The organism is Sulfurovum aggregans (genome assembly GCF_055385215.1).
Window position 1 is genome coordinate 1,551,773 of record NZ_AP042387.1, and the last position, 113,949, is coordinate 1,665,721.

Sequence of the window (113,949 nt, forward strand, 5' to 3'; positions counted from 1 at the left end):
TGGTGAAGTTGCTACTCTAAACTGAGCAAATAGCATTGATGCCGTATGTGATTGAGGATATCCACAAACGCTTCATTGACTTTAAGCACGATTTGGCGAGCATGATGGACTACTTTACCTGCAATATGATACAGTTTATAGCGAATGGTTTGAATGGTGTGTTTTTGCCAGCTGACATGTAATATACGTTTAAAGAGTATGAACAGGTTGTATGCCAATGTACCGATATGAAAGTAGAGCGCATTGGCTTGAAAGTCTGAAGTTGGCAGGTACTTCAGATTGAACCCGTTTTTCAGTTCTTTGATTCGGTTTTCACTGGTATCACCCCGTTGTCGGTAAAAGCGTACAATCTCTTCAGCTGTTTTCTCCAAGTCATTGGTGGCAATCACACTGTAACGTTCAGAAGCGAGTGCCAGCTTCTCTTCCTGGCTTAGAAACGCCTCCATGCCATGCAGCAATGGGGTGGTGGTTTTTTTAATCACAATCATACGAAAGGCATGATCGGTATTCTGCATCGTGTGGTAAAATTCTGCTACCTCTTCTTTGAGATGATGTGCGGTACCTTTTATTGTTCTAAGGGGTTCCCAGGAATCAATTGTTTCAATGTTTGTCAGTACACTCCTGTCAAGATGCCCGCCTACCACATAGATGATATTACGATTATTGCAATAATTGAACAGTGATGACTGATACGAAGCGCTATCGGCTCTCAGATAGGAGAGTTTTCGATGTTTGGGAAGTTGTGCTTCACACTGTTTGACGAATGCAAGATTATGATCAGCAGGTGCTACATTACCGGCTCTAAACTCCTGATGAATCACATAGCCGCCATTAAGATGCCCAATGATGGGAGTAAATCCCGGGAACATTTTATAGGTGGTAAACGCAATAGATTTATGGCTTTCTATCACGGTTGCATCAATATCAAGCACCAAAGGTTCATCTATTCTGCGAAGATAGCGTTGTAGCAAGGTACGGTTGAGTTTTTCCATCCCCGACATCTTGACTTTGCCGGAGCGTTTGAGCCATTTGCCGATACTGTCTGCTGTGGGAATATGCTTTATCCCAAGTAGTTCTTGGAGTGCGTGATCGGTCTGAAGGGTGCGGATATCCTCCAGATATCTGCCTCCACTGTGTAACATTAGAACAAGTGAATGGATAAAGGTATAAGGATCGTAGCCTCGGTTACTTTTAGGTAAAGGAAGATATCGGTTGCATAACCGATCAAGCTTGATTGCTTTTAAAAACTCTCCAAAGACTGCCTCTCCTGCTCTGGGTGTCAGTCTCTCTTCGGTGCTCTCTACAGTGAAATTTAAAACACTTTGTGCCATACTTTTATCCTCCTGGAAAAAGCTCACCCATTGGGTGAAAGCGTTGAGTGGGCTTTTTCTCTGGCTTTCTTCGTATTTTACGGCATCTTCACTTATTCTTTTGTTTTTCTATTTCGGGATTTGGGATTTTTTTTGTATCTTTTTAAATAAGTGGTATCATTGTTACAATTATAATTCTAAGGATTTTTATGTCTACAACTAAAGAATTAAAAGAGTATCTGATAAATGGGGATGATGGGTTTTTATTGAACCCTGATAATAATGGGAAAACTATTATGTTGTCTGGTGCTTGGGGTTCTGGGAAGACACACTTTTGGTTGAATGAAATTGAACCAGTATTGTCTGAGAAGCTAAAAGCCAATAATAAAGCTTGTATTTATGTTAGTTTGTATGGAAAAGATAATATTGAGTCTATTAAAAACGAGATATTATTTAAAGCCTATGAGAGTATAAAAGAAGAAAATAAATTGGCAAAACGTGCAATTTCAGCTTTTGGTTTTGGAAGTCGATTATTGTCTGTATCTGCATATGGAGTAAGAGCTAATATTGGAGCAATGGGTGATGTTGTAGAAGGTTTTTTTGAGGGTAAGAAAATAGATGAATCAGAATCATTTTTAGTAGATGGTGGTCTTATTTGTTTTGATGACTTTGAAAGAAAATCTAAGCATATAGATTTAAATGATCTATTTGGGTTCATTGCTCAATTAGCATTAGATATGAATTGTAAAATAGTTATTATTTTAAATAGCGATGTTTTTGAAGGTGTAGAGAAAAAGGTCTTTAAAGCAGTAAAAGAAAAGACGGTTAACAAGTTTTTTTATTTCAAACCAGAAATTGAAGAGCTATTTCGCACTATATATGATAGTCATGAAAAATATAAACGTTTAGATAGCTACAAAGAAGAAATATTGAAAGCTATAAAAGAGACAGAAGAGTTAAATGCTCGGATATATATTCAGATCTTGGATAATTGTTTGGAGTGGGTTGAGAAGGAGTATAATGATGGTGTATTGAGGACCTTAGTTTTAAATACTATTTGTTTTATAAAAAATCATTTTATTTTGAGTTATTATAAACTATCTGCAATTAGAGAACCAAATACAGATTATAATAATCAGTGTGTAAATTATGATGAAATAAATTATTCTTCAGATATTAATAGTTTTTTTATAAATAGATTTGTATATAAAGATTTGGATAGTAAGATAGTTGTTCAGCAAAAAATATCAAGTTTTTTTAGTGATATAAGAAAATATGTTTCAGGAGAAACTTCTCAAGCAATAAAGGCACGAATAACAACTCCTATACAAAATATACTTCTAAAAGAAATAGATGATAATTATAATGAAATGAGAAACATTTTAAAGTTTGGGTATCAACTATTTGTTGCAAGAGATATTGAAAAAAATATTTATGAAGATATATCTAATTTCATTAAAACAGGCATCCTCCCTAAACAAACCAAGGAAGTGGAGACTTCAGTCCCACCAGAAGCTATGGCTGAAACAAAAGCATAAAACTTCCTTGCAGTTTAGATTGTGGGGTGAGACTAAAGTCATCACTTCCTGGATAAGGGCTTTGCCCTTTAGTGGGACTGAAGTCTCCACTTCCAATATATATAAAGGTTAAAGATTGAGAAAAACAAAACACTCAAACCTACCACACATAGACGTAAAAGACCACTATCAATTTGTAACCTTTAGAACAAAAGAAAGCATAGATAGCTACTTAAAAAAGCTATACATAAGTACAGAAACAGAAAAACTAAAACAGTACAAGATAGACACCTACCTAGACAGGTCAAAAAACGGAGCATTTTTGAATGGACAAATAATATTGGATCTTCAAAAGTACTTTAGAAGTTATGATAAAAAGATGTATGACTTGATATCTTTGATAGTAATGCCAAATCACATTCACATATTGTTCAAACAAAATGATGAATTAAAAAATATAATGAAGATACTCAAAGGCGGTTCTGCTCGTATTGTAAATAGTCTATTTAATCAAGAAGGTCAAGTGTGGGCTAGTGATTATTTTGATAAACTTATACGAGATGAAAAGCATTTTGCTTTGGTGTATGAATATATAAAGTATAATGCTGTAAAAGTTGGATTATATGATGCTAAGGAGAGATTTTATGGATGCTATGAATAACAAGGAAGTGGAGACTTTAGTCCCACTAAAAGTTATGGCTATTATAGTATATAAGGCTTCCTTGCAGTTTGGATTGTGGGATGAGACTGAAGTCATCACTTCCGAAGAGCAAGGCTGTTTATGAGTTTTAAACCATTCTTGGCTTACTCTGCCTCAGCAGGCAGCGGAAAAACCTTTGCACTTTCTGTGCGGTATATTTCATTGCTTTTTATGGGTGAGTCTCCAAGCAGTATTTTGGCTGCAACATTTACAAACAAGGCAGCCGCCGAAATGCGTCAGAGGGTGGTGGACTCTTTGCGTGGTTTGGATGATGAGGATAATGCGGCGTTTACAGAGGCTATCTGTGTGCAGACGGGACTCTCACGTAAGGTCCTGTTGGCAAAACAGCCTGAAGTATTGGCAAGGTTTTTGGCTAACAGTTCTTACATTGTCACACTTGACAGTTTTTTCTCTTCCATTTTGCGTTCGGCTTCTTTGGAGCTTGGATTGGAGCCTGATTTTGTGACCAAAGAGCAGGGTGATGAAAAGCTGGAAATGCATTTTCTTGAAGAGGTACAGGCTGAAGGTCTGCTCTCTTCGCTTGTAAAGCTGGCTATGGACATAGAAGACAAACGCTTTGGGAAGATATTTGACTTGATGCAGAACTTTTATAAGGTTGATCCACTCTTACCCAAAGCCAATACTCAAATAGTAGCATTAAGCAATATAGAGAATGAAGTAGATAGACAGAGGTCAGAAGTAGAGAAATTGGTAATCGTATCAGGAGCATCTCAAACTGCCATTAATAATTTTATTCCACGTAAAGTAAAAGATCTGTTTGGAAGAGATATATTTAAAAATGATTCACTGTTAGAAGCTAGAAATTATAAAAAATATGTAGAAAAAAATCCTACTATAGATGAAGAGTTTTTAAAACTTAAAGAAGTGTTGGCTAAATGGGCAGAGGCTCGAGAAGCCATCGTTTTGCATAACCTCTTCAAAATCTATGATTACTATAAAAATGCGACCATTACCAATGCAAAGTCTTCAGGTGTTTTGACTTTTGATGATCTGACCTATTTTACCCATAGGCTTTTGCATGAGAGTATCTCTAAAGAGTTTCTGTATTTTAAAATAGACTCTAAGTTCAAACACATTTTGCTTGATGAGTTTCAAGACACTTCTACATTACAATTCCTGCTCCTTAAACCACTCATAGATGAGATATTTGCCGGACACGGACAGAGTGAATTTAAGAGTTTCTTTTATGTGGGAGATACAAAGCAGTCGCTTTATCGTTTCCGTGGAGGGGTAGAGGAGCTGTTTGATAAAGTGGCAGAACATTATGGTGTAAAGATCGAGCAGATGGATACCAACTACCGTAGTTCTAAAAATGTCGTAGAGCAGGTAAACAGATGGTTTGAGCCTACTATGCAGGGGTATGTTCCACAAAAGAGCAAAGAGGGGGCTAGTGAGGGGTATGTTGAAGTAGTAGAGTCTGAAGCACCCATAGATGAAGCAGTCAAACAAGCCAAAAGGCTACTGGAACTGGGTGTGAATGTCAATGAGATAGCCTTTCTGGTCAGCACCAATAAAGATGGTCAGGCTCTGCAGGAGGCATGTGAGCATGAAGGTATAGACACACTCTTAAAAACCTCCAGCTCTTTGAAAAATATGCCAAAGATCGCGGCACTTGTAGCAATGGTCTCTTACCTCTTCTATGGAGAGAAGATAGATGCACAGGCATTGCTTTTAAAAGTAGGTAAATCTTTGGATGATGTAGATACTTCTTGGTTCTCCGCTTTCATGAGCCCTTTGCAAATAGTGGATAAGCTTGTACGGGAATTCGGATATTTTAATAATGATCTGAATATTTTGAAACTTTTAGAGTTTGCATCTAACTTTTCTGACATCCCTACGTTTTTAGAAGAGTTTGAAACTTCCAGTATTTCAGTGGCTGCCAACACTGTGCATGGAGCACAGATCATGACGATCCACGGTTCTAAAGGGTTGGAGTTTGAGTATGTCATCCTGCTGGACAAGCTTACGCGTCCAAATAGTGATAAAGCATCGTTAATGTATCACTATAATGATAATTTGTACATCGATAAAATACTTTATCGTACTAAAGGCAGAGAAAATTTTGATGCTGAGTATGCCTCTATCATGGAGGAGCGAAAAGCTTCTGCACTTAAAGACAGAAAAAATGTACTTTATGTGGCTTTGACCCGTGCAGTGGAAGGCTTGATAGTGGTTAAAAAGCCTAAAGAGTCTATATTTGATGAAATCAATATGGAGCAAATGTCTGTAGGTGCATTGGAAAATAGTGTAGGGGTCAACCCCTGTGTTGACCCTTTGGAGTCTGAAAAAGCTCAACATGTAACTCTCTCCAACTATGGTACACAAGATATTAAGGCAGAGGAGAAGGAAGAAGAGAAGGATTATGAGGCTATCTTGTTTGGTACGGCTTTGCATTATACCTTGGAGATGTTGGGCAGCTTTGATGAGGTGGGTTTGTGTTCTGCGATGATTGCCTTGCAAAATCGTTATGGACAACAATTGACTGCTGATAGCATAAGGCAAATAGAACAGCGTGTCAAAAATTTGATAGAATATGAAGCGTTTCAGCAGATACTTGATGGAGCGAAGATAAGTAAAGAACAGTCGCTCAGTTTCGAGGGAGAATTGAAACAGATAGATCTGCTCTTGGAGTATGACGAGCATTGTTTGGTTGTAGATTACAAGAGTTCCAAGAAGTATGCGTTAAAACATCAAAATCAAGTAGGGTATTATCAAAAAGCCATTACAAATCTCACAGGAAAAAGAACAGAAGGGTTGATTGTTTATCTTCTGGAAGAAGGAATTGAAATACTAAACTTAAATTAAACTGAATTTAAATAAATTTTAAGGTTAAGTGGGTACAATCCGTCCACAAAAGAATAATTACGTTGTAAATGTTCTATTTAAACCAAGGAAAAATCATGAAATTGACATCAGTTCTTAAACCTCATGAAGTACAAAGAGACTGGGTTTTGATCGATGCAGAAGGTAAAACTTTTGGTCGTATCTTAACTGAAGTAGCAACACTTCTTAGAGGTAAACACAAACCATCATTTACACCAAATGTAGACTGTGGTGACTACGTAGTTATCATTAACGCTGAAAAAGCAAAATTCACAGGTGTGAAACTTGAAGACAAAGAGTATTTTACTCATAGTGGTTACTTTGGTTCTACTAAAAGTAAAAAACTTGGAGATATGCTGGAAAACCATACAGAGAAACTTTACAAGCTTGCTGTCAGAGGTATGCTTCCAAAGACTACTCTTGGTAGACAAATGCTTAAAAAACTTAAAGTATATGCTGGTGCTGAGCATCCACATACTGCACAAATCAATAAAGGAGCATAAGCATGGCAACTATTTATGCAACAGGAAAAAGAAAAGCGGCTATTGCTAAAGTTTGGATGACTCCAGGTAACGGTGAAATGCTTATCAACGGTAAAACACTTGACCAATGGTTAGGTGGACATGAGACACTTAAAATGAAAGTAAGACTTCCTCTTGAAGCAACGAAGCAACTTGAGTCTATGAATATCAAAGCAACTACCCTTGGTGGTGGTTATTCTGCTCAAGCAGATGCACTTAAACATGGTATTACTAAAGCGCTTGTTGAGTTTGAACCATCTTTCAGAGCAATCCTTAAACCAATGGGTCTTCTTACTAGAGATTCAAGAGTGGTTGAGAGAAAGAAACCAGGTAAGAAAAAAGCGAGAAGATCTCCACAGTTCTCAAAAAGATAGTCGGTTCTCCGATTTCTTTTTACAAAGTCTCTTTGGAGGCTTTTACCTCTTTGCAAGAGTTTTTCTCTCTTGCAAATTTATTTTAATTTCTAATTTGGATTTACCAAATAATAACTTCCTGCAAACAAAATAATAATAATGAACAGATATTTTACAGCAACAGCCGTAAAGCTGACTACCTGGCATCCTGTACATGAAATGACTCTGCTTGCTTCATATTTGGCATAGGCGAAGTAGGCTACGACCAAAAAGAGTGAAGCAACCGTAGCAAAGATATCATATTTATACATAGAATGCAGTGTCTCTTTTGTAACATCAAATAGTGGTGCAAAAAGTGTCAATGCTTCAAAAAAGAGAAGTTTGGACATAACGCTTTTGAAATACTCTCTTTTAGAGATTGTGGAATTGGCATTAAATTCACCGGTTGCTCCGGAAATAGAGAGATTTTTTTCTACACGTTTTCTATTTTTTCTATCCAATTTGTTAGCAAAAGTACCACCAAAAGTGTAATCAAATTTTCTTTGCAGTAAAAAACCATATTTTCCTTCAGCACTCATAGAGTGTTGTTTTCCTGTTCGATCCTGATATATAAAGGTGATTTTTTCATACCTGGGTATCTCTTCTTTGATATTGGGTAGATACAGGGAAGTCTCAATAGAAGTTGCTTTTCCTTCGACTTTAAGTACACGTGGGTTGATAAACTCTTGCCAATTTCCTTCCGGATCTTTAACGACAACAACAGAAAGAGGAATGGCTATTTGTATAGCAGCTAAACCTTTTGCATTGTGAGATTCTATAGTATCTTTCATGTCATCTATAAGAGTGAAAAGTTCGTCATTAAAATGTCGTACATCTGCTGAAGCGATATTGATTCGTTCATCAGGATAGAGAATGATTTGTTTAACCATATGCGTTCCTTGTTATTATAGGTTTTGTTATAAAGTAGGGAGAAGTTAGGAAGAATTAAATTCTTGTATGTATTCCCAAGCAAAAGCTTGGGAATAAGATTTTAATGGTGTGATTTTAAAATAAGAATTGTCATTCTAATATTGATAGCGATAAATCTAACGATCTGCCAGAGGACACACGTTCTTAGCCATTTCTGAAATCCCATCGGGATCATTGTACCAAATTGTGGACTGTATGGATCGATATGTTTTACATGTTCTGTTGCCATTTTATTCTCCTGTTGTTTTTTTAATTATATTTAAGCGTGGAAGTTCAAAACTCTCCACTTTTTATTCTGGAATCAAAGTCCAACCCGGCTTAAGTTTTGCTTTCCATAGGAAAAGGTGATGCAGAATATGTTTGACCCAATGTGCTGCCAGGCCAAGTTCACCTGTAGTACCATTCATATCTCTACCTACACCCGGATATTTCTCAAAGTCAGGAACGATAGGATAAACAGTCATTGCGGCAGCAGTACCATTGAATAATCCTTTACCGGCAGAAGCAACACAAGCGGCTCCCATCTCTGACATACATGCTGTATGGGTCGGTTCTGTAGCACCGTTCACCATCATATCAACAATACTCTGTGCAACAGCTTTACCCATCATTGCTGAAGGCATACCTGTTCTTGGTGGAGTAGGATTGATTGGTGTGCCATTTGGAGAAGACATAGGTTTAGAGATTATGTGCGGTGGTGCAAAAGCAATGCCGACAGCAAACATATTTTTATATGTAGGGTTCTGTAGAGTTCTTGGCCAGTCAGATGCTTTCCAGTTCTCATAAGCACCTGCATCATATTTTGCATCTACTTTCATAAATCCGTTCGGAGCAAATATAGTATCTGTGATATCAGATCCGTCTTTGGCAAAAGCTTTAAGGCCAACTCCGGCAAATGGAGGGATAAGCATTGCAAAATCAAATTCCTGCTCGTCCATAGTTCCATCAAGTGATTCATAGGTTACTTTTCCGGCTTCAACATTATTGACATGTGCACCAAGGATCCAGTTCATACCTCTTTCTGCATAGAGTGATTCTGCGAATACTTTACTTGATGTAGCATATCCACCCATGCTGAAGTGGATACCACCCATACCAAAGTCCCCAAGGAAAGATTCGTTGGTAATAAAAGTAATATCTGCCATATCTCTTACACCTTCTTCTTTGAGTTTATGCTCAATATTGAAGATATATTCAAATGCTGCACCCTGGCATGTACACATACCGTGACCTGTACCGATGAGAAAGGACTGTCTTTCACCTTTTCTCATTTTTTCGATGCATGCTTTTAGTTCAAGACTTGCATGAATCGCATGATCTGCAGTACATACAGAAACTGTATGTTCACCAAGTCCGCCTTTACCGTCACTCAGTCCCGGTGTTGCACCAAAGTTCAGTTTTGGACCTGTTGCATTGATGAGGTAATCATAAGTAAGTTCTTCGCTCTGTCCCTCTTTTCCCTGACCTGTATATTCAATAGTAATATAAGAGTCGTTATTTTTATTGTTCCCTTCAGGATGAATAGAGACGGCTTTTGCCTGTCTAAAGTCAATTCCGGCTTTTTCATACACTGGAGCAAGAGGAAAGACAACATCCTCTTTTGTCATTTCACCTACACCTACCCAGATGTTGGATGGAATCCAGTTCCATTGTGAATTTGGTGTAACGACCACTACTTCGTGTTCATTCCCCAGCCATTTTCTTGCGAATGATGCAGCCGTGTGTCCTGATACACCGCCACCCATAATTACTAATCGTGCCATAGCTTTCCTTCATGTTAAAATATTGTTCATAATTATTCTAGGGTAAGAATATTTAAATATAAATTAATTCTTATAATTTAATCTATTTAATTATAAATTCTTATCTAACAGCTTAGGAAAAATTACATTAAGATGATTTTGAAAGATAGATATAGTTCAATTAAATTGATGAAAATAGGACAACTTATATCCGAATTAATTTTTATAGGGTTCTTTTAGTTATAAATATGATAAAATTTGCTTCATGATAATAAAAATAATGATATAGATCATAAATAAACATTAACAATTATATTAATATAATAAAGAAAGGTATTCTACATTCATGATACGTTTATTTCAAATCTTGTTATTATTATGTTTAATAATTAGTAATAGTTATGCAATAATTTGGAATAATCCTCATGATATCTCCAAGGTAAAGCAGGAAGTACTGTTCTCTTCATTTTCCCTACCTCTCAGGCATCTTGATCCTGTTGTTTCTTATAGTGCTAATGAATGGGCTATAATAGGCCAGATCTATGAGCCACCTTTGCAATATAATTACCTTAAACGTCCTTATGAACTGGAGTCATTGACTTTAACTAAAATGCCAACTATCCGTTACTTGGACAAAGATGGCAATAAGGTAGATGAGAGTTCAAATGAAGTTGTGTTTTCCCAATATCGTTTAGATTTGAGAAAAGATGTTAAATATCAAAATCATCCATCATTTGTAAAAGATGCAGAGGGCAGGTTGGTTTACGGTGCATTGGGTGAAGAGGAACTAAAGACTATTCACTCGCTTGATGATTTTAAAAGAACTGCAACGCGTACATTGGTAGTGTCCGACTATGAGTATGCTATCAAGCGAATGGCAGTAAGGCAAAACCACTCACCTATTCTGGATAGTATGCAAGAGTATATTGTTGGCTTAAGGGAGTTCTCTAAGCAGATCACTGAAATAGCAAAAGAGAAAAAAAAGAGCAATCAGACTTTAGATCTGCGTCCTTACTCTATTTCGGGAGTGAAAGTGATAGATGACCATACGCTAACTATCAGGATAAAAGGCCGTTATCCCCAATTTCTCTATTGGCTTACTATGAACTTTTTTGCCCCTATCCCCTGGGAAGCAGATCTGTTTTATCAGCAGAGTGGTTTGATAGCAAAGAACCTGACACTCAATTGGTTTCCTGTCGGAACCGGTGCTTATTTTTTAGCTGAAAATAATCCAAACAGACAGATGCGACTGCTTGTCAATCCTAATTATCACGATGAACGGTATCCGACCTTGAGTCAAGAGGAGATGGAAAAATACAGTGTTTCAAAAGTGCTGCTCAAAGATGCGGGGTTAAAACTTCCTTTTATCAAAGAGATCATCTACTCTTTAGAAAAAGAGAATATCCCTCTATGGAATAAATTTCTACAAGGATACTACGATGCATCGGGAATAAGCTCTGAAGCCTTCGATCAGGCAGTGCAGCTCTCCTCGACAGGCAGTATGGGGTTAAGCGGTGAGATGAAGGCAAAAGGGATTGAACTGAAAAGTTCCGTACAGCCCTCTATCTTCTACCTGGCATTCAATATGGTTGATCCAGTTGTAGGCGGCTACTCCGAGTCAGCCAAAAAGCTGCGTCAGGCTATAAGTATTGCCCAAAATCAGGAGGAGTATATCTCCATCTTTACCAATGAACGGGGAATTGCGGCTCAGGGCCCCATTCCTCCGGGAATTTTTGGTTATGAAGAGGGAGAGAAGGGAACAAATAAAGTGGTTTACGATTGGATAGAGGGTAAACGGGTCAGAAAATCTTTAGCAGTTGCAAAAAGACTATTGGCAGAGGCAGGATATCCCAATGGGATTTCCAAGGAAACAGGTAAACCTTTAAAATTATATTATGATACTACAGCCACAGGTCCTGATGACAGAGCATTGATGGATTGGAGACGAAAGCAGTTTGACAAATTGGGTATTCAGTTGGTGATCCGTGCTACAGATTACAACCGTTTCCAGGATAAAGTAAGAAAAGGAAAAACACAACTCTTCTCATGGGGTTGGAATGCAGACTATCCTGACCCTGAAAACTTCTTCTTTCTGCTCTATGGCGGAAATGCTGCTGTGGATACTAATGGTGCCGGTATCAACAGTTCAAACTATAAGAACCCGGAGTTTGACAGACTTTTCAATAAGATGAAAACCATGAAGAATACGTCCAGGAGAATGCAGATTATCAAAAAGATGTTAAAGATCGTAAGAGAGGATGCCCCCTGGATCTGGGGAGTACATCCAAAATCTTTGGCTCTGTCTCACCAGTGGTATACCAATGTCCTGCCTCATGCAATGGCAAACAATACACTGAAATATAAACGGATCGATGCCGGGCTAAGAGTAAAAAAGCAACAGGAGTGGAACCAACCGGTTATTTTGCCTTTGATCTTGTTGGCATTATTCTTGCTGCTTGTGGGTTTTCTTCTTTATCGTGCTTATCTCAACCGACAAAAAATGATTATCAGCCAGGGAGAGAATTAAATGTTCGCCTATATCATTCGAAGAATACTTTATGCTATACCGATCCTCATTGGTGTAAACCTCATTACTTTTATGCTCTTTTTTATGATAAACAGTCCTGATGATATGGCAAGGGCCCAACTGGGAGCAAAACAGGTGACTCCTGAACTTATCCAGTCTTGGAAAGAAGAGAGAGGGTATGATAAACCTCTTTTCATTAATCACAGTTCAGAAGGTATTTCCAAAGTGACCGATACGCTTTTTGTCCAGGAATCATTGAAACTGTTTCGTTTTGATTTTGGTTTTTCTGATGCGAACCGGGATATAGGTTCTGACATTAAAGAGCGGATGATGCCGAGTTTAGCCATTGCTCTGCCTACATTTATTATCGCTTTGATCACCAATATCTCTTTGGCACTGCTGCTCGTACTCTTTAGAGGGTCTATTTTAGATACCAGTATGATGATCGTTGCTGTTATGATCATGTCGATCTCCGGCCTTTTTTATATTATTGCAGGTCAGGTTCTCTTTTCCAAGATTTGGCACTGGGTACCTATTTCCGGTTTTGAGTCAGGTTGGGGTGGGGTGAAATTCATCATTCTTCCTGTGATGATCGGTGTATTTGCCGGGATCGGTGCAGGAGTACGTTGGTATAGAAGTATTTTTTTGGAGCAGATCAATCAGGATTATGTTCGTACAGCAAGGGCCAAAGGCCTTTCTGAACTCAAAGTGCTTTTTGGGCATGTGCTGCGAAATGGTATGCTGCCTATTTTGACAGGAGTGGTTGTTATTATTCCTTCACTCTTTATGGGAAGTTTGATCATGGAATCATTTTTTGGGATCCCTGGTCTTGGGTCTTATACTATAGATGCGATCAATTCACAGGATTTTGCTATTGTGAAAGCAATGGTGTTCTTGGGTTCAGTACTTTATATTATAGGTTTGATCCTTACCGATATCTCCTATACCTTGTTCGATCCGAGGGTGAAATTGTCATGAAACTTATTTTACTGTGGACAGATATCATGCTTTGGATCCTGGTCATTTCACTACTGGCATGGGGTTGGTCCATCTCCCGTTCTCCCCAGGTTAAAAAACAGTGGCATACTGTCTTTAAATCAGATATTGCTATGGCTTCGGCTATTATACTGCTCTTCTATCTGTTCTTTACATTACTTGATTCTGTACATCTTCGTTTTTCTGATGCGTCAACAGAAGTTCAAGGTCAAACCATACAATATAAAGGAAAGATAGTCAGTCCTCTTGATCTGATATTTGCACATAATATACAAAGTACAGAGCGGACTTATTCTGCACCTTTTGCTACACATGAGTATGCCAAATCCATTGTGGTTGATGAGAGTGGTGTGACAAAGCAGAAATATTTGCCTCTAAAGCATGTTTCCCAGAGTGATGATATTTTGATAAGATCTCTTGTGGCTGTTGTTACGGGCTTGCTGATCAGCGGCTTGCTGATCGTGCTTCATGTTCTTTGGCGCAGTCAAGGCAACTTTAGAGATGAATTTAAAAACAGTTGGCAGGGAAAGACGATCCTGCCTTGGCGAACAGCCTATTTGACGGTCATCTTTCTGACAGTGATATTCACCTGGCTCTATATGCTTAGTTTCCATTATCATGTACTGGGCACGGACAAAGTGGGTGGAGATGTGCTTTATCAGAGTTTCAAGAGTATCCGAACAGGAGTACTGATAGGGATACTGACTACATTGATCATGCTGCCTGTAGCTGTGATATTGGGAGTAAGTGCCGGACTGTTCGGCGGCTGGGTGGATGATGTGATCCAATATCTCTATACTACATTAAGTTCTATTCCAGGAGTGTTGCTCATTGCGGCAGGGGTACTGGTGATGCAGGTGATGATGGATAATCATCCCGGGTGGTTTGAAACAACACTGGAACGATCAGATCTGCGCCTGATGTTCCTGATCATGATACTTGGAATCACAAGTTGGACCGGACTTTGCAGGCTGCTTCGTGCAGAGACTCTGAAGATTTCCCAAATAGAGTTTGTTACAGCAGCCAAAGCATTCGGTGTGAGTAAATTAACGATCATTCGCCGTCATATCATCCCAAACCTTATGCATATTATTCTTATTTCGGTGGTACTGGATTTCAGCGGTCTGGTACTTGCCGAAGCGGTGCTCTCATATGTAGGAGTAGGGGTAGACCCGACCATGTACAGTTGGGGGAACATGATAAACCAGGCACGTCTTGAGATGGCAAGAGAGCCGATGGTCTGGTGGTCTCTGTTTTCTGCATTTGTCTTTATGTTTATCCTGGTATTGGCTGCAAACCTTTTATCTGATCGTATTCAGAAGGTATTGGATCCGAGGAATAAGGTATAATCCCAAATCCGTAATATAGTATAATATGCGTTTTTAATGTTGTATGCGGATGATTATAAAGAGAAAATCAAAAGTATTTCCGGAGATAAAAGTGAGTAAACAGCAACGGAACATAACTCAAAACCTTGACTTTTGCAGTGCACTATGCTATACTTCTGGCAACATACTCCTTCCACCTCTTTGCAATGTGCCAACGAGGGAGTGCTTCTTATGATTTCTAAAAATTTCACAAAAATACACCTTAGTTATGATGAACAGATAGATTTGTTAGAGTCTCGTGGACTTATTGTCACTGATAGGGAATTGGCTAAGAAAAAATTAAAGCATATCTCTTACTATAGACTGAGTGCATATTTTTTACCTCTGCAAAAAGAAAAAGACGCGTTCATTGTCGATACACGATTTGAAGAGATATTACGACTCTATTATTTTGATAAAGCATTGCGAAAAATAATTTTTGATGCCATAGAAACAATAGAGGTCAATATACGTGCAAATATTGTCTATAATTTTTCGAAACATACGGCTGCATTTGGTTACATGAAAAAAGAAAACCTTAATACAAGTTACTCTGAATACTTTAATCTTATGCAAACGATACAAAGAGAGACAAATCGTTCAAAAGAAGCATTTGTAACACATTTTAAAGAAACATACAATTCGGATATTTTACCTATATGGATGGTGGTGGAGATCATTTCTTTTTCTACATTGTCGAAGTTTTTTAAAGCTTTAAAATCTGAACACGAAACCATGACTACAGAGTTAAATATACCTTCTAAAGTGTTAAAGAATTGGTTACATGTGATGAACCATATTCGTAATATATGTGCACATCATGGACGTCTTTGGAATAAACAGTTTTCTATCAAAGCACAAATACCTAAAAAATTACCACAATTTAAAGGCTTAAGGAATGATAAAATCTTTATATTGATTATGATATTGGATTATATGTTTAAGTACTTAGATACAGCAGATGGTTTTAGTGAGAAGATCAAATCCCTTTTGAGAGAATATCCGGAGATATCATTGGAGGCTCTTGGTTTTACGGATGATTGGAATGAAAGATTGAGATAAATAGTGAATAATATATTAAGCGTAGAAAACCTAACTCTTGCCATTGGTAAACAGAAGCTTCTGAAATCTGTAAGTTTTGAGATTAGAAGAGGTGAGATATTTGCTCTGGTAGGGGAATCCGGAAGTGGAAAGTCTTTGACTTCTCTGGCTATTATGCGACTGCTCCCCGATGTTATATCGGTGAGTTCCGGAGACATTAAATTAAAAAATAACTCTCTGTTCGCCCTTCTTGAATCACAAATGCAGAAGATCCGAGGTAAGTCGATCGCCATGATCTTTCAGGAGCCTATGAGTGCATTGAACCCTGTGATGACAGTAGGCGACCAGGTTGCTGAAGTGATCAAGATCCATTTGGGTTTAAAAAAAGATGCTATTAAAAAGAAGGTGATCTCTCTTTTTGAAGAGGTAGCCCTCAAAGATCCTCATGAGAGATATAACTGGTATCCACACCAACTATCAGGTGGACAGAAACAGAGAGTTATGATTGCTATAGCACTAGCCTGTGAGCCTGATCTGTTGATCGCTGATGAACCAACAACCGCACTTGATGTAACCATACAGGCAGAAGTTTTAAAATTACTCAAAAAGATAAGAGCCCAGAGGAATCTCTCTATACTTTTTATTACCCATGATATGGCTGTAGTTGCCCAGATGGCAGATAGAGTGGCTGTGATGCGCCGTGGAGAGATTTTGGAACAGGCGGATTGCAAAGTCTTTTTTAATCATCCTCAACATCCATACACAAAAAGCCTACTAAGGGATGCTATGGGGACAAAAGAGGAGAGAGAGACTCAAAATGAGCCGGATAGACTACTTGAAGTAGAGGGCCTAAAGGTTTATTTTCCTATTAAAAAAGGTTTGTTTCAACGAACTGTCGGTTATGTCAAAGCGGTTGATGGGGTGAGTTTCTCCATTCCAAAAGGCAAAACACTTGCTTTGGTTGGTGAGTCAGGAAGCGGGAAAAGTACAATAGGTCAAGCGATACTCTCTTTAGTTCATATCACTGACGGAACAGTAAAATTTGAGAACCAGAATCTTGGTAGATTAAGTGAGGCAGAGCTGAAACCCTATCGTCGCAAGATACAAGTTGTTTTCCAGGATCCCTTCTCTGCACTGAATCCTCGTATGACCATAGGTGATATTATCCGTGAGGGTATGATAAGTCTGGGGGTAGGTCCAAAAGAGAGAGTCTCTCAGGATGAACGTATACAAGAATTACTTTTAAAGGTCGATCTGAAAGCAGAACATGCCTATCGTTATCCTCATGAATTTTCAGGCGGACAAAGGCAGCGAATAGGTATTGCACGGGCATTGGCTGTAGAGCCTGAACTGATTATCTGTGATGAGCCTACCTCGGCACTTGATGTCTCTGTTCGTTCGCAAGTACTTAAACTGCTTAAAAAACTACAACAGGAGTCAGGGGTATCCTATCTTTTCATTACCCATGATCTATCTATTGTTCCTACTATCGCCGATGAGGTAGCTGTGATGAAAGAGGGGAAAATAGTTGAACATGGCTCTATGCTGAATGTGATGGAAACCCCACAGCATGCATATACAAAGAAGCTGTTGAAGTCAGCACCGAAATTACCAAACACTAAATAAAGAAGAAAGAAGAAAGAATGATAATACTATTTGACCTTGACGGAACACTTATTGATTCCACTGAAGCGATACTGGAGAGTTTTTCTGTTGCATTTAAAACATTTGAAGAAGAAGTACCGCCTGATGAACTGATCAAAGCTGAGATAGGACACCCTTTGGATCATATGTTTTCTACATTGGGTGTAGAAAAAGAGAAAGTATGGGATTATGTGAATGCATATAAAATGCACTATCGAAAGATCTCCTGTGCCAAGACAGTGCTGTTACCTGGTGCACGGGAAGCAGTGGAATTAGCCAGAGAACATGCAACATTGGGTGTAGTGACAACCAAGACAGCAAAATACTCCATAGAACTTTTGGAACATATGGGATTAATGGGCTATTTTGAAGTACTTATAGGGAGAGAAGATGTGATGAATCCTAAGCCGCATCCTGAACCTATAGAAAAAGCACTCTCAAAGTTACCAACTGTTACAACTGAAGTTTGGATGATCGGTGATACCTGTATGGATATGCTCTGTGCTAAAGATGCAAATATCGGTGGAGTCGGTGTTACATGCGGATATGGTAATGTGGAAACATTGTCAGAATGTAGTGATAATATCTATCAAAATGCACTTGAAGCGGTTAGATTTATAGCAAACAAATAACATAGCGTTAAAAATATAATAATTTCAACACGCTTTAAGAGTGTGGACATTACAATACTTCATGATTGATAATACTATCGAGGAGAAAATATGGTAGAAATTAGATGGCACTCACGTGCAGGTCAAGGTGCCGTAACCGGTGCAAAAGGTTTAGGAAGCGTTGTTGCTACGACAGGGAAACAAGTACAGGCATATGCACTTTACGGTTCTGCAAAACGTGGAGCTGCAATGAATGCATATAATAGAATTGATGATGAACCTATTACAAATCAGGAAACAAAAATGTATCCTGATTATGTATTTGTTATCGATCCTGCGTTGGCATTTACAGATGATATTACGAAAAATGATAAGCCGGAGACACAATATATCATTACATCGCACCTTTCAAAAGAGGATTTGATCGCTCAAATTCCTGCATTACAGGATAAAGTAGAGAGAACACATGTGGTTGACTGTATGCAGATCTCACTCGATACGATCGGTAGAGCAATGCCAAATACCCCTGTATTGGGAGCATTTATGAAAGTATCTAAAATGTATGAGTTGGATTTCTTTTTGGAAAATATGAAAAAAGTACTTTCTAAGTTCCCACAGAAGATCATTGATGCCAATATGGAAGCGATCACAAGAGCTTATAACGAAGTGAAATAGGAAGGGAGACAAGATGAGTATTACAGGTTCAGTACCAGGAACAGATAAAAGAGGTATTAGAGAGTTAGGTGGTGAAGAGAAAGTAGGCTGGGATGAAGTAACCCAGGGAGTTGCAATCAATTCGTTCATAGGCGAAACAGAAAATGCAGCCTTCTTAAAGCCTGAAGAGAGAAGCTATAGTGATTTCAACTCTTATACAGCAACAGTGGCTTCTTGGAGGATCATTAAACCGGTTTACAATAGAGATATCTGTATTGACTGTCAAAACTGTTGGGTATGGTGTCCGGATACATCGATCATTTCAAGAGACAAACAAATGTTGGGAATCGATTATGATCACTGTAAAGGGTGTGGGGTATGTGTAGAAGTATGTCCTACGAATCCGAAATCACTACTTATGTTTAATGAGGCTGCAGATAATGATGAAGAACTTGCTGGTTGGCCCGAGAAGCAGAAAAAAGAGAAGAAATAAAGGACTGTTATGGCAAAAGAATTTGATTTAAATGAAGTAGAAGTTTGGGATGGTAACTACGCTGCCTCTCAGGCATTAAGACAAGCTCAGATCGATGTTGTTGCGGCATATCCTATTACACCTTCAACTCCGATCGTTGAGGGGTACGGAAGTTATGTAGCAAATGGTTATATCGATGGCGAATTTGTTATGGTTGAGTCTGAGCATGCTGCAATGTCGGGATGTATTGGTGCGGCTGCTGCAGGCGGACGTGTTGCAACAGCAACATCTTCACAAGGTTTTGCATTGATGGCAGAGACACTTTACCAAGCATCAGGTATGAGACTTCCGATCGTACTTACAGTTGTGAACAGAGCATTGGCTTCTCCACTGAATGTTCGTGGTGACCACTCAGATATGTATCTGGGTAGAGATTCAGGCTGGATACAGATCGATGCATTTAATGCTCAAGAAGCGTATGACCTTGCACTGTGTGCATTTAAAATTGGTGAGAACCAGTCTGTAAGACTTCCGGTCATGATGCACCAAGATGGATTTACTACATCACACAAAGCACAGAATGTGTATCCGTTAAAAGATGATGTAGCTTATAATTTTGTAGGTGACTATGTCCCTGTGGATGAAATGCTTGACTTTACAAGACCTGTAACACACGGTGCACAAACGGAAGAAGATTGGCACTATGAGCATAAAGCAAAACAACATAAAGCACTTATGGACTCACGTCCGGTGATCGATGAAGTATTTGCCGAGTTCAAAAAATTGACAGGTAGAGAGTACAAAAGAGTTGAGACTTATATGATGGAGGATGCTGAAGTGGCATTGGTTCTTCTTGGGTCAAGTGTTGAATCAGCGGTATTGGCTGCAAAACAGTTAAGAGAAGAAGAAGGAATCAAAGTAGGTATTGTAGCACCTAGATGTTTCAGACCTTTCCCTTATGATCTCATTAGAGAAGCATTGGATATCCCGTCGCTTAAAGCAGTATGCTGTATGGATAAATCAGCACCGGGAGGTGCGATGGGTGCACTTTTTAATGAAGTATCTGCAGCAGCATATACAACAAGCAGCAGACCGATGATCACAAATTATATTTATGGTCTGGGTGGACGTGATTTTGCTATTGATGAAGCAAAAAGAATTATGAAAGAGCAAAAATCACATGTTGATGCCGGGCATATTACAACAAATATCCAACAGTTTTCTGGACTTAGAGGTCCGAAACTTGGATTTTATGAGACAAGAAGGAGCTAAGAGATGGCAATTACATCAATCAAAAACTTAAAAGAGTTTTCAACAAATAATGACAGATTTGAAGGTGCGCACCTTCTCTGTCCGGGTTGTGCTCACTCAATGATCGTTAGAGAGCTTATGAACTGTACAGATGATAACTTGGTTATCTCTTCAAATACAGGTTGTCTTGAAGTATCGACAGCAGTTTATCCATATACTTCATGGGATACATCCTGGATCCATATCGGTTTTGAAAATGCTGCAACAGCTGTTACAGGTGCAGAAGCAATGTATAAGGCAAGAAAGAGAAAAGGGACACTTAAAGATCCTGATGCTCCTGTAAAATTCGTTGCATTCGGTGGAGACGGTTCTACTTATGATATCGGTTTCCAATGGCTTTCAGGGGCGATGGAAAGAGGTCATGATTTTACCTATATCTGTCTGGATAATGAAAACTATGCAAATACAGGTGGTCAGAGATCTTCAGCAACACCAATTGGGGCAACAACTTCAACAGCACAAGCTGGTACGCACTCTTACGGTAAAAAAGAGAAGAAAAAAGATATCATCTCTATTATGGCTGCACATGGTTCTCCATATGTAGCTCAATTGGCTCCAAACAAATGGAAGAGTATGGCTAAAGGTTTCCAAAAAGCTCTTGAGACTGAAGGTCCTTGTTTCATTAACACGGTTTCAGCATGTACAACAGAGTGGAAATTTGATCCGAAAGATACGATCCATATCACTGACCTGGCAACAGATTCATTGATGTTCCCAATATATGAAATTATTGACGGACATGAGCTTAATATTCTTTACAGACCTAAAAATGTTCTTAAAGTAGAGGATTACCTAGGAGCACAGGGGCGTTACAAACACCTCTTCAAGCCTGAGAATAAGCATGTCATCGAGCAGATTCAGAAAGATATTGATAAGAATTGGGAGATGTTACAGCGCCGCGAAGAAGCACGCATATAATTTTTCGAGTTACTTCACTATATCTTTGATCGAATGGAAGTTAGCCTCCGTGGCTACACTCCGTTCCGACCACTTCGGTTCCGAAGCTAAAAAAGACAAGCAGTTGTCATTTTCTTAACGCTTCTCATGGTCACTTACTATGAGTAAGCTCCCTTGTAAATTCCTTTTCTAAAGCAAAATATGCACCAAATCTGAACTTATCTACATCTGGTATTTATAACTCCTATAAAAGAAAATAACATTTTTCTAAAAATTCTTCACTCTTCACTCTTCACTCTTCACTTTTTCCGTTATAATTTGAAAAATTATATAAGGAAAACACTATGCCATTATTAGACAGTTTTACCGTTGATCATACGAAGATGATAGCTCCTGCAGTAAGAGTTGCCAAAACTATGAGTAGTCCTTGCGGAGATGATATTACCGTATTTGATCTACGTTTTTGTATACCAAATAAAGAGATCTTATCAGAAAAAGGGATCCATACACTTGAGCATCTTTTTGCGGGATTTATGAGAGATCACCTCAATTCTAAAAAAGTAGAGATAATTGATATCTCTCCTATGGGATGTAGAACAGGGTTCTATATGTCACTACTTGGTACTCCAAAAGCTGAGAAAGTTGCAAAAGCATGGAAGAAGTCTATGAAAGATGTATTGAAAGTAAAAAAGCAGAGTGATATTCCAGAACTCAATATCTATCAATGCGGGACTTATAAAATGCACTCTTTGAAAGAAGCAAAAAAGATAGCACAAACTGTTTTGGATAGAGGTATAGGCATCATGAATAATGAAGATCTGAAGCTTAGCAAAAAAATACTTAAAGGGCTTTAGGATGCTGATGTGGATTCCTGTATGCGGTACCGATGAAAAACTGTCTAAAATTGTACCGCAGTTTGAAGTGAAACAGTGGGCTTTGGTTGATTTTGATGCTGGAGAAGTACAGTCTGTAAAGTTTTATGAGAACCGGGATGAGTTGGGAGGAGAGTGGGTTGATTTTGTTATTCTTGCCAATAAATTTGAAAATTATATAGACTTTATGAATGAGGGCATGATGGTACTTTGTGTACGTGAAGAAGAGACCATTGAAGATATTATGGAAGCCTTTAAGTTTAAAGAGTTGGATGAAATCGGATTGTAAGCTATATGTTTTACTGTAGGTCGGGGTGTCCTCTCCCCGACATTTATGTAAATGTCTAATATATTCGTCGGGGTAGGGATACCCCGACCTTGGGATATAATCAATGTATAATATAAAATTACGCTCACAAAAAGAGATCATTCTCTGTGAAGATGGTACAAATACACTCTATTCAAAAGAGTTTGATGAACCTTACCATTCCACGAAAGATGGTGCACTGCATGAGAGTTTGGAAAAACATGTAAAGCCCTCTTTGGCACTTAAAACAAACAAAGATAAATTAACTATTTTAGATATCTGTTTTGGTCTGGGTTATAATACATTTGCAACACTCTACTACATCAAAAAACACAAACTTTCTACTAAGGTGCATATACTCTCCCCAGAGTTTGATGAAGAGCTTGTTCGTTCACTGGATACTTTTGAGTATCCTTCAGAGTTTGATAGCATTAAGCATATGATTAGAGCTATAAGTCAAAATCTATATTATGAAGATGAACAATTTAAAATAGAAGTACTTTTAGGAGATGCTAGAGAAAGTATCCCTAAAATAGAAGAAAAAATAGACATCATCTATCAGGATGCCTTCAGCCCGGTACATAATCCTTTGTTATGGACAAAAGAACATTTTGCAGATATCAGAGCTATTTGCCATGATGATGCCATACTTACCACATATTCTACAGCTGCTGCTATACGCCTGGGACTTTATGAAAATGGGTTTTATATCTTTGTGCATAGAGCAGAAATGATGCGTTTTTCCACTGTAGCTTCTTTAAAAATGTTAGAAGGGATGGAATATATAGATATGGAGTTGAAAAAAGTAAGAAACCCTGCAGCACGAAGCATGAGAGATGAGGCGTATTAAAGAGAGCAACTGCTTGTACTCTTTAATGATAGAACTGAAGCAGTCAAAACACAGGTAAATTTATGTGTAAATATGTATAGCCAACCAAAGCGTTCCAGATTTTGTTTTCAAAATTGTATGTGAAGTTTTAGCAGGTATAAAAAGTGTATCACCTTTATGAAGTACTTTCTCTTCATTATCTAAAAGTAAATGAGCTTCACCCTCTAAGACTACAACCCATTCATCTTCTTCCTGGGTATATTCGATGGGTTCAATATTGTCAGAACTTACGATACGATTGATTTTGATATTTTTGTGTTCCAGCAGGATATTGAAAGTTTCACCTGCTTGTGGGATGTTATAGTCAAAAAGGTTCATTAGTAACTCATCTGAATCTTGTCAACATCATTCCAACTCATAGATTTGTTAGAACTTCTATGTGCCAGTATGTGGTCTATATATCTGGCAAATACATCAGTTTCGATGTTCAGTTTCGTTCCTATCTTATAGTTTTTCATCAAGGTCTCTTTGAGTGTATGGGGGATGATAGTCAGCCTGAAGTTGTCATCTCCTACATCATTGACAGTTAAAGAGATACCATCAATGGTGATGGAGCCTTTAGGAATGATATGTGCAATATACTTTTTATCTACTTTGATAATGAAATCGGTAGCATTCTCTCTTGGAGTGATTTGTGCGACGGTACCAACACAATCTACATGACCTTGTACGATATGCCCTTCAAAACGATCACTCATCATCATGGCAGGTTCTATATGAACTTGACCACTTAATTTACTTTCATCAATGATAGAACGGGTTTCGTCTGCAAGTTCAAGGTCAAAACCGTCACTATGTACATTGATCACGGTAAGACACACGCCGTTGATAGCAATGGAGTCTCCCAGTTTTGCTTTATGTTTTGACTGGATGGTTAGAATGTTGTTTTTGTAGCTTTTAACAGTTGCAATTTCGCGTATAAGACCTGTGAACATAGTACCTCAATTTATTTGGATATAATTCGACAATTATAGCAAAAATTTAAAACTCGTTCCCAACGTCCTCGTTGGGAATGCATATGCACAATTATAAATAAGTGGGTATTGTTTCTCAAAATGAGATATGCATTCCCAAGCTGGAGCTTGGGAACGAGAGTCTTGAGGTAAAAAATGAATTATGATGTGATAGTAATCGGCGGTGGACATGCAGGGATAGAAGCTTCACTTGCCAGTGCAAGAATGGGTGTAAAAACATTAATGATCACTATACTTGTAGAACAGATAGGTGCTTCTTCCTGTAATCCTGCCATAGGTGGACTTGCCAAAGGTCACCTGGTAAGAGAAGTGGATGCACTGGGTGGTGAGATGGGACTTTGTACTGATGCAACGGGGATACAGTTTCGTACACTCAATGCCTCCAAAGGTCCGGCAGTAAGAGGCTCACGGGCACAGATAGATATGGATGCCTATCGCATCTATATGCGTAATGTAGTACTTAATACTGAGAATTTGGATGTAAAACAAGAGATCGCAGATGGACTGATTGTCGAAGAGGGTGAAGTTAAAGGGGTAACAACACAACTTGGGAACAGGTATATGGCTTCTAAAGTTATCATTACTGCAGGAACATTCCTTAATGGACTTATCCATATCGGTGATAAACAACAAACTGCCGGAAGACAAGGGGAGTTTGCATCTACAGAGTTGGCTAAATATCTTAAAAGTCTGGGACTGAATATCGGTCGTCTTAAAACAGGAACATGTGCAAGAATAGATGCGAAATCTGTGGATATTTCTGTAATGGAAGTACAACCGGGTGATACCCCGCCACCGCCATTTTCATTTCGTACCGATAGAGCAACCTTTAATCCCAAACAACTTCCATGTTATGTGACCTACACGAATGAAAATACACATGAGATCATAGAGAGTAACTTTTACCGTGCACCTCTTTTCTCTGGGCAAATTGATGGTGTAGGCCCTCGTTATTGTCCGAGTATTGAAGATAAGATCAACCGTTTTAGGGACAGGCCCAGACATCAGATCTTTGTAGAACCTCAGACGATCGATGAGACAGAGTATTATATTAACGGTATGAGTACGTCATTGCCCATAGATGTACAGCTTGAGATGATACGTTCGGTTGAAGGAATGGAAAATGCAAAGATAGTTCGTTATGGGTATGCCATAGAGTATGACTATATCCAGCCAACAGACTTAAAACATACGCTTGAGACGAAAAAAATAAAGGGTCTGTACACTGCAGGGCAGATCAATGGTACGACAGGTTATGAAGAAGCAGCAGCACAAGGGCTGATGGCAGGGATAAATGCAGCACTGAAGATACAGGGGAAAGAACCGTTTATACTTAGACGGGATGAAGCCTATATCGGTGTACTTATAGATGATCTGGTAACAAAAGGTACCAAAGAACCGTATCGGATGTTTACCAGTCGGGCAGAATACAGGCTGCTTCTTCGTGAAGACAATGCAGATATAAGGCTTTCGGATTATGGAAAAGAACTGGGACTTTTGGATGATACATATATGAAACGTTTTGAATCGAAAAAGACAGATCTTAAGGAAGCCTTGGATTATCTACGTGTGAATCATGTAACACCTACAAAAGAATTTTTAGCTAAACTGGAGTCCATAGATGCTGCAAAAATAAATGACAGAACCTGCTGGATGGATGTGATCGGACGGGGAGACTTCAACAGGGAAAAACTGGTGACACTCCTGCCAGGGTTTGAGAAATATGAGGATGAAGTAATAGATCAGATACTCATAGAAGCAAAGTATAGCCGTTATATAGAAAAACAGCAACAGCAGATACTGAAAATGGATGATATGCTGAAGATCAAAATACCACAAGGATTTATTTATCATAATATCTCCGGATTGAGCAATGAGATAGTGGAGAAGCTTGAGACAGCTACTCCGCCTACACTGTTTGCTGCATCACAGATATCGGGTGTGACTCCTGCCGCACTTGAGATCATTCATGTGCATATCAAGATGGCGCAAAGAGGGAAACTTCCCAGAGGAGAAGATTAATGTTGTATTATTATGCTTATTCCGGACATAAAATAGGACTTGACAGAGTCCGGCGTGCTGCAGCTTTACTGAAAAAACTTGAACATGAAGGTATGGAAACAAGACTTTTGGTTAATGATTTTCGTGCAGGTCTTTGTGCTAGAGAGTTTGGTATTTCGGATTCTGTGACCATAGAAACAGTGCAGGATATAGATGCAATTGCATCAATTGGCGATATTGTAGTTATAGATTCACCTGAAGACCATAGAGGACGTTTGCAGAAGTATTGTTCTGAATATAAAATCGTATTTCGTTTTGCGCAACATAACCAGGACCGTGTTTGTTTTGATGAGATCATGATAAAAACACCTTGTGAAGATGACAGTTGTATGGATGCTCTGATTATAGATGATACATATTTTGAAGAGATAGCCAAAGAAGAACGTATACTTTTCTTTTTAGGTGACACAGATCATGATAAAATTATTTTAAACAATGAAATATTTTTTAAAGCGTTTGATATGGAACTGCTTCTTGGACATTATTTCTTTGTAAAATATGAAGATGATCTGGCAAAACTTTTTTCTACACTGCATGAACCGGAAGAGTATATGGGGCTTGTTAAAAGCAGCAGTTATATTGTTACAGCTTCTGCTCAGACTGCACTAGAAGCAAAAGCAAGCAATGCGAAAGTGATTTATATTGATCTTTGCAAAGAAGATCTCTATCCGGTTGAACTTTTAGGGATATATGGAATAGATATCGTTAAAGGTTTTGATGTTGAAGAGGTAGCAAAATATTTGAAAGAAGAGCAAGCTTCCCAAAATATGATAGAGCGTTTTGATGTATATAAGATCAAGTCCATGCTTTGATAAGTCTTAAAAATATGAATTAAGACTTTTTTTCTCTTATTTAACTTGCAGTAACAATTAAAAAAAAATAGATGCATTTTTTTGATTTAAGTCAATCCTATTTAAGCCCTAATTCCCTATAATATCTGGTTAAAACTATTATAAGGAAGGATTAGTATGGCTAATAATAACCAAGGTCGTAGAGACTTTATGGGTATGGCTTTAGGCGGTTTTACTGCCCTGGGTGGTATTGGTGCACTTTATGCGATGAAACGCTCTTGGGATCCGTTGCCAAGTGTAAAAGCAGCGGGTTTTACAACAGTTGATCTAAGTGCAGCGCAGGAGAATGTGTTGAATGTGGAGAAATGGAGAGGGAAACCTATCTTTATTTTGAAGAAATCAAAAGATATGAAACCTGATGATAGAGATGTTGTTGTAGGTTCTGACAGATTCCATGTTTCTATCGGTCTATGCACACACCTTGGATGTATCCCTGCCTATGAAGCAGAGGAACATAAGTTCAAATGTGCATGTCACGGTGGAGAGTTTGATGCAAGTGGACACCAAATTTTCGGTCCTCCGCCAAGTCCACTGGAAATTCCACCATTTAAAATAGATGGAATGAAGCTTGTACTGGGTGAAGAAGGTCCTGAGTATAAAAAAATGCTAGACGCTGGTCTAACGGCATAAGGGGGAGAGTATGGCACATTTTGAAAAAGCAAACAGTATTGGTGAATGGCTCGATCAGAGACTTGCAGTAAATACACTCAAAAGAGTACTTCAGACTGAGTATTGGATCCCAAAAAACATTAACTTTTTATGGGCTATGGGTATGGTACTTGCAGCGACATTCGGTATTCTTCTTGTAAGTGGTATTTTTTTGCTTATGTATTATAAGCCGGATACAAACCTGGCGTTTGACTCTGTAAACTATACGATCATGTCTGAAGTGGGTTACGGTTGGTTATGGAGACATATTCACGGTGTAGGTGCATCGGTAGTATTCCTTATTATCTATATCCATATGTTCGTAGGTATTTACTATGGTTCATATAAAAAAGGTAGAGAACTTATCTGGATCTCCGGTATGCTTCTTTTTGTTGCATTCTCAGCAGAGGCTTTCTCCGGATATATGCTGCCTTGGGGTCAGATGAGTTACTGGGCCGGTATGGTTATTACCAATCTTTTCTCAGGTGGTTCTCTGGAAGCATATGGTTTGGTTGAATGGATCAGAGGGGATTATGTTCCTGGTGATGCGTTCTTGACAAGATTCTTCATGTTGCATGTATTGTTGATCCCATTGGCAATTATTGGACTTATTGTACTTCACTTTGGTACACTTAGAATTCCACACGTGAACAATCAAGACGGTGAAGAGTTTGACTTTGATGAAGCTGCAGAGCTTTACAAAGCAGGAAAAGTAAAAGAGTCTAAGGTGATACCGTTCAGTCCGGTGTTCTTGAGTAAAGATGTATTTGTAATGGGTGTGTATTTCATTCTATTCTTTTACTTGGTATTCTATCACTTTGATTTTGCAATGGATCCAGTGAACTTTGACCCGGCAGATGGGCTTAAAACACCGGCACACATCTACCCTGAGTGGTATTTTCTGTGGAGTTATGAGATTTTGAGACCATTTAGTAAAGACCTTGGTTTAATCGCATTTGCTATTGCACAAGTGATTTTCTTTATGCTTCCATTCCTGGACAGAAGTCCAAATGTTGCTCCGGCAAGCAGAAGAGGGTTGTTTAAATACTGGTTCTGGTTGATGTTGGTTGATATGATCTTATTGACATTCATGGGTAAATTACCTCCAACAGATGCACTGTTCGCAAATATCGGTTTTGTTTCAGCTATTCTATTCTTTGTATTATGGATAGTATTACCATTCATTACAAAATCAGAAAAAAAACTATAAGGAGTAGAGAATGAAAGAACTTAAAATATTTGGAATCGTAGCAATCTTTACTCTAGTATTGTATTGGGGAGTTGAGCCGTTCGCACACTCTCAAATGCATAAACATGTAGAGGGTCATGGATTTGTTTATAATGGTGCAGATGATGTAGAAGAAGCAATAGAAGCAGGTCATAAAGATAAGGCTGAGGCTAAAAAAGTATTCTGGGCAGATGTAGCTAAAGTAGCTAAAATGAAAGGTGATGTAGCATCCGGAGAAGCAGCATTTGCTACATGTCTGGGGTGTCACACTGGCGCACCTATCAATATGGGAGGTGTAATTCCTCCGGCACTTGACCATGCAGGGGCACTATATGATAAAAACTACCTTATCGCGCTTATTAAAGATCCGGCAATGGCATCAAATGTAGATCATAAGTATAAAGATACAATGACACATCCGATGGGTTCGATCAAAGCGATGATGGCTGACGATCAGCAGATCGCAGATGTAGTTGCTTATATCATGGCTAAAAAAGCAGGTGAAGTAACAACAAAAGAAGCATTTGCTGAAGCATGTGGTAGATGTCATGCGATGCGTTATGCTAAAACAACACAATTAGGTGATACACCAAAGTTCAAGTATGAAAAAGATGCACTTGCATATAAGATTAAAGTGCTCGAAGAGCAAGATGCAGTCAAAGCATACATGGGTAAATTACCGCCGGATCTTTCTATGATTATCAGAGCAAGATCAGCACACTTTATGGAAACATTTGTGGAAAATCCACAAACACAGCTTCCTGGTACTTCTATGCCTAGAGTCGGTTTAACACATGAAGGGTATGAAAAAGTAAAAACATATCTTGAAGAGGTTGGAGATCCTAGTAAACCAGCTAGAGAAGAGCTTGGACCAAAAGTTTTACTTTTCTTCCTTATCTTTACACTCCTGGCGTTCCTATGGAAAAAATCTATGTGGAAAGGTCACCACTAATCCTTTTGTCCGAGTTGGCATCATCTTTGCATTCAAAGATGATGCTCCGTTCGGTCACTTACTACCTGTAAGCTTCCTCTCTACACATCATATTTTCATACAAATCTAATACCAACTCGAACAAAATTTATTTTGGTTTTTAAGTTTTATTTCTTGATATATATCATCCCCCTTTTATCTACATTTTGATACTCTTATAAAAATTTATTATATGGATTATTATGCTTATAGATGGACATGGTCGAACGGTTAATTACTTAAGGGTTTCTGTTACAGAACGTTGTAACTTCAGATGCCAGTACTGCATGCCTGAAAAACCCTTCTCATGGGTACCAAAAGAGAATTTACTCTCTTTTGAAGAGCTCTTTCTATTTATGAAAGTCGCTATAGACGAAGGTGTGAACAAGATTCGTATCACAGGTGGTGAACCACTGCTTAGGGAAGATCTGGATTCATTTATCAAAATGATCCATGATTATAAACCGGATATCGATCTGGCACTTACTACCAATGCTTATTTGTTGCCTCAGACAGCACAAAGGCTTAAAGATGCGGGACTCAAAAGACTGAATATCTCTTTGGATTCACTCAAGCCTGAAATCGCGGCAAAGATAGCACAGAAAGATGTGTTGGATCAGGTACTAAAAGGTATTGATAAGGCACTTGAGGTAGGTTTGGGTGTCAAGATAAACATGGTACCCCTTAAGGGCATCAATGATGACGAGATCCTGGATATCATAGACTATTGTAAAGAGCGGAATATTAAAGTACGGTTTATAGAATATATGGAAAATGCACATGCAAGTAAAGCGATCGAAGGTATGCATGGTAGAGAAATATTGGAAAAAGTGAAAGAGCGGTATACAATTAAAGCACTGGGCAGAGAGGGTGCAAGTCCCTCTTTTAACTATATTTTGGATGATGGCTATGAATTTGGTTTGATAGATCCGCATAAACATGATTTTTGTGAGAACTGTAACCGTATCAGATTGACAGCAGAAGGAAATCTTATCCCTTGTCTTTATTTTGATGAAGCGATGAGCATCGCAGAGTCTGTAAAAAAAGGTGACATCCAAGGTGCCGCTGATGTCTTGGCTCAGGTACTGAAAGATAAGCCAAAAGAGAACCGTTGGAGTGAATATAATCCTAATGAAGAAGATATTTCTACCAGAGCTTTTTATGAGACAGGAGGATGATTGCTTTGCAATCAAGTGAAGAGTTTATAGTGAAGAGTGAAGAATGGAATGGTTATGTTTTATCTAACTGAGCAGTTTTTCTCTATTCAGGGGGAGGGGAAGTATGCAGGTGTACCTTCTTACTTTTTAAGAACAGGGGGATGTAACCTCTCCTGTCCCGGTTTTGGGGCAACCTATGAAGTGGATGGAGAAGTGCGTTATGGATGTGATACTTATTTCGCTGTTGACAGTGCTTATGCTGGATCATGGATAAAAATAGAGGATAGTGCAACGCTCATACAAGAACTTAAAGATGAATTTGAGAAAATAGGCTATAAACCTCATATGGTCATCACAGGTGGTGAACCTTTGATGTATCATAGTGATAAAGTATTTTATGCAGTAATCACATGGTTAGTGGAAGAGGGTGTGCAAATCACCTTTGAGACCAATGGTACTGTTGAGATAGACTTTGAAACATACCCTGTATATAAGTCCTGCATCTTTGCACTCTCTTTAAAGTTATCCAACAGTGGAGAACCTTCACGAAAACGTATTATCCCCCAGGCATTAAAAAACATACAGACGTATGCGAAAGAGTCATTTTTAAAATTTACCATAGACGAAAAGCTTGTAGAAACAACAGCCATAGATGAGATAAACCAGATAAGAGATATCTTACCAAAACCCGAAGTTTTCTGTATGCCTGTAGGTGAAAGCAGAGATACCATTTGGAAAAATGACAGAGCTGTATTTGAGTTCTGTATGCAGCATAACTTTAGATACAGCGACAGATTGCATATCAGAGTTTTTGATACAACGCAAGGAGTTTAGTAGTAGATTTCTTGTAAAACTGAACAAAAAGGTAAATAGCTTAGAGTACATTAGCTGTTATGCAAGAAGTCTAGTTTAAAAAATGATAGAGTAGTTTACAGGCTAAAAGATAAAGTATTACTGCCATCAATTTTTTAATTTGTTGTTGATCAAGCTTGTAATGCATAAAATAATTACCAATAAATCCGCCTAAAACGGCAGCCAAAGAGATACAAGCTAAAAGATACCAATCAAGTGGTACATAGCTCGCATAGGTAAAGAAGGAGCCAAGTGCGGAAAAAGGTACTACAAAACTTACAGTAATGGCTACTTTTTTAGGCTCAAAGCCTAACAGTACAAGTAATGGAATGAGTATATTCCCGCCTCCAACCCCCAAAAGCCCTGCTATAAATCCTACAATAGCGCCTATGAGAAAGAGTATGGTTCTTCCTGTTGCATGCACGAGAGGCTTTTTCTTTCCGAACATCATCATGGATGCACTGTAGAAGAGTAAAAGCATAAAAAGAAATTTGACTATCTCCTCCTCTAAAAATTTGCTACTATAGGCACCAAGCGGGGCGAAGATCAACATCATCACTGCGATAGGCCAGACAAACGCAAAGTCGAGTACTTTGCGTTTTAGATTCATCACACTTGAAGTAATGGTCGTTGATGCTCCTGCGAAGAGTCCTACAGCTTTAGCAACAGTAAAGTCCAAACCTAAAAAATTCAGAATAGGAATTAAAGCTACACCTGCACCTGCACCACCCATTGAAAAAAGGATAGAGAGTATAAAAGCAAGGCTGCTATAGAGAAAATAATTGTTCATATATGCTCCAATAGAATAAGTATAAATAATGAAAAATATAACTTAAAGATATTTATAAGGGAAATTATATTTAAATCGGAGTAATATCATCCTTATTATTTACTTGGTAGAGTAACAAACATCTATAGGAGTCAAAATGAAAGAAATTGTAAGAAAGGTACTACCATTAAGTCTTATTGTTGCCCTTAGATTTTTTGGGCTGTTTATTGTCTTGTCGGTGCTTTCACAATACGCAAAAGATCTACCCGGAGGTAATGCCTTTTTTGCGGGTATAGCATTGGGTGGATATGCCTTAACACAGGCTGTGTTGCAAGTACCATTTGGAGTGATGAGTGATAAGATTGGTCGCAAAAAGACTATTTTGTTTGGATTACTTCTTTTTGCAGCAGGTTCAATAGTGGCTGCATTGGCTGACAATATCTATATACTTCTACTTGGCCGTTTTTTGCAAGGGGCTGGAGCGATCGGTTCAGTTGTGACAGCGATGATTGCCGACCATGTACGGGAAGATCAAAGAGCACATGCGATGGCTGTTATGGGTATGACTATTGCCATGAGTTTTGCAGCAGCGATGATTATCGGTCCTGTTATGGCAGGAGTATTTAGTGTTTCATCACTTTTTTGGTTGACAGCTATTTTGTCTGTTAGTGCCTTGGTAATCCTGTTTACTGCCGTACCTGAGCCTCCAAAAATTGTTCATCATTACAGTGAAGAGGAAGCAAAAATTAAACATGTTTTTAAAGATAAAGATTTAGTCAGAATGTATATTACCTTTCTCTTTCATAGCTCTACGATGGCAATTGCTTTTTTTATTATTCCTATTTTAATGAAGGAGAAGTTTGGAATGGGTACTATGGATTATTGGAAAGTTTATCTTCCAGCTGTAATATTTGGAATTATAGCAATGGCACCTGCAGCTATCTTAGGTGAAAAATACAGCAAAGGAAAAGAGGTATTTATTGCCTCAATAGGATTTATTGTTGCTTCATTTTTACTTATGGGTTTCTCTGGTAGTTTTATAGGATTTGCGATAGGCGCAGTCTTTTTCTTTATAGGGTTTAATATGTTTGAACCACTTTTACAAAGCTTTGTGAGTAAATTTGCTAAAGTACATCAAAAAGGGGCTGCTCTTGGTGTTGCCAATACCTTCTCTTATGTTGGTATCTTCCTTGGAGGTGCTATAGGTGGGTATCTCTATCAACATTATCATGAAACAGGTGTAGCTGTTTTTGTTTCGATTATTTCAGTGGTATGGATATATTGGATTGCAAGCATGAGGAATCCAGGGCTTAGAGCAAATCTCTTTTTAGACTTTGATACACATAATAAAGAGAAGCTTGAAGGATTAAAAATATTAGAGGGCATTACAGATTTTTATATTAATGAGACTGAGGAACTTATCATCATTAAGTATGATGAAGATGAAATAGATGAAGAGAATATTACAAACTTTTTACATAAAATAGGAGCAAAAAGATGAAAGAGATAACACTGGAGACCAAAATATCTGATTTGTTAAATGATTATGAGGGGATGAAAGATATTTTAATAGATATCAACCCTAAATTTAAAAAGCTTAATAATCCTGTTTTAAGACGAACGCTTGCTAAAATAGCAGGGGTAAAGCAAGCAGCTATTGTTGGGGGTATGGATCCTATGGATTTACTCAATAAATTACGAAAAGCTGTTGGGCAAGAAGTACTGGAAGGTGCAGTAGATGATGAAACTAAAACTGTAGCATCTGAAGTACCAAAGTGGATATTAAACAAACCGGCCTCTATATTGGATGTTAATGAATTGCTGGATAAAGAGCTTAATCCTCTTGCAGAAGTGCATAAGGCACTACGAAATCTTGAAAAGGGCGAGGTCGTAACTGTTGTTTCTGATTTTCAGCCAGAGCCATTGATTGATGAGTTTATCAAATTAGGATATGAGGTTTATCTGCAAAAAGTAGATGAGGATGAGTTTGTTACCTATATTAAAAAGTAGTTCAATGAAGATAAACACTTCCACATCAGTGGTTATTCGTATGTTTTTATGGCTTGTAATGATGATGGGTGGTGCAATCTATTCTATAATAAAAGATTGGAATACACCACTCTTTAGTAGTCTTCAGTTTCATTTTATAACAGCTGTTTCAGGTATGGTTTTACTTGTTTTATCATTTCGTGCAGCTGCAAATGGAGGGAGAGAACTGGCTAAAGGCAGGGTGGGGAACATTCCTCGTTTGGAAACCAACCAACTTGTAACTACAGGGCTTTACAGTTGTATGCGTCACCCTATGCTCTTTGGATTGACGCTTTTGCCTTTAGGTTGGGCTCTACTTCTTGGCTCACCTACATTTATAAAGAGTATTGCCCCTTTGGAGATGCTTTTTATTGTTGTGATGGTGATTATCTTTGAAGAGATGGAAGTGAAGAGAAAATTTAAAGAAGCGTATGAAATCTATCGTCAGGAAGTGCCTATGATCTCATTTCACTGGAAATGTCTGAAATGGCTTTTTTTCGGAAAAGAGAGAAAGAAAGATTGAGTTTCTATAAAGTCGGTATTTTTGGGTTTTAGGCTGTTTGAAAATATATTCTTACTATTTCCTGTAAAGTCGGTGTTGATGTGAGGGGGTAGCGAAGGATAATATTATGCTTTGCTTTAAGTGCACAGGGCTTACGTCCGGGTTTCTTCATCATAAGGATGGTTGTCCCCCTCTCTTGAAGCCATTCAATGACTTTGGTACCACTCTGATGGGGATTTTCTTTTATCGTAAAAGAGGTGCCATCAAAAAAAGCATAGTATTTTGCCTTTCCAAAACGGGAACTCAGGGGTGCGTTCAGACTGTCTGTTTCTATGGCTGTAGCTATCATTTGTCTCTTTTCTATGTAACTGCTTTGGGATTATATAAAAAATAGACAAAAAGAATACAGAAGATCATTGGGATAGCCTAACATTATTAAAAACATAAGATTAAATTAATTTAAATGTGCTAATATTTGAACATATGTGCATAATTGTCTTGTGTATAGAATTTCTAAATGAAAGGATTAACAATGTTTGGAAAAAGAAATGGATCAGGTCAGGGATTAAGAAATGGTCAAGGCAGAGGTCGTGGAGTTGGGTTTCGAGACGGAAGCGGTCAAGGGCAGGGCAGAGGTGCCGCCGGCAGAGATCAGCAAAAATCTGAGAGAAGAGATTTACAGAACCAGATGAAAGTAGCATTTGTAACCAACAATGGAACAACGGTAGCCAAGCATATAGGATTGGCTAAGAAGATAGCATTTTATCAATTTCCGGAGGGAAAGCTGATAGAAGTAGTTAAAAATCCAATTATGAAAAAGATAAAGGATGAAGGTATTAAACTGGACAAGGAGAGTGAGGGGAACAGACATTTGGGTGTGGGGCATATGATTCCTGCATTTTTAAAACAAAACAATGTCGACGCATTTGTGACTTATGAGTTCGGCAAAGGTGTAAAAGACAATTTACTTGCGTTGGGAATTACTCCTGTTGTGCCGCAATCTCATAATATAGAAGAGATTGTAGAAATGATAAAAAAGAATCAGGAAAAATAGATGAAAATAACCATAGCAAGTGGAAAAGGTGGAACAGGAAAAACAACTGTTTCATCTAATCTGACTTCTTATTTGGCATCACTTGGAAAAAAGGTAGTCTTGGCTGACCTGGATGTTGAAGAACCCAATAGTGCTCTGTTTTTAAATGCAGAACTTGTTCATTCAAAAGTATCAAATAAAATGATACCAAAGTGGGATGCAACAGATTGTACCCTATGCGGCAAGTGTGAAGAGGTGTGTAACTTTAACGCTATTTTACATCTGCCTGAAGAGATTAGAGTATTTCCTGAACTTTGTCACAGTTGTTATGCGTGTAGTGAGCTTTGTCCAACATCTTCGCTTCCTATGACACCATCTCAAATTGGGATTATAAATGAGTATAAAAATGAACTCTTTACTATGGCTGAAGGAAGATTGGATTTAGGGCAGGAGATGTCTATACCACTCATAGCGCAAACGATAGAGTATGTAGATGAGAAGTTTCCTGAGTATGTCAAAATTTATGATGCACCTCCGGGTACATCTTGCCCTGTTATAGAAGCAAGTCGTTATAGTGATTTTGTGATTTTAATTACCGAGGCAACACCTTTTGGACTGAATGATTTAATACTTGCCGTTGAGACTATGAAAGTTTTAAACCAAAAAGTTGGGGTTATTATTAACCGTCATGGCATAGGTGATGATGGAGTTGAGAAATATTGTCAAGATGAAAACATCCCTATAATTACTAAGATTAAAAACGATAGAGAAGTAGCAGAACTCTACTCTAATGGAGAGTTAATTTACGATAAGATTGAGCATTTTAAAAACTCTTTAGATGAGATTATAGCTTTTATTGGAGGTTTAAAATGAGAGAAATTGTTGTAATCTCGGGTAAAGGTGGCACAGGTAAAACAAGTCTGAGTGCATCTTTTGCTTATTTGGCAAAAGAGGAGGCTGTTGTATGTGATTGTGATGTTGATGCAGCAAATATGCACCTACTTCTTGATGCAAATTTTAAAATTCAAGAGGATTTTTATAGTGGAGAAATAGCGGTTATTAATCCAGATCTATGTACAAACTGTGGAGATTGTTTTGAAGTGTGTCGTTTTGATGCTATAACAAAAGAGACAGATTTTTATGTTGTTGACCCAATCTCTTGTGAAGGGTGTCACTACTGTAGTCGTATATGCCCCGATGATGCCATTGAGATGGTTACGCAAAAGGCAGGAGATGTTTTTGTATCAGATATAAAGAGTGGTGCAAAAATGGTACATGCAAAGCTTGGTTTTGGAGCTGAAAACAGTGGAAAGCTTGTTTCAAAAGTAAAGAGAGTGGCAAAAGAGTTGGCACTTAAAGAAGATAAAGCCTATGTTATTACTGATGGAAGCCCTGGTATAGGATGCCCTGTAATATCAAGTCTTAGTGGTGCAAATCTTGTTGTTCTTGTAACAGAGGCAACTGTTTCAGGGTTACATGACCTTAAAAGAGTGCATGAACTGACAAAAACTTTTAATCTTAAAGTTGTTTGTATTATCAATAAATATGATTTAAATAGAGATATTACAAATAAAATAAGAGAGTATCTTGCAGGTGAAAATGTACAACTATTAGCTTCACTTGCATATGATGAGAACTTTACAAAAGCAGTAAGTGTAGCAAAACCAATCGTTGAATTTGATAAAAATTGCGAAATATCAAAACAGATTCAATTGAGTTGGGAAAATATAAAAAATATTTTAAAGGAGAGTTAAGATGAAGATAGTATTTACAACTAAAGGTGCAACTTGGGAGAGCCCAATTGATCCAAGATTTGGAAGAGCAGAGATGTTTTTGGTATATGATGAAGAAGCTGATACATTAGAAGCAATTGACAATAGTGACACAGAGTCTATGGAACATGGTGTCGGTGGGCAATCATCTAAGAAGATGATAAATGTGGGAGCTAATGTTGTAATAACTGGCAATGGAGCAGGAGAGAAAGCCCTGAAAATCCTAAAAACTACGGGTATTGACTTTTTTACAGGTGCGGGTGAGATGAGTGTTAAAGAGGCATATGAAGCTTATAAACAAAACAAATTACAAAAACAATTTTAGGAGAAAAATATGAGAGTAGTATTTCCAACAGATGAAAATGCAGGATATCTTAGTAAAAGGGGTGCACACTTTGGTAAAGCAAAATTTTATACAATCATTACACTTGAAGATGGCAATATTGTAGATGTTGAGGGTGTTGCAAATCCGGGGCATGATGCAAGTGCTTGTGGAAATGCAGTTGCTAATATCATGAGCCTTAATCCTGATGTTTTAATAGTTGGTGGCATAGGTGCTACACCTGCGCAAGGATTTTTTAATGCAGGACTTGATGTATATTTTGATCAAGAGAGTCCAACGGTTGAAAAGTCTATTGAGCTATTTACTCAAGGAAAGTTACAAAAAAGTAATGGTGATGGGACTTGTTCTGCACATTAAGATAAAAAATGAAAACTAAACTTATAGAATTTTTCAAATCTATTTACTATTTATATTATGATGGTTTTGTAAATATGAGGGTCGGTAAAACACTCTGGCTGCTCATAGCTGTAAAACTATTTGTTATGTTTGTCATTGTCAAATGGCTATTTTTTCCAGATGTATTGCAAGAAAAGTTTCAAACAGATGCACAAAGAAGCCAATATATCTTAAATCAATTAACACAGGAGAACTAATTTATGGAACATACTGATTTGCTCGTTGATTGGTCACGTGCACAGTTTGCACTTACAGCACTCTACCATTGGCTTTTTGTACCACTTACTTTAGGTTTGACATTCATTGTTGCAATTATGGAAACTATTTATGTAAAGACAGGTGATGAAAAGTGGAAAATGACTACCCAATACTGGATGGGACTCTTGGCAATCAACTTTGCTATCGGTCTTGCAACCGGTATTATTATGGAATTTGAATTCGGTACTAACTGGTCAAACTACTCATGGATAGTAGGAGATATTTTTGGTGCACCACTTGCGATAGAAGGACTTATGGCTTTCTTTATGGAATCAACATTTTTTGCTGTGATGTTTTTTGGCTGGAACAAAGTAAGCAAAAAAATGCACCTCACTTCTACTTGGCTTGTTGCACTCGGGTCTAACCTCTCTGCACTTTGGATTTTACTAGCTAATGGCTGGATGCAGCACCCTGTAGGAATGTACTTCAATCCAGACACAGCAAGAAATGAGATGCAAAACTTTTGGGAAGTATTTTTTAATCCAAACGGTGTAAGCAAATTTTTACACACTGTCAGTAGCGGCTATGTGCTTGCTTCACTCTTCGTTCTTGGCATCAGTGCATGGTATCTTCTTAAAAAAAGAGATACACAATTTGCAAGACGCAGCATCATTGTAGCGTCTAGTTTTGGTCTTATCGCTTCTATGTATCTTATCACTACAGGTGATGAATCTGCACACCAAGTAGCACTTACACAACCGATGAAACTTGCCGCTATGGAAGGTCTGTATGATGGAGAAAAACGTGCAGGTATCGTTGCGTTTGGTGTGCTTGATCAAGCAAAAATCATAGGCGATAATTTAGATCCTTTTTACTTTAGTTTTAAAATTCCGGGTGCGCTTTCATTTTTAGGCTATCACAACCTTAATGCTTTTGTACCGGGAATTAACGATCTGATTAATGGAAATAAAAAACACGGCATTATGTCGGTGAGTGAAAAGATGCAAAAAGGTAAGATTGCTGTTGGTGCACTTACTGCGTATAAAAATTACAAAAAAGCTGATGATATTATAAATGCTTCAAAAGCACTCAAAACATTTAAAGCAAATGAAAAATATATGGGATACGGCTACTTGAAAAAACCTCAAGATGCAGTGCCGAGTGTTGCTCTCTCATTCTACAGCTTCCATACAATGGTTGCACTTGGTACATGGTTCTTGTTGCTTTTTCTTATTTCACTCTACTACTCTATGATTAATGAGATGCATAAGAAAAAATGGCTGCTCTATCTTGCTCTTTTTACCATTCCTTTTGGATATGTAGCACAAGAAGCTGGATGGATCACAGCTGAAGTAGGCCGTCAGCCTTGGGCTATTCAAGATCTGCTTCCAGTAGGCATGGCAACTTCAAATATTGCTACAACAAGTGTTATGATCACATTCTGGCTCTTTGCAGTTTTATTTACAGGACTGCTTATCGCAGAGGTCAAAATTATGCTCAAACAAATAAAAGTCGGACCGGAGGGACACTAAGATGGATTTACTAACTTTACAAGAGTATTGGTGGTTTTTAGTAAGTGTCATAGGCGCTCTATTTGTCTTTATGACATTTGTTCAAGGTGGACAGACATTGCTTTACAGACTTGGACACACTGAAGATGAACGCGATCTGCTCATCAACTCGCTCGGAAGAAAATGGGAGCTTACTTTTACCATGCTCGTCATGTTTGGTGGTGCGCTTTTCGCTGCGTTTCCACTTTTTTATGCTGTAAGTTTTGGTGGAGCGTATTATGTTTGGATGGCGATTTTGTTTTGTTTTATCATTCAGGCAGTTGCGTATGAGTACAGAAAAAAACCAGACAACCTTTATGGAGAGAAATTTTACGAAACACTTCTCTACATCAATGGTTCACTCGGTATTTTTCTCATCGGCGTGGCACTTGGAACACTTTTTACAGGTGGAAACTTTGTAGTAAACAGTTCTCACCTTTCACACTGGACAATGCAAAGCTATGGTTTAGAAGCACTGCTCAAGCCTTTTAATGTTGCGTTTGGGCTTATGCTTGTTTTTCTTTCACGTATGCAAGCGGGTCTGTACTTTTTAAACTCTCTTGATGCTGCTACTATCATCGGCAGAATCAAAAAAGTAGTAACTGTAAACTTTCTTATGTTTTTAGTGCTCTTTTTGTTTGTACTTGGCATGATTCTCTTTTCGGATGGTTTAGTGTATGATCCTGCTACAGGTGTTGTAAGTGTAAAAAGTATGAAGTTTCTTCACAGCTTTTTAGATATGCCACTGCTACTTGTTCTTTTACTTGTAGGTGTTGTATCTCTGCTTTGGGGTGTTTTCATCGCACTTATGAAAAATAGTGATAAAGCTATTTGGTTTACAGGTTTTGGAGTTATTCTGACTGTAACGATTGTTATGCTTATTTTAGGGCTTGACAACTCAGTTTACTATCCATCACTTGCAGATATACAGAGCTCACTAACCATTGCAAACTCTTCAGGAAGTCACTATACACTCAGCGTTATGGCTGTTGTATCGCTTCTTGTTCCTGTTGTCGCTGCATATATCTTTTATGTATGGCGTTCTATGGATAGAACAAAATTAACAATAGATGAAATCAAATCTGATTCACATCACTACTAGGAGATTTTATGCACTATTTAACAGAAATTATTTGGTATGCAAGTTGGCCGGCAGTGGTTTATGTGGGACTAAAATTTGTCCAGTTAAATCTCAAATATTACAAAAAAATGGAGAGGCTTGAAGAGCTTGAATCTTTTCATGGCAGGAAAAATAGTTTTAGAAAAGAGTTATGATTTCAATGCAAAAACAACAATATAACAAAAGCCTTATAATGACAGTTTCCTTGGCTCATTTGGTGCAGGATACCTATTCTGCTTTTTTGGCACCTATCTTGCCGTTGCTGATTGACAAACTAGGTATGAGCCTTGTAATAAGTGCATTCCTGGATATTGCTAGAAAAATTCCATCTCTCTTAAATCCATTTTTTGGTCTTTTGGCGGAAAGAAGTGATGCCAGATATTTTGTCATTCTTGCTCCTACATTTACCTCTGTAAGTATGTCTCTCCTGGGTGTTGCCTCCTCCTACGCACTTTTGGTCGTCTTGCTTGCCATTGCAGGGATCGCTTCTACGCTTTTTCATATTCCTTCACCGGGCATGATTAAGGCTTCGGCTGGAAAGAAGCTTGGACGGGGTATGAGTTACTATATGGTCGGTGGTGAATTGGCTCGAACAGTCGGACCTCTACTCATTACCGGAGCTGTTTCGTTATGGGGGTTTGAAGGCACTTGGAGATTGATGCCTTTTGGGATACTTGCTTCATTGATCTTGTATTATAAATTGAATGATTTTCAAGTTACACAGACAAAATTTGTAAAAAAAAGTGAAAAGGGTGATGCAGTTGCAGAGGTGAAACGATTTTTGCCTCTATTTGGAGCAATGAGTGGATTTATGTTTTTTCAGTCTGCTATGAAGATGGCAGTGACACTCTATTTGGCTGTCTATTTGACGCAGCAGGGTTTTTCACTGTGGATTGCAAGCAGTGCACTGGCCGTTTTACAGTTTTTTGGTGTTATTGGTACCTTTCTGTCAGGAAATATTTCAGACAAAATAGGCAGACAAAAAACATTGGTCATCATGTCAAGCGGTGCAGCACTGACGATGAGTGCTTTTCTTTTCAGTACCACACTCTATACACTCTTTCCACTGTTGGCACTTTTGGGTATTTTTATGTTTGCCAATGGGCCGATTATGCTTTCCGTCATTCATGAACTTGATACAAAAATGCCTACTTTCATCAACAGTATCTATATGAGTATCAATTTTAGTATCAGTTCTATTGTTGTTTTGGTTATGGGAATGTTCGGTGATACTCTGGGGCTTACGTTTACCTACTATATTGCAGCTGTTTTAGCCTTTATTGCTATACCGTTTGCTATGATTCTAAATCATACAATGAAAGAGAGAAGTGTTTGATGCGTGGAAGAAAAAGAATAAAAAGACATATCGATGCTGACCACAGTGAAATCTGTTTTAAACCATGTGGACTTAGAAGGGTTGAGTTAGAAAGTGTTGAACTTTTGGAAGACGAGATGGAAGCGCTCAGGTTGAGTGACTTTGAAGGTTCATATCAGCAGGAGTGTGCAGATAAAATGGGAATATCAAGGAGTACATTTTCACGAATTCTTGAGAAGGCACATAAAAAAATTTCAGATGCTTTGCTTCATAGTAAAGCCATTAAAATAAAAATACAGGAGAAAAAAATATGAAAATAGCAATATCCGTAAAATTAAAAGGTATACATTCATATGGAGGAAAACGTTAAATGTATTTTACTTTGAAACAAATAGCCACTATTCGTTCACCTTTCTGTAACCTGGTCAATATGCCGGTTCAGCCAAAGGGAGCGAGAGATACCTATGCAACCATAGAATTTGAAAAAGAGTATGTAGAGGGGCTTAAAGATCTTGATGGTTTCAGCCATGTCTATCTTATCTACCATTTCCATAAGGTGAAAGAGCCAAAACTGAGTGTAATTCCTTTTAATGACAAGACCAATACTCCAAGAGGAGTTTTTTCTACACGGACACCGATGCACCCTAACGGAATGGGACTTTCAGTAGTAGAGCTTGTGAGTGTAGAGAAAAATATCGTAACGATAAAAGGGGTAGATATTTTAGATGGTACACCACTTTTGGATATTAAACCCTATATAGAAAATTTTGATAAAGTAGAAGGAGTATCAAGATCAGGTTGGATGCAGGCAAGTTTAGATGAGGTAAGTAATAAGCGTTCGGATGATCGGTTTGTAGAAAGCCAATAGATGTTCAAAATTGATGACCCTAAAAATAACACCAAGAATGTAACACATGCTTTCTTTTTGGCTTTGGCGATCACAATCGCTGAGCCTTCAACCATTTTGCCTTTGATGGTACATCACTTCAGTGATAGTGTTATTATTGTAGGTATTTTTGCCTCTTTGCTCCGTGGCGGGGCGATCATGGTACAGCTTTATGCTGCTTTTCATGCACAGGCATATAAGCGCGTGCTTCCTTATTTGGGGAAAGTCTTTTTCTTTCGCTGGATCTCCTGGTTCTCCATAGGATTGAGTATTTTTTTTATTGGAGACAGTAACAAGCCATTAACGCTATTTTTCATAGGGTTAGGACTTTTTTTCTTTTCATTTACAGCAGGCTTTGGTGCCATCTATTTTAAAGAACTTCAAGCCAAACTCTTTTCTAAAAAATATCGTGGTAAGACGATGGCAAATAGACAAGTAGCAGGCTCCATCGCTTCTATTATCAGCGGAGGTGTTGCAGGGTACGTGCTCAATTACTATGAAGCACCTCTGAATTATACCTATTTGTTCATGGTAAGCAGTCTTTTTATGGTTATAGGCTTTGTGACGTTTGTTACCATAGAAGAGCCTATAAAGGAAAATGTTTCTGTCAAAGAGAAGCATTTTAAAACATTTATAAAAAATGCGATGGTAACACTAAAAGAAGATAAAAGACTACAACAGCAGATACTTGCGATTTTTCTTAGTTTCAGTTATTTCCTCTCTATGCCTTTTGTAATACTTAATGCCAATAGTACTTTTACGCTGACAGGTTGGATGTTAGGTGGATTTATTACTCTACAGATGGTAGGCAGTATTTTGGGAAGTACTTTTCTTTGGAGGAAAATAAATGACTATGAAAAAATGCTTTCACTCAGTTTTCTTTTTATGATTGCTGCTTTTATCATTGCATTATTCGCAAACAGTCTCTATATGTATGCTGTCATCTTTTTGCTTTTTGGTATTGCATTGGACGGATTCAATATTGCGGGGATGAATCTGGTCATTGAGATAGCCCCGGAAGAAAAACGTCCTGTTTATACAGCACTACAGACAAATATTAGTTCACTGGGACTTTTCTTTCCGGTGCTAGGCGGGGTAATTTTGAAGTTTGTAGGTAATTATACGGTGATATATCTTTTAAGTATCCTGTTATTGGGTATAGGATTCTTAATCAGTAGACAGTTAAAAGAAATTAAATAAGAGTATTTTATTCCTATTTAAGAATAAAGAGAGTATTATTATCAAAGTTGATAATAATAATTATTTATAGTTATAGTTTGACACTATGCAAAACTTTCTGTGATTATCAAGTTTGGTAGGAAAAATAAATAGGAGTTAAAACATGGAAGTTACAAAAAGGTCATTAGAATATTTTCCTGTACAGCTGTTTGCTGTTATCATGGGACTCTCGGGGCTATCAATTGTTTTTGCCAAGGCATATCATCTTCTTGATATGCCCTATTGGATTTACGGAACACTTCTTTTGATAGATACTGTTCTGTTTTTGGGAATATTTACAGCATATATGTTCAAGTGGTTAATTTACCCGGAAGCTGTAAAAAAAGAGTTTTACCATCCTATTAAAAGTTCATTTATGGCAGCAATAGCCATTAGCTTTTTATTGGTTTCTATCGCATATTATGATTTTGCACCTACTGTTTCTATCCTTTTTTGGTATATAGGAACACCGTTGCAACTCTTTTTGACATTAACGGTCATTCGTTACTGGGTAAACAATGATTTAAAAGTTGTACATGCTAATCCTGCCTGGTTTATTCCAATAGTCGGTAATATTTTAGTGCCTGTTGTTGGAGTGGATGCAGCACCTTTATATGTATCACTTTTCTTTTTTGCTATCGGACTCTTTTTTTGGATTATACTTTTTACGATTATGTTAAATCGTATCGTTTTTCACCATCCATTAGCAAAAAAACTCATACCGACACTTTTTATTTTTATTGCCCCACCCTCGGTTGGTTTTATCAGTTATTTTCGTATAACAGATGGAAGTATAGATATGTTTTCGATAATACTCTATTTTGTTGCACTGTTTACTTTGTTTTTGTTGCTGTTTATGGTAAAAATTTTTGATACAAAAGAGTTTTTTATTTCATGGTGGGCATATACATTCCCGCTGGCAGCAGTAACGATTGCGACACTGCTTATGTATATGTCGTTACGTAACAATATAACTTATGTGGCATCTGTTACATTGATTATTTTAACAAGTCTCGTCGTTGGGTATGTAACTATAAAAACTTTACATGCATGTAAAAAAGAAAAAATTTGTGTTTCGGAGGAAGAATAATGATAAACAATAAAAGAGGAATCTTTATAGGTGCTATTTTAGGTATGGTTTTTAGTTTTTTTGTTATCGGTCTGTTTTTTAAAATATCTGCCCCTACAATGTTTTTCAAAGAGGTAACAGTGCCTTACAGTTTTGAAAAAACAGTAAGCATGTTGACAGATCGTATTAATAAACAAAAAGGTTGGCATGTTACAACTGTAATCGATCAACAAAAAGAGATTGTCGCTCATGACGGTAAAGATGTAGGCAGGGTGAAAATTATCAAATTTTGCAATGGTAAACTCTCTGGAGAAATGTTAGAAAAAGATGAGAGTAAATTTATGGCAGTTAAAATGCCTCTGAGTATTGCTGTCTATGAAAAGAGTGATGGCAGAGTAACAATCGGTTTAATGAACGGTTATGTGATGGCAAGACTCTTTTCCGGTCGAAGAGAAGGTGTTATAATGGAAAAAGTAGTAAAAGATATAGAAGAAATATTAGGGTTTGTACACTTTAGATTTACAATATTTTAAAATAAAGAAAATTCGGCGGTTGCTCCGCTGTTTGGCAAAGCAAAATGGTTTGCTTTTATCAGCGAGGATGGTGAAATTACAATAGAAAAAAATGAAGCCAGTCAGGGATCAGCTGTTGTAAAATGGCTTCTTGAGAAAGGAGTTGATATGCTTCTTATGCAAAAAATGAGTGAACCTCCTTATGAAATGATTCAAAGAGAAGGAAGTATCACGGTATTTTATGTAGGGAATGATAGAATTGAACTTGCTGAGGCAGTTAAAAAATATGAGGATGAGTCGCTTGTTATTGTAGATGACAGCAATGTCAATGAGATTATTAAGAAAAAAGGAACAAAAAAATGAAAGCACAACTTAATATAAATCATTGAAATGTATATTAAGTTGCTAACCCCGCAAAAAAGTAGGGAGAGTCTTAGAGTGCTTTTTTGAGCTTCTCTTCGCTTGTAAGTGTTTGTACTTTTGTAATTGTCTTGTTGTCTAGTGTTATAATGGTAATTTTGTCGGCATCTTCTGCATTTTTATAGTTTTTTGCAATGGCTTTATCATAAATGAGCAGGGCAGAGAATGAGCAGGGCAGAGTAGGGGCTTTTTCTAAAATCAGGTAGGGCAAATGTATTTTTGATAACCGTAGGCATACCACTTACATCGGCAACAAAGAGAGTATGACGTGAAGATAGGTAGCTTTTGTCCTGCTTTTTAAGAAATTCTCTGACGACTGTATGTCCTGTGGATTTTGCAAAGACAAAGATGATTTTTTTCGTATCTGGAGTAAGCGTGACGGCTTTGTCAAACTGGTCTGGAAGCGTAAATGAGAGTGTTGAACCTGTCTGTTTAATGTGAGTGAAGAATTATATCATACCTAGATTAATATAAGACTGATTTAGTCTTATTTAAGCGAAAGGGTACTATATTGTCATAACTTATCATATTTATAATAAAGGATAATAAAATGAATTTTTCAGATGAAGATATTTATGAGGCAGCAAAACACCATCTTCCTACGGTGAATGAGTATGTCAACTCCCATGGCGGTGATATTAAACTTTTGGGTACAAAAGATGGTATAGTCTATATAGAGCTGACGGGAACATGTCATGGATGTTCAATGAGTTTGATGACAACAAAGATGGTTGTGCAAAGAAAACTTAGAGAATTGATCCACCCTGAACTTACAGTAGTGAATGTAGATGGTACAGCCCAAAATGTATTACCCCAGGAATACTACACGCAAGAAGAGCCAAAAGAAACTCTAGATAATAAGAAAGAGGGATTGATGGATAAAGTGAAAAAGCTTTTTTAAAGGTAAAGTTTTTATTTATACCGTCAATGTAAGAATAGAAAAGGAAAAAGAATGCGTTATATATGGGGCATATTGGCAGCATGGATGCTTATAGGATGTGGAGACAATACAAAAAAGGTTCATTATAATGGTGGGATGCTTTTAGAGGAGAAGTGTGCGATGTGCCACAACCTGAAAATGCCTCCCAGCACATATGAAGATGAAAAGGCTCCGCCTATGATGGCAGTGGTATTTCATTTGAAAGATTTTATGAAAATCAATAATGACCAGGACAAAGTGACTAAGTTCATCCCTTTTATTCAAGATTATGTACTTGAACCCAGTAAAGAGAAATCTTACTGTGATGAAGAGAGTCTTAAATCCTATGGTGTGATGCCTTCCCAAAAAGGAAATGTCAGCCAAGATGAACTCAAGGCTATTGCAGAGTATATGTATACTTTTTATGATCAGCAGGTGTACCTTAAAGAGATGCAGGCAAAAGCTGCTTTTGATGCCTTACCGAAAGGAGAACAGTTGGTACGTAGGAGTGGTTGTCTCAATTGTCATGCTATAGAAAAAGATAAAGTAGGGCCGTCTTTCAAGCATATAGCAAAAAATGGCACGGAAAAGATGATTGATGTGATCCAAAACGGAAGTCAGGGAAAATGGAAAGAATTTAAAAATATGATGATGCCTGCATTCAAAGACAAGTTTTCAAAAGAAGAGTTGATCATTTTAAAAGAGTGGATAGACTCTTTAGGTAAAATAGAAGCACCAAAACCATGGAAGGTAAAAAATGATATTTGATCTGAATAAAGACAAAAAAGTGAATGAAACCTATAAACTGATGGCACAGACCATTATACCAAGACCTGTTGCCTGGGTGGTGACTGAAGATAACGGAGTGGTGAATGTAGCACCTTTCAGTTATTTTATAGGACTTTCATCGGACCCGGCTTCTGTACTTATTTCAGTAGGACATAAAGCAGATGGAACACCGAAAGATACGCTTGCAAACCTGCGTAAACATAAAAAATGTACTATCTGTATGGTAGAAGAGAAAGATCTGGAAAAGATGCATTTTTCTTCCAAGGGCTTAGATAAGGAGGTGAGTGAAGCTGAAATGTTTGACATTGAGACTACACCTTTGGTTGAAGGGTATCCTCCGATGATAAAGAATGTCCCTACAGCTTATTTTTGTGAGTTAGATCAGGAGATAGATTTAGGGGGAGGTTCAACGATCCCTTTGGTATTGAATGTACTACAGATATTTGTCAACGATGAGGTGATCATCGACAAAGACCGACTGACCATAGCCTTTAAACCAGTAGCACGTATCGGGAAAAGTTATGCTTTTTTAGGTGAGGAGATTGAAGCTCCAAAGATACCATAAGCATTTTTATAGCTCTCCTTAAGTTATATTGGTTAGAATCAGATCGATATACTCCTATTAAGGACACAGATGTTAATACGAAAACTTTTTAAATTTGAAAATGCCCATATTGTTCGAGGCTGTTCTACACAACGCTGTAGTGAAAATATACACGGTCATTCTTATAAAGTTGAAGTGTTGCTTGAATCTAATTACCTGGATAATGGACAGATGGTATATGATTTTGGTTTGACGAAACTCTACATTAAAGAGCTGATAGACTCTTTCGACCATGCGATCACACTTTGGTTAAAAGATGATGCTCATTATATAGAAGCGATGAAAAAATACAGTCATAGATGGGTAGAACTTCCTGTGTCTCCTTCTGCCGAACAGTTTTCGCGTGTCATTTACCTTATGGTAGAACGTGTTCTGGCTTGTACAAATATGCAAAATGGGGAAAGGGAAGTAAAGCTTCACAGTATCATCGTACATGAGACAGAGACAGGATATGCGCAAGGTTTTAAAGAAGATGCCCACAGTGAACTGATGGGAACGATAAAGTTGGAAGATATTGTTTTTTCCGAACAAGTGAAACGTGAATGGAGCGATACTGAACTTTGGGATAAACTTATCAAGCATACATTACTGACAAATCCTAAAAAAGTTTAGAGGGCCCCCTTTATGGCTATGAAGTCAAGTGGAATGACAGAGTAGTAAAAAATTTCTTAACTTAATGGAATTAGAGGTACTTTTTCGTTTAAGTTGTAAATAGATCCTCTTTTTCACAACTGGTTAATTCCCAACAAATTGGAATCATTTTAACCTTCATTCCTTCAGGAAGGAAATCTACATCGGGTGTAGTGATGATCATAGCATCCGCTTTTTGCATAGGTGAAACCATGCCCGGCAACTGTTGTTTTAGCGGTATGAATGTTTTGCCGTCAAAGCTTCCCAGACGTACACTGTATTTTCCTTTTCTTAGTCTGGAGTCCTCTCTCATGGTTGTTACCATTGTACTATGATAGAAAGCATTTATTCCAGACATTTTATGTATCACTGCACGGATAAAAATCTCATAGTTGACCATGGATGCCAAAGGGTTCCCCGGCAGGTTGATAATAGCGGTACTACCTATTTTTCCAAAAGCAGTGGGCTTCCCCGGTTTGATATCTACTTTATCAAAATAGAGTTTCATTCCTAAGTTTCCAAATGCTTCTTTAGTAAAATCCCTATCTCCCATACTTACACCGCCAGAGGTGATAATAATGTCTGCATCCAGTGCTGATGTGATCGAACTTTCCAAAGACCCTATCGTATCACCACTGCTTGGAATATAGCGCACATCACATCCCAGTTCTTTTGCACGGGCAAGGAACATGGGTGTATTTGAGTTGTAGAGTTGGTGAGGCTCTATTTTTTCAAAATGAGGACGCAGTTCATCCCCTGTACCAAAAACGGCTACTTTTATCTTGCGATATACTGTGAGATGCGTTACCCCTTGACTGGCCAGCAGAGCAATGCTGTAGGCTGTTACTTTTTCTCCTTTATGAAGATAAACAGTCCCGCTTTTGACATCTTCTCCGGCTCTTCTGATATGCGCATCCTTATCTATAGTGGCGGGCAGGGTGACCTGATCTCCTTCTACAGTGACATTCTCTATAGGGATGATCGCTTCACATCCGTCTGGGATAGGTGCACCGGTCATGATCTTTATCGCTGTTTTGGGTTGCAGTGTCATTTCCGGGTTATCGCCTGCATAAATGACTTCATTGCTGGTGACTGTAGTATCTGCATCAATACATTTGACGGCATATCCATCCATGGCAGAATTGTCAAAACGGGGTAAGTCAAAAGTAGCGATGGAATCTTCAGCCATGATACGTCCTAAAGTCATTTCAATAGGAATGATTTCAGTAGAGACAGGAGTACAGTTAGTGTAGATAATATCTAATGCTTCGGTTATAGAAACAGCCATTGTAAGCCTTTATAATTGAATTATAAGGATTATAACAAACATAGAGTATAATCCGCTTTTAAACAAATATAATTAATAAGGAATAAATAATGTTAGAAGAGATGATAGTATCGCATAGTATATTGGTCAAAGTTTTTTTAGGTTTTTTAGCAGGGGGGTTGCTTATCCCTGTGATGACAGCAAAAAATCCATTGGGCTTTAGAAAAGCAAGCTTTATCTACACGATGATCTTCCAGGCGCTTGCTACGATGATAGCCTTTACAGGAGTTATCGCGATGGTAACGGGTGAGCTTGGATTGACATTGAGTACGATCATAATGATCGTGATATGGGCGGTATTGATGTATATAGAAATACGCAAATATAAACTTATTAAAATAGCCAATATACAAAATGAAGATACACACAGATTGCTTAAAGGCGCTTTTCTCAAGATCTCAGCAGTACAAATCCTGCTTGTGGTTGTCATGGTTGTACTTATGGTACTTAAAGCCAAAGGTCTTATGGCACTATAGGTTGGAATATGTTATATCTCTATCATAAAGAGGCAGGAAAGTCTCAACTTACCCTCACCGGTGATGAGCATCGTTACATCTTCAAGGTACGCAGGCACAAGGTAGATGATATCCTTTATTTGCGTAATTTGGAAGACGGACTGTTGCATCGCTATGAAGTTACCTTCATGGACAAGCGTTCTGTCATGCTGAAACTGCAAGAGAGTCAGGTACTTGAAGTAAAAGCTCCCAGATCACTGCATATAGGCTGGTGTGTGATAGACCCCAAAAATATTGAAAAAGTACTACCGTCACTCAATGAAATGGGTGTAGATAAGATCACATTTATCTACTGCAAACGTTCACAGAAAATTTTTAAGATCGACTTTAAACGTTTGGAAAAGATACTTTTGAATTCTTCCCAGCAGTCAGGAAGAAGCCAGATGATGAAGCTTGAGATGGCTGAAGATCTGGAAAGTTTTTTGAAAGAAAATCCACAAAGTAAAATATTGAATTTCTCTGAAAACAACTTTATTTCAAATAGTGATATAGATACCATAGTCATAGGGTGTGAAGGTGGTTTTCATGAAGATGAAGCAGCCCTTTTCCCTGCTGAAAATATTATAGGGTTTGATACCCCTTTGGTGCTTAAAAGTGAAAGTGCTGTGTGTGCGGTGGCTTCTAAACTGCTTCTGTGAATTTCTTTTATAATATTTTAAACTTTTTTTGCTATAATTTCGCCCTAAAGTTGTCTCGCCCAGAGCGTTGCAACGACCCTGTTTGCTTGCAAATATGGAAGAGTCATTGACTGGAACAGGTTAGTTGCCTGTCATTAAAAGCAGACTTCAACAGTCGGCTCACGCAACTGGTTGCGTTTTAAAAATAAACTAAAAGGTCTCAAAATGAGAAAAGATATTCACCCGGAATATATGGAATGTAAAGTTACATGTGCTTGTGGAAACAAGTTTGAAGTTAGAACAAATAAATCAGAAATGAGTATCGATATTTGTAATGAGTGTCACCCATTCTTTACAGGTTCTGAGAAAATTCTTGATGCTGCAGGTAGAGTTGAGAAGTTTAAAAATAAATATAAACTCTCATAGGTTCATTTCTCTTATAAAAAACTTGCCATTTAGGCAATTTTTTTATCAAGAGATTGCTAACACTAAGTTTGCTTCAGCAGCAGGCTCAAGCGACTAGTCACTTATTCTCTTCACCTGACAAAGTACCTAATTATGTTAACCTTTATCCCCACTCCTATTGGAAATCCCAAAGACATTACTATCAGAGCTATGAAGCTTTTTGAAAAAGCTGAACTGTTTTTATGTGAAGATACACGTCAGACCAAACGGCTTTTACGACTTTTGGAAGAGCGGTTCGGTATGACGTATCCTGATGCAGAGTTTTACTCTTTCAATGAACATAATGGAAAAGAACGTTTAGAACAATTTGGTACTGTTCTGGGTTCAAAAGAAGTGGTCTATGTCAGTGATGCGGGGATGCCTGTGATCTCTGATCCCGGGCAGATACTGGTAGCTTATTGCCAAAAAAACAATATCATTTATGATGTGCTTCCCGGAGCAAGTGCCGTGACCACAGCATATGCGGCCAGTGGTTTTGAAGAGGGAAAATTTCTTTTTTTCGGTTTTTTGCCGCATAAAGGATCAGATAGAAGTGCTGCGTTGAACGAAGCAATGAACAATGGTTACAATACAGTACTCTACGAGTCTCCCCACCGTTTGGAAAAATTTCTGAAAGAGGTAGCTGCCATGGATGGAGACAGAGAACTTTTTTTAGCCAAAGAGATAAGTAAAAAGTTTCAAACCTATTTTAAAGGCACAGCCAAAGAGCTTGATGAAAAGTTCCGTGAGATCACGATACGCGGAGAGTGGGTTGTGATCATACGTGCAAAAAAAGCTACAGAAAAGAGTCTTCATTTCAATGAGGTTCTACAGTTGGACCTGCCTCCAAAGGCCAAAGCAAAACTTCTTGCAAAACTGAGCGACAAGAGTGTAAAAGAGTGGTATAACGAACTCATAAATTAGTCCTTTCCCGTTACAACGCAGTAAAAGCAAAAAAAAGGTAAAATCTTACCTATGATAATTTATGGAAAACAGGTTTGCCTTTATGCCTTAGAGCAACACCCGGATACGATCACTACTGTCTATGTAGCTAAAAAAGGAATACTTCCCCAAAAGCTATTTCATGAACACCACGATAAGATCAAGTTCCTGGAAGAGAAGTGGGCTCAGTCTATGAGTAAGGGCGGGAACCATCAGGGTATTTTGCTTGAAGTTTCCGACTTTGAACAAAGCAGCCTTTCCTCAATAAAGAAAAATGATTTTATTGTGGTGCTTGACGGACTGACAGATGTAGGGAATATCGGAGCGATCGTAAGAAGTGCCTATGCACTTGGAGCAGATGCCATCATTGCCACAGGAGTGAAACAATTGAACTTTGCCGCTATTGCGCGTACAAGTTCAGGTGCACTGTTGGATATGCCTTTTATGGTCACACATAATATTTTAGATGTTTTCAATGAATTGCAACAGGTAGGTTTTTCTTTCTATGGTGCGGCCATGGAGGGCAAAGCAGTACAGGATACGGTATTTGAACCTAAACGAGTGCTTGTTCTGGGAAGCGAAGGGAAAGGACTCTCCAGGAAAGCAAGATCAAAGCTCGATCATATGATCTCCATAGAGATGAAGCATGCATTTGACTCTCTGAATGTCAGTGCGGCAGCAGCGATTTTAATACACAGGATGGGTTATGCAGTTAAATGAGATACTTGAAGAGAACAGTGTAAAAGCGATCAGTAAGAAAACCAATATTTCAGAAGAAAATCTTGAAGCACTTTTAGCCGGTGATTTTGATGCGTTGAAAAAAGTGAAAACACTAGGGTTTATCTCTATCATAGAACGTGAATATAAAGCAGACCTGAGTGCCTTGAAAGAGCAGGCACTTTTCCACTATATAGAAAACAGTGATGAGGAGGAAAGTGTTACACTCGGGCTTCCCATTATGGAAGAGAAAAAAGGTAAATCCAAATTGTTCTTACTGTTTATCCTGATACTTTTAGGATATGCTTCCTGGTATTTCTTTACACAGTTTGACAAAAAACAGTTAAATGAATTATTGCCGTTCAGTGAAGAAAAGATCAGTCAGCTTCTTATGCCTAAAGAAGTCAATGAGAGTACAGAATTGAGTATTGAAAGTGTCATAGCCCCGATACATACTGATACAAATATTACAAAAACCGGAACGAATACTGAAGAAAGTTTATAAAGAGAGAATATAATGTTTGATGAAATACAATTTGAGAAGATAAACCGATTGCCCAAATATCTTTTTGCAGAGATCAATGAGCTTAAGATGTCTGCAAGAAGAAGGGGAGAGGATATTATTGATTTTTCGATGGGAAATCCGGATGCATCCACTCCTCAACCAATCATAGACAAGTTATGTGAAACAGTACAGAGACCAAAAACACATGGTTACAGTGCAAGCAAAGGGATCTATAAATTACGTTTGGCAATGAGCAAATGGTATAAACGTAAATATAATGCAGACCTGGACCCGGATACCGAGATCGTTGCCACAATGGGAAGTAAAGAGGGATATGTCCACCTTATACAGGCGATTACGAATCCAGGTGATGTAGCTATTGTTCCGGATCCAACATATCCTATCCATTCTCAGGCTTTTATTTTGGCAGGTGCAAATGTTGAGAAGATGAAGCTTGTTTTCGATGAAGAGACTTTTGAAGTGGATGAAGACAGGTTCCTGGCAGATATAGAAGAAGCTCTTGACAACTCTGTACCCCAGGCAAAATTTTTAGTAGTGAATTTTCCGCATAATCCTACTACAGCAACGGTGACCCCTCAGTTTTATGAAAGATTGGTGGCTTTGGCAAAAAAGAAACGTTTTTATATCATTTCAGATATTGCCTATGCAGATATTACTTTTGATGGATATAAAACACCTTCTATCATGGAAGTAGAAGGTGCAAAAGATGTGGCAGTTGAGTCTTATACTCTTTCCAAGTCTTACAATATGGCAGGTTGGAGAGTAGGGTTTATCGTAGGGAACAAAAAGCTCATAGGTGCACTTCAAAGCATCAAGTCTTGGCTTGACTATGGGATGTTCACTCCTATCCAGGTAGCTGCAACAGTTGCTCTCGATGAGCACGGGTATGTGCCTGATGAACAGATCATTCCTCGTTATCAAAAAAGACGCGATGTAATGATAGAATCATTCGGTAAAGCAGGTTGGCATTTGGCAAAACCGAATGCCTCTATGTTTATTTGGGGAAAAATTCCTGAAGTGGCTAGAGAGATGGGCTCTTTGGAATTTTCCAAACAGCTTCTTCTTCGTGCGGGTGTTGCTGTAAGCCCGGGTATAGGATTCGGAAAATATGGTGATGAGTATGTACGTATCGCCCTTATTGAAAACGAAAAGCGTATCCGTCAGGCGGCAAAAAACATTAAAAAGTTTCTTAAAGAGCTGGAAGCGGAGAAGAAATAGTATGGTCAAAATAGGTATTTTAGGTGTAGGTACAGTTGGAGCGAGTGTTGCTAAAATTCTTGAAGAGAATGGTGATATTATTGAAGCAAGAGCGGGTAAAAAGATTGTTGTCAAGTCAGGTGTGGTAAAAAATCTCTCTAAAGAGAGAGGGGTTTCTATCTCACTAAGTGATAATCCTCTTGATGTGATAGATGATCCTGAAATAGACATCGTTGTAGAGCTTATGGGTGGGGTTGAAGAGCCGTATGCATTGGTAAAAAAAGCATTGGAAAATGGTAAAGCGGTTGTTACAGCGAACAAAGCACTCCTTGCCTACCACCGTTATGAACTGCAAGAGCTTGCAGGTGATATACCTTTTATGTATGAAGCGAGTACAGCGGGTGGTATTCCTATCATCGGTGCATTACGTACAGGACTTTCTGCAAACCATATAGAGTCCATTAAGGGTATTATGAATGGTACGTGTAACTATATGCTTACCAAGATGATAAACGAGGGTGCACAGTATGATGAAATACTTAAAGAGGCTCAAGAGTTAGGTTATGCTGAAGCAGATCCTACTTTTGATGTGGGTGGTTTTGATGCTTCACATAAGTTACTCATCTTGGCAAGTATCGCATATGGTATAGATGCAAAGCCTGAAGATATTCTCATTGAAGGTATTCAGAACATTACACAAACAGATGTGGCTTTTGCCAAAGAGTTTGGGTATGAGATAAAACTGCTTGGTATTGCCAAAAAAGTAGGTGAAGGTGTTGAGCTAAGAGTACACGCAACCATGATACCTCAAGAGTCTATGATCGCCAAAGTAGATGGGGTGATGAATGCTGTGACTGTCGTAGGTGACCGTGTAGGTGAGACGATGTATTACGGTCCCGGAGCCGGTGGAGATGCGACAGCTTCTGCTGTGATCGCAGATATTGTAGACATTGTCCGTGGGAACCATGGACCTATGCTTGGGTATAAAAAAGGCTTGGAAAGTGGTCTTAAATTGCTTAGTAAAGATGAGATAGTGACACAATACTATCTTAGATTGGAAGTAGATGATCAAAGCGGTGTTTTGGCTGCTATTACTTCTACTTTAGGTGAGTTTGGTATCTCCATCGAGTCTATGCTGCAAAAACCGACCAAAAATGAAGATATTGCCAAACTTCTCTTTACAACACATTCTTGTAAAGAGAGTAAGATGCAGGATGCTATGGCTGCATTAAGTAAACTTGATGTAGTTCATGGTGAGATCGCTATGATGAGGATTGAGAAATAGAACCCACTATGAATGCATGGGGTTATTCAGAAGGTTCAAAAAGGAGTTAAGATGGCAAAAGACCACTATTTTGATATTACGGCAAAGCTGGATATGATGGAGCTTAAAAATGCGATCGTGATGGCACAAAAAGAAGTTGCTACGCGTTTTGATTTTAAGGGTGTAAAAGCAGAGATCGATCTGAATGAACAGGCAAAAACACTTTCGCTCAATTCATCAAGTGATCAAAAGATAGATGCACTGAAAGATATACTTATCTCTAAACTCATTAAAAGAGGGATTGCCGGAAAATCGCTTGAAGAGGTAAAGACTGAAGGGATCTCCGGCGGTAACACAAAAGTGATTTACCGTATCGTAGATACCATTGACAAAGATGAAGCGAAGCAGATCGTGAAAGCGATCAAGGCGATGAAGATCAAAGTCACTCCTTCTATACAAGGGGATGAAGTACGTGTATCCGGTAAAAAGATAGATGATCTGCAGGCAGTAATGGCTGAAGTGAAGACTTTAGATCTAAAAGCACCGCTTGTGTTTGGGAATTTTAAATAATTTGTGTAGGGGCAATCCCTTGTGGTTGCCCTATAGCAAGAATCCAAAGGGCAACCACAAGGGTTACCCCTACGGCGGGTGCGATCAGGAGCAATGTCCTCCACCGCAACAGCCCGAGTGTTCTGCCTGTTTTGCATCAACAGCAATTTTAAAATTTTCACCATCTTCACTCAGTCTGAACTCATGTTTCTGACAAAATTTTGTATTCATATGGTTAACCATAAGTTGCGCCTGGATAAGTGCTTCATCTTTTGAAGTAAATACTTTATTGTTCTCGTAGATACTCTTTTTGAAACATCCACACTCTTTATCTATATTAATTGTAAACATTGTTAATCCTTTTGATATAATTTGACAGATATTAGCCAGTATTGCTTAAATAAATCTTTATCTTAAGGCTAATTAGGATAAATTTTATCTTATTTAGCAATAAATCATCATTCAAGGGCACAAAATGACAAAAAAAATTGATTCACAAGAGCGTAAAGAGATAGAAAGTGTATGTACCTACTGTGGTGTGGGATGCGATATTACAGGTGTGGTAGAAAACAATAAGATCATAAAAATATTTGCCCAAAAAGATGGAGTGGTTTCTGAAGGGAAGCTTTGTATAAAGGGTAAATATGGATATGACTTTGTGGATGCAAAGGATCGTATCAGGGAACCTCGTATCAAAAAATCTTTTTTAGAAAAAAATCCTCATATCAATGAAGTTGTATCTGAGAAGTTGACAGAGTTCGATTCTGACTATATGACGTGTGACCTTGATACGGCTACGACCATCGCTGCCATAAAACTGGATGAGATCAAAAAACAGTATGGCGGTGACAGTTTTTGTGCTATAGGTGGAGCCAGAACTTCTTGTGAGTCTGCGTATGCATTTCAAAAATTCTGTCGTGAAACCATGGACTCCCCTCATGTAGATAACTGTGCAAGGGTATGTCATTCTCCGAGTCTAAAAGGGATGAGAGCAACCATGGGTGAGGGGGCAGCGACCAATCCTTACAATGATATCTATGAGACAGAATTCATGATCGTGATCGGTTCCAATACGATGGAAGCGCATCCTATCATTGCCAATCGTATTGTAGATATGGCAAAAAAACACAATAATCTGGCTGTCATTGATGTACGTGAAACGAAGTTGGCCAGATTGGCTAAACATAACTGTGTTATTCCTTTTGAATCAAACTTGCTCATACTCAATATGATGGCATATGTTATTATGGATGAAGAACTTTATGATGAAAGTTTCATTGCTAACAGAACAAAAGGCTTTGCTGAATTTAAAGAGAAGATCCTGAATGATCCTTATGCAAATCCTGCCTTTTTTAAAGAGATAGAAGGGTATGAATATTTGGCAAAAATGATACCTAATATCGCCAGAGAATATGCTGTGAAAAAATCAATGATATTCTGGGGACTCGGTATTACACAAAACCTGGACGGTTCATATGCAGTAATGGCGATCACACACTTGGCACTTATGACAGGGAATGTAGGTAAAACAGGTGCAGGACTCATGCCTTTACGTGGACAGAACAATGTTCAGGGAGCTTGTGACATGGGTTGTCTGCCTTATTTTGCACCGGACTATCAGAAGCCGAAAGCAGACGGACTTATGACACCGCAGCTGATGGATGCAATGCTGGACGGGCGTATCAGGGCACTATTGAATATGGGAGAAGATATCACGCATATCCATCCAAATATCAACAAGATAGACAAAGCTATGGATATGCTGGAATTTGTGATGGTACAGGAACTGTTCATGACAGATGTGACAAAAAAAGCAGATATTGTCATAGGAGTAAGGTCTGCCTATGAAAAAACAGGGGTATATGTGAATGCAATGAGAAGACTGCACCTTTCTCAACCCCTTGTAAAGTCAGACCTGCCTGATGACTGGGAAGTGCTTACGCAAATGGCTGATAAACTTGGTGATGGTGAGAACTTTAACTTTAAAACCAGTGAAGATGTTTGGAATGAAGTAAGGGTGGTGGCACCAAGAAGATTTTCCGGGGCAGACTACTATAGACTGGAGCGTCACCGAAAAAGAGGGATGCAGTGGCCTATCTACCATGAAGATACACCGGTACTTCACCTATTGGATTTCCGTACAGAAGATGGGCTTGGGAAGTATGTCTATAAGCAGTATGAACCAAGAGGAATGGTGCAAGAGATTCTTGATAAGAAGTTCTATAACGATTCTCTTGAGGGTTACTACCTGACTACAGGCCGTACACTTGCACATTATAACAATGCAGCGCAAACAAAAAGAAGTTCCAAACTCGATACCAAGTATGATGAAGATGTGTTGCTCGCACCACTTGGAGATGAAGAGAAACTCGGAGACAGAGTGATCTTAAAAAGTGACTATGGTGAGAGTGAAGCATTGACAGTAAAATTTACTGAGAAAGTAAAATCAAAAACACTTTTCTGTACCTTTCATCATGCAAAAAGCCGCATAAATGCTCTTTTTGGGGATGAATGTGATGAGCTGATCCTGACAGCCAGATTCAAATCTGTAAAAGTAGAAGTGATTCCTGTTGGGGATGAGGTGGCGTGCAGTTAATTTGTCTATAGGGTCACAGGTTGTGACCTTGGAAGTGGAAGAGAATTACTTTTTTACTAATACATATAATCCCCTTATATTGATGATGCTTTTCCTTATAAAACCTCCTATATAGAACATTTTATAAGATTTTCTATAGGAGTATACATGTTAATGGTCTTTAAACGTCGCTACAACAACAAACCTTATAAAATATGTTAGATTATAAGGTTTTCAATATCTTCAAAAATGGAGGATATTTTAGAGGGAAATCACTTAAAAACTTAGATTCCATTTTTTAGATACCAAAATATTGAAACATGATTGAACTTCTTTGGTTGTTCAGAGGGTTCAATAGTTATTAACTTTCGATATAATATTAAGAACAAGGATCATAGTATAAAAAATCTTTGTTATTTTTAATATTTACTCTACTTATAGGAATGAGTATAAATGGATGTGCAACGTGGTATGGAGTTAAAAAAATACAAGCTGTATATGGGATGTTGTTACATCATAATCAAGCAGTGCATAATGCAACTTTATAGTGCATCGTGTTTCACAATAGACTATAGCAGAGATACTGCGAAAGTGATGACTAATGGCTAAAACAAACTATTCTTATGAAAAACGGGGTCGAGAACTCGAGAAGCAGAAAAAACAAGAAGCAAAACGTCAGAAAAAGCTAAATAAGAAAAATGATACTGAACAAGAGACAGAAGTTGAGTCTCCATCATCTGCAGATAATCCTTTAGTGAAAGAGTAGCCCATAAAATTTTCTATTTTACAATAAGACAGTATTTTTTAATGTTAGAGTGGAGTTTTTTTAATGTAGATCATCAGAATTTATGAGATTCTGTTTCTCTATAAATTGGTAGGTTTTTCTTCTATTATTTTTAGGTTGAGCCAAGATGGTGGATTGTAAAAATTAAGACCACTTTCGTTCCAGTCCTTTTTTTCACTATGACGAGTATGTAATATGCCATTAATCAGAGTATATTGCAACCCTGTGATACTACTAATAAGATTTTTACCTTCTTTTAACGCTTCTAAAACAGTTTCTCTACTTTTCATACGTTTCCTTGTAAGCAATTCATAAAAAGACCTATTAGTCTCTTTATAAAATTGTTTAAAATATGGACAGATTTCTCTGCCCATGGATGGTCTTAGAGACCAGTAACGTTTTCAGCTTGTAAGCCTTTTTCGCTTTTACCGATCTCAAAAGTAACTTTTTGACCCTCATTCAGAGAAACACGGTCATAACCATTACTATTAATTTGACGATAGTGTACAAATACATCATCACCACCATTTTCTTGTTCGATAAAACCGAAACCTTTTTCACTGTTGAACCATTTTACGGTTCCATTTACTTGAGTTGCCATTGCAATTCCTTTAGTTGTTTATACATTTCATTACTGAAATGCTCAAAATATAATGTGGAGTGTTCTTTCGGGAGGATGATACTGTAAACTAAAGGTTAGCAATAAAAGTCAAGCCAAAGATGAAACTCTAAATCATCTTTCAATGTGTGTAGTATAGCAGAATAGGTAAACTATAGCAAGCCATATGGCTGAGACTAATATTTGGTTTAGTTAGGTTGTATGTGAAGAGAAGAAGTATCATTTTTATATTTCAAATAACTTTAAGCATAACTCAAAAAAGTTTCTCCAAAGAAACCTATCTGATACGATGAAAAAAATGAGCGTTCAAAAAACCTTATAAAATATATAATTTTATAAGGTTTATTGTTTTGAAACAGAAAGAAAGGTTTGACTAAAAAACATGACAATCTGACATATTTTCATTTATCTTCTTTTTCTTAAGTCATACTATCCTTATGAAACTTGAAGTTGCAATTTGCAACATTAAAGGAGAAGAAGATGCGTGAACTTCCCAAACTTTTCGGAGATGAAAGTGAAACACTTGCCACACAGTTTTTAGAACAAGAGAGCTTTGTAATCTTGGAACGTAACTATTTTGCCAGAAAACTGGGTGAGATAGATATTATTGCCCAAAAGAGTGATGTGCTTCATTTTATAGAAGTAAAAAGCGGAAAAGCTGATTTTGACCCTGTTTACAATATAACGCCTGCAAAACTTCGAAAAGTGATTAACTCAGCACATTATTATATGAAAAGCAAAAATTTGGATGTAGAGTTCAGTATTGATGCCCTGATCATCCGTATGAATGAGGTGGAGTTTATAGAAAATGTTACGCTATAATGTCCACTGATCATTTTTCAAAGGGTTACTTATGACACTTACTGATGTACAAGTGCAGCAATTTAATAAAGATGGGTTTTTGCTTTTATCCGGTTTTGCAGATAATGAACTCTGTGATACCATAAAAGATATAGCAAAGGCCCATTTAAAGCATAAAGTACCTCCTATTGAAACAGAACTGGAGTATGTCAGGAAGTCCAAAGAAGAGAGAGAATATATTTCTGATGGACATGCCGAGCAGTTTGAAGAGCGGATCACAGTGAGACGGCTTCGGCAAGTATATCATCGTGATATCGTTTTTAAGCAGTGGATGGAGAGCAAGAAGATACGACCTGTGCTAAAGCAGATCCTGGGAGAAGATCCTGTGATCACAATAGCACATCATAACTCAATCATGACAAAAATGCCTCAGACTTCTACTGAGACCTCCTGGCATCAGGATTTTCGTTACTGGAATTTTGAAAATGACAACCTTGTAAGTGTATGGCTTGCACTTGATGCGGAGAGTACTGAAAATGGTGTACTGGAATTCATACCGGGAAGTCACAGGATGTCGTTCAAGGCTTCACAGTTCGATGAGAAAGAGTACTTTTCAGAGGCTGTAATAGAAAATCAGGCACTGATCTCTACAAAAGTAAGTCATCCGCTACACAAAGGGGATGTGGTACTTTTTCATTGCAAACTGTTGCATAGAGCCAACAGGAATACTACAGATGAATCAAAGATCTCTTTTGTTTATACGGTTAAAGGGCGCAGCAATACAGCTATTGAAGGAACGCGCTCTACAGAATATCCGGAGATTATTCTTGAATAATAGGAGTTTTTTTGTCTTAATTATACACATTGGAATGAAATTATATTGACAAAATCAAAAAGATAAGTTATAACAACGGTTCATTAATGAAATTAGTATATAATTTCAAGATAACATCTTAAAGGAATAAATATGGCAAAATATGTAGAATTAACAGCAGATAATTTTGATGCGACAGTAGCAGAAGGCGTAACTATGGTAGATTTCTGGGCTCCGTGGTGCGGACCTTGTAGAATGATCGCTCCGGTGATTGAAGAACTTGCAGAAGATTTTGACGGAAAAGCGACTATCGCTAAAGTGAATACAGATGAGCAGCAAGAACTTGCTGTAAAATACGGTATCAGATCAATCCCTGCGATCCTTTTCTTCAAAGATGGTGAAGTGGTAGATCAAATGGTAGGTGCAGCTTCTAAAGATGCATTTGCAGAAAAAATCAACGCACAACTGTAAGTTGTACTATAGTTGGGAAGATTTTCTTCCCGCTACTCTTCCTTCCAAAACTTCTTCTAAAAATTATTAACCAAGTATTTAAAGTGTATAATTCCAGTAATTATTTGTTTAAAAATTTTAAGGATTCAAAATGTTAGATTGTGCGATTATCGGTGGTGGACCGGCAGGCTTAACAGCAGGACTTTATGCTACACGTGGCGGGCTTCAAAATGTGACTATGTTTGAAATGGGGATGCCTGGTGGACAGATCACTCAAAGTTCTGAGATAGAGAACTATCCGGGATTTTTTGAACATGATAAAACAGGTATGGATTTTATGGATACCTGGCAGAAACAGTGTTTTCATTTTGGACTCAAACATGAGATGAAAAAAGTAGAACGTGTGGTTAAAACAGGTGAACATTTTACTATGACACTTGAAGGAGGAGAGAGTGTAGAAGCTATGACAGTAGTGGTTTGTACAGGTAGTACACCAAAGAGAGCAGGCTTTAAAGGTGAAGATGAGTTTTTTGGGAAAGGTGTAAGTACGTGTGCAACTTGTGACGGATTTTTTTATAAAGACAAGCCGGTTACAGTATTAGGTGGTGGAGATACAGCATTGGAAGAGGCATTTTATCTTTCCAATATCTGTTCAGATGTCTATGTTGTACATAGAAGAGATGAGTTTAGAGCGGCTCCTCCGACACTTGAGAGAATACAAAAAAGAGAGAATATACATCTCATTACAGATTCTGTCATAGAGGAAGCTTATGGTGATGCGATGGGTCTGGCAGGTGTAAAAATACGTAATATTAAAACTGATGAGATCACACAGATGGATAATACAGGACTTTTTGTCTTTGTAGGACATAACGTTCAAAATGAAGTACTGAAAGATGAAAATGGACAGTTTATCTGTAAAGTGAATGATTGGGGGCAGGTAATTGTAGATCTTAGCATGAAAACATCGGTTGAAGGACTGTTTGCAGCAGGTGATATGCGGATTGAAGCACCAAAACAGGTTGTCTCTGCAGCAGGTGACGGAGCAGTTGCAGCACTGCAGGTAATTTCATATATTCAAGAACAAGCGTAAAAGGAAACAAAAATGGTAAAAGTCGGTATTGTAGGCAGTACAGGAAGAATGGGTGAACATCTCATAAAAAACATACTTGAAGATGAGGCATTGGAACTTAGCGGACTGCATGTATTTGATGAATTAAAAATAGATGTACCTAATGATGTACTTGTGACGAATAGTATGACAGCATTGCTTGAAGCTTGTGATGTGATCATTGATTTTTCCGCACCTGTGGCAACACAGGAACTTTGTGAAGAGGCTCTGAAAAATCCTACGCCATTGGTTATTGCAACTACAGGATTTACAGCACACCAGCAAAACCTTTTAACAGAAGCGGCTAAAGAGATGCCTGTACTGTATGCATCCAATATGTCAGCAGGTATTGCATTACTCAAACAGCTTGTTGAACAGGTTTCTGCTACGTTAAAAGATTTTGACATCGAGATCGTAGAGCAGCATCATAGACATAAAGTAGATGCACCAAGCGGAACAGCACTGACCTTGGGCGAATTTGCAGCTAAAGGGCGTGGTTTGGACTTGGATGCTGTACGTGTTTCAGGAAGAGACGGACAGATAGGTGCAAGAAGTAAAGATGAGATCGCAGTCATGGCACTTCGTGGCGGTGACATTGTAGGTCGCCATACAGTTGGTTTTTACAATGATGGAGAGTTCTTGGAGCTGAATCATACGGCAACCAGTAGAGAAACATTCTCAAAAGGTGCTATTCGTGCAGCGAAATGGCTTGTAGATCAAGAGAGTGGGCTCTACTCTATCAACGATTGTTTAGGAATATAATATGTGTGCAATAGTAGGTGTATTTGGTGCTAAAAAAGCTTCTACCGTAGCGTATTATTCTCTCTTTTCACTGCAACACCGTGGTCAAGAGGCAACAGGGATATCTGTCGCAAATGGTGAGAAAATCTCAATTTATAAGAAGAAAGGCATGGTTGCAGATGTCTTTTCTCAAAGCACACTTGATAGTTTAGAAGGTGGATGTGCTGTCGGACATAACCGTTACTCTACTGCAGGAAGTGAATCAGCCGGTGATTCTCAACCTGTTTTTGCTAAATACAAGTTGGGTGAGATATCAGTTGTACATAATGGGAATCTTATCAATAAACATGAAGTCAGAAATGAACTCATTGACAGAGGTGCGATCTTCCAAACAGATATGGATACAGAGAATATCATACATCTTATAGCAAAATCTCAAAAGAATTCTTTAGTAGATCGTATCAAAGATATGCTGACTAAAATAGAGGGAGCATACTGCCTGGCGATCCAAAGTCGTTCTAAAATGTTCGTGATCCGTGACCGTTTCGGTATTCGTCCTCTAAGCCTCGGAAAACTTAAAGACGGTGGTTGGATCGTAGCGAGTGAGACTTGTGCATTTGACTTGGTAGGAGCAGAGTTCGTACGTGATGTAGAGCCGGGTGAGATGATTACATTTGAAGAGGGTAAAGAGCCTCTGAGTGAGCAGATCTTTGAACCGGACTATCATCCGTGTGCCTTTGAATATATTTATTTTGCCAGACCTGACTCTATTATAGACGGTAAGAATGTTTATGAAATGCGTTTGGAGATGGGTAAAAAATTGGCACAAGAGACTCCTGCTGATATTGATCTGGTATTGCCTGTACCGGATTCCGGTGTAGCAGCAGCACGTGGATATGCTGATGGTCTTGGTGTACCGTTTGAGATGGGGATCGTCAGAAACCACTATGTAGGACGAACGTTCATTGAACCGACTCAGGAGATAAGAGACCTTAAAGTGAAGTTGAAGCTCTCACCTGTAAAACATCTTATAGCTGGTAAAAGAGTGGCGATCATAGATGATTCACTTGTACGCGGTACAACTTCTAAACAGATAGTACGTATGCTTAAAGAGGCAGGTGCTAAAGAGGTACATATGCGTATTGCAGCTCCGGAGATCAAGTACCCTTGTCGTTACGGGATTGATACACCAACGAAAGCAGAGCTTATTTCTACCAAGTTCTCTCCCCAGGAGATAGCAAAAAATATGGGTGCGGATTCACTCGGTTTCCTTTCTATAGAAGGACTTAAAGAGTCTCTTGGTAAAGAGAGAACCTATTCATTAGTAAGTTTTGATGGGAACTATTTTGCCGGGGGTAATGCAGAGAGCCCTGGATGTTCAGAAATATAATGTAGGGTGTTGTCTCCTGACAACACCAAAGATATTTAATAAAAAGAAAAATTATTTTTTACGATTTGCTTTTTCTGTAATCCCACTCATTCCAAATCTTCGAGCCAACTCTTGTTTAACTCTGTCAGGTGAGATCTCTCTGTAGCCTAATCCTACGAGTGTATGATAGAGTAAATCAGCACTTTCGTAGATGACCTGTTCATCACTCTCTTCGCTAATCGCTACACAAACTTCATCTGCTTCTTCACGGATCTTGCCCAGCATGAGCTCTTTATCATCAAGTAACTTTTTTGTCCATGATTTAGCTTCTTCTGGAGCATTTTTACGCTCTAAAATGGTATGGTAGAGTGTGTCCACTACACCATAGATAGCATCTATATCTACCTCTTTATCCAAGATGATTTTATCTTGTATTACAGAAGTAAAGAAACAGCTTTTACGCCCTGTATGACAGGCTACACCATTTTGCTTTATTTTAAGTATAACGGTATCGGCATCACAGTCAAGTAATACATCTTTGACTTCCTGGGTATGTCCTGAACTTTCACCTTTTTTCCAGATGCGCTGTTTACTTCTGCTGAAATAATGTGCATAACCAGTTGAAAGAGTAAGCTTATAGGCTTCTTCATTCATATAGGCAAGCATAAGTACCTGGTTTGTTTCATTGTCTTGTGCAATGGCAGGGATGAGGGGGTTTTTGTTCCAATCGATGGTCATCATAATAATTTCTCCGAAATTATCAGCGTTGAGCGTTGAGCGTTGAGCGTTGAGAAGATCAAAGCATTTTCAAAGAAAATGCATACATCAACTCTTCACTCTTCACTCTTCACTCTTCACTGACTTTATTGTTGTGCAGAAATGGCTTTCTGCTCTTTGCCTTTTGCATCTACCCAGATGTTAGGTACTGCACCGCCAGGTGTAAGGAATATCTGTGCATCTCTGTTGACTTTGAGTGCTTCATTGAACTTACCCTGTGTTTTTATCTGCTCAAGCTGGAGAAGTTCAGGAGTAAGTGAATCTGAGATGAGTCTATTCGCTTTTGCCTGCTCTTCAGCTTCGATACGGATCTTATCTGCTTCACCCTGTGCTTCAATACGGTTTTTCTCTGCTACACCACGCGCTACTTCAGCTGCTTTTTGTGCTTGCTGTTTTGCTTTCTCTTTTTCCTGCTCTGCAATGGTTACATCCTGCTTGGCTGCCTGAACCTCTTCTATCTTCTCTTTGATTTTCGGAGGTAGAACGATATTTCTGAGCTCTACAGATGAAAGTGCTACAGGCTGGTTAGGTAGAGCATCTACTTTTTCTCTTACTTTTGTCTGGATAGCCGATGCGATCTCATTTCTCATTTCCGGGAGTTGTTCCGCTGTGTATTGACCTACGACATCTCTTACGACTTCTCTTACTTTGGAGTTGATGATCTTCTCTTCCCAGCTTGCACCCCATTTTTCTATAGTTGCTGGTGCACTTTCCGCTTTAAGTCTATACTGAACAGCAAGGTCAATATTGACTGTCAAACCTCTTTTATCCAGCACAGAGATGGCTCTGTTTCTTCTCAGCCCACCTTCAAATCCTCTATATCTGTCGCCAAGTTCACTTGTCACATCGTTACTATAGGTAATAAGCCTGATACGAGTATTGACTGGAATCACTTTTTGAAACACAGGGATGTAAAAATGCAACCCTGCGCTTAAAGGCTCAGGTTGGAATTTACCTGTAGTGACTTTAATCCCTACTTCACCGGAATTGATGATGGCAAATGGTTTAAGTACAAAAAATGCAAACCCGATCGCTAAAGCGACAAATATCCATGGTGCACCTTTACCCATGTTTCCCAGTGGGTTTTCGAAATTGTTTCCACCACTACGGCCGTTACTGTTATTTGAGTTGCTACTCGGTTTCTTTTTTTTAAAATAATCGTTCATGTCTGCTGGCATGATTTTCCTTTAGTTTATATAGGTTAAATGTTGGATATAGTCAGGATTCTTACCTGCGACTACATCAAAATAGGCTGTTTGTAATTTTTCAGTGATAGGTCCACGTGAACCGGCACCAATGATACGTGCATCTACTTCACGGATAGGGGTTACTTCGGCAGCTGTTCCTGTAAAGAACGCTTCATCTGCGATGTATATTTCTTCACGGGTAATACGTCTTCTTACTACTTCGATACCCATATCATTGGCTAAGTCTATCACCGTTTGTTGTGTGATAGACTCAAGTGTGTTGTCACTTGGAGGAGAGATAAGCTTTCCATCCCTTACCATGAAGAAGCATGCACCTGAAGCTTCAGCAATGTAGCCCTGGTCATCTCTTAGAAGGGCTTCATCATATCCTGCTTCAACTGCTTCAAATTTTGCCATCTGTGAGTTCAGGTAGTTTGCTACAGCCTTGGCCTTACCCATACCTGATGTATTGGGTGTTCTTGTCATGGATGAGATCTTTACTCTTACACCTTTGCGAAGGCCCTCTTCACCAAGATACGCTCCCCATTCCCATGCAGAGATAGAAACCTGAACGGGAGCATCTTTATGATAGAGCCCCATAACACCATACCCTAGATAAACCAGTGGTCTGATGTAGGCACCATCAAAGAGTTCATTCTCCTGTAGGAGTTTTATTTGTGCCGCGTTGAGCTCTTCAAGTGTAAAAGGTACATCCATCAATGTCATTTTAGATGAGTTTAAAAGTCTTTGTGTGTGTTCATTTAACTTGAAAATCGCACATCTTCCATCTACAGTTTTATAGGCTTTGGTCCCTTCTATAGCACCGTTACCATAGTGTAATGTATGTGTGAGGACATGTACTTTTGCATCATCCCAAGGTGTTAGTTCACCGTCCATCCAGATATATTTTGCTTTGTTCATTCTTATTCGCTCCAAGACATGCCCATAGGCAGTCAAAATTAATGGATTATTCTAGCTAAATTGTTGTTAATAGTCGGTTATGCAAATTTAAGGAAGAGTCCTATGGTAAGAGAGAGAAGTATAGTAGTAATGATAAGTAGGGGATTATGCCATTTTTCTGCAATCACCATTTTATGCTCTATCCAATCTATGATCTTCATGGCAGGGAAAGCCATAAAAACCAGCATCACGACAGAAAAAACAAGCGTAATAACAATATCAGTCATCTTTATATCCCATAATAGCGATGAACAAAATTTATCTCTTCTTTGGTCTGAAGGGGGAGTGATGAGAGTTGGGAACTATTATTGTCTAAGATAATGAGAGTGTTGTCTTTTATCTTAAGATGTTTTTTCCCCCACACTTTTTCAAGTCGTTCAAACTCTTTAAAGAGTGTCATATTGGTAGGTTTTTCTTTAAATTCAGGGTCTTCCTTGCTCTTGATCTGTAGTCCTCCAAAACGTTTATCCAAGTAGAAAGGACTGTATTGTTGTACGGTTTGATATACACGTTTATTCTTTGAACTTGGCTTGCTTTGAAGAAATGCATCAAGACCAAAGAGTATAAATCCTATGAGTAGTGCAAGAGGAAGATATTTTTTCATTGAGTTCATAACGGGCCTTCATTGATATTTTTAGAAAGTATAGAGCCTTTTGGCTAAAAATCGCTTGATGGATATCAATAGTCTCAATGCTAAAATGTGCTACCATTATTAAAATATAAATTATAGGCAGAATACTAATGAAAAACTTTTTCTTTTTAGAGGGTGCATATCTTATACTTGGAGCCATTGTATTACTTATTACACTGTTTGTCACTACCAGACCATTTATGGCAAAAGGAGCTGTAAAAAAGGGGCTTATGTGGGTATCGTTGGTAATCGCTATTATGGTTGGTGCTCATTATAGCATAACAGTCAGTAGAATGACAGAGGTTAAAAATGCATTTGAAAAAGACCTGCCTATCATTTGTGAGAGTCGAATGCAACGAAAAGTAGCACAGATCGTAATTATCCAAAAATCCAAGGACTGGTCTTTGGAAGGAGACAACTTTGTCTCTCCTAATTATTCAAGACCTTTCTTTTCTGCAAGATGTATTGTTAAATAGAATTTTTCAATACATGTATAACTTTTTCTTCTAAAATAACACTATAATTTTTACTTAATCAAATTATCAAAATTTATGATTTTTATCTATTTTCTTGATATATGTCAATCCCATCTCTTTTTGAAGCTGTCATAATACTTGCATGCTCTAGGGTTTTGATCTCTTTAGTAAATAGATATCCAATAGGAGACATAATGGAACCGTTGATAATTCGTCCTGAGATTGCGTTAGATCAATTCTTACCTATCTTTATAGAGTCAACACTCGTACTCGTTTTTGGCGTAGGGTATGCAGCAATCATTACCCTTTCTAAAATGGGGTACTTTTCCAAAAAATGGATGCCTGTTGGATATCTGTTTTGGGCATTACAAACTTACTTCTTGTATGATTTCGCTGTTCTCATCCAAAGTAACCACTTTACAATGAAAGTATTGATGGTCACGATGGTGGCATATCTTTTTATTCCTCACCTCTATTTTCATTTAATAAGTGCAGCGGATGATCGTTATGAAAAAACAGATGAAACCATACAGGAAAAATAATAAATTGAACACTTTAGTGTAAAGTCAAAATGCGACCAGTCGCATGAGCCAACTGCTGAAGTTGACCCAGTGTCAGCGTAGCTTGTTGGGCTTTGCTCAAAAGCGTTCTATCACAAAAAAGGAGGACACATGGCTAATGAAAATATTTCGGTTTGGACCAGTATACCATTTTGGCGACGTTCAGCAGCATGGGTAACAGGGTTTGCAGCTATTTTGCTTATCTGGCTTACGTTTGATACGCTTGGACAGATCTCAATGGGTACAGATGCAGATCTTAAGAACGGGGTAACCAAAAGGGTACCGGCTGCAACAGTAATCAATTATAAGATTGATTATCAAATGAGTCAAAAAAGAGGGCATGAGGTACCAGTGATTGGGGAAAAACAACCATTCTTTGGAAAAGAGTGGAGTGAACAAGAGGCAGCAGACTTGCTACACCTTGGTAAATTGACTTCTCAAGCAAAAAACTGTATGAACTGTCATACGCTTTTAGGGAATGGCGCATATTATGCACCGGATCTTACAAAAGCTTGGTTGGATCCGGCATGGCAAAATGGTGGACCACTACAGGGTATGACAGGGAAAAATACCGTTGAAGAAGCAATGGCTGAGTTCTTGCAGCATCCTTCACAGTATCCTACACATGCTCGTATGATGCCGGATCTTGGTATTACTGCGGATGAAGCAAAAGGGTTGGTAGCTTTCCTTAAACATATGAGTAGTATCGACACGAATGGTTTCCCTAGAAACTTCTCAAAAACAGTTGAACAATTCAAAGCAGGAGGCACTAATGCTCACTAGTATTAAAACAAATGAATTTGCCGGTAGTAAATCCAAAGAATTAGGAATGATGTATTTCAGAGTAGCGATCATACTCTTTGGTGCACAACTTCTTATGGGACTTATTGCAGCGATACAATTTTTGGTTCCGGGGTTCTTATTTGAACTATTTGATTTTTCAGTAGCCAGAATGGTCCACATTAATGCACTTGTAGTTTGGATGCTTTATGCAATGATCGGTTCTGTTTACTATATGTTACCTGATGAAACAGGTATAGAAACAGTGGGTGTCGGGCTTGGTAAACTTGCTTTCTGGGTACTTACAGCAGCAGTTACTGTAGTTGTACTTGTCTATATCTTTGTCCAAGTAGGTTCAGGGACAGAAGCAACTATCTGGTTTATTAATGAAGGCCGTGAATATATTGAAGCACCAAGATGGGCTGATATCGGTATTGTTGTTGTTGTACTTATCTTTTATTGGAACGTTTTTGCTTCTTTTATGAAAGGTAAGCAAACAGGAATTATGACGGTTATGGTTGCTAACTTGTTAGCACTTGCTGGTCTTTATATAGCAGGTATGTTCTTTACAGACAATATCTCTATGGATCAATTCTGGTGGTGGTGGGTCATACACCTTTGGGTTGAAGCAACATGGGAAGTATTTGTAGGAACACTTGCAGCGTATGCATTGATCAAAATTATCGATGCAAAAAGAGAGATCGTTGAGATGTGGTTATGGATCGAAGTTCTTATGCTCTTTGGTTCAGGGATCCTTGGTATGGGTCACCACTACTTCTGGATCGGTACACCTGAGTATTGGTGGGAAATCGGTGCACTATTCTCAGCACTAGAGCCAGTGCCATTGGTTGCAATGTTCGTTCATGTCCTTTATGACTGGGGTAAAGAGCAAGGTATTGCCAAAGCAGAGGGTAAACCAGGTTCTGTTATGAAGAATGGTCCTGCTATGGCATGGATCGTAACAAATGCATTTGGTAACTTCCTGGGTGCAGGTATATGGGGATTCTTCCATACTTTACCTCAAGTAAATATCTATACACACGGTACACAGTTTACTGCGGCACATGGTCACTTGGCATTCTTTGGTGCCTATGCAACGATCCTCATAGGAATGATGTATATGGGTCTTCAGGGTGCGTATGGTATTAAACGGATGAAAGCAACATTCAAATCTAAAATGGGGATTTTCCTTATTACATTTGGTGTTCTAGGGATGGGTATTGCCTTGACTGTCTCCGGATATGAGCAAGTACTTGTTGAGAGAGCAGAACTTGGTGCTGGATGGAGTGCATTCTTTACTGCACAAGAGTTACCTTGGTATATTCAAGGAATGGAGTGGAGAGCCGTTATGGGTGTAGTCACATTCGTAGGGTTTGTCTATTTGGTTTGGGATCTCCTTACTATCGGAGCCCAAGCTAAGAAAGCTCAGGCAGCTGAAGCATAGAGGATATGGGGTTTCCCATATCTTAATTTTTAAAGGAGAAAATTATGATTGAACCATTCACAGATGTCGTACCAAGTTTTTTTGGTATGTTAAATCAAGGACCATTGACCCTGACTATTTTTTTACATACGGTGATTATCTTACCTATGTTCTGGATATATAAACAGGAAAAAGAAAAACTTAACAAATAAAACTGTTATCATGAGATTTGATGATAATTATATATTTTGCTTAAGTAAATAGATGTTACACTTGGGTGCAATTTTTACAAATTGGCGAAGAGGGTATGAGGACTGGGTAGAGTCCTCAAAAAGTGTGTGAGTTGTCTTTTTAAAAAGATTTGTGATTTTATCGAATGAAGCTTAGAAGAAAGGTAAAATTTTCTTCTTCCCAAAAGAAAAGATTCAGTAAGAGGAATTGAAAAGGGGGCTTTGCCTCTTTTCAAGGGGACCGATATTATAAAAAGGAGAAAAAATGAAATTGAACAGAATTTTAGGTTTGGCAGCAGCTACTAGTTTTGTAGCAACAATGGCTTTGGCTGGTACGTCAACTATGGACTTTGCCAAAAAGTATGAAAAAGAGTGTCAGGGATGTCATGGACCTATCCACCAGGGTGGTGTTGGATCGGATCTTAGACCTAAAGCGCTGAAGAAAAAAAGTAGAGAATTTTTAGCAGAAAGAATTCTTAATGGTGTTGAAAATACGGCAATGCCGGCATGGAACTCCACTTTCTCTAAAGATGATGCTACGGGTATGGTTGACTGGTTGATGGATTGGAAAAATACAGTTGAATTGACACTTGACCTTGATGAGGTTAAAAAGACTTGGACAAAACTTGCAGACAGAGAAGCTTTGGCTAAAAAATATCCAAAACCAACAGAAGTAAAATCTGTATTGGATATTACCTTTGCAACAGAGAGAGATGCATCTTTGGTTGACTTTATTGACTCAACGAACGGTAAGGTACTTTCACGTCATAAAGCCGGATTTGCAGTACACGTAACAGTAACAAACAAGAAAAATCCTAGATATGCTTACTCTATCTCTCGTTCAGGTAAATTGACAATGTTTGATATCGGTGCTCCGGGACAACCGGCGTTGGCATCTGTACAGGTTGGACAAGAATCTCGTGGTCTTGCAGTTTCTCCGGATGGTAAATATGTGATCGCAGGTAACTATAATCCGGGTGGTGCGGTACTGTGTGATGCTATGACACTTGAGCCGCTTAAAGCATATGATACAAGTAGAGTAATTGACCCAGATGGACAAATCGGACCATCAAGAGTAGCATCTTTAGCAGATACACCTTATGGACCGTACTTTGCGATGGCACTGAAAGATGGTGGACATACTTATATTATTGATTACTCTAAACCAAACTTTCCGATCGTTGGAGATATTCCAAATATTGGTAAGATCCTCCATGATGCTTTCTTGAACGAAGATGAAGGTGAAGACTTCGGTAGATACTTTATGATCGCATCCCAAGGATCTGATGTTGTTGGTATTGTTGACTTTAAAGAGAAAAATCTTGCAGCTAAAGTATATACTGGTAAGAAAACAAAGCCACACCCGGGTCAAGGTTCATCTTGGTACTCTAAGGGTCAGAAAAAACAACTTCATGCTACACAAAGTATGAATGTTGGTAAAGTGGTCATTTGGGACTCTAACTGGAAAGTAGTAAAAACTGTAGATACAGCTGGCGGAGGTCTCTTTGTTGGTACTTCACACCATACACCATATATCTGGTCTGACTGTGTACTTGGTAAACCAGCATACTATAATGAAGTTCATTTGATCAATAAAGATACATTGGAGACTGATAGAATTATTAAAGTCGGTAAAACAAAAGGTCAATTGATCGATGCGAAGACGAAAAAAGTACTTCAAGAGTGGGATGCAACACAACATGAGAAAGTGGCTGTGAATGAAAAAGCATTCGGTAAAGAAACAATTCTTCCAATGCCTTCTAAGTTAGGTGCAGCAGTGAAAAATCCTGTGCAGCCAAGATTGCTTCACGCAGAGCCTGCTAACCATGGTAAGTGGACAATGATCTCTGAGTGGACTACAGGTAGAATCGGTATCTATGATTCTAAAACAGGTAAGTTCATCAAGTATATTGAAAACTTGACAACACCGACATTTACATACTCAGTTGAGCACAGACAGCATATCCCTGGTGCTTAATGGATACTTTTACTCTCCCCCTCGGGAGAGAGTAATTTATTGAAATGATCATTAGATCATTTCAATAAATTACCAAGGTTTTATTTGATGAAACGAATCGTTTTTTTTAAACTCTGCTTTGTATTGTTCTCTCTTTTTTCTTTTTCACAGGCAAAATATCTTGATAACCACTCTTGTAAAGAGTGTCATGAAAAGATCTATGAAGAGTTTCAAGGTTCACAGCATGCCAAGGGTTATTTTAATGATGAATTGCATCGTAAAATAGCTGATACAGTGTCTAAAAAAAAATATGCATGTGCTACCTGTCATATGCCTATGGCAGATAATCTCAAAGATCTCATTTCCGGTGAGGCAAGACCTGATAAAAACAATAAGACCCATACAGATGCTATCTCCTGCTACTTTTGCCATACCATTGCATATGTGAAAAGTGCACATAAATTCAATATCAATACGAAGGCAAGACAAGCTGAAAATTACAAACCTACGCTTTACGGCAGACTCCATAATCCTGATGACAGTGACAAACACTCTTCTGCTTCCAATCCTGTTTATGCTAAAAAAGTCTGTATGGGATGCCACTCTCACAAACTCAATGATAATAATGTAACCATCTTTAGGGCGATGGATAAAAAACAGGACAGCATAGGATGTATCAAGTGCCATATGCCAGAGATTGAGGGTGGTGCAGAGAAGATGGATAAGCGTGCCAGAGGACAACATGCCAGTCATAAGTTCCTGGGTATTCATGACAAAGAATTTAGAAAAACGGGAGTAGATATCAATATTTCTGTGGAGAAGAAGAAACTTACAGTAGGGCTGACCAATAAGATGGAGCACCCGCTTATTATACAACCGGCACGTGCAAAATTTTTAAAAATTGAAGTAGAAAGAAAAAGCAAGGTGATTTGGCAAAATTATAAAACAGATCCGGATGAAGATAAACAAGGATATTTTGCCTATAGTTTCAAACGGGATAAAACAGATATTATTATTCCGGCTACAGCAACAGAGGGAAGTGTACATAATCTTAATGCAAAAGAGACAAAAATATTGATTTATCAAATGCCTTCTTTTGAAAAAGGGGACAGGATAATGGTTTCTTTGTATGTCCAATTGGCCAAAAGTGATTGTGCCAAAGTCATAAAATTGGAAGATGAAAATTTAACAAAATCTATCCTGATCAAAAAAGTCATTTTAAAGTTATAAAAGAGTACTCTTTTTTATCTGCATATACCAAAGGATCAGATACAATGGATATTATGATAGCCGGTGCCGGAACAGTAGGGTACAGTCTTGCACAGACACTCTCTTATAAACATAATGTGATCGTTATAGACAAAGATATCAACAAACTCAACAAACTGGATGAAGAGCTGGATATCCTGACATTGTACGGAGATATAGAAAATCCAAAAATATATCAGTCACTTAATTTTGACAGTGCAGATCTTTTTATTGCTGTAACTGATTCAGATGAAGCGAATCTGTTATCGACTTTAATTGTAGAGGATGTAGTGGTAGTTAAAAGAAAGATCATCAGACTGAAAAATGATGGTTTCCTAAAAAGTCATGTATTGCAAAAACTCTCTATTGATTATGCTGTTTTTCCGGATATTACAACAGCGAATAAAGTCAAAGCACTCTTTACTTTTCCAAAAGCAAATAATGTAAAAATGTTTCATCAGACAAAACACAAGCTTATTTCTATAAGAGTGCAATACGATAGTGAAGTACTATACAATGTAGATGAATTCATCAATGAAAATGTATCGATTGTAGGAATAGAGAGAAAAAAAGCATTTTTTATTCCACACAGAGATGAATATATTCACAAAGATGACCTTGTATATTTTTTTGGCAATATTAAAGTTATTGAAGAAATATCCTCCAAATTAGATGAAAAGATGCCTTCTTCTATCAAAAAGATTGTGATCTTCGGTGCCAATACTTTAGCCCAGAAGATCGCAAAAGTGTTGTTGGATAAGAAGTTGGAGATCAAGATGATTGAAAAAGATATCGGTCATTGCAGAACAGCTTCAGAAGTTCTGCAGGGAAAAGTAACCATTATCAATTCAGCCTATGATGATCAGCGTCTGTTTGAGGAGGAAGGGCTTAAGAAAGCAGATATGATCATTGCAGCAGGGCATAATGATGAGAAAAATATAGTTAAATGTATAGAAGCAAAAGAATATGGTGTACAGAAGGTTGTAGCGGTAAATAATGATAAAGCATATTACAACTTAATGCATAAGATGGGTGTAGTTGTTGTAAGAGGTAGCAAGGCAGGGGCACATTATGCCATTTTAGAGAAGATATCTTCAAGTTCTATTGTAACACAGAGACATTTTTGCGGAGGCAGAGGAGTTCTTTTTATGAGAAAGATCTATCCCAACTCTGAACTTATAGGTAAAACGATCAAAGAAAACAAGATAAACAACTCAATCCTGTTTCTTTTAAGAGAAGATAAGATATATGATCTTTCTCAAATTGAGCAGCTGGAACAGGGTGATACATTTGTTGTATTTGGAGATATTGAAAATAAAGAAGAGATACAACAATGGATATATACGCTTTAAAAAATGTTTTTAAGTTCATCTCAGTGATAGGAGTAGCGCTGAGTCTGTTTTTCTTTACGGTGATCATAGTCGGATGGATATATTATGAAAATATGAGAGATTTCATATATTTTGATATTTTACTGTTTGCCATCAATGCAATTCTTTTTTTGCTGCTAAAGAATCATACGATGAAATTAAGTATCAAAGGGGGTATACTTTCTGTCAATCTTACCTGGATACTTTTAGGTGTTGCAGGGGCAATTCCTTTGATGCTTTATACGGGCATATCTCCGGAAGATGCTTTTTTTGAGTCTGTAAGTGGCTTTACTACTACAGGTGCTACGGTGTTTACAGAGATAGAGTCTCTGCCAAGATCTATACTCTACCTAAGAAGTTTAATGCATTGGTTGGGAGGCATGGGTATTATTGTATTGGGTGTCGGACTCTTCTCGCTTATTAATCCAAGTGGTTCCATGACACTTTTCAAGGCAGAATCCACAGGTATAAAAATGGAGAAGATAACTCCGAAAGTCAAAGATACTGCTATAAGATTATGGGGAATATATATTCTGTTCACTCTTATGGATGTTATTGCTTTAAAATTTGCAGGAATGAGTTTTTTTGATGCTGTGAACCATGCATTCTCAACTATATCAACAGGAGGATTCTCTACAAAAAATGCTTCCTTGGGGTATTATCATTCCAGTATGATCATTTGGATCACAACATTTTTTATGATCCTTTCAGGGATCAACTTTTTGGTACATTTAAAACTTTTTTCCTCGGGAAAAATTGATGGGTACCAACGAGAAGAGGTACTTTGGTATCTTATTATTTTCATTGTACTTTCATTGATATTGAGCAGTATAGATATTTTTGCGAAGCATGACAGTTGGCTGCATTCATTGACCCATTCATTTTTTACGATCGCTTCAGTTCTTACAACAACAGGATTTGCAACTTTGGATTATGAACAGTGGGGACATATGGCGATCAGTATTATCTTTATAGCTATGCTTGCCGGAGGAAATGCGGGTTCTACAGCAGGAGGAGTAAAAGTGATACGTTATGTTGTATTGTTTAAAAATATCGCATTACAGCTAAAAAGAATACTTTACCCCAATGCAATCGTAGGACTTTTTATAGATGGGAAAAAAGTCTCATCGCAGATCATAAGTTCTACTACAGGATTTATTTTTCTGTTTGTAGTAACCAATATGTTATTGACACTTTATCTTTTTGCCAGAGGATTTGATGCCATGACCTCTGTCTCTACCGCTTTGGCAATAGTGGGAAATATCGGTCCTGGATTTTCACTTACGGGACCGGCACAGAATTATGCATTTTTCAGCGGAATGGATAAAATGATCTTATCAATGACTATGATTATAGGAAGACTTGAATTCTATACAGTTTTTCTATTGTTTAGCCGGAGTTTCTGGAAAAAGTTTTAGTGGATTAAAAGAAAAACAGTTTGATCTTGTATGAAAAATAAGAGCTGTATAAATTCTTTTGTTCTAAATCAATTGCTGTCCGTTTAAATAGTGTTATGATTAGCTCCCAAGAGTGATTTATCGTAGAGGATACTTGGAAGATAATATATTTTATTTTAAACTTTTGACTGATTATTTTGTATGGGGATGATAGGAGAACAGGATTATAGGTATGAAAAAAATACGAATTTTTATCAATGGATTTGGGCGTATCGGCAGATGTGCAGCACGAATCATTTTGGAAGATAGCAGTCTGGAGCTGGTGGGGATCAATGATCTTTACAGCTATGAACAGATGGCATATCTTTTGAAGTATGATTCTATTTACGGAACTATACCATATGAGATAAAAGCAGAAAACCATACACTTTGTATTGATCAGCAAAGAGTAAAACTTTTTTCTGAACCTAGTCCTGAAAATATAGATCTGACTTCACTTGGTATTGATGTTGTTTTGCAGTGCAGCGGAATGTTTTTAACCGTTGAATCCAATAGACCTTTGATCGAAAACGGAGCAAAAAAAGTGATTGTATCTGCTCCTCCGTCAGATGGGATGCCAACCTATATCTATGGAGTAAATCATAAACAGTATGCCAATGAGTCTATCATTTCAAACTCGAGTTGCTCTGCCAATGCTATTGTTCCACTGTTTAAGATCATTGATAAGTATTTCGGGATTGATAGTGCAATGATGAGTATGTACCATAGTTATACAGTATATCAAAATCTGCTTGACAGTAAACACTACTCCAAAGATATACGCAGAACACGTTCTGCTACACAGAATACTATTCCGCTTATGAGCAGTGCAGCTGAGGCAACTGGTTATTTTTTCCCTCACCTCAAAGAGAAGCTTTATGCTAAAAGTATCAGGGTACCGATTCCAAGTACGACATTATATAATTTAAGTATCAGGCTGAAAGGAAGGTATACAAAAGAGGAAGTGAATGCCAGATTTGAGGTAGAGGTGAAATCCTCATATAAAAACATACTTGATACTACAGAGACTCCAAATGAATCTAACGATTATATATTGAACCCCTATAGTGCTGTGATCAACCTCCCTTTTACTGAGATAGCAGGTGATTTGCTCAGAGTCTCAGCCTGGCAGGATAATGAATACGGGTATGTTAAAAGATTGGTCGATATGGCAAAAGCAATAGCATAATATGAGGATAAAATAATTGATTACAATCAATAAATGATCAAAATAAAACATTGACATAAATAATCTTTGATTTATTGACAGTTGTCAAAGCATTTTTGAACAGTTTTTATTATAATGCTGGATAGTTAAATATGGAGTAACATATATGGTAAAAACGATTATAAAAAGAGATGGAAGTTCTCAGAAATTTGTACCTTTCAAAATAGAAGATGCGATTAAAAAAGCATTTAAAAGTGAAGCGAAAGCCTATGATAAGAGTGTCTTTTCAGAGCTAATGGATACTATCAAAAACAAAGATGAGATCAGTGTCGAAGAGATTCAGGATATCATAGAAAAAGTTTTGTATGAACATCAGCATTTTGAAGTGATGAAGTCATTTATGCTCTACCGCCATATGCACAAGATCCAAAGAGAACATATCCTGGGACTGGATGAAGATACAACCTATATCAATTCGACACAAACCATCAAAGAGTATATCGATAAAGCTGACTGGAGGATCAAGGCCAATTCCAATACAGGCTATTCCAATGCCGGACTTGTCAATAATACAGCAGGCAAAGTGATCGCCAACTTCTGGCTGGATACGATCTACTCCAAAGAAGAGGGTTATGCACACAGGGATGGGGATTATCACATCCATGACCTGGATTGTTTGACCGGATATTGTGCAGGATGGAGCCTGCGAGTGCTTTTGGATGAAGGGTTTAACGGTGTGCGAGGAAGAGTAGAGAGTAGAGCACCTAATCATTTCAGGGAAGCACTGGGACAGATGGCAAATTTTCTGGGTATTTTGCAGAGTGAATGGGCAGGAGCACAGGCATTTTCTTCCTTTGATACGTATTTGGCACCTTATGTGTTTAAAGACAGACTTTCGTTTGATGAGATTAAAAAAGCAATAAGAAGCTTTGTGTACAATCTCAATGTCCCGGCACGATGGGGACAAAGTCCTTTTACCAATATTACCATCGATTGGACGGTTCCTGCTGATCTGAAAGATCAGATACCGACACGAAATCAGCAACATCTTTTTCATGGATTGGATGATGAAGATCTATTGAAGCGTGCCAAAGAGAGAGATGAAGATATTCACTCTCTGGAGAGTATGACCTATCACTATTTTCAGCCTGAAATGAATCTTATCAACAAAGCTTACTATGAAGTAATGACGGAAGGTGACAAGAGTGGGCAGCCATTTACTTTTCCTATTCCTACGGTAAATATCACCGAAGATTTTGACTGGTATGGAGAAAATACGGATATTCTTTTTGAAAATACGGCAAAAATAGGATCTTCCTATTTTCAAAACTTTATAGGCAGTCAGTATGTGAGAAATGAAAAGGGGGAACTGATACCCAATGAAGAGGCATATAAACCTGGGCATGTGCGAAGTATGTGCTGTAGGCTGCAGTTGGACCTTCGTGAACTTCTCAAAAGAGGTGGAGGGCTGTTTGGAAGTGCTGAAATGACAGGAAGTATCGGTGTTGTGACGATCAATATGGCAAGATTGGGATATCTCTATGCAGGAGATGAAGAGAAGCTTTTTGCAAGGCTTGCCAAACTCATGGAGTATGCCTACTCAACACTTGAGAAAAAAAGAATTTTTATCCAGGAGATGTATGATAGAGGACTTTTCCCCTATACGGCAAGGTATCTTCCCGGGTTTAACAATCACTTCTCAACTATCGGTGTCAACGGGATGAATGAGATGATACGAAATTTTTCTCATGATAAGCATACGATAGCCGATACATTTGGAAAAGAGATGGCTATGAGGATCCTGGACTTTATGAGAGATCAGCTCAAAGATTTCCAGGAACGATCAGGGAACCTTTATAACCTTGAAGCAACACCGGCAGAGGGTACAACCTACCGATTTGCAAGAGAAGATATCAAAAGATATCCGGATATCATACAGGCTGGGACCGAAGAGAACAACTACTATACCAACTCTTCCCAGATCCCTGTATTCTATACGGATGACCCTTTTGAAGCGTTAACTCTGCAAGATGATCTGCAGTGTAAATATACAGGCGGAACGGTATTGCACCTGTATATGAGAGAGAAGATCAGTTCTGCAGAAGCAGCCAGAAAATTGGTGAGAAATGTCATTAGTAATTTTAGACTACCCTATATTACGGTGACACCCACCTTTTCCATTTGTGAAAAACATGGCTATCTTTCCGGGGAATATGAGTATTGCCCCAAATGTGATGAAGAGATTTTAAGAGAAGCATGTTGATGATCAGTGCAGGTGAAGGACGGTATATCGTTTCATTAGAATGTCATAAGATAGGCAAGGATAGGCTTGTCATCATCACAGGCGGAGAGGAGAAGCATATTGGTTCGGCAACATTGATAGAAGAGAAAGGCCGCTTGCAAACGATAAGTAAGAGAGGGCACAAGGATCATATCATCTCAGAGAGAATGGCAAACATTATTTATGATAAAATAGGAAAGGATCTTTTGGTGATTTGCGGTATTCATATAGATGATGCCAGTAAAGAGGAGATCGATATTCTGATTGATAATACACAAAGGTGTGTAAATATTTTTTTAAAGGAAACAGATGATCAATGAAGCAGATCTTAGGGCACATGGCTACAATGTGACCAGAGAACAGACAATAGTGTTAAATGAGCACTATCATGATCCAAAGAACCGTTGGGCATTGAAAGAATACAATGCCAGAGGTATAGGCAGAAATCCGGACAATTACGGACAGGTCGATATGTATCTCCTGGTGAATGAGAGTGAGGAGATAGAAAATGTTGGATATGAGTTTAACGGTTGTCCGACCATTGCTTTTTCTGCCTCAATATTTACAGAAGAGATAAAGGGGCTTTCTTTGGAGGAAGCTTTTCATATGACACAGACATCTTTAGATGAGATGGCTGCCAAAGATAATTGTGAAGAGTGTACAGCGATGATCCTGGTAGCATTTGCAGCTGCCTATGAAAACTATCAAAACAGACAAAAGAGTATTGATGAAGAATATGCTTTAAAAATGATAGAGACAACCTTGCAGTATTCACAACAATCTTGTGGATAGAAAAATATATCAACTCAAAAACTGGGTTAAAGATGAAGCTTTTACGAGAAATCATTTAGTGATTTCCTGTATCAGCCTGTTGAGCTAGAAGTGAGAGGCACCCAAGGGTATTTCCTACGGGCAATTGAAGAGGAGCTTTGCTTCTCTTCAAGGAGACATATTTAATAAAAAAGGAGATAAAATGAATCAAAATGAAATACTGGAAAAGTTAAAAGAGAAAAGAACAAAGTGTATTGTTTATACAAGGGTGATGGGATACCATAGACCGGTTGAAAGTTTTAATATCGGTAAAAAAGGCGAGCATCAAGAGAGAAAGTTTTTTCTTGAAAAAGCATCACGAACCAATGCCGCTTAAACCTATATATGACATTACTCCCTTTACCGCCTTGGATTACCCTGATCACCTGGCGACTATTTTTTGGTTTGTCAAGTGTAATATGCGCTGTGTGTATTGTTATAATAAGGATATTGTATTTGGAGAGGGAAAGATAAGCCAAGAGGAGGCATTGGATTTTTTAGATAGTAGAACAGGGCTCCTTGAAGCGGTGGTTTTGTCCGGAGGAGAAGCTACACTTTATGATGGCCTGCCAGAGTTATGTCGAAAGATCAAGCAGAAAAAATTTAAAATAAAACTGGATACCAATGGATTGACCCCAGATATGATCCAAATGTTGGTAGAAAAGAGTCTGGTTGATTATATTGCACTTGACTATAAAGCACCCAAAGAGAAGTTTCTTTCTATAACAAAAGATAAACATTTCGACCGTTTTTCAAAGACACTGAATTTTTTAATCAAAACACAGTTTCCCTTTGAGGTAAGAACAACGGTTCATAGTGATCTGTTAAGAGTGGAAGAAATTAACAGGATCGTTAAAGACCTGATAAAAAGAGGGTATAAGGGTACTTACTATTTACAGCCGTTTGTCTTTACTGATAATACAATCGGAAGAGTAAAAGAGGAAACGAACCCTTTTGTCAGATCGCTTCTTTCTACTGAGTTGAAAATTGTTTGGAGAGAGTAGGAAAAGAATCGTAACCGAATGCAACTCCAACCAATGAAAGAAGTATACTTTATTCAAAATTGATATTGCTCAACACAGTTGTTATAGAGTTTTTAGTACAATAGAACAAGTTTTTTAAAAGGATTTTAATGAGATCGATACTATCACTGTTGTTATTAGGAAGCATACTGTTTGCCGGAACACCAAGTGCAAGCGAGAAACTTTTCGTTGTGGAGCGGGAGAGTGCATCAATTGCAATTATTAACAAAGGTTTGACGAAGTCGCATATGGAAAATATGCATAATATGAACCATGGGATTATCAAATTTGATGGTGCGGATGGGTATCTGATAAGCCGTGATGGTTATGTAGTACGTTTTGACCCTGTTACAGAAAAGATATTAAATGAGTATAAAACATCTAAAAGTGCCATCGGGTTTGTTATAGGAAAAAATTATGTGGCTGTGGCAAACTATGATGATAAATCCGTTGACATCCTTACTCGAGATCTTAAACCTATTGACAAAATAGTCACAGGTTCTAAAAATGTAGGGATCAAAATCTATAAAGATATGATTATCTTTGCTCAGATGGACAGTGACAAGGTCACAGTACTTAAAGATGAAAACAAAGGTAAAGGATCGCCGAAATTCAAGATATTCAAAGAGTTCAAAGTAGGGCAGATGCCTTTTGATGCTATGATCAAAGATAATACCTACATTGTAGGGTTTTTCCTTACCAAAGCGTTTGGGGTTATTGATCTGGACAAGATGGAATTTTCAGAGATCAAAGTCACAGCAAAAGACAATAAACCTGTATTGAAAGTACCGCATTTCGGTTTTTGGAGTCTCAGTGAAGATAGAACATTCATCCCTGCTGTAGGTGATAATGCTGTAATGGTCTATGATAATAAATTTAATTTTATCAAAAATATCGAGATGCAGGGGTTACCGGTATTTACAGCACTTAGTCCGGATAAGAAGTACTTGGCAGTGACATTTTCAGGTAAAGATTTCCCTACGATTCAGATAGTTGATACGAAAACTTTGAAGATCATTGAAACCTTTAAATTTAACGGAAAAGTACTGCATGTGCGCTGGTCAAATGTAGACGACTATCTTTATGTTTCTGTGAATGATGCCAATCAGGTGGATGTCATCAATACCAAAGAGTGGTTTCTGGAGAGAGAGATCTTTCAGATCAAAGCACCATCAGGGATATTCATCTATCCCTTGAATGAAAAAAAATAGCCAAGTTACAGCAGCCTTTGAAATTCATACTGTTCTGGCTGTTTCCTCTTATTGTTTCAGCCAATTATCTACATTGGCTGGGAGACTATGATACTGCATTGCAACAGGCACATAAAGAAGATAAACTACTTTTAAGTGCTCGTTGTAAAAAAAGACTCTTCAGAGTGCAACACTGTTATTAAAAATCAATTTATGAATCAATCTTATATTGAACGGATGAAGGGAGCTTGAATTATCCTGTAGAGATGTACTACACCACTATATTTCCTACACTCTTTTTTGTAGATAGCAGCAAAGAGTTATTTTTAAGGGAACCTCTTTATGGTGATGAGATAAAAGAAGAGATTTTAAAGAAGATCATATCAACATTACAGTGATCTACGGATCATTGCATAACCCTCTTCAATACTCTCTCCCTTACCTGTTAAAAAAAGAATAACGGCAGCATTTAGCTGTGCGAGTTTATCTAATTCATTACTTGGATTTTCTATAAGCGATAAAGAATTCTCTAACGTGATACGCTCCGTAGATTTTTTATAATCAATCCCGAACTCTTTCGGATCAATTTTTATTTCCGTGATTTCATTATTTTCTACAATGGTAATAGCACATTTTGAAAATATTTCCGGTGTACCTTCATTCCCTTTGATGATGATGAGTCTCTTATATCGGTTTTTAAAAAGTTTGATGTATTTCTCTACAAAGGGTTTATGAAATGCTCCGATAATGGCAGTGTCGCTCTGTGTAATATTCAGCAATTTTTCTATCGTGTTGAATGATGATCTTAGACCCAGTTTCTCTCTTATGGTACTGAATTCATACAGTTCCGGAAAATACTCGCTTCTGTCAAAATAATGGATATTGGAAGGCAGAGGAGTATTATTGCATATCTCTTTGAGGGGGGTTCCCTCTTTTGCAGGTTGCAGCAGCCCGCCATGTAAAGAGAAGTGAATATCAAAATTCTGCAGATATTTTGCTGTAAGAGGAAAGAGATAAGGATTTTTGACTTTGCCGTCATAAGGGTATCCAAACTCTATCGAGTTGGGAAGTGGAGTGTGTCTGATAAACTCATCAAATACCTCTATGGCTCCGGAAAACTCTTCTATACTTTCCCCTTTGACTCTCCAACCTAGTAGGAAGGCAGCAACTTGTTCAGGCAGTACTTCTTTTTTTAAAAAAGCACGTATTACGATCTTCATTTCATCTTTTGTAAGATCACGGTTACGTTTAGGACCTGTGCCGATACACTTCAGGTAAGGGAGGAACTCTTTACTTGTCATTAAAAATCATTTAGATCGATGCTTGATTTTGCATAGTTTGAGACATTACTCTCAAAGAAATTACTTTTGACTTCATTCATCTCCAAATGTTTGGTGACCAGTTTTTGCAGATAGGTTGTAGCACTCTCTTCAAAGATCGGGTTAAGTCCTATCTTTTTGAGTCTGTCATTTGCATAGTTGTAGACTGTCTGTTCCATAAGTTCAGGGGTCACACCCATAATAGGAAATTGATCCAACAGGTATCTTCCGTATTCCAACTCGATCTTCACGGCATCTTCGATCATCGTATAGACAGTATTCATGGTGCTGGTAGCGATCTTGTTCTCTTTTTGGATGGTTTTGAAGATATTTGCAAAGAGAGGCAGATGGGTGTTGAGCTCATCTCTGGCAATGAATTTAATCATATCTCTGGCTCCGGGAACTTTGTCTCCCAGCAGGTAGATGTAAGAGAAACCTAACAGAAAATAGATACCTTCTAGGTTCACGCTTGCCATGGCACTTAAGAGCATTTTATCGGCAGAACCACCGTCTATATATCGTGCGAACTGTTCTGCAACCTGTTGGTTCTTACGATTCAGTGCAGCATCATATTTGTAGAGGTTGAAGACTTCATCAGAGTTGCCACAGGCATCAAGCAGTACAGCATAACTCTTAGAATGGTTCACCTCCTGCATGATTTGCAGGGAGATGACAGACTTGACAAGGCGGTTATTTGCCAGTCTTCTAAAGTCACTGAGGTACTCCTCCTGTGCGGAGTCATTGAAACTCAGTTGTGCAAATGTCATTTTGTAGATGGACTGTTCATTGTCGGTCAGTTTGTCGAAATTCTTTTTCTCAGAGCTGGTATTGACTTCGGACGGGAACCATGTATTGGCATTCATAAGGTCATAGATATTGCTGTCCCATCTGTATTTGGAACGGTTGAAATCAACGAATCCTGTAGGTGAACCACCAAAGATCTTTTCATCCAGGATCTCTTCACCCTTGGGATTATAGTAGTGTTTTACATCCATTATATTCTCCTAATATTTAGTCTGTTATTTTACCTTTTTATTTTTCCAAAACAGTTGACGCTTATCAAGGTAGATACTTATCAATACTGTTTTTGCAGGGTTTGATTATACTATAAGTATGTAAAACAATCAAAAAACAGTTCTTGATCACAGGAAGCAGCAGGGGAATGGACAGAGCTAGGGCAGTCTATTTGGTGCAGCAGGGGTTTTTATGCTTTTTATTGCAGATTTTATCCATCCTACGACAATTCAGGAATTGGTATATTTTTGTACCACTAATGCATCCAAATTGAAAAAGTCTTTAAGAAAGTCTATCAGATAATGCTCTATTGCTATGTACAAAAAACTTCGTTTGGAAGAAGAAAACCCCTTACTTAAAAAAGGGAATATGACCATAGGGAAAATCGCCAAAAAGATAGGATATAGACCAAGGGTATTTTTCAAAACGGTTTTTTGCTACTTACGGGGATGTATCCTACAGCATTATTAAAGCTTCCCTGAAAGATCGGTTTTTTTCTTTATCATCCATTTTTTGAAAGGCTGTAGAGAGTCTATATAGTCTGCTACATCTTCAAATTCTTTATCTTCCAGGGGGAGTGTAGGCATGGCGTTGGCACTGTATCCAAACTTTTCATAAAAAGAGTAAGGATCTTTTGCATATGCTGCTATCTCTTTTTTTGTTTTAGTATAGGAGACGATGTTGAAATCCGGGCCCATGGCTCTCCCTCCGTTAACCGTATGACATATAGCACAGTTTGCAGCGTATACTGCTTTTCCGTTTTCTATATCTGCCAGTAGGTTTGTAGCTGTTAAGTATGCTAATAAAATTGTAATTTGTTTCATGAAAAATCCTTTGTATGGTTTTAATTAGGATAAAAATACTCCTAATTAATTCTAGACGAAATATAACGGAATAGTTTTCATAATTTCTTGATCAAAATCAATAATCAGATAAAATTACTCTGATTTAAAATATTATGTTGTTTTGAGTGGGGGAAAACCTTTTTGTTCTCAAGATCTATTGATTACTTTTATCTATTCATATATACTAGAGTTATAGAATGTAAAATAGGAGATATAAATGAAAAAATGGATTCATCCTGTAACTATCACAATATTAGTTGTAACATTTATACTGTTATTGCCATTTTTATTACCCCAGAGGGCTGTTCCTGAGTTCAGTGATGAGGCGTTGCGACAAGCAGCACTCTCACGTGATATGTCTCCTGTACCTACAACCTACGAAGCACTATTGAAAGTAGTGAATAATCCTGAAAATCCTATGAGTAAAGAAAAGATAGCATTGGGTAAAAAGCTATTTTTTGACACTATATTATCAAAAGATAAGAGTATCAGTTGTGCCTCTTGTCATAATTTGGAAGAGGGTGGAGATGATAATCTTCCTACGGCCATAGGGTATCAAGGGCAAGCAAATCCTTTTCATCTGAACTCTCCTACAGTACTTAATGCAGCTTTGGCACAAGCTCAGTTCTGGGATGGAAGAGCTAAAGATGTAGAGGAACAGGCAGGTGGACCTGTACAAGCCCCTTTTGAGATGCATATGACTCCCAAAGAAGTGGAGCAAAGGCTAAATCAAAAGAGTGAGTATGTTGAGAAGTTTAAAGCACTCTTTTCCGAAGAGAAGATCACTTTTGAAAATGTACGAAAAGCTATCGGTGCTTATGAGAGAACACTGCTTACCAGAGGAACATATGATAGATTCTTAGAAGGTGACAATGATGCGATAAGTTCACAAGCAAAAAGAGGAATGACACTCTTCATCACTAAAGGATGTAAAGGGTGTCATACTGGTATGAGTGTAGGTGGACAGAGTATGCAGAAGTTCCCGCTTAGAAACTATCTTTCAGATTTTGTGGGGATGATATTTGAGCCAGATCTGAAGATCAAAGAGAGTCCATTTCCTTTTGCAAACAAGGGTGGGTTTTTAGGTCGAGACGGTACACTAAAGTTTAGAGTACCTATCTTACGTAATATCACCAAAACAGCCCCTTATTTCCATAACGGCTCCATAGAGAAGTTAGAAGAGGCTGTACGTATCATGAGTAAGTATCAGATAGGGAATGAGTTCACACCTGAGCAGATAGATGATGTGGTAGCATTTCTGAAAACACTTGAAGGGGAGTTGGTAGACTATAAAATAGAGTAGGGACAAGGCAATGTCTTGTCCCTAAATCCAAAATTAAATCGTAAATCTCTTTTTAGTCAGTACGATAAAGTCGGTTGCACTCTTATCTGTAATATTAAGCTTCTTGGCTGCTTTTGGATTTACAACATAGTATCCGAACTTCACTATCACCGTATCGCCTTTTTGGAGTGGTGTATTATACTTTACCGTACGTGTTTCATGTGCTTTGATAGATGTATCAGAGATGACGGCATCTGCTAACCATGGCATAGATGGTTTTCCGTCAGTTCCGATAACTCTTGCAAAAGATTCTGTTTTAAGTTCGATGACTTTACCTTCTCTCTCTATACTTACCCTTAACTGGTTGAGTCTTAAAGGTTGAGGGAAAAGGGTGTGAGTGGCTTCATTTTTAATATTTACATCAAATCCATTTCCTTTTTTTCCCAGAGACAGTTTGATATATTTTGAAAGTATGGTTGGTGTAGAACCATGGATGCTGTGGCCGTGAAAAGCGTGTGTTGCACTCTCTTTTTGGTTAGCAAGTGATCCTTTGACCTTAGGCATATGGCAACTTACACAAGTCTCTTTGGAATCTCCCTGTTTTACTTCAAGGTCACAGACTGCAAAGCCTTTGCTATTTTGTTTGTGAGAGTGACACCCCATACAAGAATCTCCATTATAGTAGCCTTCATTACTATAGTCAATATCATGATACGGAGAACCGGTCTTTTTGGTAAACATACCAAAGAAAATACTCTCTTCCTTAAATACAACTTTAGTACCTTTCTTTGCCTGATCAGCTGAGAAGAAATATTTCTTTTTAGAGGTGAGTATATTTTTGTTGGCTTTAGTATGCTTCTCAACACTCTCTATCTTATGGCACTGCTGACATGAAATTGGTTCGTTTTGTTGTATTGGATTATCAGAGAGTTTACTTTTCCCGGTGATCAACTGATGATCGGACGGTGTGTGACACTTTGCACATTTATAGTTTCCTTTTTGTTTGGCAGGGTGTTTGTCCCACACGGCTTTATGGATGGGATCTTTGAAGACGGAGGACTTACTGTGTATAGAGTTTTGATACTCCTGGTAAATGACGGGATGACAGGTTTTGCAGGTAGTGTTCTCCAGTGCAGCATATGTTTGTGTTGATGCTACCGATAGCAGCAGAAAAGTTATCCAGTTTTTCATAGATACGGCCTTTTTATGTTTTTTTCTTGTTTATAAGCTATTTCTTTAACCTTATCTTATAATTATTATAATTTAAGAATTGTATTTAAATAGGAGTAATTTTATCTTGATTTAAATCAAGCTTCTTTTTATCTAAAAAAAACAAGTTGCTGAATTATTATACAATAGACTTTAAAAGATATAGTTATCTGCTCAAATGTGATTAATATTTAATCAATATTCTATAACTACTCTTGATTTAAATCAATTTTTAATGTGTAAAATAGTTTAGAATTATAAGTTGAAAATATTTTTATCATAAGGAGAGGAAAATGACATTTTCAAACTCAATAGAGTTGTTGGCGTTTCATAATGTAGCTTATACTATTTATGCTCTACTGATTATTTCAGTCATTGCATGGTTTGGTTATAATCTTACAAAAAAAGAAGCAAAATCAGTTGTGCGGATACCGTTTTATGCTTATATCGCATTTTTGGTTGCAGGAGGGGTGGGGCACCATATTTTTACCTACAATACCATTCCCTGGGTATCAGAGGATATTACACGGCATGAAATAACCCCTGATGCAACCTATAAGTTTACAATAGAAAAACATAAGTGGACACTTCCACAAAAAAAGATCACAGTCCAATGTGAACAGAAGATCCTTTTTGATGTGGTGAGTAAAGATTTGGTGTACGGATTTGGTCTTTTTAGACAGGATGGTACTTTAGTGATGCAGATGCAGGTCAACCCAGGCAGTAGCAATGACCTTTTATGGACATTCAACCATAATGGTGTGTTCGATCTGACATCAACGGAGTATTCAGGACCGGGTCAATATAGTGAAGATGGAAAAACAGATCTGATGAAAGTACATAACTTTGTTGAAGTTATCGGATGTAAAAAAGGGGGAGGTAAAAAATGAGTTTTACAGATAATTTAATTAATGGGACAAATTTTAACCATACAAGCTTAAATGCACTGCAGAAAGTGACGCTTAGAGCGGTTGTGATGTCTTTTCTCTTCTTTGGGTTGGCATCAGTTGAAGGTATGATCATGCGTATGGTCTCCACAGGACCGGTTAACCCACTACCTGAAATGTTCTCTCAACCAGAACATTATTTTTCGATTATGACCGTACACCCAATTATAGGTATTTTTGGTTCAACCTACCAGCTGGTCTTTGCTGCATTTATGTTCCTGGTGCCTTTTTTGACTAAAAAACCTTTATATAGTGTAAAATTGGCTAACTTTGTTTGGCTAATGATTACTATCGGTTCCGCATTAGCATGGATAGCTGCATTTGTATGGCAGTATGCACCGCTTTATACACTCTACTGGCCTCTACCTGCAGATACTGAACAGTTTCAGCTTATTGGCGGAATAGTATTTATTCTGGGAGTTGCTTTGATCATGATCGGTACATTCGGATTTATCTATAATATCTATGCCACGATCTTTGCCAGAGTCGGTGTACATAAAGACAAAACAACCAAAGAGCTTTTGATCTCTGGTTTTGGTATTGACGGAATGTTGAACCTGTGGAATAAACTCAGAGGAAAACAGCCATACAGTAAAGAGCCTGCTCTTGCGCTTCCTGTTGTTGCGATCTTCCGTGGTACGGTCGATACATTCCTGGATGCAGTGGTAATTTTGGGCGCAGGTCTTCTGGTACTTGTCTATTTGATCTTTGATGCAAGCGGGGCACCCCTTAATGTTGCGACCATTGATTCCCTGCTCTATAAAAATTTCTTCTGGTGGGGACTTGACCTTGTTGCAGATGGATTGGTTCTTATTTATGTAGCCGGTTCCTGGTATCTTTTGGCAACGTTGATCACAGGTCAAAAGCTCTTTATGGAGAACGTGGCTAGAGCAGCACTTATGTTAGAGCTTCTTGTTTCCTGGATGGTATGGTCCCACCACCTGCTAGCTGATCAGGGACAACCCGAAATGATGAAATTGATCTCCGGTGAGATGGTAACAGCATTTGAGCTTCTTACTCAAGGACTCGCACTCTTTATTACACTTGTAACACTATGGAAAGCAAGACCGCTTAAAATGACGATGGAGCTCAAGTATCTTCTTGGTGGTCTGGTTGGATTTGGTCTGGCAATTCCTGCTGCGATCATTCAGGCAGATATGGGTATGAACAGAATACTTCATAATACACAGTGGATCATTATGGCACACGTGCATATTGCATTGATCGTTGGTCTTTACATGACACTTTACAGTGCATTGTATGTGCTCTGGCCATTGGTTACGAACAATACGAAAATGTATTCCGGTAAACTTTCAAATGCACACTTCTGGCTTTTCCTTATCGGTGGTATCGGTATGGGTGCATTTGCTGGTATGGCCGGGCTTGACGGTATGCTTAGAAGACACCTCTATATTAATGGTGAGTTTAATACTCTTATGTTGCTGGCAGCCGCTTGTGGGGCAATGATTTTAGTGGCATGGCTAATCTTCCTCTTTAACATTATTATGTCAGTAGGGCTTAAAGGATTGATCGGTATTTTCCTGCCTGCAAAAGATCAAACAGCTTCTTATGGATTGGATGAAGAATTGGAACCTGCAAAGGATCCTGAGTTTGCATCATAAAGTACAGGGGGGGAGTCCCCTCTGCTGTCTGTATCCATGTTATGGAGAATGGGAATAATCATGTTGATTTACCCCTGTCAAACAAATTAAATCCTCCATTATAATAATTTTATGTGCTATGCCATAAATATTTAATTTGTTTAACAGTGTTAAGTCTATATAGAACAGTAATAATTAAAGGATAGATATTGATTCATCTCAAACGTGTTGCACTTGAAATCAAAACAGTTGGTTTATATGATCTTATTTTGCAGGATATACATAACATTACCGGTAAAAAGAGAGTCAGTGAAGATGATATCCTGGAGGTCATGGAAAAATATCCTCAAATACTGGAGGATTACAAGCAGACGAATGTAGAATATAATATCAGTAATATCCATATAAAAGATATAGATATAGAAAATCTGGAAGAATCTTGTCAGGCAAGAGCACAGAAGATCAATGAAAATTTAAAAAATCTGAGAGAGATAGAGAAATATACTCTTGATTTTGAACAGAGTTCTACCTTGGTGATCATATTTTCTATAGAGTTCTTTGTGCTGTTTTCTGTACAGTATTTCATTGTCCTTCTTGATCTTAAAGAGTGGCAGTGGTGGATCTATGGTGTTTTTGCGCTCTCTATTGTGGTTGCATGGTGGTATGCGAGAAAAGAGCGAAAAAAGTATGATATAAATAGTAAACTGTTTGAAGAACAGTATGAAGAGACTTTAGGGTTGATCGAAAAGCTTGAAGAGGATGGCTGTATCAAAAAGTCTGATCTGATCATTGCTGAGTGTGAAGAACATGTTTGACACGGTAACGATTCATTATACTTGGGATAAAGAGACTTTTTTAAAAGCGAGCCATGCGGCATATAAGTATGAGATGAAACATTCACCTAAACGTTTCCTGGGATGGATCTTTATTGTAATGACACAGTTCTCTGTGGTTGCCGCTATGAAAAAAGAGGCTGTAGGGTTTCTTCTTATCTCTACCTTCTTAACCGTCTATTGGTATTTTCTAAGATGGCCGATGCGGAAAGCAATGTTAAGTAAAAGTTTTGATGCTATTCCAGATGCAGACCATACCTTTCACATCACTGCTTCGGAAGAGGGGCTGATCATAGACGGGCATATGACACCATGGAAGAATATTTTGGAAGTGGTCTCGCTGGAAGAGGGATATCTTCTCTATCATGGTGATACATTTGTGTTCTTCCCTGTGTACGCATTTAAAGATTTAGAAGAAAAAAACAGATTTGCCACTTTGGCCAAAGAAAAAGTAAAACATTACCAAAGGGGTTAACATGGCATATGTCTATATGAGTATCATCATTGTGTTTCTTATCGGGATTATCGCTGTTGCTGTGACTATGGATAAAGATGATATGGAAAAGTAACATGTTTCTTGTCCTAAATCAAGTCTCTAATATCAAAAAATTGTTATCATCTTTCTATTATATTAAGGATGAACAGTATGAAAAAAATAATAGTTACTTTTTTTGTCATCTTAACACTCTCTTCTTTACTGCAGGCAGAGAGTGGGAAAAAGGTATTTGAAACCTACTGTTGGGGGTGTCATCACCAAACAGCAGTAGCATTTGGGCCTCCTTTTTCAGAGATCGCTTCCAAGAGAACTGCTGAAGAGATACAGGGAATGATCACTGATCCTGCTTCTGTTGCTAAAGTATTCGGATACAAACGCAATGCTATGCCGGCATTTAAATTGACTCCGGAGGAGCTTAAAGCTATCACTGACTATATCTTATCATTTAAACCTGCAGAGACCAAAGAAACAAATACAAGCAAAGAGCATAATGGTACGATAGTGGAAGAACCTTATCCCAACATTGCAGTCAACAAGGAGAATAAATAATGTTTAGACTTTCTAATCTTTTAAAGTCAGTTACCGAGGGAAGACCTGCACGTGTATTGGATGGAAGTATTGCCATTTGGAATTTTACCAATCGTTGTAACCTCTCCTGTTTGCATTGTTATTCCAAGGCAGATCTGGATGCAGTGGATACGCTTACTACAGAGAATATTATGGAGACACTTCCAAAGCTTAAAGCCAATGGAGTGAAATTTCTTATCTTTTCCGGAGGAGAGCCTCTTACACGAAAAGACCTGTTTGATATTGCAGCACGTTGTAAAGAGTTGGGTATCGTTACATATCTTTCAACCAATGGACTTTATGTCAAGCGGAGTAATGCAGAAAAAATTCTTGATACTTTTGACTATATTGGTATCAGTATTGATGGCAGCCCTGATGTGCATGATGCATTTCGCGGACTTAAAGGTTCATTTGTTGAGTCCATGAAAGCAGTTGATCTGCTGAACAGTTTTGGAAAGACCAAAGTAGGTATTCGTTTTACCATTACTAAAGATACCTATGATGACTTGAAATTTATTTTTGAACTTGCAGAAAAACATAATATTCCAAAAGTTTACATCTCACATCTTGTCTACAGTGGGAGAGGACTTGAAAACTTAGAGATGGATCTGACTAAAGAGCAGCGTATCGCTGCAGTGAACTACATCTTGGATAAAGCGTTTGAGTACCATGAGACTAACAGAGATATAGAGATAGTCACGGGTAATATGGAGATGGATGCGATCTTGTTTTATGATAGATTTGTTCAAAAGTATCCGGAACATGCTGAAGAGATGAAGTCAAGACTGATCGCTTGGGGAGGGAACAGTGCAGGACGAAAACTACTGAACATAGACAGTGGAGGGTTTGTGAAGCCGGATCCATTCTTTCCGGTCAAGATAGGTAATATACTCACTCAGGATTTTTCAGATATTTGGACGAATGAACCAACGGAACTGTTACGGAAACTACGTCTGCATCCTAGAGAATTGAGTGGAAAATGTGAAGCGTGTCAGTATTTGAATATCTGTAATGGTGGTTCAAGAAGTAGAGCATATGCAATATATGGAGATATGTGGGCAGAAGATCCTTCCTGTTATTTAACAGAAGAACAAACAAAAGGGATGAATTAATGGGAAAAGTATATTTAACAGGGGCAGGTCCGGGAGATATTGACCTTTTGACCGTAAAAGCATTACGGGTAGTAAAGCAGGCAGATGTGATCATTTATGATAGACTTGCAAATCCGGATATATTGGCAGAGGCAAAAGATGGGTGTGAGTTTGTTTATGTAGGTAAAGAAGACTCTCATCATACACTTCCTCAAGAAGAGATCAATGAAGTGATCTATCAAAATGCTTTGAAGTATGAAAATGTTGTACGTCTCAAAGGAGGGGACCCTTTTGTTTTCGGACGTGGAGGTGAAGAGGGAATATACTTGTATGAACGTAATATCAAGTTTGAGTTCATTCCTGGTATTACCTCCGCCATAGCGGTACCTGAATATGCAGGTATCCCTGTAACACATCGTGGGGTAACCGTTTCATTCAGGGTAGTAACAGGTCATGAATCGAGCAAGAAAGACCATTCTCAGATCCCTTGGGAGAACTATAAGACAGATGATACCATTGTCTTTTTAATGGGACTGCATCGTCTTGAGAAAATTACAAAAAAACTCATTGAGATAGGTAAACCTAAAGACCATCCTATCGCAGTGATTAGCCGTGGGACACGTCCTGATGAAAAAACAGTTGTAGGCACACTGGAAGATATTTATGAAAAAGCAAAAGATCTGCCTACGCCAGCACTCATTGTGGTAGGGGAGGTTGTGAAACTAAGAGAACAATTAAGTTGGTTCGAGAAATAATATAAACAAATAGTTAAATATTTTATTTTATTTTTTAAGTTATTTATAGTTAAAATATGGCTATTATCGAATAGTTATAGGAGAGATTTTATCTTTTGTACTGTATAGTACGTCTCTTATATATGAAAGAGGTATAGTAATGTTTAAACTTGAAGAGATACCAATGTTCTCTGCATTGACTGAGTCCCATCTTAAAGAACTCTATGATCAAACCCATGTTAAACATTTTACCAAAGACAGTATTGTTTTTTATGAGGGTGATGAGAGTGAGTATCTGCATATTTTGTTAGAGGGAAGTATTAAACTCTATAAAACCACACCTAAAGGGACACAGATACAGATTAATCGTCTTAATGCTCCAGCACTTATTGGAGAATATGCCTGTTTTGAACATCAGCCTTTTCCTGCAACCTGTGAATTTGTAACAGATGGTTCGATGGGACTGCTTCCTTTTGAAATGGTCTATAAACATTTGAATAATCCGGATTTTTCATTAGAGATCATCAAATCACTCACGGGGAAAGTAAGCCTGCTCTCTGCATTGGTACATAAAGAGACAGTGCTCTCTTCAGAAGCAAAAGTGGCTGATCTGATGACACAAAAACTTGCACTGTTTCAGAGGCTAAAAAACAATGAGATCGCTTCCATGCTTAATCTCACCCCTGAAACCTTTTCACGCATTATGACAAAGTTCAAAAAAGAGGGCATTATCTCAGTAGAAAGTCATACTGTGACTATACTCAAAGAAGAAGCACTCTATAGTATTATTGAGACAAATACGATGAAAGATTGTACCAACTGTATTGCTCAGTTTAAAGAGCAGATCGGGTGTAAAGACTAAAATAGGGAGCATTTAGCAGGGAGAAAGGAGCAGTTAAGACAAAAGCTGCAAAATTTTACCTGCTACCTGCTCTTCCCACACTTCAAACGCATCATTAAAATAAACCAGTCTTTGTTTTTTAAATTCTACAGTAGAGTAAAGTTTTCCATACTCTGTCAAACCGCTCTCTTTTGCCATCTCTTCGATGAGGGTATCACACTCTTCCTGGGTTTTGGCATGCACCATGGCAAAGAGATTATAGGGCCAGTTAGGGTAGCTTGGTCTAAGGTAGCAGTGGCTTACAGCCGAGAAGCTTGCCATTTCTTGACCTATCTCTTCACCTTTATCTTCCGGTACAGCCCAAACACTCATCGCATTGGCACCAAACCCGGCTTTTCTGTGGTTTAAGATAGTTGCGAAACGGCGCATGACACCGCTCTCTTTAAGTGTGTTGGCTATCTCAAAAAACTGTTCATAAGAGAGTTCCAATTTTTCAGTTGCTGCCTTAAATGGTTCTGGAGTTATATCTATATCTTTTTGTAACTCTTTAATTACAGAGATATGTAAAGGAGTAAGTTCTATCTCTTTATGGGCTACCTTTTTGACTTTCTCTTTTTTAGCTCTTTTACCAGTGGTATCCATCTTTACGGAGATCTTGAACATCTTAAGTGTAGGCAGTGTAATGGCATCCTCGGCACCTGTTCTTTCTTTGAGTATATTAATGGTTTTTTCCAGTCCAAGCTTGGAGTCTGGAGCTACAGCCATCGTAAACCAGATGTTATAGTCATGGTTACGTAAGTAGTTATGGCTCACCCCTGGATGTTGGTTGATGATATCGGCTGCTTGATCTACTTTGTCTTCAGGCACTTTAAATGCAATCAATGAGGATTTGTAGCCTAATCTTTTAGTATCAAAGATAGCAGAAGTTTGTCGGATGATTTTTTCATCCTTGAGTTTTTGTACGGCAGAGAGTATTTCATCTTCTGTGGTGTCCAGTTCTTTGGCTAAAATTTTAAAAGGTCTTTGTGTCATAGGAAAGGCATTTTGCATTTGAAAGAGTAGTTCGTTTTCCATATAGTATAGCTCCAGTTAAATATAGTAGACTTCTTTCTAAACGATTTATTTTTTGACTCCGTTTTGAAAGAAGTTTAGTGATTCTAGATTATAGTTAATCATAGTTTATCAAAGATTGATACATATCAAAGCTATTATGTTAAACTTTTGTTATATTAAATCTAACAATCGACATAAAGGAACAGAATGTCTTTTTTTCCCATGTATATGGATATGCAAAATCTCAAAGTTTTAGTGGTTGGCGGTGGGTTTATTGCTACTGAAAAACTTGAAAAACTGCTTGATTTTACCAAAGAGATTACTGTGATTGCGAGCGAAGTAAGTTCTGAAGCTCATATGCTTATCAAAGAACACTCTTTAACGCTTTACCAAAGAGCTTACAAGGTAGGAGATATAGAAGGTTTTGATATCGTCATTGTTGCAACAGACACCGTAGAACTTCATAAAGCGATTTACGAAGAGTCAAGAGGAAGCAGGATTTTGGTCAACAGTGTGGACAATACAGACTACTGTGATTTTATTTTTCCTTCATATATACAGAAAGGTGATCTGACCATTGCTTTCTCTACAGGAGGTGCGTCCCCTGCATTTGCAAAGCAGATACGCCGACATTTTGAAAAGATCATTCCGGACAGTGTTGGGGAGTTTCTAGAAAAGATGAAGTCTTTACGTTCCACTATACCTAAAGGTAAAGAGCGCATGAAGTATTTTGATACATTGGTTGAGGAGTATTTTAGAAAACATTTTAAATCGTAATAACATCATTCTGAACTTAATTCAGGACAACGGAAGTAAATTTTTGACACAATTTAATATAATCTTGATATAAGTCAAGTTTATCTTAAACATAAGTCATTACAATAATAAAAATTAAATAGGAGAGAATATGTCTGAGTTAAACAAAGAAGCCATAGAAGTAGCCGGGGCAACGGTCCCATTTTTTACGTATACATTAGGAGAAAATCAAGTTTTTGAGTTTGATACTTCAAAATGTGGACCGCCGGATCCGATGGTTAATGCCATGGCAGGATTAAAGCTTGTCGATGGTTCCAATAAAAAGCTGGTGATGATCAATCATAAATCCCCGGGTGGATTACTTGCTAAGATCGATGATAATTATGATGTGGAAAGCGAAGATCTTGAAGATGGTCGTGTAAAACTTACTTTTTCTTATAAAGCAGGAGAGAGTGAAAAAGCTGACCTTAGCCAAAACTCTTGTGATGGTTGATAGTTGATGAATCCGATCTCTAGAGATTTTGCACCACCTCTTAACCTTATTGCCCCTTTCTTCCGATTCGGGGTGATCTTTTATCTTCTTTCAATGCTGGCACTACTTTTTTTCAAACCAACCTTTAGTTATCAACAGATGGATGTAGCAGGATGGATTCACCTCTTTTTGTTAGGCTTCGTAATGATGATTATTTTTGGAGCTATGGCACAGCTTATTCCTGTGGTACTTGAAGTAGGGCATGTGGTTGTAGATGTTTACTATGTTATATTGCCTCTATTGGGATTAGGTACAGTGGTGATGGTTTTTGGTTTTTGGTTAATGCCTACACTTCTCCCTTATGGTGGATTATTGGTACTTACATCTATGATTGTCTTTGCCTTTGAGAATATGGCTACGCTCAAAAATACGAAGCTCAAAACACTTACGGTAGATACTGTTTTATGGAGTAACGGATATCTGTTATTGGGTATCCTCACAGGTTTTGCACTTGCTTTGGGCTTGAGTGGTGATTTGGGTATCAATGTTTCTCTGATGCTCAAAGCCCATGTTTATGCTGTGCTTGGTGGATATGTGGTACTAACTATTATGGGATTGTCTTTAACGCTCATACCGATGTTTTCACTCGCACATGGTTTTGATGAAACAGCAGTGAAGAGAGCATTTAAGTTGGTTATAAGTGCAGTACCTATGGTTTTTGCAGGTGCACTTTTGGACTTGGAATGGCTTATGGGATTAGGGTATACCGTGAGTTTCGTCGGGATATTTTTCTATATTTGGCAGATTTATATCATCGCTAAACTCACCGTACGTAAAGAGTTGGATGTTTGGGCAAAATCAATGATCTTTGCTTTTGTAACACTCATACTCTCTATAGTGTTGGCACTACTCTATTTTTTTACAGATAAGCAAACTGTTCTACATGCTTCAGTATGGTTTTTGCTTTTGGGGTTTGTTTCCTCATTTATCACAGGCCATCTCTATAAGATCGTTCCTTTCTTAGTATGGTTTGAACGCTTTGCTCCACTGGTTGGTAAAGAGAAAGTACCGATGCTTCATGAGATGTACTCCAAAGAGGGTGCGAGCATGATGTTTGGGTTTACATCAGCAGGTGTGATGTTTAGTGGGTTTGGACTGCTTTTTGAAAGTGATATTTTGTTTAAAGCAGGAGCTAGCTTCTTATTGACAGGAGCTATTTTCCTCTATATTACGATGAAGAAAATGTTGGCTTATGGAGAGTAAATAAGGAAGTGGAGACTTCAGTCCTACCTACAAATAGTATAAAGAGTTAAATTCTAAAATAATAAGGAAACAAAAATGTGTAGTATTTCAAAAGAGAATGTATTTGATGCGATCAGTACAGTGATCGATCCTGAAGTGGGCTTTAACCTGGTTGAAATGGGACTGATTTATGATGCAATCATAGATGAAAAGTGTAATGTGCATGTAGTAATGACACTCTCTACACAGGGATGCCCTCTACACCAGATGATCACACAATGGGTACGTGAAGCAGTAGAACGTATAGAAGATGTAGGTATGGTTGAAGTAGAAGTGGTGTGGGAACCTGCTTGGAATATTTCTATGGCAGATGACAATGTAAAAAAAGCTTTGGGCGGGATGTAAAATCTCGTCAGCATATATTAAATGGGAGTTTTAAACTCCTATTTTCATCAACAAAATTTAATTATATTTTTTACTTCATTTTTATAATTTATCTAAGACATTTTTACTCCAAATTAAACTGTTACCCATTTGTTCGATTTATAACATTATTCACTTTTCTTGATCTAAATCATCTTTTATATTGACCTCCCTATGCTAAACTATATACGTTGTTATATATGGTATAACTAAAAAAATTAATTTACGGAGGAAGTAATATGGCTTTAAATAGAAGAGAATTTCTTAAAAGTGCAGCGGCAGCATCTGCAGCTAGTGCAGTGGGAATTGCTGTTCCATCTAGTCTGAATGCAGCAGCAACTGATGCACAGAAAGAGTGGAGATGGGATAAAGCAGCTTGTCGTTTCTGTGGTACGGGTTGTGGTATCATGCTTGCAACCAAAGGTGGTAAGATCGTAGCGGTTAAGGGTGACCCTGCAGCACCGGTAAACAGAGGTCTTAACTGTATTAAGGGTTACTTTAATGCGAAGATCATGTATGGTGCGGATAGACTTAAAACACCACTTCTAAGAATGAATGACAAAGGTGAGTTCGATAAACACGGTAAATTTAAACCTGTAAGTTGGGAAAGAGCTTTCGATGAGATGGAAAAACATGCTAAAAAAGCACTTAAGGCAAGTGGTCCTGAAGGTGTAGCAGTATTTGCATCGGGTCAATATACCGTTATGGAAGGGTATGCAGCTCAGAAAATGATGAAGGGTGGATTCAGATCAAACGCTATCGATCCAAATGCTAGACACTGTATGGCATCTGCGGTTGTTGGTTTCTACCAAACGTTTGGTGTGGATGAGCCATCAGGTTGTTATGATGATATCGAGATTACAGATACGATCGTTACTTGGGGTTCAAATATGGCAGAAATGCACCCAATCCTCTGGTCAAGAGTATCAGATAGAAAACTCTCAAATCCAGATAAAGTAAAAATTGTTAACATCCAAACCTATACACATAGAACGTGTGATATTGGTGATATCAACATTATCTTCTCCCCAAGTACAGACCTTGCTATCTGGAACTATGTCGCTCATGAGATCGTTTATAATCATCCAGAAGCTATTGATTGGGATTTCATTAAAAAGAACATCGTCTTTACAGCAGGACCGGTAAACATCGGTTACGGTATGAGAAGAGCAGGTGAGAAATCACTTAAAGACGGTAAATATACTAAACTTGAGATGGAAACTATCAGTAAAGAGATGGAAACAACAGTTTCAGCTAAAGAAGCACCGGCACTTGAACCATACGGGTATAAAGAGGGTGACAAGATGAAACACACTCCTGGTACACTCAAGCACTGGCACATCTCATTTGAAGAGTACAAAAAATCTCTTGCACCATTCACACTTGACTATGTAGCCAAGATCGCTAAAGGTGATCCAAATGAGGATATTGAAGAGTTTAAGAAAAAACTTCAAGGTTTAGCCGATCTTTATATTGAAAAAGGAAGAAAAGTAGTTTCATTCTGGACAATGGGTATGAACCAACACACTAGAGGTACTTGGGTAAATACACTCTCTTACAATGTTCACTTCCTGCTTAACAAACAAGCACTTCCAGGAAATGGAGCGTTCTCACTTACAGGACAGCCATCTGCATGTGGTACAGCTAGAGAAGTAGGTACATTCTGTCACAGACTTCCAGCAGATATGATGGTGAAAAACCCTAAGCATAGAGCAATCGTTGAGAAAAAATGGAAAGTTCCGGCAGGTACACTGAATCCGGTAGGAAATCAGCACATTATGAAGATCCATAGAGATATTGAAGATGGTGTAGTGAAGTTTGCATGGGTCAATGTATGTAACGCTTACCAAGATTCTGCGAGTGCTTCTCATTGGATCAAGGCTGCAAGAGAGATGGATAACTTCATTGTAACTTCAGATGGCTACCCAGGTATCTCAGCAAAAGTATCAGACCTTGTACTGCCATCAGCGATGATCTATGAAAAATGGGGTGCATACGGAAATGCAGAGAGAAGAACACAACACTGGAGACAACAAGTACTTCCTGTAGGTGATGCTATGTCAGATACATGGCAGTGGATTGAGTTCTCTAAAAGATTTACAGTTAAAGATCTTTGGGGAGAGTACACACTTAGAAATGGTAAAAAACTTCCAAATGTTATTGCTGATGCTAAGAAAATGGGTTACAATGAAAATACAACTATGTATGAGATTTTATATGCAAATGACAGAGCTAAAAAGTATAAAGTTGATTTAACCAAGTTCCCTCAAAAAGGCTATGACAATTCAGAGTGTATAGGTGACAGCAGAAATGTGAAAGGTTCAGACGGAAAAGTCTTTAAAGGGTATGGATTTATGATCCATGAATACCTCTTTGAAGAGTATGCATTCTTTGGTAGAGGTCATGGACATGACTTGGCACCATTTGAAGTGTATCACAAAGTAAGAGGACTTAAGTGGCCTGTAGTTGACGGTAAAGAGACGCAGTGGAGATTTAATGTAAAATACGATCCGTATGCAGCAAAAGCAGTGAAAGCATCCGGTAGCGGAAGTACACATGCATTCTATGGTCCATTGGCGAAAAACCTTCTCCAAGGTACCTTGACCGGTCCGGATAAAAAACTAGGTAAAAAAGCATTGAAAAACAAAGCGAAGATCTTTGCTAGACCTTACATGGATCCACCGGAAATGCCAGATGCAAATTATGATACCTGGTTATGTACAGGTCGTGTACTTGAACATTGGCATAGTGGTACGATGACGATGAGAGTTCCTGAGCTATTTAGAGCGGTTCCTGAAGCACTTTGTTATATGCATCCGGCAGATGCAAAAGCAAAAGGTCTCAAAAGAGGTGAACTCTGTTGGGTAGAATCAAGAAGAGGCAAAGTCAAAGCAAGAGTTGAGACCAGAGGTAGAAACAGACCTGCTCAAGGCTTGGTATTTGTACCTTGGTTTGATGAAAAAGTATTTATCAACAAAGTATGTCTCGATGCTACTTGTCCGATGTCTAAACAGACAGACTACAAGAAGTGTGCAGTTAAGATCTATAAGGCGTAACTAGATGGCAAACTCCAACAACAATAGACGAAAGTTCATGGCGACAACCCTTCAAAGTGTAGGCCTCACGGCTCTTGGTGGATTGTTGTGGAGTGGCTATAGTGATGAAGTCAAAGCATCACCATTGGTACTTAGACCGCCGGGTGCACTGCCGGAGGAAGATTTTCTCAAAGCATGCATCAAATGTGGGCTTTGTGCTGAGGCATGTGTTAATCGTGACAGCAATAAAAACAAAGACGGCAGCAAGAGACCCGGAACACTTCAAATGGCAAAGGGTGGCGATCACCGTATGATCGGAACACCGTTCTTTACGCCTATTGATGTTCCGTGTTATATGTGTGATGATATTCCATGTGTGCCTGTTTGTCCATCAGGTGCTTTAGATATGCCAAGTCTTCTTAATGAAAAAGAGGAGCTTGATATCAACAAAGCACGTATGGGCTTGGCAGTTGTACATAAAGAGTCTTGTATCGCCTTTTGGGGCATACAGTGCGATGCTTGCTACAGAGCGTGTCCTCTTTTGGATGAAGCGATCACTTTGGAGTATCAAAAAAATGAACGAACAGGAAAACATGCATTTTTACTTCCTATTGTTCACTCTGATGTTTGTACAGGGTGTGGACTTTGTGAAAAAGCGTGTGTAACAGAAAAACCTGCTATCTTTGTACTTCCTATAGAGCATTCTACAGGAAGAGCAGGTTCACACTATGTAAAAGGCTGGGATAAAAAAGACCAGGAACGTGTGAGAGAAGCCAAAGAGATAAAGACCAAGAATGAACGAAGTGAAAAAGAGGCTGCTGATTATCTAAATATGGAGGTAGAGTACTAATGAAAAACATGAAGTATCTACTCCTTAGAAGGGTAACCCAGATCACACTTTTAGTGCTTTACTTTGGTGCCAATGCTTATGGATGGCATATTTTAGAAGGTACTTTTGGTTCCTCTCTTCTCTTTGGTATCATTCCATTGGCTGACCCTTATACAACTCTGCAAGTACTTGCAACAGGGTTTGTTTTAGGGGCAGATGTGCTTTTAGGGGCGTTGATCATTACACTTTTCTATTTTGTGGTTGGTGGAAGAGCTTTTTGCAGCTGGGTGTGTCCTATTAACATGGTGACAGACTTGGCCAATTGGCTTAGACGCAAACTCAATTTAGATAAAGAGGAAGTGAACTACCGTTTTCTTAAAAGGAGAGCACGCTACTGGATCATGGTATTGGGTCTTATTGTCTCTGCTGTAGTGGGTGTTGCTGCGTTTGAAGTGTTGAGCCCTATCACCATTATGCAAAGAGGAATTATCTTTGGTTTTGGTGCAGGGATCTCAGTAATCGCTGCGATATTCCTTTTTGACCTTTTCGGGGTTAAAAATGGTTGGTGTGGACATTTATGTCCTTTGGGAGCAAGCTATTCCCTCATCGGTAAAGCAAGTTTTATCAGGGTAGATCATGATCATGAAGCTTGTACAAACTGTATGAAATGTAAAGTAGTTTGTCCGGAGAATCATGTATTGCATATGGTAAACAAAGAAAGTATTATGGTGACGGATGGAGAGTGTACCAACTGTGGTCGCTGTATTGATGTCTGTGATGATGATGCTTTAAGATTCAGTATTAGAAGTTTTACAAAAAAGTAAAATTTTTGAGCGAAAGCTAAGTAAGTTAGAGAGATGAATTGAAGATAGACGTGTTCATCTTCAAGAAGAAGATATAATAAAAAAAGGAGAAGAAATGACAAAAGTTATAAAGGTAATTGCACTAGGTTCACTGCTTGCATCCTCAGCACTTTATGCAGCGAGTACAGCTGCATGTGCAGGGTGCCACGGGCAGCATTTTGAAAAAGTGGCAATGGGTAAATCCAAAGTCGTAAAAGATATGAGTAAAGCAGATATCCTTGTGGCACTTAAAGGCTATAAAAAAGGTACTTACGGTGGTGCAATGAAAGGATTGATGAAAGGACAGGTTGCTAATTTGTCTGATGCAGATATGGAATCTATCGCAGCATCTATCAAAGGCGGAGCAGGTGTCGCGACAGATAAGGCAACAGCTCATGCGGCAGCTGCGGCAGTAGCAGAATCAAAGGTTATTGATATCAATGTAAAAGCATGTGATACTGCAAGGATCAAGAAAGAAGATCTGGGTAATAAAAAAGTAGTGACTGAAGAGGCTCTGGGGCTTAGAAAAACAGACCTTTACAGTGAAGCAAAGGATACAGTAGGTGTGCAGGCAGACTTTAGTAGACCTGCTCCAGGAAGTTCTACAAAATTTGAGAGAGCATATGTCAATGCACCACCAATGATCCCTCACTCAGTAGAAGGATTGCTCCCTATTAAACAAAACAACAACCAGTGTCTTGGATGTCATATGCCTGAAGTGGCTGCGGCTGTGAAAGCAACACCGATCCCGGTATCTCACTTTACGAACTACAGACCGGAAACGGTACTTAAGAATGGTGAGTTGGTTAAAGAGGGTCAAAAAGTTGGTATGAATGAAAAAATGGGTAATACTTCAGATATCGTTATAGCAAAAGCTAAAAAGTCTGATAAACTCTACCAAGGTAGATTCAACTGTTCTCAGTGTCATGCACCGCAAGCAAAGATCGATACAGTCGTAGGAAATACGTTTACACCTGATTTTGGTGAAGGTAATGAAATGAAATCACACTCAAGCTTGGCAGATGCGATGAATGAAGGTGTACAATAGTGGCAAGCAGAAGGGATTTTTTTAAATCTTTTACAAAACCATTAAATCAAACTAAAGAGGAGTCCCTCCTCTTAGTGAGACCGCCTTATGGAGAGTCTGAATCTCTTTTTCAGAACAAGTGTCCCTCATGCGAAAGTAAGAGTTGTGTCACTTCTTGTGATGAGAAGATTATTTTTATAGCTGATGATGGTACGCCTGCACTTACTTTTAAGCAAAACGGGTGTACATTCTGTGATGAGTGTGCCAATGCCTGTGAAGAGGGAGTACTCTCTTTGGTACATGAAGAGACCGCTTCCTATCTTAATGCCGTTTTTCGTATCTCACTGGATGCCTGTGTCGCACACCATGGGGTCATATGTCATTCCTGTAAAGAACCATGCATAGATGATGCTATTTTATTTAACGGAATGTTCAACCCTGTGATCGATGATGAAAAGTGCACAGCTTGTGGATTTTGCATTTCAAGATGCCCAACACAAGCGATCAGTTATGAAGTGTTTGAATTAAAAAATGAGGAAAACAAAGAATGAATTTATATGAGAAATATCCAAAACTTTTTGAAAAATTAGAAGATAAAGAACTGGAGTTAAGACACCTTTTAAGTGTTGATGAGAATTATGAGGATTTTGACTCAGAAGAGTATGAGTTTGAAGTAGATGAGTATAACTTTGTTATTTATGTAGCTGAACCTATTCAACAGGTATTGGGTGAAGAAAAAATGCAAGAGTTGATGGTAAAACTTAACGAAAAGGAAGAGTTTGAGAACTTTTTACCTACAGAGTTGGATCTTTATGGGATAAAAACAACACTTAATGAAGAGCAGATTGTTGCTCTTGTGTTAAATCAGACGGAAGAGATCATATGAAAAAGTTAATCCTCTTATGTCTATTGACCCTTACGATTTGGGCAGTACCTACGCTTACTCCTGTTGAATCTATAGAGATCAATGGAACAGCAAAAGATATGATTTTGGCAGGTAATAATCTTATCATCGCTACAGATATGGGACATATAGAGGTGTATGATATTGCCAAAAAGCAAAAGATAAAAGAAATTTCCATCCCGGATGTTAAAGATTTCATGGGTGACATAATGCCCGCGAGAGTGATGAGTACAGATGTGATAGATAGTATGTATCTCCTACTTAGTGACAGTGGAAAAGGAGGTTATGCGAATCTTTTCCTTTATGAGAACAATAGTATCAAACAGCTTATCGGTCCTGAAGATAAAAAAGCGATTATAAAAGCTCGTTTTATAGATAAAACGCATATACTTTTAGGTTACCTGAGCAATGAAGTTTCACTTTTGGATATTCAAAGTAAAAAAGAGCTTTACAGGGTTCAGTTGAGTGAATCGAAATTTTCCGATTTTGCACTTAATGAAGACAAGAGTCAAGTGGTTTTTTCCTGTGAGAGTGGTGTACTGAATGTGGTAGAAGTTCAAACCGGGAAGAAACTCAAAGAACTAAAAGGTCAGAATGTAGATAATGTTTACAGAGTTGATTTTAAAAATGGTATGGTCTCCGGGGCCGGACAGGATCAAAGAGGCTCTTTGTATGATGTAAAGAGTGGAAAAGGAGATTATATCAAGGGTAGCTTTCTGATTTATGCAACAGCACTCAGTCCTTCTGCAGCAAAAGTCGCATTTGCTATGGATGAAAAGAACAATATTTCCATTTATAATACATCATCCAAGTCAAAAATAGCTTTGCTTAAAGGGCAAAAGAGTACACTTAATGTGATCATATTCCAAGATGAGAAGAAGATTTTCTCAGCAAGTGATGACAATACCATCATGGTATGGGATTTAAAGAATTAAATTAAAATAGGAGAATAAAATGAATATATCAAGTATTGTAGTACAAGCATTGCCAGAGTATATAGATGGATTGATTGAGACTTTTAAGAGTTCAGAAATTTGTGATTACCATCTTCATGATAAAGAAAAAGGAAAGATCATCGTTACAGTTGAAGGCAAGGGTGTAGAAGAAGAGATAGAAAAACTCGTTAAGATACAGCAACTTCCTCATGTGATAGCAGCTGATATGATGATGACCTATCAAGAGGATCAGCTTGATGAAGAGATCAAAAAATTAGAAGCAGAGGGGCCTGTTCCTGAAATGCTTAATGATGATACTTTAGATGCAAGAGATATTGTCTATAATGGTGACTTGAAAAAGAAAGATTTTGGATTTTAGGAGAGTTTTATGGCAGGAGTAATTGAATCAGTAATTAAAAACAGTCCTTTGGGACGATGGTATATTGAACTAAGCGATACAATGAAAGAGGATAGCCAAGAATTTTGTATGGATATCTATGAGTATGCAGACAAGATAGAAGAGATGGGCAAAGAGTATGATGGTGTAGTTGAAGTGATCTGGTCAAGTGATGACAATGTAACCCCGGAACAGATCAATGAAGTGCGTATGCAGATGAATGCCTACGAAGCAGAACAGGAAGCAAAAAAAGAGGGTGACAGCCATCTGGCAGACGGCACACCAAATTTTCAGGCTTAAAGGTGCTGAAAGTTTTTAAAGAGATCTATGGAGTAGGGGTACTTTTTTTCTATTATATGAAGTATATCATCCTTATAGGCTGGCCTTTGCTACTCTATGGTCTTGAATATAAACCCAATCTTGTTATGGATATTTTGTGGGTGTACTGTTTGGCACTGATGACAAAAGATATCATTTATAAATTTGTATTGAAGAAGAGTTACTGTACTCGCAGTTCCTGTCATTCAGAAAAGAATAAATAATTTCCTGCAAAACACCCCTTTATCACCAATTTGCTATAATCAACCAATTTCAATTATAAGGCAGGATCATGTTTGGAACATTTGATAATGAGGTAGAAGCAAAGATATTTTTTGGTTCTGTCGAAGAGACCAAGGAAGAAAAAGTAGAACGATGCAGTCCTTTTAATGGAATTGTGGTAAGTATAGCACCGCTGTGTGATGCAGAAGATACAAAAAAAGCACTTTCTATCGCTAAAGAGGCAGCAAAAGCTGCAGCAAAAACACCATTGTCACAACGTATTTTATGGCTTGAAGATGTAGCAGCCAAGTTACAGGAGTATAGAGAAGATTTTGCCATGATGTTAGCCAAAGAAGTGGCTAAACCGATCAGTTTTTCCCGTATTGAAGTAGATAGATGTATGGAGACCATTAAGCTTACAGCAATGGAACTTTCAAACCTTCATGGAGAAACCATTCCTACGGATATTATGCAAAGCGGTAAGAAAACATTGGCATATTACAGACGTGAACCGGTGGGTGTCGTAGCGTGTATCACTCCATTCAATTTCCCTCTGAATCTTGTGGCACACAAGATAGCACCGGCACTTGGAGCAGGGAATGCAGTGGTTCTTAAACCGACTCCTGAAGCACCGATGACAGCCTATATGCTGGCTAAACTTTTTGTAAGTTCGGAGTATGCTGTCAAAGATGCACTTTCTGTAGTGTATGGTGATGCTGAAGTAGGTTCTACTTTAGTACAGAGTAATATCCCAAGAGTTATTAGTTTCACCGGTTCTGTTCCTGTTGGAAATATCATTACAAAACAGGCAGGGATTAAAAAAGTAAGTCTTGAACTGGGTGGTAATGCCGCAACGTATATTGACAAAAGTGCAGATCTGGAAATGGCTGCAAAACGTTGTGCTTTTGGGGCATTTTATAACTCCGGGCAAGTTTGTATCTCACTTCAGCGTATCTATGTGAATGAAGAGGTGTATGAGAAGTTTTCAGCATTGATTGCAGAGGAGACTAAAACACTTAAAGTAGGTTCACCATACGAGGATGATACTTTTATGGGACCGCTCATTGATGATGAATCAAGGCACCGTGCCAAGTCATGGATAGCATCAGCTAAAAATGAAGGTGCAAAAGTGGTGGCTGGCGGTGAAGAGGTAGAGGGTATCTTCCCTCCAACTGTGATGGCAGATGTGACTGATGAGATGAAGATCATCTGCGAAGAGGTCTTTGCTCCTATTGTAAGTCTGGTTTCTGTCCCTGATTATGAAACTGCTGTAGAGAAGATGAATGACTCTCCTTACGGCTTACAGTTCTCTATCTTTACGAATGATTTACGACAAACACAAAGCTTTATAGAGGATGCACAGTGTGGCGGGGTGGTGATCAATGATATTCCAACTTTACGTTTTGATGTGCAACCCTATGGAGGTTCTAAACTTTCAGGTGTGGGAAGAGAAGGCCCTAAGTGGGCACTGGAAGAGTTTACAGAGATT

Annotated in this window: 129 protein-coding genes and 1 pseudogene (1 of these 130 running past the window's edge); 107 read left to right on the plus strand and 23 right to left on the minus strand. The window is 38.1% G+C overall.

Annotation, left to right across the window (positions count from 1 at the left end):
• Positions 1–11 precede the first annotated feature (11 nt).
• Entirely contained in the window at positions 12–1,331 is a 1,320-nt protein-coding gene (locus ACZ48W_RS07890) for an IS1380 family transposase (protein ID WP_464827799.1), read from the minus strand.
• A gap of 188 nt (positions 1,332–1,519) precedes the next feature.
• On the opposite strand from ACZ48W_RS07890, the gene ACZ48W_RS07895 reads away from it, so the two are divergent.
• From ACZ48W_RS07895 to rpsI, 5 genes are all read left to right on the plus strand, one after another.
• On the plus strand, positions 1,520–2,848 hold the full coding sequence (locus ACZ48W_RS07895) for a hypothetical protein (RefSeq protein ID WP_464827800.1): 1,329 nt from the start codon (positions 1,520–1,522) through the stop codon (positions 2,846–2,848).
• 115 nt (positions 2,849–2,963) lie between these two features.
• A complete protein-coding gene (locus tag ACZ48W_RS07900) occupies positions 2,964–3,488 on the plus strand; it encodes a transposase (protein ID WP_464827801.1) in 525 nt (174 codons plus the stop codon).
• Between the two features lie 120 nt (positions 3,489–3,608).
• The gene (locus tag ACZ48W_RS07905) at positions 3,609–6,353 is read left to right on the plus strand and encodes a RecB-like helicase (protein ID WP_464827802.1); all 2,745 of its coding nucleotides are present in this window, start codon (positions 3,609–3,611) and stop codon (positions 6,351–6,353) included.
• 95 nt (positions 6,354–6,448) lie between these two features.
• Entirely contained in the window at positions 6,449–6,874 is a 426-nt protein-coding gene (rplM, locus tag ACZ48W_RS07910) for a 50S ribosomal protein L13 (protein WP_464827803.1), read from the plus strand.
• 2 nt (positions 6,875–6,876) lie between these two features.
• Complete coding sequence (gene rpsI / locus ACZ48W_RS07915; RefSeq protein ID WP_464827804.1) at positions 6,877–7,266, plus strand: 30S ribosomal protein S9; 390 nt, start codon at positions 6,877–6,879, stop codon at positions 7,264–7,266.
• A gap of 89 nt (positions 7,267–7,355) precedes the next feature.
• On the opposite strand, the gene ACZ48W_RS07920 is transcribed toward rpsI, so the two are convergent.
• The 3 genes from ACZ48W_RS07920 to ACZ48W_RS07930 form a co-directional block, all read right to left on the minus strand.
• Positions 7,356–8,174, minus strand: coding sequence for a peptide deformylase (locus ACZ48W_RS07920; RefSeq protein ID WP_464827805.1), 819 nt, complete (start codon positions 8,172–8,174; stop codon positions 7,356–7,358).
• A 101-nt stretch (positions 8,175–8,275) separates the two neighbouring features.
• Positions 8,276–8,443 (minus strand): hypothetical protein, encoded by a 168-nt coding sequence (locus tag ACZ48W_RS07925; RefSeq protein ID WP_464827806.1) that lies wholly within the window; start codon positions 8,441–8,443, stop codon positions 8,276–8,278.
• Between the two features lie 61 nt (positions 8,444–8,504).
• The gene (locus tag ACZ48W_RS07930) at positions 8,505–9,977 is read right to left on the minus strand and encodes an NAD(P)/FAD-dependent oxidoreductase (RefSeq protein ID WP_464827807.1); all 1,473 of its coding nucleotides are present in this window, start codon (positions 9,975–9,977) and stop codon (positions 8,505–8,507) included.
• 532 nt (positions 9,978–10,509) lie between these two features.
• Between ACZ48W_RS07930 and ACZ48W_RS07935 the strand changes: the two genes are divergently transcribed.
• The 13 genes from ACZ48W_RS07935 to ACZ48W_RS07995 all read left to right on the plus strand — a co-directional run bounded on the left by ACZ48W_RS07935 (position 10,510) and on the right by ACZ48W_RS07995 (position 23,505).
• Positions 10,510–12,483 carry an ABC transporter substrate-binding protein gene (locus ACZ48W_RS07935; protein ID WP_464827808.1) on the plus strand — a complete coding sequence of 658 codons (1,974 nt, stop codon included), beginning with the start codon at positions 10,510–10,512 and terminating at the stop codon, positions 12,481–12,483.
• Positions 12,484–13,461, plus strand: coding sequence for an ABC transporter permease (locus ACZ48W_RS07940; protein WP_464827809.1), 978 nt, complete (start codon positions 12,484–12,486; stop codon positions 13,459–13,461).
• Positions 13,458–14,828: an ABC transporter permease gene (locus tag ACZ48W_RS07945; protein WP_464827810.1), complete on the plus strand. Its 1,371-nt coding sequence runs from the start codon at positions 13,458–13,460 to the stop codon at positions 14,826–14,828. Before ACZ48W_RS07940 ends, ACZ48W_RS07945 begins: the two co-directional genes overlap by 4 nt.
• A 210-nt stretch (positions 14,829–15,038) precedes the next feature.
• Positions 15,039–15,908: an Abi family protein gene (locus ACZ48W_RS07950; RefSeq protein ID WP_464827811.1), complete on the plus strand. Its 870-nt coding sequence runs from the start codon at positions 15,039–15,041 to the stop codon at positions 15,906–15,908.
• Positions 15,909–15,911: 3 nt separating this feature from the next.
• A complete protein-coding gene (locus tag ACZ48W_RS07955; protein ID WP_464827812.1) occupies positions 15,912–17,513 on the plus strand; it encodes an ABC transporter ATP-binding protein in 1,602 nt (533 codons plus the stop codon).
• A gap of 17 nt (positions 17,514–17,530) precedes the next feature.
• Positions 17,531–18,163 carry an HAD family hydrolase gene (locus tag ACZ48W_RS07960; RefSeq protein WP_464827813.1) on the plus strand — a complete coding sequence of 211 codons (633 nt, stop codon included), beginning with the start codon at positions 17,531–17,533 and terminating at the stop codon, positions 18,161–18,163.
• A 90-nt stretch (positions 18,164–18,253) separates the two neighbouring features.
• On the plus strand, positions 18,254–18,817 hold the full coding sequence (locus ACZ48W_RS07965) for a pyruvate flavodoxin oxidoreductase subunit gamma (RefSeq protein WP_464827814.1): 564 nt from the start codon (positions 18,254–18,256) through the stop codon (positions 18,815–18,817).
• A gap of 13 nt (positions 18,818–18,830) precedes the next feature.
• The gene (locus tag ACZ48W_RS07970) at positions 18,831–19,289 is read left to right on the plus strand and encodes a 4Fe-4S dicluster domain-containing protein (protein ID WP_464827815.1); all 459 of its coding nucleotides are present in this window, start codon (positions 18,831–18,833) and stop codon (positions 19,287–19,289) included.
• Positions 19,290–19,298: 9 nt separating this feature from the next.
• Positions 19,299–20,540, plus strand: coding sequence for a 2-oxoacid:ferredoxin oxidoreductase subunit alpha (locus tag ACZ48W_RS07975; RefSeq protein ID WP_464827816.1), 1,242 nt, complete (start codon positions 19,299–19,301; stop codon positions 20,538–20,540).
• Positions 20,541–20,543: 3 nt separating this feature from the next.
• Positions 20,544–21,497, plus strand: coding sequence for a thiamine pyrophosphate-dependent enzyme (locus tag ACZ48W_RS07980; protein ID WP_464827817.1), 954 nt, complete (start codon positions 20,544–20,546; stop codon positions 21,495–21,497).
• 323 nt (positions 21,498–21,820) lie between these two features.
• A complete protein-coding gene (gene luxS, locus ACZ48W_RS07985; protein ID WP_464827818.1) occupies positions 21,821–22,330 on the plus strand; it encodes an S-ribosylhomocysteine lyase in 510 nt (169 codons plus the stop codon).
• 1 nt (position 22,331) lies between these two features.
• Entirely contained in the window at positions 22,332–22,637 is a 306-nt protein-coding gene (locus ACZ48W_RS07990) for a hypothetical protein (protein ID WP_464827819.1), read from the plus strand.
• A gap of 103 nt (positions 22,638–22,740) precedes the next feature.
• A complete protein-coding gene (locus ACZ48W_RS07995; RefSeq protein ID WP_464827820.1) occupies positions 22,741–23,505 on the plus strand; it encodes a tRNA (5-methylaminomethyl-2-thiouridine)(34)-methyltransferase MnmD in 765 nt (254 codons plus the stop codon).
• 60 nt (positions 23,506–23,565) lie between these two features.
• On the opposite strand, the gene ACZ48W_RS08000 is transcribed toward ACZ48W_RS07995, so the two are convergent.
• Positions 23,566–23,862 (minus strand): cupin domain-containing protein, encoded by a 297-nt coding sequence (locus tag ACZ48W_RS08000; RefSeq protein ID WP_464827821.1) that lies wholly within the window; start codon positions 23,860–23,862, stop codon positions 23,566–23,568.
• A complete protein-coding gene (gene ribE, locus ACZ48W_RS08005; protein ID WP_464827822.1) occupies positions 23,862–24,479 on the minus strand; it encodes a riboflavin synthase in 618 nt (205 codons plus the stop codon). The genes ACZ48W_RS08000 and ribE overlap by 1 nt, the downstream gene beginning before the upstream one ends.
• A 174-nt stretch (positions 24,480–24,653) precedes the next feature.
• Between ribE and mnmG the strand changes: the two genes are divergently transcribed.
• The 7 genes from mnmG (at position 24,654) to ACZ48W_RS08040 (ending at position 32,267) form a co-directional block, all read left to right on the plus strand.
• A complete protein-coding gene (gene mnmG, locus ACZ48W_RS08010) occupies positions 24,654–26,540 on the plus strand; it encodes a tRNA uridine-5-carboxymethylaminomethyl(34) synthesis enzyme MnmG (protein WP_464827823.1) in 1,887 nt (628 codons plus the stop codon).
• Positions 26,540–27,391 (plus strand): hypothetical protein, encoded by an 852-nt coding sequence (locus ACZ48W_RS08015; RefSeq protein WP_464827824.1) that lies wholly within the window; start codon positions 26,540–26,542, stop codon positions 27,389–27,391. The genes mnmG and ACZ48W_RS08015 overlap by 1 nt, the downstream gene beginning before the upstream one ends.
• Before the next feature lie 156 nt (positions 27,392–27,547).
• Positions 27,548–28,060, plus strand: coding sequence for a Rieske 2Fe-2S domain-containing protein (locus tag ACZ48W_RS08020; protein ID WP_464827825.1), 513 nt, complete (start codon positions 27,548–27,550; stop codon positions 28,058–28,060).
• A gap of 10 nt (positions 28,061–28,070) precedes the next feature.
• The gene (locus ACZ48W_RS08025) at positions 28,071–29,288 is read left to right on the plus strand and encodes a cytochrome b (protein WP_464827826.1); all 1,218 of its coding nucleotides are present in this window, start codon (positions 28,071–28,073) and stop codon (positions 29,286–29,288) included.
• A 10-nt stretch (positions 29,289–29,298) separates the two neighbouring features.
• On the plus strand, positions 29,299–30,258 hold the full coding sequence (locus ACZ48W_RS08030) for a c-type cytochrome (RefSeq protein WP_464827827.1): 960 nt from the start codon (positions 29,299–29,301) through the stop codon (positions 30,256–30,258).
• A 221-nt stretch (positions 30,259–30,479) separates the two neighbouring features.
• Entirely contained in the window at positions 30,480–31,454 is a 975-nt protein-coding gene (moaA, locus tag ACZ48W_RS08035) for a GTP 3',8-cyclase MoaA (RefSeq protein WP_464827828.1), read from the plus strand.
• Between the two features lie 54 nt (positions 31,455–31,508).
• Entirely contained in the window at positions 31,509–32,267 is a 759-nt protein-coding gene (locus tag ACZ48W_RS08040; protein ID WP_464827829.1) for a 7-carboxy-7-deazaguanine synthase QueE, read from the plus strand.
• A gap of 70 nt (positions 32,268–32,337) precedes the next feature.
• On the opposite strand, the gene ACZ48W_RS08045 is transcribed toward ACZ48W_RS08040, so the two are convergent.
• Positions 32,338–33,075: a sulfite exporter TauE/SafE family protein gene (locus ACZ48W_RS08045; RefSeq protein WP_464827830.1), complete on the minus strand. Its 738-nt coding sequence runs from the start codon at positions 33,073–33,075 to the stop codon at positions 32,338–32,340.
• Positions 33,076–33,211: 136 nt separating this feature from the next.
• Between ACZ48W_RS08045 and ACZ48W_RS08050 the strand changes: the two genes are divergently transcribed.
• From ACZ48W_RS08050 to ACZ48W_RS08060, 3 genes are read left to right on the plus strand one after another with little or no spacing between them, the layout of a single operon-like run.
• Positions 33,212–34,555, plus strand: coding sequence for an MFS transporter (locus ACZ48W_RS08050; protein WP_464827831.1), 1,344 nt, complete (start codon positions 33,212–33,214; stop codon positions 34,553–34,555).
• On the plus strand, positions 34,552–35,064 hold the full coding sequence (locus ACZ48W_RS08055) for a DUF1858 domain-containing protein (protein ID WP_464827832.1): 513 nt from the start codon (positions 34,552–34,554) through the stop codon (positions 35,062–35,064). Before ACZ48W_RS08050 ends, ACZ48W_RS08055 begins: the two co-directional genes overlap by 4 nt.
• Positions 35,065–35,068: 4 nt before the next feature.
• A complete protein-coding gene (locus tag ACZ48W_RS08060) occupies positions 35,069–35,605 on the plus strand; it encodes a methyltransferase family protein (RefSeq protein ID WP_464827833.1) in 537 nt (178 codons plus the stop codon).
• A 28-nt stretch (positions 35,606–35,633) separates the two neighbouring features.
• Here ACZ48W_RS08060 and ACZ48W_RS08065 read toward each other — a convergent pair whose 3' ends face one another.
• Positions 35,634–35,933, minus strand: coding sequence for a NifB/NifX family molybdenum-iron cluster-binding protein (locus tag ACZ48W_RS08065; RefSeq protein ID WP_464827834.1), 300 nt, complete (start codon positions 35,931–35,933; stop codon positions 35,634–35,636).
• Between the two features lie 168 nt (positions 35,934–36,101).
• Here ACZ48W_RS08065 and ACZ48W_RS08070 point away from each other — a divergent pair, with 168 nt between their 5' ends.
• The 16 genes and pseudogenes from ACZ48W_RS08070 to ACZ48W_RS08145 all read left to right on the plus strand — a co-directional run.
• Positions 36,102–36,638 (plus strand): NifB/NifX family molybdenum-iron cluster-binding protein, encoded by a 537-nt coding sequence (locus ACZ48W_RS08070; protein WP_464827835.1) that lies wholly within the window; start codon positions 36,102–36,104, stop codon positions 36,636–36,638.
• A complete protein-coding gene (locus ACZ48W_RS08075; protein WP_464827836.1) occupies positions 36,639–37,490 on the plus strand; it encodes a nucleotide-binding protein in 852 nt (283 codons plus the stop codon).
• Positions 37,487–38,371 (plus strand): ATP-binding protein, encoded by an 885-nt coding sequence (locus ACZ48W_RS08080; RefSeq protein ID WP_464827837.1) that lies wholly within the window; start codon positions 37,487–37,489, stop codon positions 38,369–38,371. The genes ACZ48W_RS08075 and ACZ48W_RS08080 overlap by 4 nt, the downstream gene beginning before the upstream one ends.
• Position 38,372: 1 nt before the next feature.
• Positions 38,373–38,714: a NifB/NifX family molybdenum-iron cluster-binding protein gene (locus ACZ48W_RS08085; RefSeq protein WP_464827838.1), complete on the plus strand. Its 342-nt coding sequence runs from the start codon at positions 38,373–38,375 to the stop codon at positions 38,712–38,714.
• A gap of 9 nt (positions 38,715–38,723) precedes the next feature.
• On the plus strand, positions 38,724–39,089 hold the full coding sequence (locus tag ACZ48W_RS08090; RefSeq protein WP_464827839.1) for a NifB/NifX family molybdenum-iron cluster-binding protein: 366 nt from the start codon (positions 38,724–38,726) through the stop codon (positions 39,087–39,089).
• 8 nt (positions 39,090–39,097) lie between these two features.
• A complete protein-coding gene (locus tag ACZ48W_RS08095) occupies positions 39,098–39,325 on the plus strand; it encodes a DUF4492 domain-containing protein (RefSeq protein ID WP_294958352.1) in 228 nt (75 codons plus the stop codon).
• Between the two features lie 3 nt (positions 39,326–39,328).
• Positions 39,329–40,858: a cytochrome ubiquinol oxidase subunit I gene (locus ACZ48W_RS08100; RefSeq protein WP_464827840.1), complete on the plus strand. Its 1,530-nt coding sequence runs from the start codon at positions 39,329–39,331 to the stop codon at positions 40,856–40,858.
• A gap of 1 nt (position 40,859) precedes the next feature.
• Positions 40,860–41,978, plus strand: a complete 1,119-nt coding sequence (gene cydB, locus ACZ48W_RS08105; RefSeq protein ID WP_464827841.1) for a cytochrome d ubiquinol oxidase subunit II — start codon at positions 40,860–40,862, stop codon at positions 41,976–41,978.
• A gap of 8 nt (positions 41,979–41,986) precedes the next feature.
• Complete coding sequence (locus tag ACZ48W_RS08110) at positions 41,987–42,151, plus strand: hypothetical protein (protein WP_464827842.1); 165 nt, start codon at positions 41,987–41,989, stop codon at positions 42,149–42,151.
• Between the two features lie 5 nt (positions 42,152–42,156).
• Positions 42,157–43,332 (plus strand): MFS transporter, encoded by a 1,176-nt coding sequence (locus ACZ48W_RS08115; RefSeq protein WP_464827843.1) that lies wholly within the window; start codon positions 42,157–42,159, stop codon positions 43,330–43,332.
• Complete coding sequence (locus tag ACZ48W_RS08120; RefSeq protein WP_464827844.1) at positions 43,332–43,625, plus strand: DUF134 domain-containing protein; 294 nt, start codon at positions 43,332–43,334, stop codon at positions 43,623–43,625. Before ACZ48W_RS08115 ends, ACZ48W_RS08120 begins: the two co-directional genes overlap by 1 nt.
• Positions 43,626–43,681: 56 nt before the next feature.
• Entirely contained in the window at positions 43,682–44,179 is a 498-nt protein-coding gene (gene tsaA / locus ACZ48W_RS08125) for a tRNA (N6-threonylcarbamoyladenosine(37)-N6)-methyltransferase TrmO (protein WP_464827845.1), read from the plus strand.
• Complete coding sequence (locus tag ACZ48W_RS08130) at positions 44,180–45,397, plus strand: MFS transporter (protein WP_464827846.1); 1,218 nt, start codon at positions 44,180–44,182, stop codon at positions 45,395–45,397. It begins immediately after the preceding gene.
• Positions 45,398–45,539: 142 nt separating this feature from the next.
• Entirely contained in the window at positions 45,540–46,505 is a 966-nt protein-coding gene (locus tag ACZ48W_RS08135) for an SLAC1 anion channel family protein (RefSeq protein ID WP_464827847.1), read from the plus strand.
• Positions 46,505–47,017 carry a DUF302 domain-containing protein gene (locus ACZ48W_RS08140; protein WP_464827848.1) on the plus strand — a complete coding sequence of 171 codons (513 nt, stop codon included), beginning with the start codon at positions 46,505–46,507 and terminating at the stop codon, positions 47,015–47,017. The genes ACZ48W_RS08135 and ACZ48W_RS08140 overlap by 1 nt, the downstream gene beginning before the upstream one ends.
• 21 nt (positions 47,018–47,038) lie before the next feature.
• Positions 47,039–47,359, plus strand: a pseudogene (locus tag ACZ48W_RS08145) (NifB/NifX family molybdenum-iron cluster-binding protein); the annotation flags it as partial.
• A 70-nt stretch (positions 47,360–47,429) separates the two neighbouring features.
• Here the strand turns inward: ACZ48W_RS08145 and ACZ48W_RS08150 are convergent.
• Positions 47,430–47,627 carry a hypothetical protein gene (locus tag ACZ48W_RS08150; protein WP_464827849.1) on the minus strand — a complete coding sequence of 66 codons (198 nt, stop codon included), beginning with the start codon at positions 47,625–47,627 and terminating at the stop codon, positions 47,430–47,432.
• Positions 47,628–47,966: 339 nt separating this feature from the next.
• Here ACZ48W_RS08150 and ACZ48W_RS08155 point away from each other — a divergent pair, with 339 nt between their 5' ends.
• From ACZ48W_RS08155 to ACZ48W_RS08170, 4 genes are all read left to right on the plus strand, one after another.
• Positions 47,967–48,317, plus strand: coding sequence for a NifU family protein (locus tag ACZ48W_RS08155; RefSeq protein WP_464827850.1), 351 nt, complete (start codon positions 47,967–47,969; stop codon positions 48,315–48,317).
• 51 nt (positions 48,318–48,368) lie between these two features.
• On the plus strand, positions 48,369–49,103 hold the full coding sequence (locus ACZ48W_RS08160; protein ID WP_464827851.1) for a c-type cytochrome: 735 nt from the start codon (positions 48,369–48,371) through the stop codon (positions 49,101–49,103).
• On the plus strand, positions 49,093–49,689 hold the full coding sequence (locus ACZ48W_RS08165) for a flavin reductase family protein (RefSeq protein WP_464827852.1): 597 nt from the start codon (positions 49,093–49,095) through the stop codon (positions 49,687–49,689). The genes ACZ48W_RS08160 and ACZ48W_RS08165 overlap by 11 nt, the downstream gene beginning before the upstream one ends.
• A gap of 69 nt (positions 49,690–49,758) precedes the next feature.
• Positions 49,759–50,340 carry a 6-pyruvoyl trahydropterin synthase family protein gene (locus ACZ48W_RS08170; protein ID WP_464827853.1) on the plus strand — a complete coding sequence of 194 codons (582 nt, stop codon included), beginning with the start codon at positions 49,759–49,761 and terminating at the stop codon, positions 50,338–50,340.
• Positions 50,341–50,428: 88 nt separating this feature from the next.
• Here the strand turns inward: ACZ48W_RS08170 and ACZ48W_RS08175 are convergent, their stop codons facing one another.
• Positions 50,429–51,646: a molybdopterin molybdotransferase MoeA gene (locus tag ACZ48W_RS08175; protein ID WP_464827854.1), complete on the minus strand. Its 1,218-nt coding sequence runs from the start codon at positions 51,644–51,646 to the stop codon at positions 50,429–50,431.
• Positions 51,647–51,735: 89 nt separating this feature from the next.
• On the opposite strand from ACZ48W_RS08175, the gene ACZ48W_RS08180 reads away from it, so the two are divergent.
• From ACZ48W_RS08180 to ACZ48W_RS08220, 9 genes are all read left to right on the plus strand, one after another.
• A complete protein-coding gene (locus ACZ48W_RS08180; RefSeq protein ID WP_464827855.1) occupies positions 51,736–52,161 on the plus strand; it encodes a hypothetical protein in 426 nt (141 codons plus the stop codon).
• 8 nt (positions 52,162–52,169) lie between these two features.
• On the plus strand, positions 52,170–52,838 hold the full coding sequence (locus ACZ48W_RS08185) for a 16S rRNA (uracil(1498)-N(3))-methyltransferase (protein WP_464827856.1): 669 nt from the start codon (positions 52,170–52,172) through the stop codon (positions 52,836–52,838).
• A gap of 204 nt (positions 52,839–53,042) precedes the next feature.
• Positions 53,043–53,243, plus strand: a complete 201-nt coding sequence (gene rpmE, locus ACZ48W_RS08190; RefSeq protein ID WP_464827857.1) for a 50S ribosomal protein L31 — start codon at positions 53,043–53,045, stop codon at positions 53,241–53,243.
• A gap of 132 nt (positions 53,244–53,375) precedes the next feature.
• Entirely contained in the window at positions 53,376–54,185 is an 810-nt protein-coding gene (rsmI, locus tag ACZ48W_RS08195; RefSeq protein ID WP_464827858.1) for a 16S rRNA (cytidine(1402)-2'-O)-methyltransferase, read from the plus strand.
• A gap of 51 nt (positions 54,186–54,236) precedes the next feature.
• Positions 54,237–54,923, plus strand: a complete 687-nt coding sequence (rlmB, locus tag ACZ48W_RS08200; RefSeq protein WP_464827859.1) for a 23S rRNA (guanosine(2251)-2'-O)-methyltransferase RlmB — start codon at positions 54,237–54,239, stop codon at positions 54,921–54,923.
• Positions 54,910–55,425 (plus strand): hypothetical protein, encoded by a 516-nt coding sequence (locus tag ACZ48W_RS08205; RefSeq protein WP_464827860.1) that lies wholly within the window; start codon positions 54,910–54,912, stop codon positions 55,423–55,425. The genes rlmB and ACZ48W_RS08205 overlap by 14 nt, the downstream gene beginning before the upstream one ends.
• Positions 55,426–55,437: 12 nt before the next feature.
• Positions 55,438–56,664, plus strand: coding sequence for an LL-diaminopimelate aminotransferase (locus ACZ48W_RS08210; protein ID WP_464827861.1), 1,227 nt, complete (start codon positions 55,438–55,440; stop codon positions 56,662–56,664).
• Position 56,665: 1 nt separating this feature from the next.
• Positions 56,666–57,928: a homoserine dehydrogenase gene (locus tag ACZ48W_RS08215; protein ID WP_464827862.1), complete on the plus strand. Its 1,263-nt coding sequence runs from the start codon at positions 56,666–56,668 to the stop codon at positions 57,926–57,928.
• Between the two features lie 51 nt (positions 57,929–57,979).
• Positions 57,980–58,477: a YajQ family cyclic di-GMP-binding protein gene (locus ACZ48W_RS08220; RefSeq protein ID WP_464827863.1), complete on the plus strand. Its 498-nt coding sequence runs from the start codon at positions 57,980–57,982 to the stop codon at positions 58,475–58,477.
• An 84-nt stretch (positions 58,478–58,561) separates the two neighbouring features.
• On the opposite strand, the gene ACZ48W_RS08225 is transcribed toward ACZ48W_RS08220, so the two are convergent.
• Positions 58,562–58,807 (minus strand): hypothetical protein, encoded by a 246-nt coding sequence (locus ACZ48W_RS08225; RefSeq protein WP_464827864.1) that lies wholly within the window; start codon positions 58,805–58,807, stop codon positions 58,562–58,564.
• A 124-nt stretch (positions 58,808–58,931) separates the two neighbouring features.
• On the opposite strand from ACZ48W_RS08225, the gene ACZ48W_RS08230 reads away from it, so the two are divergent.
• Together ACZ48W_RS08230 and ACZ48W_RS08235 are read left to right on the plus strand one after the other, a co-directional pair.
• Positions 58,932–61,052, plus strand: coding sequence for a molybdopterin oxidoreductase family protein (locus tag ACZ48W_RS08230; protein WP_464827865.1), 2,121 nt, complete (start codon positions 58,932–58,934; stop codon positions 61,050–61,052).
• A gap of 580 nt (positions 61,053–61,632) precedes the next feature.
• Positions 61,633–61,797 carry a hypothetical protein gene (locus ACZ48W_RS08235; RefSeq protein ID WP_464827866.1) on the plus strand — a complete coding sequence of 55 codons (165 nt, stop codon included), beginning with the start codon at positions 61,633–61,635 and terminating at the stop codon, positions 61,795–61,797.
• A gap of 98 nt (positions 61,798–61,895) precedes the next feature.
• On the opposite strand, the gene ACZ48W_RS08240 is transcribed toward ACZ48W_RS08235, so the two are convergent.
• Both ACZ48W_RS08240 and ACZ48W_RS08245 read right to left on the minus strand, forming a co-directional pair.
• Positions 61,896–62,105: a hypothetical protein gene (locus tag ACZ48W_RS08240; RefSeq protein WP_464827867.1), complete on the minus strand. Its 210-nt coding sequence runs from the start codon at positions 62,103–62,105 to the stop codon at positions 61,896–61,898.
• Positions 62,106–62,197: 92 nt separating this feature from the next.
• Positions 62,198–62,416, minus strand: a complete 219-nt coding sequence (locus ACZ48W_RS08245) for a cold-shock protein (RefSeq protein ID WP_464827868.1) — start codon at positions 62,414–62,416, stop codon at positions 62,198–62,200.
• A 498-nt stretch (positions 62,417–62,914) separates the two neighbouring features.
• Here ACZ48W_RS08245 and ACZ48W_RS08250 point away from each other — a divergent pair, with 498 nt between their 5' ends.
• The 6 genes from ACZ48W_RS08250 to purF all read left to right on the plus strand — a co-directional run bounded on the left by ACZ48W_RS08250 (position 62,915) and on the right by purF (position 67,741).
• Positions 62,915–63,256 carry a YraN family protein gene (locus tag ACZ48W_RS08250; RefSeq protein WP_464827869.1) on the plus strand — a complete coding sequence of 114 codons (342 nt, stop codon included), beginning with the start codon at positions 62,915–62,917 and terminating at the stop codon, positions 63,254–63,256.
• Between the two features lie 31 nt (positions 63,257–63,287).
• The gene (locus ACZ48W_RS08255) at positions 63,288–64,070 is read left to right on the plus strand and encodes a phytanoyl-CoA dioxygenase family protein (RefSeq protein ID WP_464827870.1); all 783 of its coding nucleotides are present in this window, start codon (positions 63,288–63,290) and stop codon (positions 64,068–64,070) included.
• Between the two features lie 132 nt (positions 64,071–64,202).
• A complete protein-coding gene (gene trxA / locus ACZ48W_RS08260) occupies positions 64,203–64,520 on the plus strand; it encodes a thioredoxin (RefSeq protein ID WP_464827871.1) in 318 nt (105 codons plus the stop codon).
• A gap of 130 nt (positions 64,521–64,650) precedes the next feature.
• Positions 64,651–65,592, plus strand: coding sequence for a thioredoxin-disulfide reductase (gene trxB / locus ACZ48W_RS08265; protein WP_464827872.1), 942 nt, complete (start codon positions 64,651–64,653; stop codon positions 65,590–65,592).
• Between the two features lie 12 nt (positions 65,593–65,604).
• On the plus strand, positions 65,605–66,372 hold the full coding sequence (gene dapB / locus ACZ48W_RS08270; RefSeq protein ID WP_464827873.1) for a 4-hydroxy-tetrahydrodipicolinate reductase: 768 nt from the start codon (positions 65,605–65,607) through the stop codon (positions 66,370–66,372).
• 1 nt (position 66,373) lies between these two features.
• Positions 66,374–67,741, plus strand: coding sequence for an amidophosphoribosyltransferase (purF, locus tag ACZ48W_RS08275; RefSeq protein ID WP_464827874.1), 1,368 nt, complete (start codon positions 66,374–66,376; stop codon positions 67,739–67,741).
• A gap of 51 nt (positions 67,742–67,792) precedes the next feature.
• Here purF and hisIE read toward each other — a convergent pair whose 3' ends face one another.
• From hisIE to ACZ48W_RS08300, 5 genes are all read right to left on the minus strand, one after another.
• On the minus strand, positions 67,793–68,464 hold the full coding sequence (gene hisIE, locus ACZ48W_RS08280) for a bifunctional phosphoribosyl-AMP cyclohydrolase/phosphoribosyl-ATP diphosphatase HisIE (RefSeq protein ID WP_464830483.1): 672 nt from the start codon (positions 68,462–68,464) through the stop codon (positions 67,793–67,795).
• 119 nt (positions 68,465–68,583) lie between these two features.
• Complete coding sequence (locus ACZ48W_RS08285) at positions 68,584–69,675, minus strand: prohibitin family protein (protein WP_464827875.1); 1,092 nt, start codon at positions 69,673–69,675, stop codon at positions 68,584–68,586.
• 9 nt (positions 69,676–69,684) lie between these two features.
• Positions 69,685–70,605, minus strand: coding sequence for a branched-chain amino acid transaminase (locus ACZ48W_RS08290; protein WP_464827876.1), 921 nt, complete (start codon positions 70,603–70,605; stop codon positions 69,685–69,687).
• A 77-nt stretch (positions 70,606–70,682) separates the two neighbouring features.
• Positions 70,683–70,871, minus strand: coding sequence for a hypothetical protein (locus ACZ48W_RS08295; RefSeq protein WP_464827877.1), 189 nt, complete (start codon positions 70,869–70,871; stop codon positions 70,683–70,685).
• Positions 70,872–70,873: 2 nt separating this feature from the next.
• Positions 70,874–71,257, minus strand: coding sequence for a hypothetical protein (locus ACZ48W_RS08300; protein ID WP_464827878.1), 384 nt, complete (start codon positions 71,255–71,257; stop codon positions 70,874–70,876).
• A gap of 128 nt (positions 71,258–71,385) precedes the next feature.
• Here ACZ48W_RS08300 and ACZ48W_RS08305 point away from each other — a divergent pair, with 128 nt between their 5' ends.
• From ACZ48W_RS08305 to ACZ48W_RS08390, 18 genes are all read left to right on the plus strand, one after another.
• Positions 71,386–71,751 carry a hypothetical protein gene (locus ACZ48W_RS08305; RefSeq protein ID WP_464827879.1) on the plus strand — a complete coding sequence of 122 codons (366 nt, stop codon included), beginning with the start codon at positions 71,386–71,388 and terminating at the stop codon, positions 71,749–71,751.
• A 194-nt stretch (positions 71,752–71,945) separates the two neighbouring features.
• Complete coding sequence (locus ACZ48W_RS08310) at positions 71,946–72,293, plus strand: hypothetical protein (protein ID WP_464827880.1); 348 nt, start codon at positions 71,946–71,948, stop codon at positions 72,291–72,293.
• 129 nt (positions 72,294–72,422) lie between these two features.
• Complete coding sequence (locus tag ACZ48W_RS08315) at positions 72,423–73,094, plus strand: c-type cytochrome (RefSeq protein WP_464827881.1); 672 nt, start codon at positions 72,423–72,425, stop codon at positions 73,092–73,094.
• Positions 73,084–74,535: a cbb3-type cytochrome c oxidase subunit I gene (locus ACZ48W_RS08320; RefSeq protein WP_464827882.1), complete on the plus strand. Its 1,452-nt coding sequence runs from the start codon at positions 73,084–73,086 to the stop codon at positions 74,533–74,535. Before ACZ48W_RS08315 ends, ACZ48W_RS08320 begins: the two co-directional genes overlap by 11 nt.
• A 44-nt stretch (positions 74,536–74,579) precedes the next feature.
• Complete coding sequence (locus ACZ48W_RS08325; protein WP_464827883.1) at positions 74,580–74,726, plus strand: hypothetical protein; 147 nt, start codon at positions 74,580–74,582, stop codon at positions 74,724–74,726.
• Between the two features lie 283 nt (positions 74,727–75,009).
• Positions 75,010–76,722, plus strand: coding sequence for a cytochrome D1 domain-containing protein (locus ACZ48W_RS08330; RefSeq protein ID WP_464827884.1), 1,713 nt, complete (start codon positions 75,010–75,012; stop codon positions 76,720–76,722).
• An 87-nt stretch (positions 76,723–76,809) separates the two neighbouring features.
• Positions 76,810–77,931, plus strand: coding sequence for a multiheme c-type cytochrome (locus ACZ48W_RS08335; RefSeq protein ID WP_464827885.1), 1,122 nt, complete (start codon positions 76,810–76,812; stop codon positions 77,929–77,931).
• A gap of 44 nt (positions 77,932–77,975) precedes the next feature.
• Positions 77,976–79,301, plus strand: a complete 1,326-nt coding sequence (locus ACZ48W_RS08340) for an NAD-binding protein (RefSeq protein WP_464827886.1) — start codon at positions 77,976–77,978, stop codon at positions 79,299–79,301.
• The gene (locus ACZ48W_RS08345) at positions 79,283–80,737 is read left to right on the plus strand and encodes a TrkH family potassium uptake protein (protein ID WP_464827887.1); all 1,455 of its coding nucleotides are present in this window, start codon (positions 79,283–79,285) and stop codon (positions 80,735–80,737) included. The genes ACZ48W_RS08340 and ACZ48W_RS08345 overlap by 19 nt, the downstream gene beginning before the upstream one ends.
• A gap of 211 nt (positions 80,738–80,948) precedes the next feature.
• A complete protein-coding gene (locus ACZ48W_RS08350; RefSeq protein WP_464827888.1) occupies positions 80,949–81,944 on the plus strand; it encodes a type I glyceraldehyde-3-phosphate dehydrogenase in 996 nt (331 codons plus the stop codon).
• Positions 81,945–82,089: 145 nt separating this feature from the next.
• A complete protein-coding gene (locus ACZ48W_RS08355; RefSeq protein ID WP_464827889.1) occupies positions 82,090–84,186 on the plus strand; it encodes a ribonucleoside triphosphate reductase in 2,097 nt (698 codons plus the stop codon).
• Positions 84,180–84,524, plus strand: a complete 345-nt coding sequence (gene lpdD / locus ACZ48W_RS08360; RefSeq protein WP_464827890.1) for a prenylated flavin chaperone LpdD — start codon at positions 84,180–84,182, stop codon at positions 84,522–84,524. Before ACZ48W_RS08355 ends, lpdD begins: the two co-directional genes overlap by 7 nt.
• The gene (locus ACZ48W_RS08365; RefSeq protein WP_464827891.1) at positions 84,514–84,996 is read left to right on the plus strand and encodes an iron-sulfur cluster assembly scaffold protein; all 483 of its coding nucleotides are present in this window, start codon (positions 84,514–84,516) and stop codon (positions 84,994–84,996) included. Before lpdD ends, ACZ48W_RS08365 begins: the two co-directional genes overlap by 11 nt.
• 181 nt (positions 84,997–85,177) lie before the next feature.
• The gene (gene nrdD / locus ACZ48W_RS08370; RefSeq protein ID WP_464827892.1) at positions 85,178–85,351 is read left to right on the plus strand and encodes an anaerobic ribonucleoside-triphosphate reductase; all 174 of its coding nucleotides are present in this window, start codon (positions 85,178–85,180) and stop codon (positions 85,349–85,351) included.
• A complete protein-coding gene (locus tag ACZ48W_RS08375; protein WP_464827893.1) occupies positions 85,320–86,018 on the plus strand; it encodes an anaerobic ribonucleoside-triphosphate reductase activating protein in 699 nt (232 codons plus the stop codon). Before nrdD ends, ACZ48W_RS08375 begins: the two co-directional genes overlap by 32 nt.
• 128 nt (positions 86,019–86,146) lie before the next feature.
• Positions 86,147–87,247: a cytochrome D1 domain-containing protein gene (locus ACZ48W_RS08380; protein ID WP_464827894.1), complete on the plus strand. Its 1,101-nt coding sequence runs from the start codon at positions 86,147–86,149 to the stop codon at positions 87,245–87,247.
• 17 nt (positions 87,248–87,264) lie between these two features.
• Entirely contained in the window at positions 87,265–87,429 is a 165-nt protein-coding gene (locus ACZ48W_RS08385) for a hypothetical protein (RefSeq protein WP_464827895.1), read from the plus strand.
• Between the two features lie 45 nt (positions 87,430–87,474).
• Positions 87,475–87,624, plus strand: a complete 150-nt coding sequence (locus ACZ48W_RS08390; RefSeq protein WP_464827896.1) for a hypothetical protein — start codon at positions 87,475–87,477, stop codon at positions 87,622–87,624.
• Here the strand turns inward: ACZ48W_RS08390 and ACZ48W_RS08395 are convergent.
• The 3 genes from ACZ48W_RS08395 to ACZ48W_RS08405 form a co-directional block, all read right to left on the minus strand.
• Positions 87,616–88,527, minus strand: a complete 912-nt coding sequence (locus tag ACZ48W_RS08395; protein ID WP_464827897.1) for a glycosyl transferase — start codon at positions 88,525–88,527, stop codon at positions 87,616–87,618. The genes ACZ48W_RS08390 and ACZ48W_RS08395 overlap by 9 nt on opposite strands.
• Complete coding sequence (locus tag ACZ48W_RS08400) at positions 88,527–89,540, minus strand: ribonucleotide-diphosphate reductase subunit beta (protein WP_464827898.1); 1,014 nt, start codon at positions 89,538–89,540, stop codon at positions 88,527–88,529. The genes ACZ48W_RS08395 and ACZ48W_RS08400 overlap by 1 nt, the downstream gene beginning before the upstream one ends.
• Before the next feature lie 486 nt (positions 89,541–90,026).
• Positions 90,027–90,383, minus strand: a complete 357-nt coding sequence (locus ACZ48W_RS08405; protein ID WP_464827899.1) for a c-type cytochrome — start codon at positions 90,381–90,383, stop codon at positions 90,027–90,029.
• A gap of 238 nt (positions 90,384–90,621) precedes the next feature.
• On the opposite strand from ACZ48W_RS08405, the gene ACZ48W_RS08410 reads away from it, so the two are divergent.
• Positions 90,622–91,707, plus strand: a complete 1,086-nt coding sequence (locus ACZ48W_RS08410) for a cytochrome-c peroxidase (RefSeq protein WP_464827900.1) — start codon at positions 90,622–90,624, stop codon at positions 91,705–91,707.
• Positions 91,708–91,740: 33 nt separating this feature from the next.
• Here the strand turns inward: ACZ48W_RS08410 and ACZ48W_RS08415 are convergent, their stop codons facing one another.
• The gene (locus ACZ48W_RS08415; protein WP_464827902.1) at positions 91,741–92,877 is read right to left on the minus strand and encodes a multiheme c-type cytochrome; all 1,137 of its coding nucleotides are present in this window, start codon (positions 92,875–92,877) and stop codon (positions 91,741–91,743) included.
• 311 nt (positions 92,878–93,188) lie between these two features.
• Here ACZ48W_RS08415 and ACZ48W_RS08420 point away from each other — a divergent pair, with 311 nt between their 5' ends.
• From ACZ48W_RS08420 to ACZ48W_RS08455, 8 genes are all read left to right on the plus strand, one after another.
• Positions 93,189–93,785: a cupredoxin domain-containing protein gene (locus ACZ48W_RS08420; RefSeq protein ID WP_464827903.1), complete on the plus strand. Its 597-nt coding sequence runs from the start codon at positions 93,189–93,191 to the stop codon at positions 93,783–93,785.
• Positions 93,782–95,464 (plus strand): cbb3-type cytochrome c oxidase subunit I, encoded by a 1,683-nt coding sequence (locus ACZ48W_RS08425; RefSeq protein ID WP_464827904.1) that lies wholly within the window; start codon positions 93,782–93,784, stop codon positions 95,462–95,464. Before ACZ48W_RS08420 ends, ACZ48W_RS08425 begins: the two co-directional genes overlap by 4 nt.
• A gap of 188 nt (positions 95,465–95,652) precedes the next feature.
• On the plus strand, positions 95,653–96,258 hold the full coding sequence (locus tag ACZ48W_RS08430; RefSeq protein WP_464827905.1) for a hypothetical protein: 606 nt from the start codon (positions 95,653–95,655) through the stop codon (positions 96,256–96,258).
• Positions 96,251–96,751, plus strand: a complete 501-nt coding sequence (locus tag ACZ48W_RS08435; protein ID WP_464827907.1) for a hypothetical protein — start codon at positions 96,251–96,253, stop codon at positions 96,749–96,751. Before ACZ48W_RS08430 ends, ACZ48W_RS08435 begins: the two co-directional genes overlap by 8 nt.
• Before the next feature lie 171 nt (positions 96,752–96,922).
• Positions 96,923–97,321, plus strand: a complete 399-nt coding sequence (locus ACZ48W_RS08440) for a c-type cytochrome (protein ID WP_464827908.1) — start codon at positions 96,923–96,925, stop codon at positions 97,319–97,321.
• Positions 97,321–98,451 carry a radical SAM protein gene (locus ACZ48W_RS08445; RefSeq protein ID WP_464827909.1) on the plus strand — a complete coding sequence of 377 codons (1,131 nt, stop codon included), beginning with the start codon at positions 97,321–97,323 and terminating at the stop codon, positions 98,449–98,451. The genes ACZ48W_RS08440 and ACZ48W_RS08445 overlap by 1 nt, the downstream gene beginning before the upstream one ends.
• Positions 98,451–99,185: a uroporphyrinogen-III C-methyltransferase gene (gene cobA, locus ACZ48W_RS08450; protein WP_464827911.1), complete on the plus strand. Its 735-nt coding sequence runs from the start codon at positions 98,451–98,453 to the stop codon at positions 99,183–99,185. The genes ACZ48W_RS08445 and cobA overlap by 1 nt, the downstream gene beginning before the upstream one ends.
• Before the next feature lie 139 nt (positions 99,186–99,324).
• Positions 99,325–100,026, plus strand: a complete 702-nt coding sequence (locus ACZ48W_RS08455; protein WP_464827912.1) for a Crp/Fnr family transcriptional regulator — start codon at positions 99,325–99,327, stop codon at positions 100,024–100,026.
• Positions 100,027–100,059: 33 nt separating this feature from the next.
• Here ACZ48W_RS08455 and ahbA read toward each other — a convergent pair whose 3' ends face one another.
• Positions 100,060–101,079 (minus strand): siroheme decarboxylase subunit alpha, encoded by a 1,020-nt coding sequence (ahbA, locus tag ACZ48W_RS08460; protein ID WP_464827914.1) that lies wholly within the window; start codon positions 101,077–101,079, stop codon positions 100,060–100,062.
• Positions 101,080–101,265: 186 nt separating this feature from the next.
• On the opposite strand from ahbA, the gene ACZ48W_RS08465 reads away from it, so the two are divergent.
• From ACZ48W_RS08465 to ACZ48W_RS08535, 15 genes are all read left to right on the plus strand, one after another.
• Positions 101,266–101,835, plus strand: a complete 570-nt coding sequence (locus ACZ48W_RS08465; protein ID WP_464827915.1) for a precorrin-2 dehydrogenase/sirohydrochlorin ferrochelatase family protein — start codon at positions 101,266–101,268, stop codon at positions 101,833–101,835.
• Positions 101,836–101,965: 130 nt separating this feature from the next.
• Positions 101,966–102,307: a hypothetical protein gene (locus tag ACZ48W_RS08470; protein ID WP_464827917.1), complete on the plus strand. Its 342-nt coding sequence runs from the start codon at positions 101,966–101,968 to the stop codon at positions 102,305–102,307.
• Positions 102,308–102,313: 6 nt separating this feature from the next.
• Positions 102,314–103,549, plus strand: coding sequence for a hypothetical protein (locus ACZ48W_RS08475; protein ID WP_464827918.1), 1,236 nt, complete (start codon positions 102,314–102,316; stop codon positions 103,547–103,549).
• A gap of 75 nt (positions 103,550–103,624) precedes the next feature.
• A complete protein-coding gene (locus tag ACZ48W_RS08480; protein WP_464827920.1) occupies positions 103,625–103,933 on the plus strand; it encodes a metal-sulfur cluster assembly factor in 309 nt (102 codons plus the stop codon).
• Positions 103,934–104,190: 257 nt separating this feature from the next.
• On the plus strand, positions 104,191–107,007 hold the full coding sequence (gene napA, locus ACZ48W_RS08485) for a nitrate reductase catalytic subunit NapA (protein ID WP_464827921.1): 2,817 nt from the start codon (positions 104,191–104,193) through the stop codon (positions 107,005–107,007).
• Positions 107,008–107,011: 4 nt separating this feature from the next.
• Complete coding sequence (gene napG, locus ACZ48W_RS08490; RefSeq protein WP_464827922.1) at positions 107,012–107,836, plus strand: ferredoxin-type protein NapG; 825 nt, start codon at positions 107,012–107,014, stop codon at positions 107,834–107,836.
• Positions 107,836–108,639 carry a quinol dehydrogenase ferredoxin subunit NapH gene (napH, locus tag ACZ48W_RS08495; protein ID WP_464827923.1) on the plus strand — a complete coding sequence of 268 codons (804 nt, stop codon included), beginning with the start codon at positions 107,836–107,838 and terminating at the stop codon, positions 108,637–108,639. The genes napG and napH overlap by 1 nt, the downstream gene beginning before the upstream one ends.
• 94 nt (positions 108,640–108,733) lie before the next feature.
• A complete protein-coding gene (locus ACZ48W_RS08500) occupies positions 108,734–109,705 on the plus strand; it encodes a nitrate reductase cytochrome c-type subunit (RefSeq protein WP_464827924.1) in 972 nt (323 codons plus the stop codon).
• A 74-nt stretch (positions 109,706–109,779) separates the two neighbouring features.
• A complete protein-coding gene (locus ACZ48W_RS08505; protein WP_464827925.1) occupies positions 109,780–110,235 on the plus strand; it encodes a ferredoxin-type protein NapF in 456 nt (151 codons plus the stop codon).
• Complete coding sequence (locus ACZ48W_RS08510) at positions 110,232–110,570, plus strand: hypothetical protein (RefSeq protein ID WP_464827926.1); 339 nt, start codon at positions 110,232–110,234, stop codon at positions 110,568–110,570. The genes ACZ48W_RS08505 and ACZ48W_RS08510 overlap by 4 nt, the downstream gene beginning before the upstream one ends.
• A complete protein-coding gene (locus ACZ48W_RS08515; RefSeq protein WP_464827927.1) occupies positions 110,567–111,523 on the plus strand; it encodes a WD40 repeat domain-containing protein in 957 nt (318 codons plus the stop codon). The genes ACZ48W_RS08510 and ACZ48W_RS08515 overlap by 4 nt, the downstream gene beginning before the upstream one ends.
• Before the next feature lie 19 nt (positions 111,524–111,542).
• Positions 111,543–111,902, plus strand: a complete 360-nt coding sequence (locus tag ACZ48W_RS08520; RefSeq protein ID WP_464827928.1) for a chaperone NapD — start codon at positions 111,543–111,545, stop codon at positions 111,900–111,902.
• A 9-nt stretch (positions 111,903–111,911) separates the two neighbouring features.
• Complete coding sequence (locus tag ACZ48W_RS08525; RefSeq protein ID WP_464827929.1) at positions 111,912–112,220, plus strand: hypothetical protein; 309 nt, start codon at positions 111,912–111,914, stop codon at positions 112,218–112,220.
• 2 nt (positions 112,221–112,222) lie between these two features.
• The gene (locus ACZ48W_RS08530) at positions 112,223–112,462 is read left to right on the plus strand and encodes a hypothetical protein (protein ID WP_464827930.1); all 240 of its coding nucleotides are present in this window, start codon (positions 112,223–112,225) and stop codon (positions 112,460–112,462) included.
• A 68-nt stretch (positions 112,463–112,530) separates the two neighbouring features.
• Positions 112,531–113,949, plus strand: partial view of an aldehyde dehydrogenase family protein gene (locus tag ACZ48W_RS08535; protein WP_464827932.1) — the 5' portion only. The gene runs 21 nt beyond the window's last position; only the first 1,419 of its 1,440 coding nucleotides appear in the window; the start codon lies at positions 112,531–112,533; the stop codon falls past the right edge of the window.

Bases quoted from the DNA above. Each gene is read 5' to 3' on its own strand.
- ACZ48W_RS07890 (WP_464827799.1), bottom strand. From the start codon at position 1,331: ATGGCACAAAGTGTTTTAAATTTCACTGTAGAGAGCACCGAAGAGAGA.
- ACZ48W_RS07895 (WP_464827800.1), top strand. From the start codon at position 1,520: ATGTCTACAACTAAAGAATTAAAAGAGTATCTGATAAATGGGGATGAT.
- ACZ48W_RS07905 (WP_464827802.1), top strand. From the start codon at position 3,609: ATGAGTTTTAAACCATTCTTGGCTTACTCTGCCTCAGCAGGCAGCGGA.
- rplM (WP_464827803.1), top strand. From the start codon at position 6,449: ATGAAATTGACATCAGTTCTTAAACCTCATGAAGTACAAAGAGACTGG.
- rpsI (WP_464827804.1), top strand. From the start codon at position 6,877: ATGGCAACTATTTATGCAACAGGAAAAAGAAAAGCGGCTATTGCTAAA.
- ACZ48W_RS07920 (WP_464827805.1), bottom strand. From the start codon at position 8,174: ATGGTTAAACAAATCATTCTCTATCCTGATGAACGAATCAATATCGCT.
- ACZ48W_RS07925 (WP_464827806.1), bottom strand. From the start codon at position 8,443: ATGGCAACAGAACATGTAAAACATATCGATCCATACAGTCCACAATTT.
- ACZ48W_RS07930 (WP_464827807.1), bottom strand. From the start codon at position 9,977: ATGGCACGATTAGTAATTATGGGTGGCGGTGTATCAGGACACACGGCT.
- ACZ48W_RS07940 (WP_464827809.1), top strand. From the start codon at position 12,484: ATGTTCGCCTATATCATTCGAAGAATACTTTATGCTATACCGATCCTC.
- ACZ48W_RS07945 (WP_464827810.1), top strand. From the start codon at position 13,458: ATGAAACTTATTTTACTGTGGACAGATATCATGCTTTGGATCCTGGTC.
- ACZ48W_RS07950 (WP_464827811.1), top strand. From the start codon at position 15,039: ATGATTTCTAAAAATTTCACAAAAATACACCTTAGTTATGATGAACAG.
- ACZ48W_RS07960 (WP_464827813.1), top strand. From the start codon at position 17,531: ATGATAATACTATTTGACCTTGACGGAACACTTATTGATTCCACTGAA.
- ACZ48W_RS07965 (WP_464827814.1), top strand. From the start codon at position 18,254: ATGGTAGAAATTAGATGGCACTCACGTGCAGGTCAAGGTGCCGTAACC.
- ACZ48W_RS07970 (WP_464827815.1), top strand. From the start codon at position 18,831: ATGAGTATTACAGGTTCAGTACCAGGAACAGATAAAAGAGGTATTAGA.
- ACZ48W_RS07975 (WP_464827816.1), top strand. From the start codon at position 19,299: ATGGCAAAAGAATTTGATTTAAATGAAGTAGAAGTTTGGGATGGTAAC.
- ACZ48W_RS07980 (WP_464827817.1), top strand. From the start codon at position 20,544: ATGGCAATTACATCAATCAAAAACTTAAAAGAGTTTTCAACAAATAAT.
- luxS (WP_464827818.1), top strand. From the start codon at position 21,821: ATGCCATTATTAGACAGTTTTACCGTTGATCATACGAAGATGATAGCT.
- ACZ48W_RS07990 (WP_464827819.1), top strand. From the start codon at position 22,332: ATGCTGATGTGGATTCCTGTATGCGGTACCGATGAAAAACTGTCTAAA.
- ACZ48W_RS07995 (WP_464827820.1), top strand. From the start codon at position 22,741: ATGTATAATATAAAATTACGCTCACAAAAAGAGATCATTCTCTGTGAA.
- ACZ48W_RS08000 (WP_464827821.1), bottom strand. From the start codon at position 23,862: ATGAACCTTTTTGACTATAACATCCCACAAGCAGGTGAAACTTTCAAT.
- ribE (WP_464827822.1), bottom strand. From the start codon at position 24,479: ATGTTCACAGGTCTTATACGCGAAATTGCAACTGTTAAAAGCTACAAA.
- mnmG (WP_464827823.1), top strand. From the start codon at position 24,654: ATGAATTATGATGTGATAGTAATCGGCGGTGGACATGCAGGGATAGAA.
- ACZ48W_RS08015 (WP_464827824.1), top strand. From the start codon at position 26,540: ATGTTGTATTATTATGCTTATTCCGGACATAAAATAGGACTTGACAGA.
- ACZ48W_RS08020 (WP_464827825.1), top strand. From the start codon at position 27,548: ATGGCTAATAATAACCAAGGTCGTAGAGACTTTATGGGTATGGCTTTA.
- ACZ48W_RS08025 (WP_464827826.1), top strand. From the start codon at position 28,071: ATGGCACATTTTGAAAAAGCAAACAGTATTGGTGAATGGCTCGATCAG.
- ACZ48W_RS08030 (WP_464827827.1), top strand. From the start codon at position 29,299: ATGAAAGAACTTAAAATATTTGGAATCGTAGCAATCTTTACTCTAGTA.
- moaA (WP_464827828.1), top strand. From the start codon at position 30,480: ATGCTTATAGATGGACATGGTCGAACGGTTAATTACTTAAGGGTTTCT.
- ACZ48W_RS08040 (WP_464827829.1), top strand. From the start codon at position 31,509: ATGTTTTATCTAACTGAGCAGTTTTTCTCTATTCAGGGGGAGGGGAAG.
- ACZ48W_RS08045 (WP_464827830.1), bottom strand. From the start codon at position 33,075: ATGAACAATTATTTTCTCTATAGCAGCCTTGCTTTTATACTCTCTATC.
- ACZ48W_RS08050 (WP_464827831.1), top strand. From the start codon at position 33,212: ATGAAAGAAATTGTAAGAAAGGTACTACCATTAAGTCTTATTGTTGCC.
- ACZ48W_RS08055 (WP_464827832.1), top strand. From the start codon at position 34,552: ATGAAAGAGATAACACTGGAGACCAAAATATCTGATTTGTTAAATGAT.
- ACZ48W_RS08060 (WP_464827833.1), top strand. From the start codon at position 35,069: ATGAAGATAAACACTTCCACATCAGTGGTTATTCGTATGTTTTTATGG.
- ACZ48W_RS08065 (WP_464827834.1), bottom strand. From the start codon at position 35,933: ATGATAGCTACAGCCATAGAAACAGACAGTCTGAACGCACCCCTGAGT.
- ACZ48W_RS08070 (WP_464827835.1), top strand. From the start codon at position 36,102: ATGAAAGGATTAACAATGTTTGGAAAAAGAAATGGATCAGGTCAGGGA.
- ACZ48W_RS08075 (WP_464827836.1), top strand. From the start codon at position 36,639: ATGAAAATAACCATAGCAAGTGGAAAAGGTGGAACAGGAAAAACAACT.
- ACZ48W_RS08080 (WP_464827837.1), top strand. From the start codon at position 37,487: ATGAGAGAAATTGTTGTAATCTCGGGTAAAGGTGGCACAGGTAAAACA.
- ACZ48W_RS08085 (WP_464827838.1), top strand. From the start codon at position 38,373: ATGAAGATAGTATTTACAACTAAAGGTGCAACTTGGGAGAGCCCAATT.
- ACZ48W_RS08090 (WP_464827839.1), top strand. From the start codon at position 38,724: ATGAGAGTAGTATTTCCAACAGATGAAAATGCAGGATATCTTAGTAAA.
- ACZ48W_RS08095 (WP_294958352.1), top strand. From the start codon at position 39,098: ATGAAAACTAAACTTATAGAATTTTTCAAATCTATTTACTATTTATAT.
- ACZ48W_RS08100 (WP_464827840.1), top strand. From the start codon at position 39,329: ATGGAACATACTGATTTGCTCGTTGATTGGTCACGTGCACAGTTTGCA.
- cydB (WP_464827841.1), top strand. From the start codon at position 40,860: ATGGATTTACTAACTTTACAAGAGTATTGGTGGTTTTTAGTAAGTGTC.
- ACZ48W_RS08110 (WP_464827842.1), top strand. From the start codon at position 41,987: ATGCACTATTTAACAGAAATTATTTGGTATGCAAGTTGGCCGGCAGTG.
- ACZ48W_RS08115 (WP_464827843.1), top strand. From the start codon at position 42,157: ATGCAAAAACAACAATATAACAAAAGCCTTATAATGACAGTTTCCTTG.
- ACZ48W_RS08120 (WP_464827844.1), top strand. From the start codon at position 43,332: ATGCGTGGAAGAAAAAGAATAAAAAGACATATCGATGCTGACCACAGT.
- tsaA (WP_464827845.1), top strand. From the start codon at position 43,682: ATGTATTTTACTTTGAAACAAATAGCCACTATTCGTTCACCTTTCTGT.
- ACZ48W_RS08130 (WP_464827846.1), top strand. From the start codon at position 44,180: ATGTTCAAAATTGATGACCCTAAAAATAACACCAAGAATGTAACACAT.
- ACZ48W_RS08135 (WP_464827847.1), top strand. From the start codon at position 45,540: ATGGAAGTTACAAAAAGGTCATTAGAATATTTTCCTGTACAGCTGTTT.
- ACZ48W_RS08140 (WP_464827848.1), top strand. From the start codon at position 46,505: ATGATAAACAATAAAAGAGGAATCTTTATAGGTGCTATTTTAGGTATG.
- ACZ48W_RS08155 (WP_464827850.1), top strand. From the start codon at position 47,967: ATGAATTTTTCAGATGAAGATATTTATGAGGCAGCAAAACACCATCTT.
- ACZ48W_RS08160 (WP_464827851.1), top strand. From the start codon at position 48,369: ATGCGTTATATATGGGGCATATTGGCAGCATGGATGCTTATAGGATGT.
- ACZ48W_RS08165 (WP_464827852.1), top strand. From the start codon at position 49,093: ATGATATTTGATCTGAATAAAGACAAAAAAGTGAATGAAACCTATAAA.
- ACZ48W_RS08170 (WP_464827853.1), top strand. From the start codon at position 49,759: ATGTTAATACGAAAACTTTTTAAATTTGAAAATGCCCATATTGTTCGA.
- ACZ48W_RS08175 (WP_464827854.1), bottom strand. From the start codon at position 51,646: ATGGCTGTTTCTATAACCGAAGCATTAGATATTATCTACACTAACTGT.
- ACZ48W_RS08180 (WP_464827855.1), top strand. From the start codon at position 51,736: ATGTTAGAAGAGATGATAGTATCGCATAGTATATTGGTCAAAGTTTTT.
- ACZ48W_RS08185 (WP_464827856.1), top strand. From the start codon at position 52,170: ATGTTATATCTCTATCATAAAGAGGCAGGAAAGTCTCAACTTACCCTC.
- rpmE (WP_464827857.1), top strand. From the start codon at position 53,043: ATGAGAAAAGATATTCACCCGGAATATATGGAATGTAAAGTTACATGT.
- rsmI (WP_464827858.1), top strand. From the start codon at position 53,376: ATGTTAACCTTTATCCCCACTCCTATTGGAAATCCCAAAGACATTACT.
- rlmB (WP_464827859.1), top strand. From the start codon at position 54,237: ATGATAATTTATGGAAAACAGGTTTGCCTTTATGCCTTAGAGCAACAC.
- ACZ48W_RS08205 (WP_464827860.1), top strand. From the start codon at position 54,910: ATGCAGTTAAATGAGATACTTGAAGAGAACAGTGTAAAAGCGATCAGT.
- ACZ48W_RS08210 (WP_464827861.1), top strand. From the start codon at position 55,438: ATGTTTGATGAAATACAATTTGAGAAGATAAACCGATTGCCCAAATAT.
- ACZ48W_RS08215 (WP_464827862.1), top strand. From the start codon at position 56,666: ATGGTCAAAATAGGTATTTTAGGTGTAGGTACAGTTGGAGCGAGTGTT.
- ACZ48W_RS08220 (WP_464827863.1), top strand. From the start codon at position 57,980: ATGGCAAAAGACCACTATTTTGATATTACGGCAAAGCTGGATATGATG.
- ACZ48W_RS08225 (WP_464827864.1), bottom strand. From the start codon at position 58,807: ATGTTTACAATTAATATAGATAAAGAGTGTGGATGTTTCAAAAAGAGT.
- ACZ48W_RS08230 (WP_464827865.1), top strand. From the start codon at position 58,932: ATGACAAAAAAAATTGATTCACAAGAGCGTAAAGAGATAGAAAGTGTA.
- ACZ48W_RS08235 (WP_464827866.1), top strand. From the start codon at position 61,633: ATGGCTAAAACAAACTATTCTTATGAAAAACGGGGTCGAGAACTCGAG.
- ACZ48W_RS08240 (WP_464827867.1), bottom strand. From the start codon at position 62,105: ATGAAAAGTAGAGAAACTGTTTTAGAAGCGTTAAAAGAAGGTAAAAAT.
- ACZ48W_RS08245 (WP_464827868.1), bottom strand. From the start codon at position 62,416: ATGGCAACTCAAGTAAATGGAACCGTAAAATGGTTCAACAGTGAAAAA.
- ACZ48W_RS08250 (WP_464827869.1), top strand. From the start codon at position 62,915: ATGCGTGAACTTCCCAAACTTTTCGGAGATGAAAGTGAAACACTTGCC.
- ACZ48W_RS08255 (WP_464827870.1), top strand. From the start codon at position 63,288: ATGACACTTACTGATGTACAAGTGCAGCAATTTAATAAAGATGGGTTT.
- trxA (WP_464827871.1), top strand. From the start codon at position 64,203: ATGGCAAAATATGTAGAATTAACAGCAGATAATTTTGATGCGACAGTA.
- trxB (WP_464827872.1), top strand. From the start codon at position 64,651: ATGTTAGATTGTGCGATTATCGGTGGTGGACCGGCAGGCTTAACAGCA.
- dapB (WP_464827873.1), top strand. From the start codon at position 65,605: ATGGTAAAAGTCGGTATTGTAGGCAGTACAGGAAGAATGGGTGAACAT.
- purF (WP_464827874.1), top strand. From the start codon at position 66,374: ATGTGTGCAATAGTAGGTGTATTTGGTGCTAAAAAAGCTTCTACCGTA.
- ACZ48W_RS08285 (WP_464827875.1), bottom strand. From the start codon at position 69,675: ATGCCAGCAGACATGAACGATTATTTTAAAAAAAAGAAACCGAGTAGC.
- ACZ48W_RS08290 (WP_464827876.1), bottom strand. From the start codon at position 70,605: ATGAACAAAGCAAAATATATCTGGATGGACGGTGAACTAACACCTTGG.
- ACZ48W_RS08295 (WP_464827877.1), bottom strand. From the start codon at position 70,871: ATGACTGATATTGTTATTACGCTTGTTTTTTCTGTCGTGATGCTGGTT.
- ACZ48W_RS08300 (WP_464827878.1), bottom strand. From the start codon at position 71,257: ATGAACTCAATGAAAAAATATCTTCCTCTTGCACTACTCATAGGATTT.
- ACZ48W_RS08305 (WP_464827879.1), top strand. From the start codon at position 71,386: ATGAAAAACTTTTTCTTTTTAGAGGGTGCATATCTTATACTTGGAGCC.
- ACZ48W_RS08310 (WP_464827880.1), top strand. From the start codon at position 71,946: ATGGAACCGTTGATAATTCGTCCTGAGATTGCGTTAGATCAATTCTTA.
- ACZ48W_RS08315 (WP_464827881.1), top strand. From the start codon at position 72,423: ATGGCTAATGAAAATATTTCGGTTTGGACCAGTATACCATTTTGGCGA.
- ACZ48W_RS08320 (WP_464827882.1), top strand. From the start codon at position 73,084: ATGCTCACTAGTATTAAAACAAATGAATTTGCCGGTAGTAAATCCAAA.
- ACZ48W_RS08325 (WP_464827883.1), top strand. From the start codon at position 74,580: ATGATTGAACCATTCACAGATGTCGTACCAAGTTTTTTTGGTATGTTA.
- ACZ48W_RS08330 (WP_464827884.1), top strand. From the start codon at position 75,010: ATGAAATTGAACAGAATTTTAGGTTTGGCAGCAGCTACTAGTTTTGTA.
- ACZ48W_RS08335 (WP_464827885.1), top strand. From the start codon at position 76,810: ATGAAACGAATCGTTTTTTTTAAACTCTGCTTTGTATTGTTCTCTCTT.
- ACZ48W_RS08340 (WP_464827886.1), top strand. From the start codon at position 77,976: ATGGATATTATGATAGCCGGTGCCGGAACAGTAGGGTACAGTCTTGCA.
- ACZ48W_RS08345 (WP_464827887.1), top strand. From the start codon at position 79,283: ATGGATATATACGCTTTAAAAAATGTTTTTAAGTTCATCTCAGTGATA.
- ACZ48W_RS08350 (WP_464827888.1), top strand. From the start codon at position 80,949: ATGAAAAAAATACGAATTTTTATCAATGGATTTGGGCGTATCGGCAGA.
- ACZ48W_RS08355 (WP_464827889.1), top strand. From the start codon at position 82,090: ATGGTAAAAACGATTATAAAAAGAGATGGAAGTTCTCAGAAATTTGTA.
- lpdD (WP_464827890.1), top strand. From the start codon at position 84,180: ATGTTGATGATCAGTGCAGGTGAAGGACGGTATATCGTTTCATTAGAA.
- ACZ48W_RS08365 (WP_464827891.1), top strand. From the start codon at position 84,514: ATGATCAATGAAGCAGATCTTAGGGCACATGGCTACAATGTGACCAGA.
- nrdD (WP_464827892.1), top strand. From the start codon at position 85,178: ATGAATCAAAATGAAATACTGGAAAAGTTAAAAGAGAAAAGAACAAAG.
- ACZ48W_RS08380 (WP_464827894.1), top strand. From the start codon at position 86,147: ATGAGATCGATACTATCACTGTTGTTATTAGGAAGCATACTGTTTGCC.
- ACZ48W_RS08395 (WP_464827897.1), bottom strand. From the start codon at position 88,527: ATGACAAGTAAAGAGTTCCTCCCTTACCTGAAGTGTATCGGCACAGGT.
- ACZ48W_RS08400 (WP_464827898.1), bottom strand. From the start codon at position 89,540: ATGGATGTAAAACACTACTATAATCCCAAGGGTGAAGAGATCCTGGAT.
- ACZ48W_RS08405 (WP_464827899.1), bottom strand. From the start codon at position 90,383: ATGAAACAAATTACAATTTTATTAGCATACTTAACAGCTACAAACCTA.
- ACZ48W_RS08410 (WP_464827900.1), top strand. From the start codon at position 90,622: ATGAAAAAATGGATTCATCCTGTAACTATCACAATATTAGTTGTAACA.
- ACZ48W_RS08415 (WP_464827902.1), bottom strand. From the start codon at position 92,877: ATGAAAAACTGGATAACTTTTCTGCTGCTATCGGTAGCATCAACACAA.
- ACZ48W_RS08420 (WP_464827903.1), top strand. From the start codon at position 93,189: ATGACATTTTCAAACTCAATAGAGTTGTTGGCGTTTCATAATGTAGCT.
- ACZ48W_RS08425 (WP_464827904.1), top strand. From the start codon at position 93,782: ATGAGTTTTACAGATAATTTAATTAATGGGACAAATTTTAACCATACA.
- ACZ48W_RS08435 (WP_464827907.1), top strand. From the start codon at position 96,251: ATGTTTGACACGGTAACGATTCATTATACTTGGGATAAAGAGACTTTT.
- ACZ48W_RS08440 (WP_464827908.1), top strand. From the start codon at position 96,923: ATGAAAAAAATAATAGTTACTTTTTTTGTCATCTTAACACTCTCTTCT.
- ACZ48W_RS08445 (WP_464827909.1), top strand. From the start codon at position 97,321: ATGTTTAGACTTTCTAATCTTTTAAAGTCAGTTACCGAGGGAAGACCT.
- cobA (WP_464827911.1), top strand. From the start codon at position 98,451: ATGGGAAAAGTATATTTAACAGGGGCAGGTCCGGGAGATATTGACCTT.
- ACZ48W_RS08455 (WP_464827912.1), top strand. From the start codon at position 99,325: ATGTTTAAACTTGAAGAGATACCAATGTTCTCTGCATTGACTGAGTCC.
- ahbA (WP_464827914.1), bottom strand. From the start codon at position 101,079: ATGGAAAACGAACTACTCTTTCAAATGCAAAATGCCTTTCCTATGACA.
- ACZ48W_RS08465 (WP_464827915.1), top strand. From the start codon at position 101,266: ATGTCTTTTTTTCCCATGTATATGGATATGCAAAATCTCAAAGTTTTA.
- ACZ48W_RS08470 (WP_464827917.1), top strand. From the start codon at position 101,966: ATGTCTGAGTTAAACAAAGAAGCCATAGAAGTAGCCGGGGCAACGGTC.
- ACZ48W_RS08475 (WP_464827918.1), top strand. From the start codon at position 102,314: ATGAATCCGATCTCTAGAGATTTTGCACCACCTCTTAACCTTATTGCC.
- ACZ48W_RS08480 (WP_464827920.1), top strand. From the start codon at position 103,625: ATGTGTAGTATTTCAAAAGAGAATGTATTTGATGCGATCAGTACAGTG.
- napA (WP_464827921.1), top strand. From the start codon at position 104,191: ATGGCTTTAAATAGAAGAGAATTTCTTAAAAGTGCAGCGGCAGCATCT.
- napG (WP_464827922.1), top strand. From the start codon at position 107,012: ATGGCAAACTCCAACAACAATAGACGAAAGTTCATGGCGACAACCCTT.
- napH (WP_464827923.1), top strand. From the start codon at position 107,836: ATGAAAAACATGAAGTATCTACTCCTTAGAAGGGTAACCCAGATCACA.
- ACZ48W_RS08500 (WP_464827924.1), top strand. From the start codon at position 108,734: ATGACAAAAGTTATAAAGGTAATTGCACTAGGTTCACTGCTTGCATCC.
- ACZ48W_RS08510 (WP_464827926.1), top strand. From the start codon at position 110,232: ATGAATTTATATGAGAAATATCCAAAACTTTTTGAAAAATTAGAAGAT.
- ACZ48W_RS08515 (WP_464827927.1), top strand. From the start codon at position 110,567: ATGAAAAAGTTAATCCTCTTATGTCTATTGACCCTTACGATTTGGGCA.
- ACZ48W_RS08520 (WP_464827928.1), top strand. From the start codon at position 111,543: ATGAATATATCAAGTATTGTAGTACAAGCATTGCCAGAGTATATAGAT.
- ACZ48W_RS08525 (WP_464827929.1), top strand. From the start codon at position 111,912: ATGGCAGGAGTAATTGAATCAGTAATTAAAAACAGTCCTTTGGGACGA.